The sequence below is a fragment of the Aquabacterium sp. genome (genome assembly GCF_035476535.1).
In the GTDB taxonomy this organism is placed as follows: domain Bacteria; phylum Pseudomonadota; class Gammaproteobacteria; order Burkholderiales; family Burkholderiaceae_C; genus Pseudaquabacterium.
Genome location: NZ_DATILJ010000180.1, coordinates 1 through 109,825, shown reverse-complemented (window position 1 = coordinate 109,825; position 109,825 = coordinate 1). Strand labels below are relative to the sequence as shown.

Genomic DNA, 109,825 nt, shown 5'->3' with positions numbered 1-109,825 from the left:
TCGTTTGCCCAGCTGTGGCCGTGCCGGCCATCACCTGCCCGGCTGTGGCCGTGCCGGCTACCACTTGTCCACCTGTGGCCGTGCCGGCCACGGGCGCCGGATTGAAGCTGGCCAGGTAATGCGCCATCGCGCGGATGTCCTCGTCCGGCAGCGCGGCGAGGTCGCGGATCACCGGCGCCATCGGGCCGGCGGCCACGCCATGCTCGGCGCTGTGGCCGCGGCGCAGGTAGTCGAAGAAAGCCTGCTCGGTCCACGGCAGCGGCGCGCGCGACAGCGCGCTCAGGGCTGGCGCTTCCCAGCCGTCGACCATCGCGCCGCCGAGAAAGCGCGGGCCGCCGGCTTCGGCGCCCAGGGCATTGCGCTCCGTGTGGCAGGCGCTGCAGTGGCCGAGGCCGTTGACCAGGTAGGCGCCGCGGTTCCAGGGGGCTGACTGCGCCGGCTCCGGGCGATAGGGCGCGGCGTCGTGGAACAGCGGGTTCCACAGCGCCATCAGCGGCCGCAGCGAGAACGGGAAGCGCAGCGCGTTGGCCGGCACGGTGTTCGCTACCGCGGGCTGCGCCATCAGATAGGCGTAGAGCGCCTGCAGGTCATCGTCGCTGGTCTTGGCGAAGGCGGTGTAGGGGAAGGCCGGGTAGAGGTGCCGGCCATCGCGTGAAATGCCTTCGCGCATCGCCCGCTGGAAGGCGCTGAACGACCAGCGGCCGATGCCGGTGTCGGCGTCGGGCGTCAGGTTGGTGCTGACGATGGTGCCGAAGGGCGTTTCGAGCCGGCGGCCGCCGGCGTTCGTGACGCCGCCGGGCGCCGTGTGACAGATGGCGCAGTTGCCCAGCGCGGCCAGCTGGCGGCCGCGGGCGATGGCCTCGGTGCTGTAGACCGACGCGCCGCTGCTGGCGTGGACCGGCGCGATCGTCGGACGCCAACCCAGCAGCGCCGCGCCGGCCGCCAGCAGGCCACCGGCCAACGCCAGGCCGCGGGCCAGCCACGATCTGCGGCGCGGTGGCCGGGCGGTGGTCGGCAGCGGCAGCGGCGCTGACTGCGTGGGCTGCAGCGCAGCCGGCACGGCAGCGGCGGGCGCCGGCAGGGGGTTCAGCGCCGCGCGCACCACCTCCGGCGTGAACGGCGGTTGCCGAAAACGCACGCCGGTCGCATCGAAGATCGCATTGGCGATGGCGGCCGTGCCGGGCACCGACGAGGATTCACCGGCGCCCAACGGCGCTTCGCCGGGGCGCGGCTTCAGCATCACCTCGACCACCGGCACCTCGCGGAAGCTGAGGATGGGGTAGCTGCCCCATTCGCGGCTGACGGGCAGCTGGCTCTGCGGATCAAGCGCCACACGCTCCTTCAGCGCACGGCTGGTGGTCTGCAGCACGTTGCCGTGTACCTGCTGTTGCACGCCGGCGGGATTGACCATCAGCCCCGCATCGTGGCCGACGACGACGCGCTTGACATGCACCTCGCCGGTCTCGCGGTGCACTTCCACATCGGCCACCCAGGCTGCCCAGGCCGCGCCGAAGCCCGGCCACTTGCTGTGCATGTAGCGCGCATGGGCGAAGCCCTGGCCTTGCAGCCAGGGGCCGCTGGCCGGCTGCTGTTGCGGCGCGGTGTGCGGCCGCCAGCCGGCCCGTTCGGCCGTGGCGCGAACCAGTTCGGCGGCGCGTTCGTCAGGCAGGTGGCGCAGCCGGTAGGCCACCGGGTCGACGCCTGCGGCGCTGGCCAGTTCGTCGATGTAGCTTTCATGCGCGAAGGTGTTCGGCAAGGCCGAGACGCCGCGCAGCCATGATGCACGCAGGATCGGCGCCATGTCGTGCGCGACGATGCGCTGCGCGGCATAGGCATACGGCGGCCGCGCCGTGCGGTCGCCCATCTCGTAGGCCGTGGCGCTGGGCGCGATCGTGCCGGTCAGCAGCAGCGCCAGCGTTGGCGCGCCGTTCGACGGATAGCGGGTCTGGAAGTAATAGGCCAGCGGGGCGCCCTGGGCGTCCAGCCCGCCGTCCACCTGCATCAGCTGCGCCGCGCCCTTGGGTTCCCAGGCGTGTTCCTGTTCGCGGGTGAGTTGCACACGCACCGGCCGGCCCACCGCGCGCGACAGCAGCGCCGCATCGGCCGCCACGTCGTCGGCGCCGTTGCGGCCGTAGCAGCCGGCGGCTTCGAGCCGGATCACGTTCACCTGCACATCGGCCAGCCCCGTCAGCCGGGCCAGGTCGGCGCGCAGCACATGCGGGTTCTGCGTGCCGGCCCAGACCTCGAGCCCACTGCCCTGCCAATGCGCAACGGCGCAGGATGGGCCGATGGATGCATGCAGCTGGTAGGGCCAGACATAGTCGCGCGTCAGGCGCTGCGCGGCGCCGCTCAACGCAGCGTCGACATCGCCTTCGTCGACCAGCACGCGGCGGGTGGCCGGGTTCGCGCTCAGCGCCTGCGCCAGGTCGTCCAGCGGCGGCAAGGGGGTCGACGGTTTCCAGCGCACGACCAGCGCGCGCTGCGCGGCTTCGGCCTGGTCTTCCCGCTCGGCGACGAGGCCGATGAAGTCGCCGATCACGACGAGTTCGACGATGCCGGGGATGTGGGCGATCGAGTCGCGGTCCACCGCTTCGAGCGAAGTGCCGACGAAGTCTCCGGCATCGACGCCGGCATAGGGCGGTCGCACGACGCGGCCGTGCAGCATGCCGGGCAGGCGGTGGTCGTGCACGAACACCGCGTCGCCGCGGGCCTTGGCGGGGATGTCCAGGCGCGGGATCGACTGGCCGACGAGCTGGTGCTCGGCGATTGCTTTCAGCGCCGTATCGGCTGTGAGCGACAGTTCGACATGGCGGTCTTGCAGCAGATCGCCATAAGACATCGACAAGCTTCGATCAGTGCGGCTGCACACCTGGCCTTGGGCCGTCTCCAGCGCTTCGACTGGCAGCTGCCAGCGCGCCGCCGCTTCGGCCAGCAGCCAGGCGCGGGCCTGCGCGGCGGCCTGGCGCAGCGGCGCGGCGTGGATCTGGATCGATGCGCTGGCAATCGTCGCGCCCTGGTTCGGCGCGCTGGCGGTGTGGCCCAGCAGCATCACCAGCTGGTCCAGCGGCAGGTCGAGCTCTTCGCAGGCCAGTTGGGCCAGTGCCGTGCGCAGCCCCGTGCCGAGGTCGACATGGCCGTTCAGCGCGGTGGCGCTGCTGTCGTCCCACATGGCGATCAGGATCTCGGGTCCTTCGGCCGGATCGGCCGGCACGGCGGCCGGCTGTCCCGGTGCGGGCGGCAGCGGCGGCGGGGGCATGCGGGTGATCAGCAGCACGCCGGACGCGGCGCGGAAGTCGGCGCGGCTGCGGGGCTGCTCGGCGCGCAGCGTCATGGCAGCGATGTGCCGGAAGACATCAGCGCCGCAGCGCGCTGCACCGCCTGCAGGATCTCGAGGTGCGTGCCGCAGCGGCAGAGGTTGTGGCTCAGTGCGGCGCGCACCTGCGCATCCGTGGGTTGCGGCGTGCGTTCCAGCAGCGCCACGGTGGCGAGGATCATGCCGTTCAGGCAATAGCCGCATTGCGCGGCCTGCGCGTCGATGAAGGCCTGCTGCACCGGATGCAGCGTCGCACCGGCACCACCGGCGCCATGGGAACTATTGGCGCTAGCCGCACGGCCGGGCAGGCCTTCCAGCGTCGTGACGTCGCGCTCGCCCACGCCGGCCACCGGGATCGTGCAGCTGCGCGCCGGCACGCCGTCGACCAGTACCAGGCAGGCACCGCACTCGCCGAGGCCGCAGCCGTATTTCGGGCCGTTGAGCTGCAGGTCGTTGCGCAGCACCTGCAGCAGCGGCGCATCGTGGGGCACGGCCAGCGTGTGCAGTTGGCCGTTCACATGGAGCGCTAGCGATTCGGCCGGCATCACATGCTGAGGTAGGCGCGGCGAACTTCTTCGTTGGCCGACAACTCGGCCATCGTCGACTGGTGGCGGATCTGGCCTTTCTCCAGCACATAGGCGCGGTCGGACACCAGTTCGGCGAAGTGCATGTTCTGCTCGGACAGCAGGATGCTGACGCCTTGCGCCTTCAGCGCAATGATCATCTGCGCCATCTGCTCGACGATCAGCGGCGCGACGCCTTCGGATGGTTCGTCCAGCAGCACCAGGAAGGGGTTGCCCATCAGCGTGCGCGCGACGGTCAGCATCTGCTGTTCGCCGCCGCTCATGCGGCCGCCAGGGCGGTCGGGCATTTCGCCGAGGTTGGGGAACAGCTGGAACAGCTTGTCCGGCGTCCACAGCGGCGCGGTGCTGCCGTCCGCCCATTGGCGTGGCGGCTGGCGGCCGACCTCCAGGTTCTCGGTGACGCTCAGGTCGGTGAAGATGCGGCGGTCTTCCGGCACGTAACCCAGGCCCAGCCGTGCGATCTGGTGCGGCGCCAGCTTGCTGATGTCGTGGCCCATGAACTGCACGCTGCCGCGCCGCTGGTCGAGCATGCCCATCAGCGCCTTCAGCGTGGTCGACTTGCCGGCACCGTTGCGGCCCATCAAGGCCACCACCTCGCCGCGCCGCACCTGCAGGTCGACACCGTAGAGGATGTGCGCGGCGCCATACCAGGTGTTCAGCCCCTTGGCCTCCAGCAGGATGTCGGTGCTCATTGGTGCACCCTACGGCCTGCGGCCGGTCCCGCCAAGCGGGAATGAGCCCCTTCGGGCGGCCGGGCGGGGCTCATGCGACGGCCCCCGCCGGCTTCTCGAAGGTCTTGCCGGTGCCGAAATAGACCTCCTGCACCTTGGGATGCTCGCGGATCGCCAGGGGCTCACCCTCGGCAATCAGCTTGCCGCGGGCCAGCACGATGATGCGGTCGGCCTGCGCGAACACCACGTCCATGCTGTGCTCGGTGAACAGCACGCCGATGCCGCGCTGCTTCACCAAATCCTTGGTCAGTGCCATCAACTCGTTGCGTTCCTTGGGCGCCATGCCGGCGGTGGGTTCGTCCATCAACAGCAGCTTCGGTTGATTGGCCAGCGCGATGGCCAGCTCCACACGCTTGATGTCGCCGTAGGCCAGCACGCTGCAGGGCCGCTCGGCCTGCGCCGCCATGCCCACCTGGGCCAGCAGCGCCAGCGCGTCGTCACGCCGATAGTCGGTGGCCCGGCGCCAGAACGAGAACACCTGGTGGTCGGCCGAGAGCAGCGCCAGCTGCACGTTGTCCAGCACCGTCATCGAGCCGAAGGTCTCGGCGATCTGGAAGGTGCGGCCGACGCCCAGGCGCCAGATGGCGCGCGGCGGCTTGCCGATCAGCTCTTGTTCGCCCAGCCGGATCGAGCCGGCATCGGCGCGCAGCTGGCCGTTGACCATGTTGAAGGTGGTCGACTTGCCGGCGCCGTTGGGGCCGATCAGCGCCAGCAGTTCGCCGGCAGCGAGCGTGAAGCTCACATCGTCGACGGCGCGGTTACCGCCGAAGTTCTTGCGCAGGTTCGTCACGGTCAACAGCGTCATCGCGGAACCTCCGCGCGCTGCAGGCGCTGCTGCACGAAGCCGGCAATGCCCATCGGGAACACCAGCACCAGCAGCAGCACGATGCCGCCGAGCAAGGCGCGCCAGTAGTCGGTGTTGCGCGCGACGGTGTCCTGCAACCAGGTGAAGGTGACCGCGCCGACCAGCGGGCCGGACAGCGTCTGCAGCCCGCCCAGCAGCACCATCACCAGGCCGTCGACCGAGCGGCCGACGGCCAGGCTGTCCGGCGAGATGCTGCCTTTCGAGAACGCGAACAGTGAACCCGCGAGCCCCGCAAACAAGCCGGCGACGATGAAGGCGACCCACTGCACACGCTTGACGTCGATGCCGATCGCATCGCTGCGCATCGGCGAATCGCGGCTGGCGCGCATCGCATGGCCGAAGGGCGCGTGCAGCATGCGGCGCAGCATCAGCACGCCGGCGCCGACCAGCACGAGGGCCAGGTAGTAGTAGGCCTGCTTGCCAGCCAGCCAGGGCGCCGGCCAGACGCCGGTGAGGCCGTTGCTGCCGCCGGTGACGTCGTCCCACTGGAACACGATGGACCAGACGATCTGCGCAAACGCCAGCGTCAGCATGGCCAGGTAGACCCCCGACAGCCGCACGCAGAACCAGCCGAAGACCCAGGCGCCGAGCGCGGCGATCAGCGGTGCCAGCAGCAGCGACAACTCCATCGGCACCCCGAAGCGCCGCACCAGCAAGGCCGCGGCATAGGCGCCGAGGCCGAAGTAGGCCGCATGGCCGAAGGAATGCATGCCGGCCGGGCCCATGATGAAGTGCAGGCTGGCCGCGAACAGCGCGGCCGTGAGCAGGTCGATGGCCAGCACCGTGAGGTAGGGCGACTGCGTGGTCAACAGCGGCAGCAGCGCCAGCGCGGCGATCAGCACGGCGCCGACCATCCACCAACTGCGTGGCGCCGGCCGCAACGGCGCCTCTACCGGGCCGGCATGACGGGACACGCTCTGCGGCCGGCCCATCAGGCCCCAGGGCCGCACCACCAGCACAACCGCCATCACCAGGAACTCGGCCACCAGCGTGAGTTTCGAGAACGCAAACGGGATGCCGAACAGCTCGACCGTGCCGATGCCGACGCACATCGCGTTGATCTCGGCGATCAGCAAGGCCGCGACATAGGCGCCGGGGATCGAGCCCATGCCGCCGACGACGACGACGACGAAGGCGTTGCCGATGGTCACCAGGTCGAGGCCGAGGTTGGCTGGCTCCCGCGGCAACTGCAGCGCGCCGCCCAGGCCGGCCAGCGTGGCGCCGAGTGTGAACACGGCTGTGAACAGCCAGGCCTGGTTGACGCCGAGTGCGCTGACCATTTCGCGGTCCTGCGTCGCGGCGCGCACCAGCGTGCCCCAGCGGGTGCGTGTCAGCAGCAGCCACAGCAGGCCCAGCACGAGCGGGCCGACGACGATCAGCAGCAGGTCGTAGGTGGGAAAGCGCCGGCCCAGGATCATCACCGCGCCGGTGAAACCGGGTGCACGCGGGCCCAGCAGGTCTTCCGGGCCCCACAGCCACAGCGCGGCGTCCTTGATCACCAGCACCAGCGCAAACGTGGCCAGCAGCTGGAAGAGTTCGGGGGCATGGTAGATGCGCCGCAGCAGCAGCATCTCGACCAGCGCGCCGAACACGCCCACCGCGATGGCGGCCAGCGGCAGGGCGACCCAGAAGCCCGCACCGCCAAAACGTTCGGCCAGCCAGTACGCGACATAGATGCCGAGCATGAAGAACGAGCCATGCGCGAAGTTGACGATGCGCGTAACGCCGAAGATGAGCGACAGCCCGGCGGCGACCAGAAACAGCGACGAAGCGCCCGCCAGCCCGTTCAACAGCTGGACGACAAAACCTGAGAAGTCCATGGGTCGGTGGTTCGCTCAGCGCAGGCCGTCTTCGCCTTTGATTTCACTGGCTTGCAGGCCGCCAATGCGAGCCAGCGGCCGGCCGCTGTCGGTGACGGCCACGGCCACCACGATCTCGTCGGCCCGCGGTGCATCGGCCACGCGCGCTTCGACCGCATCGAAATGGCTGCGCACATAGGCCGCGTCCTTGTGGCCCAGCGGCACATCGATGGCGGTGCCCAGCGTGCCGCGCTTCTTGGCCGAAGGCACCAGCGCGGCGCCCTTGTCCAGCACCTTGCGCAAGGGCGCACCGAGCTTGGGGTGCAGGATGGCCGCGGCATGTTCCAGTTCGCCGGCTTCGCCGACGATCGCTGCCTTGCCGTAGCTCTGCGCCTGGCCGCCTTCGATGCCCAGGGCCTGCACACACTTCTCGCCGAGCAGGCCGCCGAGTTCCTCGCCGATGGTGACCAGCTCGTCCAGGTTCTCCGCGTAACGTCCGGCATAGGGGTTGTGGATCACCGCGATGGCCACGGCGCGCCGCGTCGGCGGCGTCACGGCCTGGCCCATCTCGATGCGGGTTTCGTCGATCTGGACGATCAGCTTGCGGATCTTGGCGTTCATGCTCATCTTCCTGTTCGGTTCAACGCAAACCATTCCACTGCGAGATGTCCGCGGCCTTCAGGCCACCGACCCGGGCATGCACACGTGCGCCGGTGCTCATCACCAGGATGAACACCAGCTCGTCGGCGGCCGGGGCGCCGGGCACGCGCACTTCCATCGCGTCGTAGTGGCTGCGCACATAGCTGGCGTTGATGTGGGTCAGCGGCACGTCCAGCGCGGTGCCCGGGCCGCCGACCTTCTTGGTCGAGGGCACGATGGCCAGGGCATTGCCCGGTTGATTCGTCTCGGCCACCGCCTTGCCGGCCTTGTAGGCCTGGGCGTCGCCCTGCCAGCCCAGCAGCTCGCGCATCGCATAGCCGCCGGGCACATGCCACAGCGCACCATGCTCCAGCTCGCCGGCGGCGCCGACGATGGACCCCTTTCCATAACTCTCGATCTGAGCGACCGGCACGTCCATGGCTTGGTGCAGCTGGTGTGCCATTTGGATACCCACATCCTGCAGTGCGTCCATCATCGGCAGGATGTCGGCCACGTAGCGGCCGGCGTACGGGTTCTTCAGCACGGCGGCAATGGCGCCGCGGCGCTGCGGCTGCGCAGGCGGCGGGCCGAACTCGTGGTGGATGTCTTCAAGCTGCGTGAAGACGCGGCGGATCTCGATCATGGTGTGGCTTCCGGGCTGGGCTCGGGTTCGGTGATCGGTGGGGGCAGGGCGGTGAGCACCAGCTCACCCTGGCAGGCCAGCGCGGCCGCGACGATCAGCCCACGGGCTTGCAAGTCCCGGGCCCGCTGCAGGCCGGCCTGCAGCGCGGCGTGTCGGTGTTCGACCGACAGCGGCGGCACGTGCACGGTGACGGGCAGCTCACCGAGGTCGCTGTCGTCCTTCAGCGTGTTGGCGGGCTGGCGCTCGATGCCGGGCGCATCGACCGCCACCGCGTTGGCGATCATCGTCGCGGCGGCATCGGCCGCTGCGGCGGTGGTGGCCAGCACCGTCACGCTGTCGGCAATGCCGAGCGAAAAGCTGCGGCCGCGCCAGCCGCTGGTGGCGATGCCGCGCACGGGGCTCGCGGCAGCGATGACGAAGCGGCCATCGAGCGCGAGGCCATGCGGGAGTCGCGCGGCATCCAGTCGCGCCAGGTCGGCGAACAGCCCGATGCGCAGGCTCTGGCCGGCAGCCAGGTGCAGGGCGATGTCGCCGCCGTTGTTGACCCAGGCGCGCTGGATGCCCGGCACGGCGTAGGGCGCGATCAGCTCCTGCGCCACCGCACCGGCGACTGCGGCCATCGGCGTGATGAATTCGGTGTGGTGCGGCCGGCAGGCGCACCACATGCGCTGCGCGATCACGCCACGCAAGGGGCAGGGGCCTTGAACCTGGCGGCGCAGCAGCGGCAGCTCGGCCACGAGTTCACCCAGTACCGTGGAGAAGCGCGACCACGCGGCCTCGTGCGCGGCCTGCACGGCAGCCGGCTCGCCGTCCGCACCGATGACGATGTCGATCGGGCCGTGCTGGAAGTGCCAGCGGCCGTCAGGCAGGGGGTGGCGCAAGGCCTGCATCTCAGAGGCCGGATCGTTGCCAAGTGGACGCCGCGGAGCCGGCTTCGCCGGGCCGCTGGCGGCGCCCCCTTGAGGGGGAGGCGCCGAAGGCGCTACGGGGGTGGGCCATGTCATCCCAGCATCGGCGGCTGGCCCAGCGGCCAGGGGTTGGTGCCGGCGGTGGTGATGAAGCGCCGGGCCTGCGGTGCGCCGTCGTTGTGCCAGGCGCCGGCGCGCAGCGCAGATTCGAGCGTGCGCACCTGGTCCATGTGGCCGCCGAGCGCCTGGTAGTCGGCCAGCCGCATGCTGAACTCGATCGGCGCGACGATGGCCGGTGTCGGCACCGTGCCGAAGCTGTGCTCGGGCATGCGCAGCACATCGGCCATCACGGTGATGCCGCCGCCGGGCCAGACATAGGCCGGCGCGCCGCCGCAAGTGACGTTGACCAGCGCCTGCTTGATCGAACGTGTCAGCCGCACTGGGTTGTCGGTGACACCGGCGCGCAGGCTGCCGCCGGCGCCACCGAGGAACAGCACCGAGCACAGCGAAGGCTCGCAGTTCTCGCCGATGCGGTCCACCACGCTGCGCACTGCCGCCGGCATCTCTTGTTCGACCGGCCGCAGTTGCTCGTCCAGCACATACCAGGTGGCATGTTCACCGGTGGTGGAGGTCATCAGCAGCCGCAGGCCGGGCCAGGCGACATCGGCGTCCCAGCGCTCGATGATGCTGAGTGGTTCGCTGAGATCGGTGCCGCCCCAGCCGGTGCCTGGATTGGCCACCTGGAAGTAGCGGCCCGGCGTGGACTTGCGGCCGTTCATGCGAATGCCCGAGCGCCGCATGTCCAGGCAGCGCCCCGCCTGGTGTTCGGTGAGCACGCCGGTGATGTGGTCGTCGACCACCACCACCTCGTCGGCCAGGCCGAACAGCTGCTTGGCGAAGATGCCGATCGTGGCCGAGCCGCAGCCCACGCGCATGCGCTGCTCCTCGACACCGTTGACGATGGGCGCCCGCCCGGCCTGCGCGATGACCTGCGAGCCGCCGTCAATCGACAGGTCCACCGCCTCGCGGTTGCCGAGCGCGGCCATCACCTCCAGCGTGATGCGGCCTTCCTTCTTGCTGCCGCCGGTGAGGTGGTGCACGCCGCCCAGCGACAGCATCTGCGAGCCGTATTCCATCGTCGTGACATGGCCGACCACCTCGCCCTTGCAGCGCACCTCGGCACGCTCGGGGCCGAGGAAGCGGTCGGTGTCGATCTTCAGCTTGAAGCTGCAGTAGCTGAAGATGCCTTCGGTGACCACGGTGACCAGGTCCACGCCGTCGGCCTGGGACGAGACGATGAAGGGCGCGGGTTTGTAATCCGGGTAGGTGGTCGAAGAGCCGACGCCGGTGACGAAGAGCTCGTTGCTGTGCAGCAGGTCGCCGTCCCATTCTTCCTGCGCACCAGCGGCAAACGGCACCAGCGGCGCATCGCCATGGCCCACCGTGCGGCGCAGGATCAGCACCGGGTCGACGCGGATCAGCGTGCCCTGCTGGTTGGCATAGCGGTCGCACGCGCCGCTCTTGCCTTCGCTGATCTGGCACAGCACCGGGCAGGCATTGCACTCGATCTTGCCGCCGGCCATGCGCTCGTTGCGCGGGCGCGAACGCTCCAGCACCACGGGCTCCGCCGGCGCGCCTTCCGGCAGGGCCAGGCCCGGCAATCCATCGGTCTTGGTGTGTTCAGTCATTGCTTGTCCGGCGCTACGGCTCAATGTAGCATCCACTACATGAACTGAGAAGCCTTGGTCTTCACCGATTCCTTGCATGCCTGCTGACAAAAAGAGTCCCGAAGCCAAACCCGAGCCCAAGCCCGGTGTGCGCCAACTGGCCGCGCAGGCCACGCGTGAAGGCATCCTGCGTGCGGCGATCAAGGTGTTCGCCAAGCATGGTTATGCCGGCGGCCGCATCGAGCAGATCTCCAAGGCCGCGAAGTCCTACGACCGGATGATCTACTACTACTTCGGCAGCAAGGAAGGCCTGTTCATCGCCGCGCTGGAGGAGATCTATCGCCGCTTCAACGAGGCCGAATCGGAACTGGTGCTGGACGAGGACCAACCGCAAGCGGCGTTGCGCGCGGTGATCCGCTTCATGTGGACCTATTACCTGAAGCACCCGGAGTTCATCACGCTGCTGAACACCGAGAACCTGCACCGCGGCAAGCACATCGCGAAGTCGGAACGGGCGCGCGAGTACTCGTCACCGGCCATCGGCGTGATGGCGCGCGTGCTGCAGCGCGGTGCCGAGCGCGGCCTGTTCCGCAGCGACGTCGCGGCGCGGGATGTGTACCTGATGGTCGCCGGTCTGTGCTACTTCTACCTGTCCAACCGCTTCACGCTGTCGGCGTTTCTCGGTGAAGACCTCGAAGCGCCGGCCGCGCTGCTGCACTGGGAAACCACCGTGATGGACACGGTGCAACGCGCCATCCGCAAGGAGTGATCAACATGGCTGAAGCCGCCAGCGCCGGAGCCTCCGGCAAGGTCGTGATCCGCAACATCGGGCTGCTGCTGTCGGGCGACATCGACCAGCCCATTCTCGAGGCCGACACCATCGTCGTGAACGACGGCGTGATCGTCGCGGTCGGCCGCGAGAAGGATCTCGACACCGCCCATGCGAAGACGGTGATCGATGCGCGCCAGACCTGCGTGGCGCCGGGGCTGATCGACAGCCACGTGCACCCGGTGTTCGGCGACTGGACACCGCGCCAGAACCAGATCGGCTGGATCGATTCGACGATGAACGGTGGCGTCACCAGCATGGTGTCGGCCGGCGAGGTGCACCTGCCCGGCCGGCCGAAAGACATCGTCGGCCTGAAGGCGCTGGCCATCACCGCGCAGCGCGCCTTCGACAACTTCCGGCCTGGCGGTGTGAAGGTGATCGCCGGCGCGCCGGTGATCGAGAAGGGCATGGTCGAGCAGGACTTCATCGACCTGGCGGCGGCCGGCGTCTCGCTGCTCGGCGAAGTGGGCCTGGGCTCGGTGAAGGCCGGCTACGAAGCGCAGCAGATGGTGGCCTGGGCGCGCAAGCAGGGCATTCAGAGCACGATCCACACCGGCGGACCATCGATTCCCGGATCGGGGCTGATCGACAAGGATGTGGTGTTGGAGGCCGACGCCGACGTCATCGGCCACATCAATGGCGGCCACACCTCGCTGCCGGAGCGCGATGTCTGCGAGCTGTGCGAGAAGAGTTCACGCGCCATCGAGATCGTGCACAACGGCAACGAGAAGATCGCCATCGCCGCGGCGCAGGCCGCGATGCAGCTGAAGTGCCCGCACCGCGTGATCCTGGGCACCGACGGGCCGGCTGGCTCGGGCGTGCAGCCGCTGGGCATCCTGCGGCTGATCTCGCTGCTGTCCAGCTTGGGCGGCATTCCGGCCGAGCTGGTGTTCTGCTTCGCCACCGGCAACACCGCGCGCATCCGCCAACTCAACGGCGGCCTGATCGAGCCCGGCCGAGACGCCGACTTCGTATTCATGGACCGCGCCCAGCACACCGCCGGCAAGACGCTGCTGGAGAGCGTGCAACTCGGCGACATTCCCGGCGTCGGCATGGTGATGATCGACGGCATCGTGCGCTGCGGCCGCAGCCGCAATACGCCGCCGGCGATGGAGGTGCCGGTGGTGGTGGTGGCCTGAGCGCTTCAACGGTGCCTGAAAGTGGCTAACATGTCTCGTATCGCCAATGACGACGGCCAAGGAGCGACTATGGGACACCTGGATCGCATCACGCAGCAGCCCGAGGTCATGGGCGGCAAGGCTTGCATCCGCGGCTTGCGTGTCACGGTCGGCATGATCGTCGGCCAGATCGGCGCGGGCCACACCATCGACGGCGTATTGGCCGACTACCCCTATCTCGAACGTGAAGACGTCATGCAAGCGTTGCGCTATGCCGCATGGCGGGCTGAGGAGCGCGAGGTCCTGTTGTCGACGCCGTGACCACGCTGCGCCTGCTGGTCGACATGAATCTGTCGCCGCGCTGGGTCGCAGCGCTGAACGATGCGGGCATTGCGGCAACTCACTGGTCCGATGTCGGGGCACGAAATGCGCCGGATCGGCAAATCATGGCCTACGCGGCCGAGCATGATCTCGTTGTGCTCACCCATGATCTGGACTTCAGCGCCATCCTTGCCGCGACGCAGGGAACGAAGCCGAGCGTCGTGCAGATCCGCGCCGAAGACGTGAGTCCGGCAGTGATCGGCACCCAGGTGGTCTCCGGACTTCGTCAGATGAGCGCTGAATTGCTGGGAGGCGCGTTGCTGACGATTGATACGAACAGAACTCGCCTGCGCCTGCTGCCCCTGCAAACGCAGTGACTGATTGGCGAGAGCGGCGATCAGCAGGCCGCGCCGAGAGTTCGGGAAGTTCATTCCCGCGGGACTCTAGACGAAGCCGAGCGGCGCCGCCGGAAAGGCCCCCAGGTTCGGCAGCACCATCGCCTGCTCGACAGGTGACAGCCCCATCCAGCCGCCCAGCGTGGCGGCGAGTTGCGTGACGCCGGTGCTCGGCAGCAAACGCCCCGAGCCCACCTCGTCGGCCGTGCCCAGCGCCGTGACCGGCAGGCGGCCATAGATCTCGCGCCCGCGCACCGCGCCGCCGGCGACGAAGTGGTGCGAGCCCCAGCCGTGATCGCTGCCGTCGCCATTGCTGGTGAGCGTGCGGCCAAAGTCCGATGCGGTGAACAGCATCACGTTGTTCATCAGGCCGATGGACTGCAGCGCCGTCATGAAGTAGCCAATGGATTGCGCCACCTTGGCCATCAGCAGCGGCTGGTCGCGCATCTGGTTGGCATGGGTGTCGAAGCCGCCCATGTTGACCATGAACACCTGGCGCCGCAGGCCCAGCGTCTGGCCGGCGCCGACCAGCTGCGCCACCATGCGCAGCTGCTTGGCGACACTCTCATTGCTGAGCGTGATCGTCGCGCCGCTGGGCAAGGTGATTGGCGTGGTCGGCAAGGCCGGCACCGCCACGCCGGCCAGCGCGGACTGCAGCGCGGCCGAGGTGTCCAGCGAGCGCTGCATCACCCGCGTGTATTCGCTCTGCATCACGTGGCTGCCGCCGCGTGCCAGCGTGCGGCGCAAGGGCGTGGCCACCGTGCTGGAGCCCAGTGTCCAGCTGTCGGTCAGCGCCTTCACCAGCACCGGGCCTTCGGTGCCGACCTGGTACTGCGTGACGGCGTTGCCGGACAGGAACACCGCGTTGCCGCTGGTCGAGATGGCGGTGAACACCGGGTTGGCGTTGGCCGACATCAGGATGTCGCCCATGCGGCCGCCCCAGCCCGAGCGTGCGCCTTCGGGCGACAGCGATTGCCAGACCGATTGCTGGTCGTTGTGCGAGAACAGCTTGCTCGGCAGGCCGATGCCGGCGCTGTACTCGGCCTTGCTCACCGGCCGCTCCAATGTACCGATATTGGCGATGATCGCCGCGCGGCCGGCTTCGTAGAGGTCGCGCAAGGGCTGCAACTCCATCGGCATGCCGAAGCGCCGGCCCGTGCCCTGGGTGCTGCTGGTGATGGGCTGCAGCTGCGCGGCGTTCCAGGTGAGCTCGCGGCGCACCGCCGCGTACTGCGCGTATTCGGTGCTCTCGATCGGCACGACCCAGTTGTGGCCGTCGCTGCCGCCGGCGAAGAACAGGCAGACCAGCGCGCGATAGCCGTTGGAGACATCGGCCGCGTGGGCCGACTGCGCGGACAGCGCGGACAGGCCGGCCAGGCTCATGGCCAGCGGCGCGGCACGCAGGCCCGTGCTGGCGCCCAGCGCCGCGGCGGCGTGCAAAAAGTGTCGACGGGAGGTGTTCATCAGCGTTGCACCAAATATTCCGGGGAGGCCAGCGCCATGAACAGCGCAATGCGGGCACGGTAGCTCTGGCTGTTGGCATCGGTGCCGCCGACACCGCCGATCGCGTCGAGCAGGTCGAACTTCAGCTCCGCCGACATGGTGCCGGCGAAGAGCAGCAGGTTCAGGTGCTCGATCAACGCGTTGGCGTCGCCGGTGTTGATCAGCGCGATCGGCGTCGTCATCGGCGAGACCATGTCCTGCGTCGTGCCGGTCCAGCCGATGCCGCTGCCGGCCATCGACCTCGCCAGGTTGACCCAGGCCGCGGTGGTCGATTCATTGACGATCTGGAACTCCGGCGCGGTGCTGCCGCTGGTGGCCATCGCCGTGCCGGCCGGGATGTAGCCCGGGCGGAAGTAGCTGAACACCGAGACAGGCGCCAGCTGGCGCTGGCTCAAGGAGTCCAGGTCGCCGGTCATCATGTACTCGCCGCTGACCGAGGTGGCGCCGAAGGAGCGCAGCCAATGCGCCAGGCGCAGCACCGGTTCACGCAGCTTGCCGTTGGGACTTGTGGCGACAGGCACGGCGCGCGCCTCGCTGTCGAGCAGGATGGCACGCACCACCGCGCCCAAGTCGCCACGCACGCCGCGGCCGTTGTTGTTGAAGACAGCCGCCACGCGGCCGATATAGGCCGGGCTCGGGTTGCTGGTGACCAGGTGCTGGATCAGCTGGCGACCGATGAACGGGCCGACGTTCGGGTGGTTGAACAGCGTGTCCAGCGCCACGCGCAGGTCGGCGTCGGCACTGCCGCCGGCGGCGATCGTCACCGCCCACGCCTTGCCGGCAAACAGCTTCTTCTCGGCGGTGGAGTGCTGGCCGGGGTAAGCCTTCATCGGCTGCAGGTCGATGCGGCGGTCCTTGGCCGTGCTGTAGTCCGGGCTGCCCCAGCGGAAGTTGTCGTGGGTCAGCTCGTTGTCCGGGAAGCCCCAGGACCAGCCGGTGAAGACCTTGGCCAGTGCCATCACGTCGGCATTGCCATAGGTCTCGATGGGTTTGCCGTCGGCGCCCAGCTGCGGCGTGCCGTCGGTTTTCAGCTCATGCAGGCCGATCGTGAACAGCTGCATCAGCTCCCGCGCGAAGTTCTCGTCCGGCAGGCGGCCGGTGGCCGGGTCTTCCTTGGCATTGCGCATGTGCGACAGGTACATGCCCATCACCGGGCTCAAGGCGATGTCCTGCAGCAGGTTGCGGTAGTTGCCCAGCGCGTGCTTGTTCAGCGTGTCCAGGTAGTGGGCGAAGGGGCGCGTGTGGTAGTAGAGGTTGGAGTCGGCAGTGGAGACCACCAGGATCTCGTGCAGCGCAAAGGCCACGCGCTTGCGCAACTGGTCGGGGCTGGTGGCGGCGGTGGCCCAGAAGCGCTGCGCCGGCCAGTTGCTGGTGTACTTGCTGCCCTTGGGCCGGTAGGTGTCGCCGAGCGCGAACTTGCTCTCGACATAAGGCACGAAAGACGCGGCATAAGGCAGCGCGATCTGCTGATCGACCCAGGCCGCGTTGGTGGTGGCGGCCAGCGCATCGATCTCGGCGACGGTGGGGCCGAAGCTGGCTTGCTGCAGCAGGCGCGCGGCGTCCAGCTTGCGCGGCGTCAGCGTCACGGTGGAAGCGGCCGGCCAGCTCAGGCGCAGCGCGCCGCCCCAGTACATGTCGCCCTGGCCGGCGATGACATCGATGCCGTCGAAGGCCTTGCTGCCGGCGCCGCGGTCGTACTTCGTTCCGGGTGTGTTCGGCAGCAGTGTGGTACTGCCGTTCTTCAGGTAGGCCAGGTAGAGGTTGCGGTCGGCGCCGCCGCCGGCGCCGTCGTTGGTGAAGACCACGTCCACCTTGGCGCTGGGCTGCAGTGCGGCGACCGTGAAGTTGTAGTCGGTGAGCGTGGTGGCCTTGACCTCGACCGATTTGAGTAGCGCGCCATTGACGTACACCGCCATGATCGGGCCGGTGTTGTTGTAGAGGCTGCCGCGTGCACGCACGGTGAGCGTGCTGCTGGTCTGCGCCGCCGCCTGGGCGGTGCACAAGCTGATCGCCAGGGCCGCCAGGGCGGCGATCGAAGGGCGTGTTCGGGTCGTGAGGGCTTCAGCTGTCATGGCGTTCCGCAAGTGGCGCGCCGTGACTATCCCCTAAAGTGAGGGGGTCGTGAATGCAAGAACTGTTGCTGCGGGCATGCCGAGGTGACCAGCGGAATCACTGGGGCATTGCGTGAGCTTGTTCCTTGGTGGGGGACGGGACGATCACGTAGTCACGGGGCGGTGACAAGCGGGTCAGGGCGCGATCAGTGTGCCGCAGCCTGGGTCGCCGCCTGCCAGAAGGCCTCGGCCGCCGCTGGCGCCGCTTGCACACTGCGGAACAGCCGGATGTCCACCTGCATCTGCCAATCGGTACCGCCGGCTTCGACCAGCAGGCCGGCCGCGCGCTCCTGCTCGATCAGCCGCGCCGGCAGCCAGGCCACGCCGCGGCCGTCCAGCGCCATGGTCTTCAGCACCGAGGCCAGGTGCGCGGTGAACACCGGCTCGGCATGCAGCTTCTCGATGGCCGCGCCGCGCAAGGCCCGCACCACGCGGCCGATGCCCGATTCCGCGCTGTAGGCCAGAATCGGCACGCGGGTCTTGCTGCTGCTGGTCAAGGCATAACGCGGCCGGCCCTGCTTGTCCGGCACCGACACCGGCAGCAGCACCTCGCTGCCGACGCGGATCGACCGATAGCTCTCCGGCGCCAGCCGCCCGGGCACCTGCGCATGCCAGTGGCACAGCAGGAACTGCACGCGGCCTTGCAGCATCAGCGCTTCGCAGTGCTGCAGCACGTCGGACACCAGCTGGATCGGCCCGACCGTGGTGCGCGCCTCCAGGCTGCGCAGCCATTCGGGCAGGAAGGTGAAGGACAGCGCATGGGTCGACGCGAAGCGCAGCGTGGCCGAGCTGGCATCGGCCACCGCGCGGGCTTCATCGGGCACGCGCGCGACCCGGCCGAGGATCTCTTGCGCGACGCTTCGAAACCAGTCGCCGGTGTCTGTCAGCGTGGCCGGGTGGCTGCTGCGGTCGAACAGCACCACGCCCAGCCATTCTTCCAGCGCGCGGATGCGACGGCTGAAAGCCGGCTGCGTCATGTGGCGGTCTTCGGCCGCGCGCGAAAAGTTGCCGCTGGCGGCCAGTGCCAGGAAGTCTTCGAGCCAGGACAGGTTCATCGTCGGTGCTTTGAAAGCATGGAAGCAGAGAAAAGCAGCATTGGCCAATTGGCGCGGGGATGCCGATCATTGCCTCACCTGCGCAACGGCTGCGCCAGCCCGACTCGAAAGAGCAGCGGGGCTGGCGGCCGCAGCGGCATTGTTCACCAAGGAGACAGCTGTGCCCACGATCCAGAACTACCGCGGCATCATCCCCGCCATTGCCTGCCCGTTCACCCGCGACCACAAGATCGACGAAGTGGCGCTGCGGCGCCTGGCCTCGTGGCTGGCCAGGCAGCCGGGTGTCGTCGCGGTGATGACCAACGGCCACACCGGCGAGGTGTTTTCATTGACGCCGCGCGAACGAACCGAGGTCACGCGCATCGTCGCCGACGAGTTGAAGGGCCGGCTGCCGGTGATCTCGTCGATCGTCTGCGAAGGTTTGAGCGATGCCCAGGAACATGCGGCGATGGCCCGCGAGGCCGGCGCGCAGGCGCTGGACGTGATGCCGCCGCACCACTGGCTGCGCTTCGGTTTCCGCCCCGATCATGTGACCGACTACTTCGCCGCGGTGGCCACCGCCGGGCTGGACCTGGTGGCGCATGTCTACCCGTCGTGGACCCGGGCCTCGTATTCATCGGCGACGCTGGCCGAACTGGCCGCGCTGCCCTATGTGCAGGCCTTCAAGGTCGGCCAGCGCGACATGAACCGCTATGCCGCCGACATCAAGGCCATCCGCGCGTCGGATGCATCCAAGGCCATCCTGACCTGCCATGACGAGTACCTGCTGGCGACGATGGTGCAGGGCGTCGATGGTGCGCTGGTCGGCTTTGCGACCTTCATCCCCGGGCTGATCAACGACCTGTGGGAAGCCGTGAAGGCCGGCGACCTGAAGCGGGCGATGAAGGTCCAGGCCTTGATCGACCCGCTGAAGGACGCCGTGTACGGCGGCGGTGAACCGACCGGCGAAGCCCATGCGCGCATGAAGGCGGGCATGTACCTGGCCGGCGTGATCGACGACGCCACCGTGCGCCCGCCGACCGAAGCGCCGAACGAGAAGGAAATGCAGACGCTGCGGGCTGCAGTGGCCAACGCCGACCTGCTCAAGCGCTGAAGGAGGCCACGATGATTCGCCGTTCCTTTCTTCATACCGCCGTCTCCGCAATCGCCGGCGCCGCACTGCTGACGATGGGCGTCAGCGCGTTTGCGCAGACTTACCCGACGCAATCGGTGCGCGTCATCATCCCGTTCCCGCCCGGTGGCACGCTGGACACTGTCGGCCGCATGCTGGCGCAAAAGCTCGGTGAGCAGATGGGCCAGACCTTCGTCGTCGAGAACCGCGCGGGCGGCAACGGCACGATTGGCTCCGACGCGGTGGCCAAGGCGCCGGCCGATGGCTACACGCTGCTGTTCAATGCATCGACCTTCACGATCACGCCGATGACGATGAAGAAGTCGTCCTATGACGTCGTCAAGGACTTCCAGCCGGTGGCGCTGGTGGCCAAGGCGCCGCTGGCGGTGGCGATCAACAAGAACCTGCCGATCACCGACATCAAGAGTCTGATCGCGCACGCCAAGTCCCACCCCGGCAAGCTGAGCTTTGCGATCGGCTCCACCGGATCGGCCGGCCATCTGTCGACCGAAATGCTGCGCCGGGCCAGTGGCATCGAGTACCTGATCGTGCCGTACAAGGGCTCGGCGCCGGCGTATCAAGACCTGATCGGCGGCCAGATCGACGGCTTCATCGACCCCATCCTCGGCTCGGCCTCGTACAGCAAAAGCGGTCTGCTGCGGGTGGTGGCGGTAACGTCCAAAACACGCGTGCCGATGTCGCCCGATGTGCCGACCGTCGGCGAGACTGTGCCGGGCTACGAGTTCTACAGCTGGTACGGCCTGTGGGGCCCGGCCAAGCTGCCGCGCGAGATCACCGAGCGCCTGAACGCCGAGGTCAACAAGGCGCTGGTCGGCGACATGCGCGACAAGCTGGCGCAGCAAGGGCTGCTGCTGACGCCGGGTTCGGTGGAAGACTTCGCGCGTTTCCAGCGCGAGGACATGGCGCTGTCGCAGAAGATCGTCACGGAGGGGAATATCCGTGCTGAATAGGCGCACGGCAGTGGTCACCGGCAGCAGCGCCGGCATCGGCCGCGCCATTGCCGAACACCTGCTGGCCGATGGCTGGCAGGTGTGCGGCCTGGATGTGTCGGCGCCGACCTTTGAACACGCTGCGTTCCGTCCGCTGCAAGTGGATCTGAGCGATGGTGCCGCCACGGAAGCCGCCGCACGAACGCTGACCGAAGTCAGCGCTTTGGTGCATGCAGCCGGCGTGCTGCGTGTCGGCACGCTCGGTACGCTGGTGCATGACGATGCCGCGCTGATGTGGCGCTTGCATGTCGACGCCGCCACACGCCTGGCCGATGTGCTGCTGCCGGCGATGGCCGAGCGTGGCGACGGCAGGGTCGTGTTGATCGGCAGCCGTGTCGCGCAAGGCGTGGCCGGCCGCAGCCAGTACGCGGCGACCAAGGCCGCGCTGCTTGGCCTGGCGCGCAGCTGGGCGGCCGAGGTCGTGGTTTCGGGTGTCACCGTCAACGTCATCTCGCCGGCGGCGACGCAAACGGCGATGCTGGCCGACCCGGCGCGCCGGGCCCAGCCGCCCAAGATGCCGCCGCTGGGCCGCCTGATCCGCCCCGACGAGATCGCCTCGCTGGTGGCCTATCTGTTGAGCCCGGCCGCCGCCGCCATCACCGGCCAGGACATTGCCATCTGCGGCGGCGCTTCGCTGGCCCGCTGACCTCGTTTCGAAAGCGATTCATGAAGATTCTCGACATCCGCGAAATCACGCAGCCGATCAAATCCAACATCCGCAACGCGTACATCGATTTTTCGAAGATGACGCTGAGCCTGGTGGCCGTGGTCACCGATGTGGTCCGCGACGGCAAGCCGGTCATCGGCTACGGTTTCAACTCCAACGGCCGCTATGGCCAGGGCGCGTTGATGCGCGAGCGCTTCATTCCGCGCCTGCTCGAAGCCGACCCGGCCAGCCTGCGCGACGATCAGCGCGACAACCTCGATCCGCACAAGATCTGGGCCACGATGATGAGCAATGAAAAGCCGGGCGGCCATGGCGAGCGCTCGGTGGCGGTGGGCACCATCGACATGGCGGTGTGGGACGCCGTGGCCAAGATCGAAGCCAAACCGCTGTACCAGTTGCTGGCTGAGCGTTACGGCAATGGCCAGCCCAATCGCAAGGTCTTCGTTTACGCCGCCGGCGGTTACTACTGGCCGGGCCAGGGCCTGGAAGGGCTGGAACGCGAAATGCGCAGCTACCTGGACCGCGGCTATGCGGTCGTGAAGAAGAAGATCGGCGGCGCCTCGCTGGCCGAAGACTGTCAGCGCATCGAGGCCGTGCTGCGCCTGCTAGGGCCGGGACAGAAGCTGGCGGTGGATGCCAACGGCCGCTTCGACCTGAAGACTGCTGTCGCGTACGCCAAGGCGCTGTCAGCCTACGACCTGTTCTGGTTTGAGGAGGCCGGTGATCCGCTGGACTACGCGTTGCAGGCCGAACTGGCCCAGCACTACGCCGGACCGATGGCCACCGGCGAGAACCTGTTCTCGATGCAGGACGCGCGCAACCTGATCCGCTACGGCGGCATGCGGCCCGACCGCGACTGGCTGCAGTTCGATTGCGCGCTGAGCTATGGCCTGGTCGAGTACCTGCGCACGCTGGACATGCTGAAGGAAAACGGCTGGTCGGCCTCGCGCTGCGTGCCGCACGGCGGCCACCAGATGTCGCTGGCCATTGCCGCCGGCCTGGGGCTGGGCGGCAACGAGTCGTATCCGGACCTGTTCCAACCGTATGGTGGTTTTCCGGACGGCGTGAAGGTTGATAACAGTTATGTGACGCTGCCAGAGCTGCCCGGCATCGGCTTCGAGGGCAAGGCGGATCTCTATGCCGAGATGAAGGCCCTGGCGAGTTGAGGCCTTGAAGCGCGGTTCACCGGCTGCGCCCGTACCGATCGGCGCTGCTGGTTTTCGTCAACGCGCAGACCTGCGCTGAGCACGTGGTTTTGCGCGAACCGGCGCATCCAGCACGTTGCGCAGCGCCTGACCGCGCAGCGTGCGGTAGACGCCGAAGTCGCGACGGTCCAGCGTCAGGATGTCCAGCGAGCCCAAGGTCTCGGCCAGCCACAGCAGCGAAGCATCGGCCAGGTCCATCGGCAGGTCGGCGTATTTGTCCATGCGGTCTGCCAAGGCCGGCGCGCTGGTGGTGGAGATGTCCACCACCATGAGGCCGCCGGCGCCCACCCAACGCAGGAAGCCGGGCACCAGCCGCTCGGGCACCAGGTGGCAGACCTCGGTGAGCACCGGCCAGGTACTGATCAGTTCACCCTGAAATTCGGCGAGCAGATCACGCACCGGCGCGTGGTGCCGATCGGCCGCGTCCAGCCAGGCGACCAGCGGGCCGGTGTCGATGATCAGGCGAGCGGGAAGCGTCGCGGCCACTGGCGCGCCTATCAGCGTGCCGAGGCACGCTTGCGGGTGGGCGTGGTGGGGGGTGTGGTGGGCTTGGTTGCCCTGGGCGTTGCCGCAGGGGCGTCGTCAGCTGCCTGTTGATGCCGGTTGCGCAGACGCTGTTTCAGGTGTTGCGCATGGTTCTCGCCCAGATCGCCCTCGACGCTGCGAAACGCCCCGATCAGGCCATGCTCGGCTGCCAACGCGGCCGGTGATGGGCGCTGGGCGTTGGCCAGGTATTCGATGGCCGTCTTGAGTGCGGTGGTCTGTGTCAGACCATGGCGTTCGCAGTAGGCGGTGAGCACCGCATCGGTGTGGTCGTCGAGGCGAATCGAGATCGTGCGCATGATCGGCAGCCTTGTAATACGCTGAATAATACAGCGCGAGGGCCGACCGGGCAAACGGACAAACTCGGGCTGCCAGGCCGTGCCTACTCCGCCGCCTCCACCACCATCTGCAGCCGCTGCTGGCCCTGGAATTCGTCCAGGTTCAGCCGGTAGGCCAGGCGCACGCGCTGCGGCAGCGGCTCTGCATGGCCGAACCAGATGGCGTCGCGCAGCTGTCCTTGATGGCGCACGCGCAGCTTCATGTGCTTCTCGCCGACCAGGCGCTGCTGCAGGATCTCGACCTCGTCGCAGAACACCGGCGCTTCGAAGCCCTGGCCCCAGACCTGCGCATCGATGCGGGTGACGGTGTCGATGCAGAAGTACTCGATGGCCAGTGGGCCGTCGGTGGCCACGGTGCGGGTCAGCGCTTCGGGTTGCAGCCAGTCAGCCGCCACCTGCTGCAGCGCGCCGTCGAAGGTCGCGAAGTCGGCCTCGTCGACGGTGCAGCCGGCCGCCATCGCGTGGCCGCCGAATTTCTTCAGCACGCCCGGGTGGCGCTTGCTGACCAGGTCCAGTGCATCGCGCAGGTGGAAGCCGGGAATCGAGCGGCCCGAGCCCTTCAGCAGCCCGTCGCTGCCGCGCGCGAAGACGAAGGTCGGCCGGTGCAGCCGGTCCTTCATGCGGCCGGCGACGATGCCGACCACGCCTTCGTGGAAATCGGCGTCGTAGAGCACCAGCGCCGGCGGCGTGGCGCTGTCGGCATCCGGCATCAGCCGGTCCAGCAGCACGGCGGCCTGGTCGCGCATGCCGGCCTCGACTTCGCGGCGCTCGCGGTTGATCGCATCCAGCTGCGCGGCCAGTTCGGCGGCGCGCGTGGCATCGTCGGTCAGCAGGCATTCGATGCCCAGCGACATGTCCGACAAGCGCCCGGCGGCGTTGATGCGCGGCCCCAAGGCAAAGCCGAAGTCGAAGGCCGAGGCGCGCTGCGCCGAACGCCCGGCGGCCGCGAACAGCGCCGCCACGCCCGGCTGCATGCGGCCGGCGCGGATGCGCTTCAGGCCTTGCGCGACCAGCCGGCGGTTGTTCTCGTCGAGCTTGACCACATCGGCCACCGTGCCCAGCGCCACCAGGTCGAGCAGCGCATCGAGCTTGGGCTGGTTCGTGGCATCGAAGCGGCCGCGCTGGCGCAGCTCGGCCCGCAAGGCCAGCAGCACGTAGAACATCACGCCGACACCGGCCAGTGCCTTGCTGACGAAGCCGCAACCGGGCTGGCTGGGGTTGACGATGACGTTGGCGTCGGGCAGCCGCACACCGTGGGCGCCGGCGGCCGGCAGGTGGTGGTCGGTGATCAGCACCTGCAGGCCCAGCGCGCGGGCATGGGCCACGCCAGCGTCGCTGGCGATGCCGTTGTCCACCGTCACCAGCACATCGGGGCGCAGCGCCATCGCCAGGTCGACGATGGTCGGCGTCAGGCCGTAGCCATGCACCTGGCGGTCGGGCACCACGTGGGTCAGGGCGCTGTTGTCGGCGCCCAGCATCACCAGGCCGCGCAGCGCGACGGCGCAGGCGGTGGCGCCGTCGCAGTCGTAATCGGCGACGATGCAGATGCGCTGCCTGCCGTCGATCGCGTCGGCCAGCAGGCGGGCGGCTTCGGCGCTACCTTTCAAAGTGCTGGGTGGCAGCAGCCGGGCCAGGCCGTCGTCCAGATCGTCGCTATTGCGCACGCCGCGGGCGGCGAACAGCCGGGCCAGCAAGGGATGCACCCCCGCCTGTTCCAGCGCGAAGGCGGCGCGCGGCGGGACGTCGCGGACTTTGAGGGTGGGGATCACGGGGCTTCCGTCACAGGGCTTCCAACAGGGTACTGGCCGCCGGCTGGCGCCAGTGGCCGGACAGGCGTTGCCACAGGCCTTGCGGCTGCGTCTCGAAGGTCTGGGCATGGCGTTCACCGCACAGCACCAGGCGCACCGGGCCGGCTTCGCGCGCCAGCGCGGCGATCGGGCCGGCATCCAGCGCAGCCCAGGCCTCGCGCCAGCCGACCCAGTCTTCGTTCAGTGCCGGGCCACGCAGCCGGTCGTCGACCTGCGGCACGATGCCAGGCATCGGCTGCGCGCGGCCGGTGCCGCTGAGCCAGAACGAGTTCACCGTCGGCAGGCCGGCGGCTTCGCGCGCGTCGTTGATCGGGTGGGTGTACATCAGCATCTGCACCTCGTTCTGGATGCGGCGCAGCAGGCGCACGGCGCGCTGCTCGGTCAACCAGGGGTCGATGTTGCGGCCGATCACGCGGTCGATCGACGCGGTGGCCAGGCCGTCGAACGTGGCATGGGTGGCCAGCCACTGCAGGGGGCTGCGCCAATGCAGCGCGAAGCCTTCGCTGTCGAACAGCGGCCGCACGATGGCCAGCAGCTCACGCGACGCGGCTTCGTCGAGCTGCAGACTGGCCGGGTCGCTCATCGAGACCTGTTCGGTGCCCACATGCAGGTGCACCGGCGTCAGCAGGCCCCAGGCCTGGGCGCCGGTGTTGAGGCCGGCCTCGGTGGCCCGTTGCGCGGCGAAGGGCAGCATGCCGTCGGCAGCGGTCCAGCCCAGCGCCTGGGCCACGGCGCGCTCATGCGGCGGCGACAGGGCGAACTCGTCGCCCTCATCGCGCCGCGTCGGGGTCAAGCGCGCCAGCAGGCGTTCCAGCTGGGGCAAGGGCAGATCGTGCAGCGCGTGGCGCCCGGCATCGGACAGGGCGCCGGCGAACGGCAGGATCAGCGGGGTGGGAGACGAAGGCATGGCGCGCCGCATTATCTGGCCCGCCGGCCGGCAGCGTCGAACGCCGAGGCGGCTGCCCGCGCGGCGCCATCAACCTGCGGCGGGTCGCTTCATCTGGCAGCTGGTGGGCATGCTCGCGACATAGGGGTCCAGTTGCCGGACGGGCGCGAAGGTGTGGCCGGTGTTCTCCACGCTGTAGGCGTACTTCTTGTCGAGCTTTTGCCACCTGCTGACGAACAAGGCTTGCTGCAGCTGATGATCGGAGGCACGCATGCTCACGTCGCCGGCGAAACTTTTGACGCTCAGGCCTTCGAAGGCTTTTGCGACGTGGACCGGATCGGTGAAGTGGCCTGGCGAGGCTGCGCCAGCCGCCTTCTGCACCGATTTGGCCCGGGCGATCGCGGCGCCCAGCAGGTGGATGCCGTTGTAGATCGAGTAGGTGGTGTAGTCCTCGTTGAACTTCTTCTTGAAGTCCGCCGCGATCTGCCCCACTTCGCCGCTGAGATTGGCGTGGCCGTATGAAATCACGTACACCTCGCTGTCAGCGCTCAGCGACAGCGCCGTGGGCACACCCACACCGGTGGCGTAATAGGTGTACATCGGTACCTTGAGGCCTGCATCGCTCAGGGCGCGCACCAGCAGCGACAGATCCGCGCCCCAGTTGCCGGTGACGATGGTGTCGGCGCGCGACTGCCTGATCTTGGCCACGTAGGGCGCGAAGTCCTTGACCTGGCCGATCGGGTGCAGGTCTTCCCCGACGATCCTGACATCGGGCCGCTTTCTCGCAATGCCCTCCTTGAAATGCTTGGCGACCTGATGGCCATGCGCGTAGTTCTGGTTGATCAGGTAGACATTCTTGACCTTCGGTTGATCGGTCATGAATGCCGCCAGCGCCTCCATCTTCATGCTGGTGTCCGCATCCAGCCGGAAGTGCCAGTAGCTGCACATCTCGTTGGTCAATGCCGGGTCCACTGCGGAATGGTTGAGATAGAGCACTTCCTTGCCCGGATTGCGCTCATTGTGTTTGGCCACGGCGTCGGCAATGGCCAGTGCCGCACCGGAGCCGAGCCCCTGGGTCACGTAGCGGAAGCCCTGGTCGATGGCGGCCCGCAAGGTGTTCAGGCTCTCTTGCGGCGAGCCCTTGTTGTCGAACCCGACAATCTCGAACTTCACGCCGGCGGCGTTGCCTGTGCCCGACAGGCGCTCGGCCGTGAACTGCCACTCCTTGAGCTGGTTCAGGCCGACGTTGGCGAAGGGACCCGACAAGGGGTCTATCAGCGCGATGCGAACCACCGGCCCCTGCTGGGCGGCGACGATGAAGGGCACTGCCATGAGAGCGACCATGGTCATCCGTTTCGCGAACAGTTTCATCAGGGTTCCTTGCTTGTTCAACAACGCGTAAGGGCTGTCCCGAGGTCGGAACAAGGAGAGAAGACGATCACGTGGATCGATCGAACGGCGTGTGCGCAGGCGCCCAGCCCAGGGCGCGGAGCTTTGTATTGCTCGTCCGGAACGACCTGATCCACTGGGTGTCGCCGCTCGCCGGCAGGTCTACGGCTGCCTGGGCCGCAGCACGCGCGTAAAGTTCGCGCAGCCGCAAGGGCGTGTCGTCGCAAACGATGTACGCCTCATGCGGGCGGCCGTGCTCGAGGATGTGAATCAAGGCGCTCGCGTAGTCCTCCACATGCGCGGGTGTCAGCCAAGCATTGCCGTCGCCCGGCATGCGAAAAGCGGGATTCCGCACTTCTTCCAGCCAGCGCTCCTCGCGTCCGGTGCCGGGCCCATAGAAGAATCCACCGCGCACGGAACGCACGTCCAGGGGTGAAGCACACAGCAGCGCCTCCATGTCGAAGGCGGAGGCCAGGACGGCATAACCCTCGATGGGATCGTCCTCGGTCTGCGGCCGGTCATCCGCCGCGCAATGGAGCATCGCAACACTCTGCTGAAGCACGGTTCTGACGCCGGCAGCCTCGCACGCGGCCAGCACATGGGCGGTTCCCTCGCGCCGGATGCGATCGTTGAGCGCCCAGTCGCCGCGCCCACCCGGCGTGGGAATCGACGTGGCGAGATTGACCAGCGCGTCGCAGCCCTCGACCAAGGTTCCGAGCGTGCCTGGCTCCAGCACGTCGACCCGCTGCAGCGCCAGCGAATGGCCGGCAGTCTGCGCTTTCGCGACGAAGGCGCGGCCTGCCACGCCGGTCGCGCCGATCACTGCGATCTTCATGCCGGATGCTCCATCGACGATGTCGCGATCACGGCTTGGCTGCGATCTGGTCGAGCAGCGTCTTGCGGTCGTAGTAGAAGCGCTCGCCCGACATCAGCCCGTCGCGAAAACTGACGACGATCACCAGTGGCAGATCGATGGGTCGTCCAGAAGCCGGGATGCCCCGGTAGCTGCCTTGGTGGGTGCCGACAAAGTGCGTCTCGACGATCAGGCAGTCGCCAGACGGCACATGCAATCGGCTGCCGGACGGCACGTTCGCGAAGGCCGTCCACCATTCATGGTAGTAGGCGCGCACGGCCTCCCGCCCGCGGTGCGTCTCGCCCGATGGCATGTCCTCGAAGAGGCAGTCTTCGGTGAGCGTCGCGAGCGTGCCCGCCATGTCGAACGTGGTTTCCGCCGAGACGTGCCGACGCAGGATGGCCTCGTTGAGGGGATCGAGCTGCATGTGAATGAGTCCGGGTTGCCAAGGGATGCGAGACAATATCAGCCTGCTGATAACAAATCAACAGGCTGATAAGACAATGCGGCGTGATACGCTGTGCCAATGGCAAAACCCGCCTCGCCCCGACAGCCGCCCGCCATTGGCGAAGGCAAGCGCGGCGACACGGGGCACATCGCCTATCTGCTGCGCCAGGCGCAGGCCGCGGTGCGCCTGGCGCTCGACACGCAACTCGCCGCGAGCGGGATGACGACGCCGCAGTTCCTGGTGCTCAACCTGCTCGACGCCTATCCCGGTGCTTCAGGCGCCGACTTGGCGCGCATCGCACAGCTCACGCCGCAAACCATCAACCTGATCGTGCGAAAGCTCGAGGAAGAGGGCTTGATCGAGCGAAACAACCACGAAACCCACGGGCGCGTGCTTCGCATGGACATCACGAAAGCCGGCAAGCTGCGGCTGCGCCAGTGCAAGCGACTCGCGGACGACATCGAGCACCAGCTCCTCGCTCTTGCGGATGCCCAGACGCAGGCGGTCGTGCGGCGCTGGCTGGTCGATGTGGCGATGAAACTGAGCGCCGGCCAGCCCTGAAGCGCCCCAGGACCGCGTGGTCGCCGGTCGCTGACACCGTCGCCGTCAAGCCGGCGTGGGTCTGCTAGCCTTGACCCATCATGAACATCGCAACGCGTTTCGGCCGGCTCTCGCCCAGCGAGGAACAGCAGGCCGTGTTGCGCTCTGCGGCGCAGTACAAGGTGATCGAGGCCGCGGCCGGCGCCGCCAAGACCACCACGCTGGCACTGTGCATCGCACAGGCGGTGGCGCAGCGTGTACCCGCCGCGCGCATCCTGGCGCTCACCCACACCCCCGCAGCGGTGCAGGCCATGGCCGCGGCGCTGGACACCGTGGGCATCACCGGCGCGCTGCGCCAGGTGCTGCGCAAGCAGGCCGTCGTCGACTTCGACAACTTCAGCCGGGCCGTGCTGGACCGCTGCCTGGGTCCGGTGCCGCAGCGCTGCAGCGACCGTGAGCAGCTGCGCCCGTTCCTGCAGCAGGCCGCCGATGCGGTGCGCGACGACGAGGACGAAGCTTTTCCGCAGGACATCGATGCCGCGGCCTTCGGCGACCACGAAGGCCTGCTGAATGCCTTCGCCCGCCTGAAGGGCCGCATGGCCTGGTGGCGCGAGCGGCTGGACCGCCGCCTGAGCCCCGAGCTGGCCGCCGAACTCGGCGAGAGCTACACCGCTTTGCGCGTGTTCCAGCATTACGAACAGCTGCTGCGCTGGTCGCCGCGGGAAGAGGCCTTCATGTTCCGTGGCCCGGGCGACGCGGTCTATGACCTGGCCAGCCTGTTGCACAACGGTGAGCTGGAGCCGCGCGTGCTGGGCCACTTCGACCTCGTGCTGGTCGACGAGATGCACGACACGAACTGGGCCATGTTCACCGTGCTGCAACACCTGCTGGTGCATGCCAATCCGGCGGCGCGCTTCGTCGGCGTGGGCGATGCGGACCAGGTGATCCACACGGCGGCCTGCGCCGACGCGGGCTTCATGCGCGAGCACTTCGATGGCTGGATCGCCGTGCGCGGACCGACCGCCTTGCGGCTGAGCCGCTCCTACCGCTACGGGCCGGCGCTGGCCCGCGCGGCGCAGGCGGTGGCGGGCAAGCCGTGTGCATCGGCGCTGGGCCGTGACACGGCCATCGAGCTGCTGTCCTTGCCGCTGGCCTCGGCCGACATGGAACTGGCCCTGCAGCTGGAGCGGCTGATCAAGCACGACGGTGTCAACCCCGGCGACCTGGCCGTGCTGCTGCGGCAGCCGCACCAGTCGGTGGGGTTGGAACATGCGCTGCTGCGTCGCGGCGTGCCCTACCGCTCGGTCGGCATGATGCGCTGCCTGGCGCGGCCGGCGGTGCTTTTCGTCTGGGGCCTGGTGGCGCTGGCGAGCGATGCGCTGGCCGGTGTCGACGCGCCCGCCACGCGCCACGCGATGCTGGCCGCAATGGCCCGCTTCCTCGGCGTCGAGCCCGACCTGGCGGCGCTGAAGACCGCCGCCGCGGGCAACGACTACGACCTGCGGCACTACGCCCGCAACCAGCTCGTCGGCGCCGCCGATGGGGAGTTCGCGCGGCGTGCCGAGGCCTTCATGGTCCGCTGCCTGCAGCCGCTGACGGTCGACACCGCGCCTGAGCTGATGCAGCTGCTGGGCGCCGAGGGGCTGGCCCGGCGCTGCTTCGTGCGGCGGGCCGATGCGCAGGACGCGATGCTGGACATGCAGGCCACGCTGGACTTGCTGTGCGCCGAGCGCGACGGCGTGCCGGCCTTTCTGCGCACGCTGAATGCCCATGACCAGCTGGCGCAGCAGCACCGGGCAGATGTGCGCTGCGTGCGCCTGGACACCATCGAAGCGGTCAAGGGCCTGGAGTTCGAGCAGGTCTGGATGCCGGGGCTGGACGCCGCCAGCTTCGAGATCGCTGCCGACGATGCGCTGGAAAGCAACCTGTTCTACGTCGGCATCACCCGTGCGCGGCAGCGCCTGGTGCTGATCCACGATGCGACGCAGCCGGCCGGCAAGCCGCTGCAGCGGCTGGCCCAGGGGCAAGCGGGCGGGCCTGCTAGCATCGCCTCCCCATGAATTGGCCCTACGAATGGCAGATCGGCTGGCGCTACACCCGCGCCGGTCGCGCCGGGCGGCGCAACGGTTTCATCTCCTTCATCTCGGCGATCTCGATGGTGGGCATCGCGCTGGGCGTGGCGGCGCTGATCATCGTGCTCAGCGTGATGAACGGCTTCCAGAAGGAGGTGCGCGACCGCATGCTGGCGGTGATCTCGCACATCGAGGTCTTCGAACGCGACGGCGTCGCCTTGCCCGATTGGCGGGCGACAGCAGCCAAGGCGCGCGAGAACACCGCGGTGGTCGGTGCCGCTCCGTTCATCGCCGCGCAATCGCTGATCGCGCGTGGCGACGAGATGCGCGGCACCATCGTGCGCGGCATCTCGCCGCCGGAAGAAGCCACCGTCACCGAGATCGGCGCCAGGCTGCGCGACAGCACGCTGGCCCAGCTGCAGCCGGGCGCCTGGAAGATCGTGCTCGGCATCGAGCTGGCGCGGCAGCTGCGCGTGAAGGAGGGCGATTCGATCACCATCGTCGCGCCCGGCGGCCAGGTCACGCCGGCCGGCGTGGTGCCGCGGCTGAAGGCCTTCACGGTGGCCGGCACCTTCGAGGCCGGCCACTACGAATACGACAGCGGCCTGGCGCTGATCCATGTCGACGATGCGGCCAAGCTCTACCGGCTGGAAGGGCCGAGCGGCGTGCAGTTGAAATTGAAGGATCCGCAGACCGCGCGTGAAGTGGCTTTCCAGCTGGCCACCCGCATCGGCCCCGGCTTGGTGGTGCGCGACTGGACCCGCACCAACCGCAACTGGTTCGACGCGGTGCAGATCGAGAAACGCATGATGTTCATCATCCTGACGCTGATCGTCGCGGTGGCCGCTTTCAACCTCGTCTCGACGCTGGTGATGACGGTGACCGACAAGCGCGCCGACATCGCCATCCTGCGCACGCTGGGCGCCAGCCCGCGTTCGGTGATGGGCATCTTCGTCGTGCAGGGCGCCACCAGCGGCATCATCGGCACGGCGCTGGGCGTCACGCTGGGGCTGCTGGTGGCGGTGAACATCGATGTCATCGTGCCGGCCATCGAGCGGCTGCTGAACGTGAGTTTCCTGCCCGGCAGCATCTACCTGATCAGCCGCATGCCAAGCGATCCGCAGATGGCCGACATCCTGCCGATCGGCGTGATCTCGCTGCTACTGGCTTTCGTCGCGACGCTGTACCCGAGCTGGCGCGCCAGCCGCGTCAACCCGGCCGAGGCGCTGCGCTATGAATGAACCGCGTGAGCCGGTGATCCACTGCCAGGCGCTGAACAAGCGCTTCACCGAAGGCGGGCTCGATGTGCAGGTGCTGCAAGGCATTGATCTCGCGGTGCAGGCCGGCGAGACGCTGGCCATCGTCGGCGCCTCGGGCTCGGGCAAGAGCACGCTGCTGCACCTGCTGGGTGGCCTGGACGCACCCACCGCCGGCCGCGTCGACCTGATGGGCCGCGAGCTGACGGCGATGGACGCCGCCGCCAAGGGCCAGTGGCGCAACCTGCACCTGGGTTTCGTCTACCAGTTCCATCACCTGCTGCCGGAGTTCACCGCGCTGGACAACGTGGCGATGCCGCTGCGCATCCGCCGCCGCAGCGTGCACGATGCGCAGACCGCGGCGCGTGCGATTCTGGAACGCGTGGGCCTGGGCCCGCGTGTGGCGCACCGGCCTTCCGAGCTGTCCGGCGGCGAACGCCAGCGCGTGGCGATTGCCCGCGCGCTGGTCACGCAGCCAGCCTGCGTGCTGGCCGACGAGCCCACCGGCAACCTCGATCGCGGCAGCGCCGATGCGGTGTTCGAACTGATGCTGGCGATGGCGCGAGAACGGGGCACGGCCTTCGTGCTGGTGACGCACGACCCGGGGCTGGCGGCGCGCTGCGGCCGGGCGCTGCGGCTGGAGCAGGGCCACCTGAGCGGCTGAAGGCCGGAGCTGCGGCGCTCGGAATTCCGGCTTTCCCGCCGCGCCGTGGCGGCGTAGCATGCAGTACGCGTTGGGGTGGATGATGATGTACTGCCCGCTTGCCGATGGGGTGACGTGATGCGCCAGGTCTGGCGATGGTTCGTCACGATCGGCGGCTTGGCCTTGCTGGCCCTGGCCGCGTGGGCGTCGGCCCCGGCGGCAGCCTCGGCATCTGCGGCAGCATCGGCAGATGCAGCGGGGGCCTCGCCTGCCGCGGGCAGCCCCGCCGTGCGGGTGCTGATGCTGGCCAGCTTCGACAAGGACCTGCCCTCGCAGCGCCACCTCGAAGAAGGCCTGGCGACGGTGCTGGCACCGCAGGCGGGCCGGCATGCGCTGTTTGTCGAGTACCTCGATGCGGCACGCACCGATCCGGCCGCGCAGCAGTACACCATGGCGCCCTACCTGAGCGCGAAGTACGGATCCCTGGGCATCGGCGTGGTGGTGGCCACCAGCACGCAGGCAGCCGACTTTCTGGCAAGCCAGCGTGGCCTGTTGCCGCAGGCGCGGCGCATCTACGTCGATGTACCGGCCGTTGCGGCCGATCGCATCCGTGCGCAGGAGCCGGCGGCGATGGTGATCGCCGTGCAGTCCAACTACCCGGCCTCGATCCGCGAGGCGATGCGCCTGCTGTCGCCGCGCCGGCTGGTGGTGGTCGGCGAGGCGCGTGATGCTGCCGCCCGCGAGCGGCTGGCGCAGTTCCGCCAGGCTGCGGCGCAGGTGCTGCCGCCCGAGTTGGCGCTGGACTACTGGATCGACCTGCCGCTGGCCGAACTGCTGCAGCGCAGCGCCCAACTCGGCGAGGGCAGTGCGCTGTACTACCTGCTGTGCTTCCAGGACGGCAAGGGCGCGCTGCTGACACCCTACGAAGTGGCCCGCCGCATCACCGAACGGGCCAGCGTGCCCATGGTTTCGCAATGGGAGACGCTGGTCGGCAGCGGCGTGGTCGGCGGCTACGTGGTCAGCCAGCGCCTGCTGGGCGAGCACATCGGCCGGGCGCTGCTGGCCGGGCCGGCCGTGGCCGGCCAGGTGATGCCGGCGGCCGAGGGCATGCGCCATGTCTACGATTGGCGCCAGCTGAGGCGCTGGGGGCTGGACGTGCAGGCCCTGCCGGCCGGCAGCGTGCTGATGTTCCGCGAGCCCTCGGTGTTCGAGCTTTACCGCGGCACCATCTTCAGCGTGGTCGCCGTCATCGCCGGGCTGCTGGTGATGCTGGGGCTGCTGCTGGCCTCCAACCGGGCGCGCCAGCGGGCGCTGGCCGAGCTGGCTGCCGAACGCAGCTCGCTGGCCCGGCGCGTGGCCCAGCGCACCGCCGAGCTCGACGACCGGCTCGCCGAGCTGGCCCGCCGCAACGACGACCTGACCCGCGCGAAGACCCAGCTCGCGCTGCTGGCCAACACCGACGGGCTGACCGGCCTGGCCAACCGCCGCCATTTCGACGAAGTGCTGGATCTGGAGCTGCGGCGCCTGCAGCGCAGCGCCGGCAGCCTGTCGCTGCTGATGCTGGACGTGGACTGCTTCAAGGCCTACAACGACCACTACGGCCACCTCGAGGGCGACCGCTGCCTGAAGGCCATTGCCGGCCTGCTGGCTGCGGCCTGCCGGCGCCCGGCCGATATGGCCGCTCGTTTTGGCGGAGAGGAATTCATCCTGCTGCTGCCGGAAACGCAGCTGCCCGGCGCCCAGGCGCTGGCCCAGCATCTGATGCACGAGCTGGCCCTGCTGGATCTGCCGCATGCGGCCTCCACCGTGGCCGAGCAGGTGACGCTGAGCATCGGCGTGCTCAGCCTGCCCTGCGAGCCGGCCACAACAGCAGCCCGGCTACTGCAGATGGTCGATGCACAGCTTTACCGCGCGAAGAGCGAGGGTCGCAACCGCATGGCCTGCCCGCCGGTCGGCGTGCCGGCTTGAGCGCGCCTCTGGCAAGCCGCGGCTGCGCCGCGCGTCGGCGGCAGTTCGGGATCAGGCCGGTGCTCGGGCGGCCGGCGCAGAGGTCAGCGACTGACCGGGGCTCACATCACGCGGCCGAACCACCAGACGCTGAGGCCCGCCGCCAGCACCGCCAGCAAGGCGCCGGCCGCGGCGAACAGCGCCGTGACCTCGGTTTCCTTGGTCTCGACGACCAGCCGGCTCGACAGGCCCTGGTAGACCTGCTTCAGGTCTTCCGCGGTGCCGGCGTAGAAGTAGTTGGCGCGGGTGAACGCGGCGATGGCCTTCAGCGTGTCTTCGTCCAGCCGCACGCGCATGCTCCAGCCTTCGAAGCCGATGATCTCGCCGTTCTTGGTGCCCACGCCCACGGTGTAGATGCGCACGCCGCGCTCGGCGGCCATCTTGGCGGCCTCCATCGGGTCGGGGCCGGTGGTGCGCTGGCCGTCGGTGAGCAGGATCACGGCCGCCGAGTTGTACGAGCCGGGCTCGACCGGCTTGAATTCCTTGGCCAGCTTCTTGTCGCCGGGCGAGGGCGGCATGTTGCGCGCGCCGGTGATCTGCGACAGGTCGATGCCGTCTTCCGGGAACAGCGTGGCCAGCGACAGCACGATGCCCGAGCCGATGGCCGTGCCGCGCTGCAGCTGGAAGCGGTCGATCGCGGCGACCACGTCCTCGCGGCTGAAGGTGGGCGCCTGCACCACCGCGGCGGTGCCGGCGAAGGACACCACGCCGATGCGCACGCTGCGCGGCAGGCCGGCGACGAAGGCCTTGGCCGCTTCCTGCGAGGCCACCAGCCGGTTGGGCTGCACATCGGCCGCGCGCATGCTGCCCGAGACATCCATCGCCAGGATGATGGTCTCCTGCTGCGACGGCAGCTTCAGCACCGCCATCGGCCGCGCACTGGCCAGCAGCAGCACCGCCACGGCCATCAGCAGCAGCAGCGGCGGCACATGGCGTCGCCAGCCCGGGCCCTTGCCCATGGCCTGCTTGACCAGCGCGACGCTGGCAAAGCGCACGGTGTTCTTCTTGCGCCGGTGCAACAGCCAGAAGTACAGCGCCACCAGCGCCGGCACCAGCAACAGCAGCCACAGCAACTCCAACCACTGGAAACTCATCGCGCGCCTCGACCGTTCGTGTCTTCCCAAGCGCTTGAAAGCCGCTCGGGGGGTGTTCTCAATGCCGCCGGCATGCGTGTGCCCACCGGCACCCGCAGGCGCTGGCGGCGCAGCGCGACGAAGCGCAGCAGCGCTGCCAGCAGATCGTCGTTGGTGGCCAGCTCCAGCGTGTCCACGCCGGCTCGCGCGAGGTTCGTGCGCAGCGTGGCTTCATGCTCGGCGGCCAGCGCCTCGAAGCGCTCGCGGAAGCCGGGCTCGTGCGTGTCGACAAACACCTGCTCACCGCTTTCGGCGTCTTCGATCGACACCAGCCCGACATCGGGCAGCGTCATTTCCAGCGGGTCGTACAGCCGCACCGCCAGCACCTCGTGGCGGCGCGCCAGCCGGCCGAGCGAATCGGCCCAGCCGGGCGTGCTGATGAAGTCCGACACCACGAACACCAGCGAGCGCCGCTTGATGATGGTTTCGGCCGAGCGCAGCAGGTCGGCCAGTACGGTTTCGCGGCCGGCCTGCTTCACCCCGGGCTGGCGCATGCGGGCCAGCAGGCCCAGCACATGCGGCCGGCCGACACCCGGAGGCAGCACCGCGATCGGCCGCTCCGGCCCCTGGCGGCCATAGAGCAGTGCGCCGACCCGGTTGCCGTGCCGCGTCAGCAGCCGCGCCAGCACCGTGACGAAGCCTTCGGACACCGCGAGCTTGGTGCGATCGTCCGAGCCGAAATCGACGCTGCCGGTCAGGTCCAGCAGGAACCAGGCGGTGAGTTCGCGGTCTTCGGTGAACTGGCGCACATGCGGGATTTGCAGCCGCGCGGTGACGTTCCAGTCGATGTGGCGCACATCGTCGGCATGCTGGTATTCGCGCAGGTCGGCCAGGTCCAGCCCGGTGCCGCGCCACAGCGTGCGGTAGTCGCCCTGCAGCAGGCCATCCAGCCGCCGCAGCACCGTCCATTCCAGGCGGCGCAGCAGTTGCTCGGGCGTGGCTTGGTCGCTCATTGCGGGTGCTGCATCGGTTTCGGTGGTAGCGCGATGCGGGCCATTACGCGTTCGATCAACGCATCGGGCGTCAGGCCCTCGGCCAGCGCTTCGTAGGACAGCACCAGCCGGTGGCGCAGCGTGTCGGCGGCCAGCGCGGTCAGGTCTTCGGGTAGCACGTAGCCGCGGCCGCGCAGGTAGGCCAGCGCGCGGCTGGCTTCGATCAGCGAGATGCTGGCCCGCGGGCTGGCGCCGAAGCTGAGGTACTTGCTCAGCTCGGGCATGCCGTGCTGCTCGGGCCGGCGCGTGGCACCGACCAGTTTCACGGCATAAGTGATCAGGCTGGGGTCGACATAGACCTTGCGGCATTCCTGCTGCAACTCGGCCAGCTGGCTGGTGGTCGCCACCGCTTCCACGGTGACCGGCGGGCCGATCACGCGTTCGACGATGACGAACTCCTCGTCGTCGTTCGGGTAGTCGACCAGCACCTTCATCATGAAGCGGTCGACCTGCGCCTCGGGCAGCGGGTAGGTGCCTTCGGTCTCGATCGGGTTCTGCGTGGCCATCACGACGAAGGGCGAGGGCACGCGGTGCGACTCGCCGGCAATCGTCACCTGGCGTTCCTGCATCACCTCCAGCAGCGCACTCTGTACCTTGGCTGGTGCACGGTTGATTTCGTCGGCCAGCAACAGGTTCGCGAACACCGGGCCCAGCGTGGTGCCGAACTCGCCGGTCTTCTGGTTGTAGATGCGTGTGCCCACCAGGTCGGCCGGCACCAGGTCGGGCGTGAACTGGATGCGCTTGTAGCTGCCGCGCAGCGTCGCGGCCAGCGTGCGCACGGTGAGTGTCTTGGCCAAGCCCGGCACGCCTTCCACCAGCAAATGGCCCTGCGCCAGCAGCGCGACCATCACGCGTTCGAGGAAGCGGTCCTGCCCGACGACGACACGCTTGACCTCGTAGAGGATGCGCTCCATCAGGGTCGCGGCTTCGGGGGCGGAGGAAGTGGGTGAAGTCATGCGATGGGCATTGAAGGAGTGAAGGGGGCTCAGAACGGCGGCATGCCGACCGCGGCGGCAGCGTTTTCGATCGGCACCGCAAATCCGATGCCAATGAAGGTGCGCTGCTGGTTCGGGTTCATGATCGCGGTGACGATGCCGACCACGTGGCCGTCCAGCGTGACCAGCGGGCCGCCGGAATTGCCGGGGTTGGCGGCGGCGTCGAACTGGATCAGGTTGGACAGGCTGCGCTGGCCCTCGGGCGAGCGGAATTCGCGCTTCAGGCCCGACACCACGCCCTGCGAGGCCGAGGGCCCGATGCCGAACGGGAAGCCGACGGCCACCACTTCGTCGCCGGGCGACAGGCCAGCGGTGGAGCGCAGCGTGGCGGCATGCAGGTCGTCGGGAATGGTCTTGGCGCGCAGCACCGCGAGGTCGTTCTCCGGCTGCAGGCTGACGATCACCGCCTCCGATTCACTGCCGTCGAAAAAGCTCACCGTGATGCGGTTGGCGTGCGCCACCACGTGCAGGTTGGTCAGGATCAGCCCGTTGTCGACGATGACCACGCCGGTGCCGACGCTGCGGCCTTCTTCGTCCTGCGCCTTGTCGGCCGGCGTGTTGCCCGGCTTGGCGCCGGTCTTGGCCGCCGAGGCCGGCAGCTTGGCGGACTTGGCGGCCGTGGCCGGCGCTGCCGCCACGGTGTGCTCGCCGATCACGCGCACCACCGACGGGATCACCGCCGCATAGGCCGCGGCGGCGGCGGACGCCAGTGGCTCCTTGGCAATCGATTCACGCATCGCCGCATCGATCTGCTCGACGCTGAGCGGCGGCTTGACCTTCAGCGTCCAGGCCGGCCAGCCGGCGATCAGGGCCAGCAGCAAGGCGCCGATCAACCAGAGCTTGCGTTCATGGCGCTGGCGCCACGGGCGGCGCGGCGGTGGCGGCCGGGCAGAGCCGGAGGATGCCGTCTCGGCATGCTGCGCGGCCGGGGCCGCCGTGGCCGGCGCCGACGACCCGGTGGTCGCCAGCGAGGCTGGCTCCGGGCGCTGCGGCGTGCGACTGTACAAGGGCGTTCGGGCCATGCTTGCCAGCTCCCGCAGCCTGAAGCAGGCTGCATCGCGCCACACTACCACGACCGCCAAACCTTGTGCTGCACTCGGACAGCTTTGCCGCGCCAGCAGTCACGCAGGCATCATCGCCGGATGAGCAGCGGCTGGATCGACACCCATTGCCACCTCGACGCGCCGGAGTTCGAGGCTGACCGCGACGCGGTGGTGGCCCGTGCCCGCGCGGCCGGCGTCACGATGCAGGTGCTGCCGGCGGTGATGGCGGCGAACTTCGACACGGTGCGGCAGCTGGCCCACCAGCACGGGCTGGCATATGCCCTGGGCATCCATCCCTTGTGCACGGGCCAGGCGCTGGACGAGGACCTGGACCGGCTGGCGCAAGCGCTGCAGCAGCACCGGGACGACCCGCGGCTGGTGGCCGTCGGCGAGATCGGCCTGGACCACTTCGTGCCCGGGCTGGACCCGGTGCGCCAGGAACGTTTCTACCTGGCGCAGCTGAAGCTGGCGCGCGACGCCGGGCTGCCGGTGATCCTGCATGTGCGGCGCTCGGCCGATGGCTTGTTGAAAGGCCTGCGCCGCATCGAGGGCAGCGGTGGCATCGTGCATGCCTTCAACGCCAGTGCGGTGCAGGCGCAGCAGTTCGTCGACCGGGGCTTCCGGCTCGGCTTCGGGGGCGCGATGACCTTCGAGCGCGCGCTGCAGATCCGCCGGTTGGCAACCAGCCTGCCCGAGACCGCGCTGGTGCTGGAGACCGATGCGCCGGACATTCCACCGCACTGGCTGTACCGCAGCGCTGAACAGCGCGCGGCCGGCGAGACATCGCGCAACGAGCCGGCCGAGTTGCCGCGCATCGCGCAGACGCTGGCCACGCTGCGCGGCTGGACCCTCGAGCAGACCGCCGCGCTCACCCGCGCGAATGCCGCTGCGGCCTTGCCGCGACTGGCCGCCTTGCTGCCGGCGAGCGGCGCCTAACCGTCCTCGCGCAGCCGGCGGTAGAGCAAGCCGCGCGACACGCCCAGGCGGCGCGCAGTTTGCGAGACGTTGCCGTGGCACTCGGCCAGCGTCAGGTCGATCAGTTGCCGGTTCAGCTGCGCCAGCGTGGCTGCCGAGGGCAGCGGCTTCGCGGTGTCGGTGGCGATGGGCGCGGCCGCCGGGCTGGGCGCCAGCGGCGTGCGCGCGTCGTCTTCGGCTTCGCCCTGGCCGTCGCCCAGGTCGCGGTACTCGGCCTGCATCCACACCGTCAGCCCATTGGGCAGCAGCAGCGGCTGCGGCGTGTGCAAGGCGCTGCGGGCCAGCACCTGTTCGACGCTGCAGCCGAGCAGTTCGTCGGCCTTGAACTGGCGCGCATCGCTGGCGTTCACGCCCACCAGCGCCGCGGCCAGGCCATTGAGCCAGCTGATGCGCCCGCCTTCGTCCACCGCAGCCAGCCCGGCGCCCGGCGTCTGCAGTGCGGCGGCCGAGCTGTGCAGGCGCAGCAGCACCTGCTGGCGGGTCTGCGCGATGCGCAGGTTGTTCTCGATCGTGCCGGCGTAGGCCTGCACCAGCCATAACGCATCGAAGCCGAAGGGCTGCGATTCGATCGACAGGTCGAGCACCGCCACCACCACGCCATGGCGGTTGCGGATCGGTGCGGCGACGCAGCGCATGTCACGCAGCGCATCGTAGAAATGTTCGCTGACGCCCACTGCGCAGTTGGCGCCGGTGCGGGCGGCCACGGTCGGCGCGGTGGTGCCCACCAGCAGCTCGCCCAGGTGCACGCCGGTGCGGCAGGAGGCCTTGACCAGCGGGCTGTCGTCCGGGCCGGCCGGCGTCACGCGCAGCAGCACGCCGTCGCGGTCGGCGAGCAACACCTTGCAACGGCTGCGCGCAACCATGGCCTGCAATTCATCGAAGGGCCGCCGCGCCGCCTTCAGCAGCACATGGTCGCGCCCGGCCAGGTAGCTCACCTTGCTGCGGCTGACCGGTTCGAACGCCGGGCGCTGCTCGGGCCGCAGACCCGATTGCAGGCAGCGCTGCCAGGAGTGCCACACCGCGTCGGGCACCTGCCCCGCCGGTGGCACGCCTTCGCCGAAGAAGCGCTGCCGGGCCCGTGCGCTGCGCTGCACATCGGAGCCGGCGGCGGGATGCCAGGGCAGGGCGGTCGGTGCAGGGGGACTGCTGCGTTGCATGGCGGCCTTGTGTCGAGACAGAACAGTTCGGGATGCGGGATTCCCCGAGATTGGACCCGGCGGGGATTGGCGGGATGCTCCCCTGTGGAACCTGCAGACCCACCCGAGGAGATGATGATGAGATCACAGTCGCACGCGGCTCGCCATGCGCGTTGGTACGGAGTCCGGCTGGGCGCCGCAGTGGTGTCGCTGGCCGGCGCGCTGGCGCCGCCGGCGCTGGCCGCACCGCCTGCCAAGGGCTCGCCCGAGCACATCCGCGCGGTCACCGGCCGCATCGACGGCGCGGCGATCCGCGCCAACGCCAAGTCGACGGCGGACTGGCCCAGCCACGGGCTGGACTACGCCGAAACCCGCTTCTCCAAGCTGACGCAGATCAACGCCGGCAACGTCAAGGACCTCGGGCTGGTGTGGTCGTATAACCTCGAATCGACGCGGGGCGTCGAGGCCACGCCGCTGGTGGTGGACGGCATCATGTACGTCACCGCGTCGTGGAGCATCGTGCACGCGGTGGATGTGCGCAGCGGCCAGCGCCTGTGGACCTACGACCCCCAGGTCAAGCGCGAAGGCGGCTACAAGGGCTGCTGCGACGTGGTCAACCGCGGCGTCGCGTTGTACCAGGGCAAGGTCTTCGTCGCGGCCTACGACGGCCGGCTGATCGCGCTGGACGCAGCCAGCGGCAAGGTGGCCTGGGAGCAGGACACCATCATCGACCGCAAGTTCTCCTACACCATCACCGGCGCGCCGCGGGTCTACAAAGGCAAGGTGATCATCGGCAACGGCGGCGCCGAGTACGGCGTGCGCGGCTACATCACGGCCTACGACGCGGCCAGCGGCAAGCAGGCCTGGCGCTGGTTCACCGTGCCGGGCGACCCGGCCAAGCCTTTCGAAAACGAGGCCATGGCCAAGGCCGCCAAGACCTGGGACCCCTCAGCCAAGTACTGGGAAAGCGGCGGCGGCGGCACGGCCTGGGACACGATGAGCTTCGACCCCGAGCTGAACCTGATGTACATCGGCACCGGCAACGGCTCGCCGTGGGCGCGCGGCAAGCGCAGCCCGGCCGGCGGCGACAACCTGTACCTGGCGTCGATCGTCGCGCTGAACCCGGACACCGGCAAATACGTCTGGCACTACCAGGAGACGCCGGGCGACAACTGGGATTTCACGTCGACCCAGCCGATGATCCTGGCCGACCTGAAGATAGCCAACAAGCCGCGCAAGGTGATCCTGCATGCGCCGAAGAACGGCTTCTTCTTCGTCATCGACCGCAAGAGCGGCCAGCTGATCTCGGCCGAGAAGTTCACGCCCGAGGTCAACTGGGCCAGCGGCTACGGCAAGGACGGCCGGCCGATCGAGACGCCGATCGCGCGTGTGGCCGACCGGCCGCGCGAGATCACGCCCAGTGCGTACGGCGCACACAACTGGCATTCGATGTCGTTCAACCCGGCGACCGGGCTGGTCTACCTGCCGGTGCAGAACATCCCGGTCAACCTGATGGACAACAAGGACTGGAAGTTCAACGGCGTGCGCCCCGGCGAGCCGCACAGCGGCATGGGCTGGAACCTGGCCATGTTCGCCAACGTCGAGCCGCCGCAGACCAAGCCCGCCGGCCGCCTGGTGGCCTGGGACCCGGTGCAGCAGAAGGCCGCCTGGCAGCACGAGCATGTGTCGCCGTGGAACGGCGGCACGCTGAGCACCGCCGGCAACCTGGTGTTCCAGGGCACCGCCGACGGCCGCCTGGTGGCCTACAACGCGGCCAGCGGCGACAAGCTCTGGGAAACGCCGACCGGCACCGGCGTGGTCGCCGCGCCCACCACCTACCTCGTCGACGGCAAGCAGTACGTGTCGGTCGCCGTGGGCTGGGGCGGTGTCTACGGCATCACCGCACGCGCCACCGACAAGCAAAGCCCGGGCACGGTCTACACCTTCGCGGTGGGCGGCACGGCCAAGGCGCCGGACTTCGTCGCCTACAAGCTGGGCAACCTGCTGCAGGGCGTCAAGTACGACCCGAACCACTACAAGGAAGGCACCTCGCTCTACGTCAGCAACTGCGTGTTCTGCCACGGCGTGCCGGGCGTGGACCGCGGCGGCAACATCCCGAACCTGGGCTACTCGGCCGCCGACGTCATCAGCAACCTCGACAAGTTCGTCTTCAAGGGCCCGTTCATGAACAACGGCATGCCCGACTTCACCGGCAAGCTGACGGCCGAGGAGGTGGAGAAGGTCAAGGCCTTCATCCAGGGCACGGCTGACGCCATCAGACCCAAGTAGAGGAGGGGCCGCCTGGCCGCACTGGGCGGCCAGGCCACTGCCGGTGGACGCTCCGATATGGGTCTAGAACCGGTGCTGCCAGCGCACCGACAACAAGCCGCTGCGCGGTGCGCCGGGCTCGAAGAAGCGGCCGTTGGCGTCGTTGACGATCACGCTGCCGACATGCACGCGGTCGAAGACGTTGTCGACGCGGGCCAGCAGTTCCAGCGCATCGGCGCTGCCGAGTTCCAGCGTGTGGCGCCAGCGCAGGTTGGCCAGCGCGTAGCCGGCGGCGAAGTCGCTGTTGCTGTCGTTGACGGGGCTGCGGCCGATGGCGCGCCATTCCAGCGCCCATTCGCCGGGCACCCAGCGCGGGCGCCAGGCCAGTTCGGCGTACGCACTGGCGTTCTGCGTGCCGGCGATGCGGTTGCCGGCGGCCACCGGCACGCTGGGCGTGGTGCAGGGCACGCCGCTGCAGGCCAGGAAGGCGTCGCGGTAGGTGGCGTGCAGCCAGCTGGCCGCGGCCTGCAGGCGCAGATCGGCGCTGGCGCGCCACAGCAGCGAAAGTTCGGCACCTTCACGCCGCGTGCGGCCGACATTGCGGAAGCTCGAGCGGCCGCCGCTGTTGCTCATCACGCCGATTTCGTCGTCGACCGCGGCGACGAACACCGTGGCATCGAGTTCGATGAACTGGCCGCGTACTTTGCTGCCCAGCTCGAACTGCCGGCTGGTCTGACCCTTCAGGGTGTTGTTGAAGCCGGCCTGGTTGTCCGGCCGGTAGGCCAGTTCGCCCAGCGTGGGCGATTCGAAGCCGCGCGCCGCGCTGGCATGCAGCGCCCAGCCGGGGCGCGGCGTCCAGCGCAGGCCCAGCACCGGGTTGGTGTAGCGGTAGGTCAGCGCGCCGGAATCGTCGCCATTGCCCAGGAAGTGATCCTCGGTGCGCATGCGCACGCGGCCCGATCGCACGCCGCCGGTCAGCGCGATATCGTCGGCCAGCGGAACCTGCGACTGCGCAAACACTTCGCGCGTGCTGGCGCGGTTGCGTTCGTCGCGGCGCAGCCTGCCGTTGACACCCAGCACCTGATCGGCGCCGATGCCGGTGAAATTTTCGTAGCCCTGCCGGTCGTCGACCTGGTCTTCGGCGCTGAGGCCGGTGATCAGGTCGGCCGTGCCGATGCGCCAGCCCACGCGCGCTTCGGCACCGTGGTAGCTGCGGTCGAAGTCGACCAGCCCGCCACCGTGGCGCGGCGGCTGCTGCGTGGCCGGCGCGATGGCCTGCCACTGCGTGACGCCGCGCGATCCGTTGTAGACCATCAGCGCGGCCTCGCTCAGCACGCTGCGCTCGTCGAAGCTGTGCCGCCACTGCAGGCCCTCCTGCGTCTGGCGGATGGTCTTGCGGGTGTCGAACTGCAGCGCCTGCGGCGTGGTCTGGCGCGGGTCCGCCTCGAACTGCGCGCGGCTCAGGCCCAGCGGGTCCTGCGCCTGCTGGGTGTGGTCGGACAGGCGCAGCACCACGCTGTCGGCCCCTTGCTGCCAGCCCAGGCGCAGGTTGCCCAGGTGGCGCTTCGCACGGCTTTGCGGCCGGAAGCCGTCGGTCTCCATCGCCGAAAAACTGCCGCGCAGGTCGAAGCCCGCGCCCAGCGGCGTCGCCAGCCCGACGCGCGCCTGCCGCAGCCCGAAGCTGCCGGCATCGAGTGAGGCTTCTACCTGCGGCGAGCGCACCGGTGCGCTGAAGACCGCGATCACACCGCCCGAACTGTTGCCGTACAGCGCCGAGAACGGGCCGCGCAGCACTTCGATGCGCTCGGCACCGGCCAGGTCGAGGTGCGCCACCTGGCCCTGGCCGTCGGGCATCGTTGCCGGAATGCCGTCGGCATACAACCGCAGGCCGCGCACACCGAAGGCCGCGCGTGCGCCGAAGCCGCGTGAGCTGATCTGCAGGTCCTGCGCGTAGTTGTTGCGGTTGTTGACCACCAGCCCCGGCACCCGCGACATCACCTCGGACAGGTTGACCATAGCGCCGGCATCACGCAGTGCTTCGGCATCGAGCACCGAGATCGCGAACGGCGCGTCGATGATGCGCTGCGCGCGCGTCGACCCGGTGATGACGACAGGCTCGATCACGGTTTGCGCGCAGGCGCAGCCGCAGGCCAGGGCCAGCGGCGTCAGGACAAGTCGGAAGGCAGACATCGGCCGGCTCAGCGATTGCGCGGCGCGAGCGGCGTCTCGGGCACCGGGTAGCCCGCGGCACCGAAGGTCGAGACCACCGCCTTGTGGGTGTCGAAGTAGACCTGCCAGTAGTGGTCGGTGTGGGTGTAGGGCCGCACGCACAGCAGCGGGCCTTCGGGCGTGAAGCTCAGGATCTCGATGTCCGGCGCCGGCGTCGCCATCACGTTCGGGATCTTCGCGACGGACTCCTTCAACCGCGCGATCGCATCATTGGCATCGACGCTGTTGGCCACCTTCGCGGTGCAATCGACGCGCCGGTACGGCAGTGTCGAGTAGTTCTGGATGCTCTCGGAGAAGACCTTGTTGTTGCCGACGATCGTCAACACGTTGTCCGGCGTCACGATCGTGGTGCCGAACAGGCCCACTTCATGCACCGTGCCGGTGATGCCGCCGGCCTGCACGAAGTCGCCTACCTTGAAGGGCCGCAGCACCTGCATGAACACGCCGGCCGCAAAGTGCGTCAGCAGACCGCCCCAGGCCAGGCCGATGGCCAGCCCCGCACCGGCAAGCAGCGCCGCGAACGAGGTGGTGCGCACGCCGAAGATGTCCAGGATGGCCAGCACCAGCACCAGGTTCAGCACGACGTTCAGAATCGACGTCAGGTACTTGGCCAGCGTGGCGTCGATCTTCTTGCCGCGCGCCACCGCGGCATTGAAGCCGCGCAGCACCAGGCTGATGATCCAGCGGCCGACAATCCAGGCCGCCAGGGCGCCGAGCAGCTTCAGACCGAAGTCCACGCCCTGCGTGCTGAGAAAATTGACAATCGTTTCAACGTACATGCTGTGATCCTCCTCGGAACCTCTGTGGCCCGTCATTCCATCATTGCAGAGCGGCCCGGCCGTGACAAACCGAAGCCCTTGCTGCGCGGCCTGCCGCCGGTGCTGGCGCCGAACAGCCGGCTGATCGTGCTGGGCAGTTTCCCCGGTCAGGCCTCGCTGGCCGCGCAGCAGTACTACGCCCATCCACGCAACCAGTTCTGGCCCATTCTCGCTGCGCTGTGGAACGTGCCGCTGCCGGCCCTGCCGTACCCCGAGCGCCTGCAGGTGCTGCGCGAGCGTGGCCTGGCGCTGTGGGACGTCTATGCCGCGTGCCGGCGCGAGGGCAGTCTGGACTCGGCGATCGAGCACGCCGAACTCAACGACCTGGCGGGGCTGCGACAGGCGGCGCCGCAGCTGCAGGCCGTGGCCCACAATGGCGGCGAATCGGCGCGCTGCATGCGCATCACCGGCGCGCTGGGCTGGCCGGTGCACAAGCTGCCGTCCACCAGCCCGGCGAACGCCAGCTGGTCCTTCGAGCGCAAGCTGGCGGCCTGGCGCGATGTCTTCCAGCAACATGGGCTGCCATGAAACCCAAGAAACAACAAGCGCTGGCGGGCGCGACGATGTCCGAGTTCGACGGCGTGCGCTACCTGCACCTGGACAGCCCCTGGGTGCAGGGCGCCATGCGCATCCGCAAGCCACGCCACATCGAGCTGGAATACGTGCAGCGCATGATGGCCTGGATGCTGTGGCGGCCCACGGCCGAGCTGAGCGCCGGCCACGCGGTGCAGCTGGGCCTGGGCGGCGCCGCGATCACGCGCTTCACGCACCAGGTGCTGCGCATGAAGACCACCGCGGTCGAGATCAACCCGACGGTGATCGACGCCTGCCGGCTGTGGTTCCACTTGCCGGCCGACGACGCGCGGCTCAGCGTGCTGCAGGCCGATGCCGGCGCCTGGGTGGCCGATGCGGCGAACCTGCAGAGCGTGGACGTGCTGTGCGTCGACCTCTACGACCACGACGCCGCCGCGCCGGTGCTCGACGATGAAGCCTTCTATGCCGACTGCCGTAGCGTGCTGGCGCCGGGCGGCGTGATGACGGTGAACCTGTTCGGCCGCGACGCCAGCTTCGAGCGCAGCGCCGGCCACATCGCCGCGGCCTTCGGCGTGACGCAGGTGTGGCAGCTGGCGCCCACCAAGGAGGGCAACACCGTGGTCGTTGCCGCGCGCGATGTCGAGGTGCCCGACCGCGAGACCCTCACGGCGCGGGCAGACTTCATCGAAGTGCGCTGCGAGCTGCCGGCGCGCAAGTGGCTGCGATTGGTCAGGCCCTATCGGCCAAAAGAAGCGTCACATGCGACGACCTGAGACCCTGCTGCCGCACGGGAAAGCACGCCGATGAGACTGTTGCCGAAGATCGTGCTGGCCGTGCTGGCGCCGGTGCTGGTGGGCGGGGCCGGCGCGATGCTGATGCTGAACCTGCGCCTGCAGACCGAGCGCAGCACCGCGCTGGTGCTGGCCGAGAGCCAGCTGCGCCTGCGGGCCGTGGACATGGCGGCGCAGCTGCGGGCTCGCCGCGAGGCCTTGCGCCTGCTGGCCGCATCGCCCGTGCTGCAGGAGGGCGATGCCTTGGCCACCAGCGCCGCGCTGCAGGCCTGGTCCGGCCGCAGCAGCCTGTTCGACACCATCGCCTACCAGGCGCTCGACGAGCAGGGCCAGGCCGTCGGCGGCACGGCGACGCTGCCGCTCGATGCCTCGGAACTGGCTGCGCTGCAAGCGGGCCGGGATGACAGCCTGATCCGCCGCACGGGCGGCGAAGGCAGCCGAAGCGACAACCCGGGCGGCAACCCGGGCAACGACAACACCGGCACGGTGCCGCCAGGCCTGCAGCAGCTGGTGGCCGTGCGCAATGCCACCGGCGCGCTGGTCGGCGTGCTGGCGGGCGGCATGCAGCTGGCCGACGTGCTGTCGCCCGCTGCACTGCAGCCGGCCACGCCGGGCGTGCGCTGGGTGCTGCTGGACGGCCAGTCCCGGCTGCTGGCCGAGCCGCCGCCGGCCATCGGGGCGGCGCTGGCGGCGTCAGTCCCGGCCTCGGTCCCGGCATCGACCCCGGGCGAGGTGCCGGCGGCAAGCCTGGCCGCGGCCGTGGCCTCCGCGCCCTTGCCGCCGCGGGCCGTGGCCGCGGCGGTCGACAGCAGCGCCCGGGCGCTGCAGGCTCAGGACCTCCTTGTCGACGGCCGGCCCTACAAGCTGCTGCATGCGCCGATCATGGGCACCGACTGGCGCCTGGTCTACACGCAGCCGGAGGCCGTCTTCCATGCGCCCTTGCGCGGGCCGGTGCTGCGTGTGGCGGCGCTGCTGGGGGTGGTGCTGGCAATGGCCGTGCTCGGCGCCTGGTGGGTGCAGCGCCAGGTGGCGCGGCCGCTGGCCCGGCTGGCCGGCGCGCATGCCCGCGTGCAGGCCGGTGACCTGGCGGTGCGGGCGCCCGAGCACGGCCATGGCGAACTGGCCGACCTGGAGCGCTCGTTCAACCGCATGGCCGAGGCGCTGGCGACCGCCGAGAACAAGTTCCGCCGCATCTTCGAAGCCTTCCCGCACCCGGTGAGCCTGCACCGTCTGTCCGATGGTTGTTATGTCGACATCAACCCGGCCTTCGAGGCCAAGATCGGCCGCACGCGCGGCCAGATCATCGGCCGCAACGGCCTCGAGTTCGGGCTGGTCAGCCGCGACGACATCGAGGCGCTGAAGATCCCGGAGCTGCTCGGCACCGGGCGGCTCGACGACCTGACGCTGCCCGTCACCACCGCCACCGGCGAGCGCGTGTGGGCCCTGTACTCGTCGCGCCTGATCGAACTGGCGGGTGAGCCCGTGGCCCTGACCGTGGCCACCGACATCACGCCGATCAAGCTGGCCGAGGAGCGCCTGCGCCGCAGCGAGGAGGACTTGGAGGAACGCGTGGCCGCCCGCACACAAGAGCTCAGCGACGCGCTCGAAGGCCTGCGCCGGGCCCAGGCCGAGTTGGTGCGTGCCGAGAAACTGGCGTCGCTGGGCTCGCTGGTGGCCGGCGTGGCGCACGAGCTGAACACGCCGATCGGCAACGCGGTGATGGTGGCCAGCACGCTGGCCGACCAGCAGCGCGAGTTCGAGGCCGCGATCGCCGGCGGCCTGCGCAAGTCGACGCTGGACAGCTACCTCGGCACCGCGCGCGAGGCCGCGCAGGTGCTGGAGCGCAACCTGCAGCGCGCGGCCGAACTGGTGGGCAGCTTCAAGCAGCTGGCGGTGGATCAATCGAGCTACCAGCGCCGGCGCTTCGAGCTGGCCGAAGTGCTGCAGGAAGTGCTGCTGGCGCTGAGCCCGACACTGCGCCGCAGCGCGGTGGCGCTGCAGCATGAAGTGCCGGCCGGCCTGCTGCTGGACAGCTACCCCGGCCCGCTGGGCCAGGTGCTGGTGAACCTGATCAGCAATGCGCTGGTGCATGCCTTCGACGAAGGCGCGAGCGGCCTGATCACCGTGCGCGCCGGCCCCGCCGACGAGCCCGGGCAGATGCGCCTGCGCCTGGCCGACAACGGCCGCGGCATTGCCGAGCGCGATCTGGGCCGCGTCTTCGATCCCTTCTTCACCACGCGGCTGGGGCAGGGCGGCTCGGGCCTGGGCCTGCACATCGTCTACACGCTGGTCACCGAAGTGCTCGGCGGCCGCATCGAGGTGCACAGCACTGAAGGCAGTGGCACCGAGTTCGTGATCGATTTGCCGCTGAGTGCACCGGCGGCCTGACGAGGGCGGAAGACTGGTAGATGCCATGATCAGCGGCAGTGCGTCGGCACGTTACGATGAGTTTCCTGCCGATCGAACCTGCCCACCGCCCCCTGTGACACTGCCCGCCGACGTGCCCTCATCGTCCGACGCCGAAGCGTTCATTGACGTGCTGGACGACGATGGCTTGTCGCCCGAGCCGGCCGCGGGCGGCCCGCGCTGGAAGCTGCTGATCGTCGACGACGACGAGGACGTGCACCAGGCCACCGAACTGGCGCTGCGCGGCATCAGCATCGAAGGCCGCCCACTGCAGTTGCTGCATGCCCACTCGGCGGCGCAGGCCCATGCGCTGATCAGCGCCGATGCCGACATCGCGGTGCTGCTGCTGGACGTGGTGATGGAGTCGCCCGATGCCGGCCTGCGCCTGGTGCGCCAGGTGCGCGAGGACCTGGGCCGCCGCGCGCTGCGCGTGGTGCTGCGCACGGGGCAGCCGGGTTATGCACCCGAGATCGAGACCATCCGCAGCCACGACATCAATGACTACCGGACCAAGTCCGAACTCACGCGGGTGCGGCTGTACACCAGCCTGACCGCGGCGATCCGTTCGTACCGGCAGATCCTGGCGCTGGAGCAAACGCGCACCGGCCTGGAGATCGTCGTCTCGGCCAGCAACGAGCTCGGCCGCCAGCGCGGACTGCAGCGTTTTGCCGAAGGCCTGGTGACGCAGCTCAGCGCCTTGCTGGGCGTGCCGCCGGAAGGCCTGGTGTGTGCGCACGAGCCGTTCGACCGGCACGACAGCGCGCGCATCATCGCTGCCGCGGGTGAGTACCGCGAGCTGATCCATCGCCCGCTGGCCGAGCTGGCGCCCGGCCCGGTGCGCGACACCTTGCAGCACTGCCTGCAGGCACGCGCGCATGTGATGTCGCCGGCGCTGTGCCTGTACTTCAGCGCGTCGGGCGCGGCGGGCCGTGGCATGGCGGCCTTTGTCGATGCTGGTCAGCGCCTGGAGCCGCTGGACGAGCGCCTGCTGGCCGTGTTCTGCGCCAGCATGGCGGTGGCCTTCGAAAACGTGATGCTGTATGGGCAGCTGGTCGACTTCGCCTACCAGGACCAGTTGCTGCGCCTGCCCAACCGCAACCGCTTCATCGAGCTGATCACGCATCGCCTGCAGCGCCCGGACGGCGTAGCGCTGGCATTGGTCGACATCGATGACTTCGCGGCCATCAACGACACGCTGGGCCACCGCGTCGGCGACGAGGTGCTGCAGGCCGCCGCGCAACGGCTGACCGAGGCACTGGGCCCCGAGGTCGTGATCGCCCGCATCGGCGGCGACACCTTCGGCCTGCTGGGGCCTGAATCGGTGGTCAACCCCAACGTCATCGAGATCGCGTTTGCCGAGGTCGTCGAGGTGCAGGACGAGCGCATGCGCGTCTCCGCAACCATGGGCCTGGTGCGCTTGCAGCCTGATTCACCGCCCGGCGCCGAGCTGATCAAGGACGCGCACCTGGCGCTGAAGCAGGCCAAGCAGCATCGCCGCGGCGGCTCCTGCTACTTCAGCGAGCGCATGGGCATCGACGCACGCGAACGCATGCGCCTGCTGCGCAGCCTGCGTGGCGCCTTCGACGAGCGGCGGCTCTACGTGGCCTACCAGCCGCAGGTGGACCTGGCCAGTGGCCAGGTGCTGGGCGTCGAGGCGCTGATCCGCTGGCGGCTGGACGACGGCAGCTTCGTGCCGCCGGACCGCTTCATCCCGCTGGCCGAACGCTCGGGGCTGATCGTCGCGATCGGCGAGTTCGTGCTGCGCACCGCCTGCCATGCGCTGCACCGGCTGCACAGCCAAGGCCCTGCGGCGCTGCGCATGTCGGTCAATGTCTCGAAGTCGCAATTCACCGACCCCGACTTTCCGGACTCCGTGCGCCGCGCACTGCGCGATGCGCAGGTCGAGGCCAGGCACGTCGAGCTGGAGATCACCGAATCGGTGGCCGCCGACGACCTGGATTTCATCTTGAGCGTGCTGGCCGAATTGCGAAGCATCGGCGTGGCGCTGGCGATCGACGATTTCGGCACCGGTTATTCCTCGCTGAGCGCGCTGCGCCAGCTCGGCGCGCAGCGCCTGAAGATCGACCGCGCCTTCGTCAACGAGCTCGGCGAGCCGCCAGCCGATGGCGGCCCGCCGGGCAAGGGCAGCATCGCGCGCATGGTCGTCGACCTGGGCCGCGCGCTGGGCATGGAGGTGGTGGCTGAAGGCGTCGAGACCGAGGCCCAGCAAGACGCGCTGAAGGCGCTGGGCTGCCCCATCGGCCAGGGCTTCCTGTACGCCCGGCCGATGCCGGAGGATGAACTGCTGGGCTGGCTGGCGCGGCGCTGAGCGCCACGGCCGGCCACCGCTGAAGCCGGCCGCTATTCCGATACCTTGCCGCGCTGCGCCTTGATCTGGCCGCGCTGGACTTTGCCGTCGACGCGCCGGCGCTGCGAAGCGCGGGTCGGCTTGGTCGCGCGGCGCGCCTTGGGCACGAAAGCGGCCTGATCGATCAGCGCCTGCAGCCGTTCCAGCGCCTCCTGCTGGTTCTTCACCAGGCTGCGGTGCGCCTGGGCCTTGATGACGACCACACCCTCGCGGCTGATGCGCTGGTCGTCCAGCACCAGCAGCCGGGCCTTCACCTCGTCGGGCAGTGAACTGGCGGCGATGTCGTAACGCAGGTGCACCGCATTCGACACCTTGTTGACGTTCTGGCCGCCGGCGCCCTGCGCACGGATGGCACTGAACTCGACCTCGTCCTCGTTCAGCACAGGGGGTTGTGGGGGCATGGCATCATCGTCGGCTGATATCGGCGTTGCGGCAGGAGGCAGTCATGTTCGGGGTGGCAGATTACGGCGCGTTCGTGGTCGCGGTGATTGTGTTCCTCGCGATCCCCGGGCCCGGCAACCTGGCGCTGATCACCTCCACCAGCAAGGGCGGTCTGGTCGGCGGGCTGGCGGCCACGCTGGGCGTGATCGCCGGCGACCAGGTGCTGATGTGGTTGGCGGTGGCCGGTGTCTCGGCGCTGCTGGCGGCCTGGCCGCTGGTGTTCGGCGCGGTGCAGTGGCTGGGCGCGGCCTACCTGGCCTGGTTGGGGGTGCGCATGCTGATGGCCAAGCCGGGCGATGCGCCGGTGATCAGCATCCGCGCCGGCCAGTACTTCCGCCAGGCCTTGATGATCACGCTGCTGAACCCCAAGGCCATCGTGTTCTACATGGCCTTCTTCCCGCTGTTCGTCGACCCGGCGCAGCACCAGGGCGTCACCACCTTTGCCTTCATGGCCGCGACGATCGCGACGCTGACCTTCCTGTACGCGCTGATCGTCGTGCTGCTGACGCGCCGTTTCGCGCAGGCGCTGCGCGCCAGCCCGCGCGTCACGCGCTGGCTGAACCGCGTGGCGGGCGGCTTGCTGGTCGGCTTCGGCCTCAAGCTGGCGCTGTCCCGATGAGTGGGTAATGCAGACCCTGGGCTGGACGCTGTTCGACACCGCCATCGGCGCCTGCGCCGTGGCCTGGGGCGAGGGCGGCATCACCGGTGCGCAGCTGCCGCAGGTCCATGCCACCGGCACCCGTTCGCGCATGCGCCACCGCTTTCCGGGCGTCGCCGAAGGGTCGCCGCCGCCCGAGGTGGCCGCGCTGATCGACGCGGTGCAGGCGCTGCTGCGCGGCGAGCCGCGCGACCTGTCGGCCACGCGGCTGGATTTCGACGGCGTGCCGGCCTTCCACCGGCGCGTCTACGAACTGGCGCTGACGATCCCGCCCGGCCGGGTGCTGAGCTATGGCGAGATCGCGCAGCGCCTCGGCGACCCCGGCGCGGCACGCGCGGTGGGCCAGGCCCTGGGCGCGAACCCCTTCGCGCCCATCGTGCCCTGCCACCGCGTGCTGGCGGCCGGCGGCCGCGCCGGCGGCTTCTCGGCGCACGGCGGCGCCGAGACCAAGCTGAAGATGCTGGCGATCGAAGGCGCGCGGCCGGACGACCAGCCTTCGCTGTTCTGACGCGCTGTTCTGACGAGCCGTCGGGCCAGCGCCGAAGGGCAGTCAGGCCGTCAGTCGGAACGCACCGACGGCCTGCACCAGCTTGTCGGCCTGCTGGTGCATCGCATCCGCAGCAGCCGCGCTTTGCTCCACCAGGGCGGCGTTCTGCTGCGTCACCTGGTCCAGCTGGTTCATTGCCTCGCCGACCTGCCCGATGCCCAGCGCCTGCTGCTGCGTGGCCTCGCCGATGCGGCCCATCAGCACATCGACCTGCTGCACCTGCTCGACGATGCGGGCCATCGCGGCACCGGCGCCCGCCACCTGGCGCGAGCCGGTCTCGACCCGTTCGGCGCTGTCGTGGATCAGCGTCTTGATTTCGCGCGCGGCCTGCGCACTGCGCTGGGCCAGCGTGCGCACCTCGGTGGCCACCACCGCGAAGCCGCGGCCCTGTTCGCCGGCGCGTGCGGCTTCCACCGCGGCATTCAGCGCCAGGATGTTGGTCTGGAAGGCGATGCCGTCGATGACGCCGATGATGTCGCCGATGCGCCGGCTGGCATCGCTGATCTGTGTCATGGTCTGCACCACCTCGGCCACCGCCGCGCCGCCCTGCTGCGCGGCCCCGCTGGCCGATTGCGCCATCGCCGTGGCCTCACGGGCCGATTCGGCGTTCTGCCGCACCGAGGCGCCCAGCTGGTCCATCGAGGCCGCGGTCTGCTGCAGGTTCGAGGCCTGCTCCTCGGTGCGCTGGCTCAGGTCGGCGTTGCCGGCGGCCACCTGGCCGGCACCGGTGGCGATTTGCTCGCTGCCCTGGCGCACCTCGCGCACCACGCCGGCGAGGCTCTGCGTCATCGTCTTCAGCGCGCCCAACAGCTCGGCGGTTTCGTCGCGGCCGCTCACATGGAATGTCAGGCTCAGGTCGCCGTCGGCCACCGTGCGGGCCACCTGCAGCGCCGATTCGATGCCGCGGGTGGTCGAACGTGTCACCGCCAGCAACAGGCCCAGCGAGAGTGTGGCCAGCAGCAGCATCGAGCCGGCCAGCAGCGCCAGCGCCTGGCGGGCCTGCGCCACACGCGCCGAGAGCGAGCGCTGCAGCTCGGTGAAGGCGGCATCGATCAGCGTGAACTGCGCGTCGATGGCCACGGTCTGACGCTCGAAGTACGCGGCCGAGGGATGGTCCGGCGTCGTGGCACGCAGGATCTTCGCCTCGGCCAGCGCCAGCGCTTCGTCGGCCAGGCCCTGGGCGGTGGTGAACGGTGCGCGCAGGGCCGCCGCCTGCAGCGCATCGGCCTGCGCCACTTGTGCGAAGTCGTGCGCCGCATTGCGCTGGTAGAGCTGCGCCATGCTGGCCAGCGCCTCGAGCCGTGCCTTGTCATCCGGGCTGGCGGCCTGCTGCTGCAACACCACCGCGCCGCGCGCGCGCAGCTGGCCCAAGGCCTCGGTCAGCCGCGGCAGCTGTTCCAGCGTGGCGCTGATCGCGTAGCGTGCGGCGGGCTCGGGGTCCATGGCCATCGTCGAGTGGTCGACCACGGCGCGCAGCAGGTCCAGCTCAGCGGCCACCAGCTTGCTGTGCCGCGCAAAGCTGGCCGGCCCGTCGACCGACTTGCCGGACACCGCGGCGGCCAGCGCCTGCCAGTCGTCGCGCAGCGTTGTCATTTGCGCGGCCAGCTGGGGTCGACCGAAGGCGCCGAGCGCGGCCAGGGCCTGGTCCAGCGCGGCGCTCACTTCGGACGCCTTGGCCTCGCGCTTGGGCGCCGCCGCGGACTGCCCGGCCAGCATCGTGGCGCTCAGGCCGCGGTGCTGCTGGGTCAGGCGCAGCAGCTTCAGCAGCGCACCGGCCGGCGCGACACCGGCTGCTTCGGCCTGCGCCGCGTCGATCACCTGCAGTCGTTCGCGCACGTTCATCGTCGCCGGCAGTACCGACATGCCGATTGCCAGCACCGCCACCCACGCGAACTTCGTGCGCAGTCTCGTATTCGCCAGAAGGCCCATGGTCCGTTCCGCCCTGTTGTGTGTTTTTCGGGCGGCCGAAGTCGCCGCTCCCAGCACAATGTCGGCGCGGCGCCCGCGGACTTGATGGCGCGGTGACCGATTCACCCTCGGGCGCAAGAACTCCCTACAGCGAATGCCTAGCGGCCCTTGATCGACAGCAATTCCACCTCGAACTGCAGCGTCGCATTTGGCGGGATCACGCCGCCGGCGCCACGCTCGCCGTAGGCAATCGCGGGCGGGCAGGTGAGCTTGGCCTGGCCGCCGACCTTGATGCGCTGCACACCTTCGGTCCAGCACTTGATCACCCGGTTCAGCGGGAACTCGGTGGGTTCGTTGCGCTTGTAGGAGCTGTCGAACTCCTTGCCGTCGGGGAAGGTGCCGCGGTAGTGCACCTTCACGATGTCGGTGGCAGCGGGCACCGGGCCCTTGCCTTCACGCAGCGAGCGGAACACCAGGCCGCTGTCGGTGACCACCGCGCCGGCTTCCTTGGCGGCTTTCTCGGCCACTTCGTTCTTGATCGCCGGCTTGGCAGCGGGCTCGCTGGCGGCCTGGGCCCAGGCGGCGGGAGCGGCGGCCAGCAGGCAGGACAGGGCGACGACAGACAGACGGTTCATGGCAGGGCTCCGAAGGGCGTTGGGCGTTGGGAAAAGGGCAGCGGGCGTTCGGCCGCCGGCAAGGCGCGCGATCATCGCATCTCCGCCCGCTGTTCATGCCGGCGCCGGGACAGCTTGAAAAACCCGGCAATGTTCAGTCACACAGGCGGGGTCGATGCGCCGATCCCCGCCTGAGCCGGCCCCGGAGCCCGGATACACTGCGAGCCTCTCGTGCCGGCTGCTTCCAGCCGCTGCGCCGCAGTGTCTTTCCGCTCGTGTTCATGGCCATCGTCACCCCGGCACTCCACCCTTTCGACCTCAAGAGCACCGCCTGGACGCTGACCGCGCTGCGCCTGCAGACCGCCGACCTCGCCGACTTCATGAAGGCCCTGGCCGCCCGCGTGGCCGAGGCGCCGGGCCTGTTCGACAACGACCCGGTGGTGATCGACCTGAGCCCGCTGCGCGAGGACGATGCCTGGGTGGATTTCGCCGGCCTGATCACCTGCCTGCGCCAGCACCGGTTGGCGCCGATCGCGGTGCAGGGCGGCAGTGCGGCGCAGACCGCGGCGGCACAGGCCGCAGGCCTGGCCGAGGCGCTGGACGCGGCGCCAACGGCTTCTGCGCCGCCACCCATCATCGCGCCCACCGAGATCGTGCGCGAGATTGAGGTGCTGCGCGAGGTGGAAGTGGTGCGCGAAGTGCCCGCCGCGCACCCCGCCACCCTGGTGGTCGACAAACCGCTGCGCTCCGGCCAGCGCGTGTATGCGCGCGGCGACCTGGTGGTGCTGGCGGTGGTGAGCTTCGGGGCCGAGGTCATTGCCGACGGCCATATCCACGTCTATGCGCCGCTGCGCGGCCGCGCGATTGCCGGGGCCCGCGGCAACACCGAAGCCCGCATCTTCAGCACCTGCCTGGAGCCGCAGCTGGTGTCGATCGCCGGCATCTACCGCACCATCGAGACGGACCTGCCGCCCGATGTGCTGTCCAAGCCCGCGATGGTGCGGCTGGACGGTGAAAAGATTCGTATCGAGCCTCTCAAGGCTTGACCCCAGCATTAGCGGTTTTGAAAGGACTTCACCCGATGGCCAAGATCATTGTGGTCACCTCCGGCAAAGGCGGCGTCGGCAAGACGACGACCAGCGCCAGCTTCGCCTCCGGCCTGGCCTTGCGCGGGCACAAGACGGCGGTGATCGATTTCGACGTGGGGCTGCGCAACCTCGACCTGATCATGGGTTGCGAACGGCGTGTGGTGTACGACCTGATCAACGTGATCCACAAGGAAGCCAACCTGAACCAGGCGCTGATCAAGGACAAACAGTGCGACAACTTGTTCGTGCTGGCTGCCTCGCAGACGCGCGACAAGGACGCGCTGACGCAGGACGGCGTCGAGCGCGTGCTGAACGACCTGGCCGCCATGGGCTTCGACTACATCGTCTGCGATTCGCCGGCCGGCATCGAGACCGGTGCGCTGATGGCAATGCACTTCGCCGACGAGGCGCTGGTGGTGACGAATCCCGAGGTCTCGTCGGTGCGTGACTCCGACCGCATCCTCGGCATGCTGTCCAGCAAGACCAAGCGCGCGATCGACGGCAAGGATCCGATCAAGGAACACCTGCTGATCACCCGCTACAACCCCAGCCGCGTGGTCGGCGGCCAGATGCTGTCGCTGGACGACATCCAGGAGATCCTGCGCATCCCGCTGATCGGCGTGATCCCCGAGAGCGAGACGGTGCTGGACGCGTCCAACCAGGGCGTGCCGGCGATCCACCTGAAGGGCAGCGACGTGTCCGAGGCCTACAAGGACGTGATCGGCCGCTTTGTCGGCGAGAGCATCCCGATGCGCTTCGTCGACGCCGCGAAGCCCGGCCTGTTCAAGCGCCTGTTCGGCGGGAGGTGAGCAGCATGTCCTTGCTCTCCTTTCTGCTGGGCGAGAAGAAGAAGACCGCTTCGGTCGCCAAGGAACGGCTGCAGATCATCCTGGCGCATGAGCGCTCGGGCCGCGGCGGTTCGCGCGCCGACTACCTGCCGCAATTGCAGCGGGAACTGGTGGCGGTGATCTCGAAGTACGTGTCGATCCGGCCCGACGACATCAAGGTGCACCTGGAACGCCAGGACAACCTGGAAGTGCTGGAGGTCAAGATCGAGCTGCCGGACGGCGCAGCCCGCTGACGCGCCTGTCGTCCGCCAGCGCGCCGAGCGCCGAGCGCAGCGCGAAGTATTTCTGCAGCAGCGCCGTGGTGATGTCCAGGCCCTGGGCCACGACGGTGGCGGTGAAACAGGCCTGCGACGGCTTCGTCGGGTGGGCCAGCAGCGTCACGTAGAGCCACACGCCGCCCTGACGCCGCCACAGCACGATGTGGCTGGGCAGCACGCCATCGCGGGCCAGCACCGGATGGCGGCGGATGATCTGCTCGAAGGCGGACGCGCGCTCCTGCGCGTCCAGTGCCACCCAGGGGTCGGCGCGCGCGAAGACCAGGCGGTCGGTGCTGACGCAACTCTCGATGGTGCGGGCAGTCTCGGTGTCGTTTGGCTGGGCCTCGTGCACCTGGGCCCCGGCTGCAGCAGCCATTCCCAGGGCCCAGCAGGCCCCCAGCAGTCGGGCAATCGGCGTCATGCTGATGCTCCGCAAGTTCACGCCGCCGGCGGGCGGCGTGAAGCCCAGCATGCGCCGGGCCAGGCGGCTTGGGAAGGGGCGGCACGGTGTTTCGATGCTGCAGCGCGGCATGCCATGGCCTGCATGGCCGTGGTCTCACACGACGTAACGTCACGAACTGCGCCCGGATACAGCACGTAGAAACCCTGGCAGGCCAAGGCCCCCATTGCGCCGGGCAGTCTGCCGAGGCATGCTTGGGCCAGCCCACGCCAAGTGCTGGCCGCCGATTCCGGCTGCCGGTGCGCCCCGGGGCAGACGGAGGCACGGTGATGACCAGAAGCATGCACCTGAACCCTGCGATGCAAGCGGTGGATGTCTACGTGGACATTGATGGGCAGAGTGTTCGTGCGGTGATCCCGCGTGAAGTGTTCGAAGACCGCTTGCGCTCGGCGCATCACCCCAGCGCGTGGCTGCGCGCCGCGCAGGAACATGCCGGCGAACTGGCCACCGTGATCCGGCGCCGCTTTGCCGCCCGGCCTGGCGACTTCGTTGTCGTGCGCAGCAGCGACTTCGGTCCGCACGCCTGAAGCGGCAGCGGGCAGCCTGGCCGGTAGCCCTCACGCAGTGAATCTCGGGAAAGGCGAGGCCTGGCCTCGCGTCAGCCCGGGATCTCGGGCTCGACGAGCTTGGCCAGCTGCTCTAGCGACTCCTGCCAGCCCAGGTAGCACATCTCGATCGGAATGACCTCCGGCAGCCCCTCCTGGACGATGTTCAGTTCGGTGCCGCACGAGACCGGCCTCAACGAAATGCTGGTGCGCATGTCGCCGGGGAGATTGGGATCGTCGAAGCTGTCCGTGTAGAGGAGCTTCTCGTTCGGGATCAATTCAAGATACTCGCCGCCGAACGAGTGCCCGGCCCCGGTGGTGAAGTTCGTGAACGACATCTTGTAGCTGCCGCCGACGCGCGCGTCCAGGTGGTGAACCTTGCAGGTGAAGCCGTAGGGCGGCAGCCATTTCGCCATGGCGTCCGCATCCAGGAACGCGCGGTAGACGCGTTCCGGCTTGCAACGAAGGATGCGGTGGAAACGAACCGTGCCTGTGGCCATGATGGGATCCTTTCGAGGGGGTGACGTTGGCGCCGCAAGACCGCGGCGCCTGCTGCCACGACGTTCTACCGCGTGTCGAATCGACATCGGCGCATGTCCACGTTCGTGCATGTCGATTCGTGCTGCCGTCGTTCGTCGAGCAGGCATCACCACAGCTTGAACGGAGCAATGGCATGAACGCCGAGCCCGACCCCAACGACGTCGATAGCTACATCGCGGCTGCGGCACCGGCCGCGCAGCCGGTGCTGCGTGAGATCCGGCGCATCGTGAAGCAGGCGCTGCCTCAGGCGCAGGAAACCATCAGCTACAAGATGCCGGCGTTCCGGCTGCAGCGCACCTTCCTGTACTTCGCGGCGTTCAAGCGCCATGTGGGCGTCTATCCGCCGGTGACGCAGGATGCCGCATTGGCCGCCGAACTGCGGCCCTTTGCGAACGACAAGGGCAACCTCGGATTTCCGCTCGACCAGCCGATGCCCTACGAGCTGATCGCGCGCGTGGCCGTGGCGTTGGCGAAGCAGTATCAGCCGTCGACCCGCCGGTGAAGCTGGCCCAGAATGCGGCCCGATGAACATCCGCAACGACCGTGCATGTCGACAGGCTGCCGATGAGCTGGCTGGCCTTGGCGCCGTGAACCGATGCTGAGCCTTGCCCCGCTGGACCTGGACAGCCTGCCGGCGCTGCAGGCGATCAGCGACGCGACGGCGGCCAGTCGGCCGCCGATGGCGCTGCGCACGCTGCTCACCGATGCTGCGCGCGGCGGCGGACGGCAGGTGGTGGTGGCCTGGCAGGAGAGTCGGCCGGTGGGCTGCCTGGCCTGGGTGTCGCTGGGCATCGCGGAGGATGGGCGCCTGTACGGCTCGCCGCTGATCGCGCCCGATGCCGAGGTCGCGGCGGCCTTGATCGAGCGCTTGGTGATCGAAGGTCACACGCTGGGCGCGAGTCATTTGCGCGTCAGCACCTGGGCCGGCGACGAGGGCAAGGCGCAGGCCTTGGCCGCGCTGGGCTTCGAATGCCTGTTCGAATGGGTGAACTTCGGGCGGCCGCTGCCCTTGCCCGTCGCGCCGCCGCAGGCCTCGGCAATCAGCCGCTGCTCGACCGTGGACTTCGAGCGCATCGACTGGGCGCAGGCCGCCCGCCTCAGTGCCGAGTGTTTTCGCGACGTGCCGAACTCACCGGCGGTGACGGCCGAGATCCTGGCCGCCGACTGGGCCGAAGCCGACCGAGACGCCAGCTGCCTGCTGCAGGACGATGCAGGGGCTTATGCCGCTTACATCGTCGTGCAGCATGACGGCACGGTGGATGCTGTTGGCGTGCAGGCGGCCTGGCGCGGTCAGGGGCTGACCGATACGCTGTATGCGCGGGCTGCAGCCGCGCTGGTGGCCAAGGGCGTGATGCAGATGTCGGCGCTGGTGGCCAGCACCAACACCGCGTCGATGCGCCTGCACCAGCGCCTGGGCTTCACGGAGACGGTGCCGCGCGGGGCTGTCTGGGAGCGCGCGCTGGCGTGACCGCGGCGCGCACCGGCACCTTGCGCGTGCGCGGCTTGACGGCCTTCACCGGTTTGACAGGTTCTTCAGACACGGGTTCGACCACCGGTTTTGCCACCGTTTCTGGCACTGGTTTCGCCACTGCTTCTGCCACAGGTTTCGCGCTCGCATTGGCAGCTGCCAAAGCCGCCGGCTTGGCCGCTTCTTCGGTCGCCGCCGGCATCAGCCCCTTCATCGCCTCGAAGGCCTTGCGCATGTGCGCGGCCAGGTCGGCCACATCCGGCATCGCGCGCCGGCAGGCAATCAGCCCGAAGCACAGCTGGCCCATGTAGCTCTGCACGGTGATGTTCAGCGCCACGCCGTGCACGACGATGGACACGGGGTAGTAGTCCATCATTTTCGCGCCGGCCAGGTACACCGGCACCGGCGCGCCGGGCACGTTGGAGATCGTCACGTTGGCGAAGCGCAGCCGGTCGGCCAGGCGGGAGCGGCCGTACAGCGAGGCCAGGCCGCTCAGCAGCCACGGCGAGCCCAGCGAAGGAAAGTCGGTCGGCACCACGCCGCTGAAGGTGCCCATCTGCTTCTTCATCGCCGCTGTGCCGGCCATGATGGTGGCCAGCCGCTTCATCGGGTCGGCCAGCTGGGTGCCCAGGTCCACCAGCGTGCCGGTGACCTGGTTGTTCATGCTGGTGTCGCCCTGTTCGCGCAGCGAGATCGGCACGCCGGCCACCAGCGTCTTGTCCGGCAGTTCGCGGGAGTCTTTCAGGTAGCCGCGCAACGCCGTGCTGCACAGCCACAGCACCATGTCGTTGACCGACGCGCCCAGCGCCTTGCCAACCCGCTTGGTCTCGTCCAGCGGCAGCGACAGGCCGGTGAAGGCGCGCTGGTTGGTGATCGGGTGGTTGAAGGGCGAGGGCGGCGCAAACTTCAGCAGGCTGCCGGCCTTGGTGCCTTTGCTGCCGTTCGCGGCAGGCTTGGCGCGCGACTGCACCGCATCGACGACCATCGCCATCAGCGATTTGGCCAGCCCCGGCACCAGCTTGCCCAGCGTCACCACCTGGTTCAGCTGGTTCTCGATGCCGGCGCTCAGCAGTTCGGCCACGCCCAGCTGGTAGCGGTGGCTGCGGCGCGGGCGCGGCGGCTTGACCTTGCGCGGCTCGGGCGTCAGGTCGAAGATGCTCTGGCCCAGCGTGACGCCGGCCTGACCGTCGATCGCGGCATGGTGCACCTTGCCGTAGAAGCCCATGTGGCCGCTGGCCAGGCCGTCGATGACATAGAACTCCCACAGCGGCCGGCTGCGGTCCAGCAGGCTGGAATGCAGCCGCGCGACCAGCGCATCCATCTGCTCGCGCGTGCCCGGTTTGGGCAGCATCACGTAGCGCATGTGGTAGTCGAGGTCGATGTCGTCGTCGTCTATCCACACCGGGTTGGCCAGGTCGAAGGGCATCATCGCCAGCTTGCGCGTGAACACCGGCGCCAGGTGCATGCGGCCGGCGATGTGCGCTCGCACGTCGTCGTACCAGTTGCCGGTGTAGCCGGCCGGCAGCTCGAACACGTGGCTGCTGCCGACATGCATCGGCATTTCGGCCGATTCGAAGTGCAGGAACGCGCCGTCGACGATGCTCAGGTGTTTCAGGTCCTTCAAGGTGGGCTCCCTTGGTCTGTGATCTGCATGGAGTCTTGCCCGGACGGCGCGTGCCGTCCACTCGGGTCTACGTTGATGGCGGCGCGCCTTTGGCCGCCGCGAGCGCGGCCTCGGCATCGGCCTGCCATTGCGCCTGCAGCGCCGCCCAGCCGGCGGCGCCTAAGCCTTCCATCGTCGTGATGTTGGCTTCGTAGATCGCCTCGGGTTCCGGGAAGGCCTCGACGGCGCGGTCGATGCTGTCTTCGCGCAACAGGTGCAGCGTGGGGTAGGGCGACTGGTTGGTGGCGTGGCTGATGTCGCCGGGCGCGGCGTCGGCGAACTGGAACTGCGGATGGAAGTGGGCCACCTGCAGCACGCCTTCGAGGTCCAGCGCGGCGAGCGTGTCTTCGGCGATGCCGAGGAATTCATTGAACTCCTCGAAGTCCTGCAGCACCTGCGGGTGGATCAGCAGCACGGTGTCGGTCACTTCGGGGTCGGTGGCGACGAGCTCCTGCATCGCCTGCGCCAGGTGGGCCTGCAGCGTCTCGACATCGGCCGCGTCGCTGACGATGTAGCGCACCTGGCCTTTGGCCTGCACGGCCTTCGCGAAGGGGCAAAGGTTCAGGCCGATCACCGCCCGGTCCAGCCAGGCGCGGGTTTCCGCGATCACACGTTCGGTTTGCATCACACCGCCTCCTGCAGGCGCAAGCGGCGCGCGGCCTCTTCGGCCTTGGCATCGTCGATCTCGCGCAGCACGCCGCCCAGATCCACCGGCTTCTTCGCTTGTTCGAAGTGGCCGGTCAGCACGGCATCGGGCTGCAGGATGCCGCGCTCGTAGAGGGACCAGATTTCCTTGCCGTAGTTCGTGGCCAGCAACTCCGGCGCAAAGCGGCCGAAGTAGTTGCGCAGGTTGGCCACGTCGCGCTCCAGCATCGCTGGCGCGTGGTTGTTGCCGGCGGCGTCCACCGCCTGCGGCAGGTCGATGATCACCGGGCCGTCGGCGCCGACCAGGATGTTGAACTCCGACAAGTCGCCATGCACGACGCCGGCGCACAGCATGCGCACCACCTCGCGCAGCAGCGTCTGGTGGTGGGCGCGGGCGATGTCGGGCTCGAAGGCCATGTCGTTCAGGCGCGGGGCGGCGTCGCCATCGGCGTCGCAGACCAGCTCCATCAGCAGCACGCCTTCGTGGAAGTTGTAGGGCTTGGGCACCCGCACGCCGGCGGCGGCCAGGCGGTACAGCGCATCGACCTCGGCGTTCTGCCAGGCTGCTTCCTGCGCCTGGCGGCCAAAGCGCGTGCCCTTGGCCATCGCGCGGGCCTGGCGGCTGTTCTTGGTCTTGCGGTTCTCGGTGTAGTCCACCGCCTGGCGGAAGCTGCGGTGCGTGGCGTCCTTGTAGACCTTGGCGCAGCGGGTCTCGTCGCCGCAGCGCACGACGAAGACCATCGCTTCCTTGCCGCTCATCAACTGGCGCTGCACCGAATCGATCAGGCCTTCTTCCAACAAAGGCCGCAGCCGTTCGGGGGTTTTCATCGACCGATTGTCGTCTGGTCGCCACCTCTACACTCGGACGCATGATTTTGCTGGCTCCGATGGAAGGACTGCTCGACTTCAGCCTGCGCGATGTGCTGACCCGAGTGGGCGGCATCGATCGCTGCGTTTCCGAGTTCATCCGCGTCACCGATCGGGTACTGCCCGACCGGGTCTTCACCCGTGTGATGCCCGAGTTGCTGAGCGGCAGCCTGACCCCGGCGGGGGTGCCGGTGCGGGCGCAATTGCTGGGGTCGGACCCGGCGGTGCTGGCCGACAACGCGGCGGCCCTGGCCCGTTTGCACCCGGCCGGCATCGACCTGAACTTCGGCTGCCCGGCGAAGACCGTGAACCGCCACCGCGGCGGCGCGGTGCTGCTGGACGAGCCGGAGCTGGTGCATGCCATCGTCGTCGCGGTGCGGCGCGCGGTGCCGGCCGCGATGCCGGTGTCGGCCAAGATGCGGCTGGGCAACCAGGACGATTCGCGCATGCTGGAATGCGCGCACGCGATCGCCAGCGCCGGCGCAGATGAGTTGGTGGTGCACGGGCGCACCAAGCTGCAGGGCTACCGGCCGCCGGCCTACTGGGAGCAGATCGCGCTGATTCGTGAGGCAGTGACGATTCCGGTCATCGCCAACGGCGAGATCTGGACGGTGGATGATGCGCTGCGCTGCCGCGAGGTCTCCGGCTGCCACGCGCTGATGCTGGGCCGCGGCATCGTCGCCGACCCCGGTCTGGCGCTGGCCATCCGCTCACCGCAGCAGCCGTCGGTGGAGTGGCCCACGGTGCTGCCGCTGCTGGCCGTCTACTGGCGCTGCATTGCTCGCCATGTCGAGCCGCGCCACCGGGCCGGGCGGCTGAAGCAGTGGCTGAACCTGATGCGGCGGCGCTTTGCCGGTGCGCAGGCGCTGTACGACACGGTGCGGGCGATCAACGACAGCGTGGCGGTCGAACAGCTGTTGTCAGCCACCGCGGCCGCGCCGGCCCATCACTTCCACCAGGCCAGCAGCCCGCCCATCAGCGTCAGCGAGATGACGTGGTAGCCCGAGTTGATCAGCCACAGCACGAGCGAGCGGCGCTCGAACAAATCGTTCACCGCGAAGCACATCGCGACCCAGCCGATGCCGGCGGCCGCGCCGGCCGCCAGACCGAAGCCGACCGTCGCTTTGGCGCCGAGGAAAGCCGCCAGGTTGGCCGCCATCACCAGCGAGCACACGTAGGTCAAGCCGAAGATGCGAACCATGTTGCCGCCCTTGAGTTGCTCGTCCGACAGCCCGGTTTCGCGCTGCCAGCGCTTGGCAAAGAGGATCGGCGAGTACCAGACGCCGCCGATCAGAAAGCTCAAGGCGGCGGCCGCGAGGATGGCCAGCGGGTTCAGGTGCATGTCGTCCATGGTGTGTGGGCCTCGAAGGGTGGGGTGCGCGCAGCCTAGGCGGGTGGCGCGCAGCGCTCAAGCCACGCACTCCCGAAACCGGACACCGTGACGCCGAACCCGGACTTCCGCGCGCTGAACCCGCCGCCGCGCGGTGTGCGTTTCGACGACCGGCCGCTGATGGCCGTCGGCATCCCCGCCTTTGGCCTGACGATTCCGCTGTTCAGCGGCCTGCTGGCGCTCGATGGGCCGGGCATCACGCCGGGTGATGCGCGCTGGTGGGCCGGCATGGCCTGGTTCGTCGGGCTGGCGTTTTGCATTTGGTGGGGCAACCGCTGGCTGCTGTTCAAGCAGCGTGAGCACCTGGACTGGTTTGCCCAGCCGCTGCGCAAGCTGCTGATGCTGGTGGCGGCCTGCACGCTGTACACCGCGCCGCTCACTGTCGCCTGGCTGGCGCTGTGGTACTGGGGCAGCGGCCAAGCCATCGATCACACGGTGGTCCGCATCGTCGCGCTGACCAATGTGATCTGCGTGATCTTCGTGACCCATGCCTATGAGACGGTGTTCCTGATCCGCGAGCGCGAATCCGACGCGCTGCAGCTGGCGCAGCTGGAACGCAGCCGCGCGCAGGCCGAACTGGCGGCCTTGAAGGCGCAGATCGACCCGCACTTCCTGTTCAACGGCCTGAACACGCTGGGCCACCTGGTGACGCACGATCCGGCCCATGCCCGCGAGTTCTGCGATTGCCTGGCCGAGGTCTACCGCTATGTGCTGACCAGCGGCCGGCGAGAACAGGTACCGCTGCGCGACGAGCTGGTGTTCGTGCGGCAGTACTTCCGGCTGTTGGAACTGCGCTTCGGCGGCGATGCGGTGCAGCTGCAGGCGCCCGCCATCGATGCGCTGCCGGCCGATGCGCTGATCGTGCCGCTGGCGCTGCAGGTGCTGGTCGAGAATGCCGTCAAGCACAACGCGGTGTCGGCCGAGACGCCGCTGCGCGTGACCATCACGCGGCACGCCGAAGGCCTGCATGTGCACAATGCGCGGCGGCCGCGGCAAGGCCTGGCGGACTCGGCCGGCGTGGGCCTGGCCAATCTGGACGAGCGCTGCAAGCTGGTGTTCGGCCGCGGCCTGGTTCTACTGCAGAACGAGGCGCAGTTCAGCGTCACCGTGCCGATGTCGCGCACAGCCCCATGAAGCCTTTGACCCTGTTCATCGCCGAAGACGAACCACCGGCATTGGCCAGGTTGATCGAGTGCCTGCAGCGTGTTGCGCCCACGGCGCGGGTGGTCGGCACTGCCCGTTCGCTGCAGGCGTCACGCACCTGGCTGTCGGGGCACCCGGCGCCGGACCTGCTGCTGCTGGACATCCAACTGGCCGACGGCCTGTCGCTGGCCTTGTTCGATCCGGCGGCCAGTGGCCCGCCGCCTGCGTCGCCGGTGATCTTCACCACCGCACACGATGCCTTCGTGCTCGAGGCCTTCAAGTGCAATGCGATCGACTACCTGCTGAAGCCGGTCAGTGAATCGGCCATGGCCGCTGCATTGGCGCGCTATGAATCCCTGAGCCGCCACTTCACCGGCAACCTGGCCGGCCTGCTGGCCGCGCTGACGCCGCAAACCCAGCCCCAGACCCCCGCCCGCCACCCCTGGCGCCAGCGCCTGGTGCTGCGCCGCGGCAGCGGCTTCGCCAGCCTGCGCTGCGACGAAGTGGCCTGGTGCACCTCGGTCGACAAGCTGACCTTCGTGCTGACCCGCAGCGGCGAGCGCCTGCTGGCCGACGAGACGCTGGCCGAGCTGGAGGCCGCACTGGATCCGCAGCGTTTCTTCCGCGCCAACCGGCAGTTCCTCGTGCAGCTGGATGCGGTCAAGGGCTTCCGGCCGCAGGGCAAGGGCCAATTGCGGCTGGAGTTGCAGCCGGCCCATGACGCGCCGGTGCTGGTGAGCCAGGAGCGCGCGAAGGCCTTCCGCGACTGGCTCCAACAATGATCGCGACGCCTGACAGACGATGAGCAGTTACTACGAAGCCACGATTCCCCCCCGCGCGCCGGCGCAGCCGCTGCACGGCGCCATCGACGCCGAGGTCTGCATCGTCGGCGCCGGTTTCGCCGGCCTGGCCACCGCGCTGGGCCTGGTCGAACGCGGCATCCGTGATGTCGTGGTGCTGGAAGCGCAGCGCGTGGGTTTCGGTGCGTCCGGCCGCAATGGCGGTTTCGTCTTCGGCGGCTACAGCCTGGACAACGCTGACCTGCTGGCCCAGCTGGGGCCGCAGCGCGCGAAGGCCTGCTATGGCCTGACGCGCTCGGCCGTCGACCTGATCCGCCGCCGTGTGCAGGCCCATGCTATCGACTGCGATCTGGTCGAAGGCGGTGCGCTGCTGGCCAACTGGTTCGACGACGAATCCTTGCTGCTGAAGCAGCAACGGCTGATGGCCGATCACTTTGGCGTGCAGTGGCAGCTGATCCGCAAGGCAGAGCTGGAGGCCCACGTGCGATCGGACCGCTACTTCGGCGCGCTGCTGGAGCCGGACGCTTTCCACTTCCACCCGCTGAAGTACGCGCTGGGCGAAGCGCGGGCGGTGCAGGCGGGCGGCGGTCGCATTCAAGAGGCGTCGCCGGTGACATCGATCTCGCGTGCCGGCACCGGATTCAGCGTGAGCACCGCGCAAGGCAGCGTGGCGGCGCGCCATGTCGTCGTCGCCGGCGGCGGCTACCTGCAAGGCCTGGTGCCGGCGATCGAACGCGCGATGCTGCCGATCGCCACCTATGTGATGGTCACCGAGCCGCTGGGCGCGCTGCAGCGCGAACTGGTTCCCAGCCGCGCGGCGATCTACGACACCCGCTTCGCCTTCGACTACTACCGCGCACTGGCCGACACGCGGCTGCTGTGGGGCGGCCGCATCAACGTGCGCGACCGCCGGCCTGAAGACATCGCCGAGTTCCTGAAGCGCGACATGCTGCGGGTCTATCCGCGTTTGGCCGATGCCAAGGTGGAATTCGCGTGGAGCGGCATGATGAGTTATGCCCGTCACAAGATGCCGCAGATCGGCCGGTTGACAGGACGTGACGGTGCGGGCGACGCCGCCGGCGCCTGGTATGCCCTGAGCTTCGGCGGTCATGGCGTGGCGCCGACGACGGTGGCCGGCGAAGTGCTGGCCGCAGCCATCGCCGAAGGCCAGCCCATTCCCGACGGCTTCCAGCCCTACGGCCTGCCGCGCACCTTCGGCCCGCTGGGGCTGGCGGCGGCGCAGGCCACCTACGCGTGGTTCGAGTTGAAGGATTGGGCAAGGTCGATCTGACCTACCGATGCCGTTCGGAATTAACTCTGGCGTTCGGAATGGATGATCGTAGTAGGATGATGTCAATTCAGTCGGAGGCCCCGATGACATCCATTGCCACCGTCAGTGACAAGGGGCAGGTGACGCTGCCCAAGCAGTTGCGCGACCAACTCGGCATCGAGCCTGGCACGCGCTTGTCGTTCCAGGTCGACCCGGACGGCGCACTGCGCGTTCGGGTGCTGGCCAAGGGCGCGTCAACGCTGTTCGGCCTGCTGGCCAAGCCGGGTGAGCCGGCACGCAGCATCGCGGAGATGGACACGGCGGTCAGCCAGGCGGTGCTGGGACGCGCGGGCCGCACGAAGTGATCGCCGTCGACACCAACGTGCTGGTGCGCTTGCTGGTCAATGACGATGTGGCGCAGGCGGCCAAGGCGCGCCGGCTGTTCGACGCACAGGCTGAGCAGGACGCCGCCATCTGGATTGCCGATACCGTGTTGGTCGAAACTGTCTGGACACTGGCCCGCGCCTATCAGCGCCTGCGTGCCGACCTGGTGCTGGCCCTGCGTGCGTTGGCCACGCATGCTACGGCGGTGTTGGAGTCGCCCCAGGCCGTGCAGCAGGCCATCGAGGCCTTCGAACGCGGTCCGGCGGACTTTGCCGACTGCCTGTTGTGCGCCAAGGCCGCACTGGCAGGCTGCGATTCGGTGGCGACCTTCGATCGCGGGATGAAAGAATTGGCCGGTGTGAAGCTGCTGTAGGGCCCCGGTTCAGGGCCTTCTCACTTGCCCCAGCTGTCCCGCAAGCCCGTGATGCGGTTGAACACCGGCTGGTCCGGCGCATGATCAACGCGGTCGGCGACGAAGTAGCCATGGCGTTCGAACTGGAAGCGGTCTTCGCGCTGCGCCTGCGCCAGCGCCGGTTCGACATAGCCGTGCACGAGCTTGACGCTGGCCGGGTTCAGCACGTCGCGGAAATCGCGGTCGCCGGCATCCGGTTGGGCTTCGGTGAACAGGCGGTCGTAGAGGCGCAGTTCGGCCGGCACCGCGTCATGCTGGCTGACCCAGGTGATCGTGCCCTTGACCTTGGCCGCATCGGCACCCGGCGTGCCGCTCTTGGTGTCGGGCACCACCGTGGCTAACACGGTGGTGACGCGGCCGTCGGCATCCTTGTCGCAGCCGGTGCATTCGACGACCATGCCGTACTTCAAGCGCACCTTGTTGCCCGGGAACAAGCGGAAGAAGCCCTTGGCCGGCACTTCGGCAAAGTCGTCGCGCTCGATCCACACGGCGGGGCCGAGGCTGAAATCGCGGCTACCGAGCTCCGGATGCTGCGGGTGGGCCGGTGCGTGGCAGGGCTCACGGTGCTCGGCGCTGCCGAAGACCTCGGCCCAGTTCGTCAGCTTCAGCGGGACCGGGTCGATCACGGCCATCGCGCGCGCGGCCTTGCCTTCCAGGTCGTCGCGCAGCGCGATGTCCAGCACGCTGTAGTCGACCCAGATGTTGGTCTTGCTGGCGCCGGTGTCCTCGGCCATCTTGCGCACGCTCTCGGGCGTGTAGCCGCGGCGGCGCATGCCGGCCAGCGTGGGCATGCGCGGGTCGTCCCAGCCATTGACGATCTTTTCGTCGACCAGCGCCTTCAGCTTGCGCTTGCTGGTGATCACGTAGGTCAGGTTGAGCCGCCCGAACTCATGCTGCTTGGGCAGCGGGCGCTGCAGCAGACCGCCCACCACGCGACCGTCGGCGAGCGTTCGGGTTTCAGCCAGTGAATTCAGCAGCCAGTCGTAGAACGGCCGCTGGTCCTCGAACTCCAGCGTGCAGATGCTGTGGGTGATGTTCTCCAGCGCATCCTCGATCGGGTGCGCATAGGTGTACATCGGGTAGATGCACCAGGTGTCGCCGGTGTTGTGGTGGTGCGCGCGCTTGATGCGGTAGAGGGCCGGGTCGCGCAGGTTGATGTTCGGCGAGGCCATGTCGATCTTCGCGCGCAGCACCATCGCACCGTCGGCATGCAGGCCGTCGCGCATCTCACGGAATCGCGCCAGGTTCTCGGCGACGCTGCGGCTGCGCCAGGGGCTGTCGGTGCCGGGTGTCGTGAAGTCGCCGCGGGTGGCGCGCATTGCCTCGGCGCTTTGTTCGTCGACATAGGCCAGACCGCACTCGATCAGGTGCTCGGCCGCGCGGTACATGAAGTCGAAGTAGTTGCTGGCGTAGTACAGGTGCGTGGTGCTGTTCACGTCCCAGCTCCAGCCCAGCCAGTGCACCATCTCGACGATGGCGTCGACGTATTCCTGCTCTTCCTTTTCCGGATTCGTGTCGTCGAAGCGCAGGTGGCAGACACCGCCGAAGTCCCGCGCCAGGCCGAAGTTCAGGCAGATGCTCTTGGCATGGCCCACATGCAGGTAGCCGTTGGGCTCGGGCGGGAAACGCAGGCGCACGGTGGCCGGGTCGGCGATGCCGGCCGCGTGGTGCGCTGCGTCGCCCGGCGTGCCGCCCCAGCGTCGCTGCGCATAAACCCCTTCCTGCACTTCACGTTCGATCAGCGTGCGCAGGAAGTTGGCGGGCTTGGCGGCTTCGGGCTTGGTGGGGGCGGACATTGAGGGCGTGTCGCGGCGGGAGGCCGCTGCTGCGGGAAAGGCTGGATTCTAGGAGTCTGCGCCGAGGTGATGATGGGCCCACGTGCCGCGGCCATGTTGCGCTGCGCCCCTCGCGCGATGGGTGCTGGCATGAATCGGATGAACCGCCCATGACACAAGCCGCGATCGATACGCCGAAAGTGCCCGCCGCGATCGGCCTGTACCTGGCGCTGGTGCAGTTCTTCTTTGCGCTGACCTGGGTGGTCTACGTGATCTACCTGCCGCAGCTGGTTGAAAGCGCCGGGCTGCCGCGTTCGGTGGTGCCGTGGCTGCTGATGGCGGACCAGTTGGTCTTCATCGCCTGCGATGTGGCGGTGGGCCTGGCCAGCGACCGCGCGGCGCAACTGCTCGGGCGACTGGGGCGCTGGATGGTGGCGGCCACGCTGCTGTCGATGGCGGCTTTCGTCGCGCTGCCTTTCGTCGCGCCGGGCGGCTCGCCCGCGCTGCTGCTGGGGTTGACGTTGCTGTGGGCCGCCAGTTCATCGCTGCTGCGGGCGCCGCCGATGACCTTGCTCGGACGTTACGCGGCCAAGCCGGCGCAGCCCGGACTGGTGGCGCTGATGCTGATGGGCAGTGGCATCGCGGCGGCGCTGGCGCCGTATCTCGGCATGGTGCTGAAGGGCTGGGATGCGCGCGGGCCCTTCGTGCTGTCGTCGCTGAGCCTGGCGGCAGTGACGCTGGGCATGGTGGCGGCCGAACGTGCACTGGCGCGGGCCCGTGCAGCGCAGCCGGCGCCTGCCGCGCCGGTGCCGGCCGCACTGCGCGCCGCCAGGCCGGTCACGCCGATCCCCGGCTTCATGCTCGCCGCGCTGCTGGCGGCGCTGGCCTTCCAGGTGCAGGCCAACATCGTGCAGGCGCCGGGCTACCTGCGCCTGGCCGATGCGTCGCAGCTGCCATGGCTGATGCCGCTGTTCTGGGTCGGCTTCAACCTGGCGCTGATGCCGGCCAGCCAGCTGACCAAGCGCTGGGGCGGCCTGCCGGTGATGGCCGCCGCGGCGCTGGGCGCGGCGCTGGCCAGTGGGCTGGGCTGGCGGGCCGGCAGCCTGCCGGTGTTGATCGCCGCGCAGCTGTTGGCCGGAGCAGGCTGGGCTGCGGTGCTGATGAGTGCGTTTTCCAGCGCGCTGTGGTTTGGCCACACCGGGCGTGAAGGGCGCCTGGCCGGTGGGCTGAATGCCTTGCTGGCGGCGGCCACGCTGTCGCGCATGGGGCTGGTGGTGACGCTGGCACCAGCGCCGGCGGTGGCGGCCGGCTGGGGCTGGATCGCGGTAGCGGGTTTTGTGGCTGCAGCGATGTTGCTGGCAGCGATCTGGTCACGCGCGCGGCGTTGACCGTGCCGCAGCGCGCTACATGCCCTTGAACAGGTGCGCGTAGAGCCGGCTCGCAGTCAGCCGCTCGGGCCGGCCGCGCAGCGTCAGGGTGACCTTGCCGGATTCGTCGCGCAGCGCGGTGGTGATCGCGCTGGCCCGCACCACCAGGCTGCGGTGCACCTGCCAGAACTTCTGCGCGTCGAGTTGCGGCATCAGCTCGCGCAGCGACAGCCGGATCAGGTGCTCGCGCTCGGCGGTGATCACGCGCAGGTATTTGTCGGCGGCCTCGAAATACAGCACCTCGTCGATCGGCACCATGTGCACGATGTTGCCGACGCTGGCCTGGATCACCTCGAGCTTCGGCGTCACGCCGCCGGCCGGCGCGGCGACCAGCAGCGCGCGCAGCTGTGCCAGCGTCTGGTCCAGCGCCGGCCCGGCCGGTGCGCGGTCGGCCAGGCGTTTCTTCAGGCGCTCGATGCAGGCGGCCAGTCGGGCGCTGTCCACCGGCTTGACGAGGTAGTCCACCGCCTGGGCTTCGAAGGCCTGCAGCGCGTACTGGTCGTAGGCGGTGACGAAGACCAGCAGCGGGAAGGCGGGACCCTCCGGCCAGTCCTCGGCCAGCGCTTGCGCGGCGTCGAGGCCACTCATGCCGGGCATGCGGATGTCGAAGAAGCAGACCGCGGGCTGCAGCTGCAGCGCCTGCGTGACGGCACTGGCGCCGTCGCCGACGACGGCCGCGATCTGCAGATCGGGCCACAGCCGGGCCAGGTCGGCCTGCAGGCCGGCGGCCAGCAGCGGTTCGTCTTCGGCGATCAGCGCGGTGGGCATGGCGAGGGCTCGGTCGTTGCGGGGGTGTCCGGTGCCTGGGCCGGCGCGGGCAGCGGCAGGGTCAGCGTCGCCAGCGTACCGCCCTCGGCGCCCGGCGCTGCCGCCAGCGCGAAGCTGGCGCGCTCGCCGTACAACGCGTTCAGCCGTTCACGCACATGGGCGGTGCCGTAGCGGGTGTCGCTGCTGGGCGGCGTCGCGGCGTTGGCGGCAGCGGCCAGGCCGACGCCGGTGTCGCGCACCGTCAGCACCAGCTGGCCGCCTTCGCGCCGCGCCTGCACGTGGATGCGGCCGCCCTCGAGCTTGGGCTCCAGGCCATGCTTGATGGCGTTCTCGACCAGCGGCTGCAGCAGCAGCGGTGGCACGGCGGTGTCGCGCAGATCGGCCGGCAGATCGAAGTCCACCACCAGCCGCGGGCCCATGCGGATGGCCATCAGCGCCAGGTAGTCGGCCAGGCGATCGAACTCCGCGCTCAGTGGATGCGCGCCGTTGCGCGACGCGTTCAGCGTCGCCCGCAGGAAGCTGATCAGCCGGTCCAGCATGGCCTGGGCCTTGGGCGGGTCGATGCCGATCAGCACACGCAGATTGGCCAGCGTGTTGAACAGCATGTGCGGCTCGAGCTGGGACTCCAGCAGCTTCAGCTGGTTCTCCACGGCCAGGCGCCGGGCCGCTTCGGCGGCGGCCATCTCGGTGTGCAGGCGTTCGCGGGAATAAAAGAAGTAGGTCGCGGCGCCGGCCACCAGCAAGGTGATCAGCCCCGGCGACAGGTTGGTGAACAGGCTCGGCGACTGCAAGCCCAGCAGCCTGTCGACCAGCGAGGTGCCCAGCGAATAACCGGCCACCGAACCGATCAGAATCGTCAGGCTCATCGAGCCCCAGCCCGGCCAGTGGCTCTTGTCGGCCACGCGCGGGCCTAGCAGGCGCACGGTCAGCTGTCGGCCGCCATCGATGAACAACCAGATCAGGTTGCCAATCGCGAAGGAGTAGAGCAGCACCACCCCGTAGTCGCTGCGCCGGTAGGACAACAGCCAGAACGGCACCGAGACGACCAGGCAGACGATCTGGTTGACCAGGCCGCGGTACAGGAGAGAGCGGCGCGGTGGCGGCACGGCAGCTGGTGCATCGAGGGCGAGTGGGCGAGCGGTCATTCTCGTCGAGTCCCAAACGTCGGCTGGCATCGCTCAGGCGGCCAGCGGCACGGCAGCTTTGGGCGCCTGGGCCAGCACCCGCAGGGCGCGGCCGGCGAACAGCCCGGCCATCAGGCCATACAGCAGGCTGGCGCTGAGTGCGAAGGTGGCCAGGTGCGCCAGTGCCGGGTTGAGTGCCAGCGAGGCATTGACGACATAGCGCAGCGTGAACACGCCGAGCAGCATGGCCATCGGCATCCAGCTGCCGCCGATCGCAAAGCGCTCGTTCGGCAAAGCCTGGGCGCGCAGCGGCAACTTCAGCACGGTGAGGGCCGCGATGCCGGCGGCCATGCCCAGCAGCCAGAGCAGCAGCACGCCGGGGTCGGCACCGAAGGCCTTGCCGACAGCGGCCAGCGACAGCACACCCAGCACCACCGGCACCACCACCAGCGGCGTGCGTCGCATGACATGGTCACGCGACTGCTTGAGGCCCAGCGCGACGAGGCCGGCCAGCAGCGCCCAGACCCAGGTCGGCGTGTGGCTGAAGATCTGGTGTGCAGCGGTGTTCATGGTGGGGCCCTTTTCGATGGCAGCGGGGTTGCGTTGGCCGCATCTTCAGCGGCGGCGGTGCAGCGCACGAGGGGGCTGCGACGAAACGCCGCCCGGCGGCGGGAAGCGCGCCAGGGCCGGCGCCAAGTACCGGTCGCCCGCTGTGGACCGACGGCCGCGCTGGCCGCCGTTGCTAAGATTTGTGGCCAATAACGAACGAGACAACGAGGGAGATCATGGCCATTGCCACATCAAAGCATCTGCGCACGGCGCTGGCCTGCCTGGCCCTGCTGCCGGGCCTGTGTACCAGCCTGCTCGCGGCCGAACGGGGGCTGCTGCGGCCGCTGCCTGCGGCTGCCGTCGCGGCGCAGGAGGAGGAGCGTGACGGCGCCCGCGTCATCGTCAAATTCAAGGCGCTGGGTCCTTTGATGCACGCCCAGCGCAGCGCGGGGCCGAGCGTGCGCGGACCGCAGCACGCGGCCACGCTGGGCCGGCGCACCGGCCTGTCGCTGGCCGACGGTCGCATCATCGATGCGCGAAGCCAGGTCCTGCGCGGCGGCAAGGGGCTGCGGTCGACCGCGCTGGCGGCGCGCCTGGCGGCTGACCCGGACGTGGAATACGCCGTGCCCGACCGGCGCCGCCGCGCGCTGGCCTTGCCGAACGACCCCTTGCTGGCGGCCAGCACCAGCACCTCGCCGGCGGTCGGCCAGTGGTACCTGCGCGCGCCGGATGCCACGGCGGTGTCGGCCATCAATGCGGTGGGCGCCTGGGCCGTCACCACCGGCTCGAAGAGCGTCGTGGTGGCCGATCTGGACACCGGCGTGCTGCTCAACCATCCCGATCTGTCGGCCAAGCTGTTGCCGGGCTATGACTTCATCGACGACGCGGCCACCGCCGGCGACGGCAACCGTCGCGATGCCAGTGCGGCCGATCCGGGCGACTGGACGGCCGATGACGAATGCGGCACCGGCGTGCCGGGCGGCAGCAGCAGCTGGCACGGCACCCAGACCTCCGGCCTGATCGCGGCGCAGACCGGCAATGGCGTCGGCATGGCCTCGGTGGGCTACAACGCCCGCATCCTGCCGGTGCGCGTGCTCGGCAAATGCGGCGGCTGGGACTCGGACATCATCGCTGCCATGCTCTGGGCCGGCGGGGTGTCGAAGACGCCGGTGAGCAATCCGAATCCCGCGCAAGTCATCAACCTGAGCCTGGGCAGCGACAGCCCCTGCGATCGTGCGTATGTCGATGCCGTCAGCCAGCTCACGGCGGCCGGCGTGGTGGTGGTGGCCGCGGCCGGCAACAGCGTGGGCCTGGCGGTCGGCGCGCCGGCCAACTGCCCCGGCGTGATCGCGGTGGCCGGCGTGCGCCATGCCGGGACCAAGGTGGGTTACTCGAACGTAGGCCCCGAGGTGGCCCTCTCGGCGCCGGCCGGCAACTGCGTCAACCTCAGTGGCGAGTGCCTGTACCCGATCGTGACCACCACCAACACCGGCACCCGCGCGCCCGCCACCCACAGCTACAGCGACGGCAGCAACTACTCGGTGGGCACCAGCTTCGCGACGCCGCTGGTGGCCGGCACCGTGGCCCTGATGCTGTCGGTCAACCCGGCACTGACACCGGCCCAGGTCAAGAGCATGCTGACCAGCACGGCCCGCGCCTTCCCGACGACGAGCCCGGATCCCGAGGTCACGCTCTGCCATGCGCCGAACCGCTTCGAACAGGCTGAGTGCATCTGCACCACCTCGACCTGCGGCGCCGGCCTGCTGGATGCCGCCGCGGCGGTCAACGCGGCCGCTGCGCTGCCGGCGCCCACGGTGCGCATCACGGCCTCGTCCACCACGGTGCAGGCCGGCGCGACGCTGACGCTCGACGGCAGCGCGTCCACCGCGTCGAACGGTCGCACGCTGGCCGCCTACCAATGGTCGGTGGTCAGCGGCAATGCCATCGCCGTCATCAATGGGGCCAGCAACGCCGCCACCGTGCGCGTGCTCACCTCCGGCGTCGGCAGCTTCACGGTGCAGCTGACCGTGGCCGACAACGCCGGTACGCAGGCCAGCAGTTCGACGAGTGTGACGGTCAACCTGCCGAAGGCGCCGACGGTGAACGTGCAGGCCTCGGCCAGTGTCGTGCCCGCGGGCAGCACGGTCAGCTTCGACGGCGCGGGGTCGACCGCGGCCACGGGCCTGAAGATCACCGGCTACCAATGGTCCCTCACCAGCGGCGGCGCGCTGGCGTCGTTCACCTCGGGCACGCGTGCGGCGACGGCCACGGTGGCCACGGCGGGTGCCGGCAGCGGCAGCTTCACGGTGCAGCTGACAGCGACCGACAGCCTGGGCCAGCAGGCCAGCACCTCGCGCACGGTCTCGGTCACCGCGCTGACGCCGATCGCCAGCATCAGCACGGCCGCGGCGGCCACCGCCGTCGGCAGCAGCCTGGCCTTCGACGGCAGCGGCTCGACGGCACCGAGTGGCCGCTCGATCAGCGCCTACCAGTGGACGATCACCAGCGGCGCGTCGCTGGCGGCGTTCAGCGGCAGCACGACGGCGGCCAGCGCGAACCTGATCACCAGCGGTGTCGGCAGCGTCACGGTGCAACTGTGTGTGAGCGACAGCGCGGGCGCGCAGGACTGCAAGAGCAGCACGGTGACGGTGCGTGCCAGCGACAGCGATCGGGTCGTCAGCTGGGCCGAGGCCACGTTCCCGGCCTACTTCCCGGCACCGGCCACCGCCGGGCAGTTGCAGCAGTACAGCTACCGCTACTACCCGGCCACCGGCAACTACATCGGCTTTGCCGAGGGGCGGGTGCTGCTGCACAACGGCCGCGACTGGAACCTGCTCGACGTCGGCACGCTGGCCGACCTGCTGGCGCGGGCGGCCGCGACGGGGTTCTGACGGCCCCGGGGCGCCGGCACCGGGGCTGCCCTTGGACCGGCGTGCACGGGATCGCGAAGCCGGTACAGGCCGGCGCCGCCGGCCAGAGCGGCGCTAGACCAGCAAAGTCGCCTCCGGCGCCGCGCCGCGCAGGAAGATCAGGGCGCCTTTTTCGCTGACGATGGGCATGTGCAGCTTGTCCTGCCGCCCGAGGTGGAAGCCGCCGGCACCGACCTCGAGTTCGCCGATGCGCAGCGCGCCTTCGAGCACCACGCATTCTTCGTCGATCGGGTGGCGGTGCGCGGGCAGGCTGGCCCCGGGCGCCAGCCTGATCAGGTAGGACATGATGCCTTCGCACTCGTGCAGCACTTTCAGGCTCAGGCCGGGGCCGAAGGGCTGCCATTGGCCATCGGCCGCACGCACCGTGAGGTGCTGGCCACGCTGGTCTTCGGCCACGCGCGCGAGCACGCGGCGCTTGACGCGGGCCATGCTCAGCGCGTCGCCTTGCGTGCTGGCGGTGGCACTGCCGTTGAGCAGATCGACGATGTCGGCGTCGAGCACCGGTTCGGCATCCGGCGCCGCAATGTCGGGGGTGGGGATCGGGTGGTCCATCATGGGTGGCGTGCAGCGGTGTGTGTCAGGCGGACATCAGCCCGCGCAGTTTCTGCTGGGCGCGCAGCAGCAGCGATTTCACGGTGCCCAGCGGCAGGCCGGTGGCCTGCGCCGTGGCGGCATGGGAGAGTTCGCGGAAATAGGCCAGGCCCAGCACCCAGCGTTCCTGCGGCGACAGCGCGGCCAGCGCGCTGTACAGGCGACTGCCGGCCTGGGCCAGCGCGAGCAGTTCGTCCGGCCCGGGCAGCTGGGCCACCAGGCCGGCCAGCGTGCCTTCGTCGGATTCACCGCCGGCCGCGGCTTCGGTGGCCTCGTGCTGCTGCTGGCGGCGCAGGTCGATCGCTCGGCTGCGCACACGCGTCAGCAGCCAGGTCACGGCGCTGCCGCGGCTGGCGTCGAAGCGGGCTGCTTCGCGCCAACACTGGAAGTAGCTCTCGGCCAGCACGTCGTCGACATCGGCCTCGCGAAGCAGGCGGCGCGCCAGCACGTGCGCATAGGCCACGGTGGCGTCGTAGAAGTGCTCGAAGGCCCGGGCATCACCACCCGCCGCCTGCGCCAGCCAGCCGGCCAGGCGCCGGTCGCGCTCAACACGCACCGCGTCGTCGGTGCTCGGCGATGCCGCGCGCGGGGTGTCGGTACGGACGGGTTGCATCACAACCAGGCGAGGCGCCAGCGGGGAGGACGGCGCGGATCTTGCCAGACCCGGCTGGCCACGGCCAGCCGCAACTGCGGGGTGCAGCAGGGACAGCGCGGCGTTCATCGAGCGGGGCTCATGGCGGGTGGCTCAGGGTGGATGCGCAAGGCTCATCTCGTGGGGCATGGCAAGGGCCATCGTCTGGCATACGCGGGCTTGGCGCGCCTGGATGTGCCGACCCTGAGGTCGCCAGGGTTGATGCCCGGACCTGGGTGCGTCTGCCGGCCGGCCGTTGCCGTAGACGCTGGGGCATTGCAGCGCCTGCGGTGTCGGACTTTGCATTGCTTTACGTCAACGCAACCCCGGGGGCGCGGCGTTGGATCACCATGCACGCCATGAATGCTCCAGCATTGCTCCGTCTCCCGCGCCAGCGTCTTGCCCTGGCCTCGGCTCTGCTGGCGACCTGGCTGTCCGGCTGCGTGGTGGCACCCGCCCATCGGCCGGTGTATGCCGCCGAGGGACGCCGGCCGTCGCCCCCAGTGGCCGAGGCGCCGATGTACTTCTACCCCGAGCGCGGCCAGCCCGATGGCCAGCAGGATCGCGACCGCTACGAGTGTTACCGCTGGGCGGCACAGCAGACCAGCACCGATCCCGGCATGACGCCGGTGCGCCAGGTGCGCGGCCCGAGCCCAATGCCGCCGGTGCGTGATGGCGCCGATGTGGTGGCCGGCGCGGTCACCGGGGCGGCGCTGGGCGCGGTGGTTTCGTCGCCGCGCCATGCCGGCGAGAACGCGGTGATCGGCGCGATCTTCGGCACCGTGCTCGGCGCCATCGCGCAGGAGTCGCGTGCCCAGGCCATCGAACAGGCCCAGGCCCGCCAGCAGCAGGCCGCCGCAGCCACGCGTGTGCCTTCCGACAACTTCCGCCGCGCGATGTCCGCCTGCATGCAGGGTCGCGGCTACCGCGTGAGCTGATGCGCGACAGCCACTTGCAGGAGCCAGGAACGATCATGAGCCGCTCACATCATTTGTTATCTGCCTTGGGCCTGACCATGACGCTGCTGCTGGCAGCCGGAGTGCCGGCGGCTTTTGGTCAGGAGGGTCGTCACGAAGGCCGCCAGGGCGGCGGCGGGCGCGAAGGCCCGCCCTCGGCCACTCGCGAGGCGCAGCCTTCCGCCGGCCGTGCGGGCCCGCCGCAGCAGTCCGCGCCGCGACCGATCGATCAGCGGGTCCAGTCCGGCGGGCATCGTGGTGACGGGTCGCGCTGGTGGGATGGTGCGCATGGCCATTCGCACTACTACCCGACGCCGGGCTGGGCCGTGCGCAGCTTGCCGTCGCGGTCCCGCGTGGTGTTCTGGTCGGGCGTCAACTACGGCTACTACGACGGTGTCTGGTACGCACCCGGTCCGCGCGGTTATGCGGTGGTGCGGCCGCCCTACGGCATCGTGGTGGCCGACCTGCCGGCCTTTCGCACGCTGGTCACGATCGGCGGCCTGAGCTACCTGTACGCCAACGGCGTGTACTACCGCGAGCGCCCGGAAGGCGACTATGAAGTGGTGCCGACGCCGGTGGACAACGCGGCCGGCGGCCCGTCGTCGGACAAGCTCTTCGTCTACCCGCGCCAGGGGCAGACGGCGCAGCAGCAGGCCAGCGATGAATACGACTGCCACCGCTGGGCCGCGTCGCAGACCGGCTTCGACCCGACCGCCGCCGCGGTGGGCCAGCCCAGCGGCGACGTGATGCGCCGCGGCGACTACCAACGCGCGCGCAGCGCCTGCCTGGAAGGGCGCAACTACACGGTGCGCTGAAGCGGCCGCATGCTGCACGCTACAGTGCGGCGATGCGTCGTCCTGCCTCCCACAACGCCCCGCGGCGCGCGCTGCGCCGCGCACCGATCCTGGCCTTGCTGATCAGCCTGCTGGCCCCGCCTCATGCGCTGTCGCAACTGTCGCCCTACGCCGATGCGGTGGCGGCGCGCTTTCCCGCGCCCAGCGTACGCTACGACGTGCCGGTGCTGGCCGAAGGCCGCGACGACTTCACCGGCAACGACGAACTCGCCGACCTGCTGACCCAGCTCTCGCGCGCCGGCGGTACCGGCGGCACGCGCATCGACCGGCTGGAGCTCGGCCGGTCCCAGGAGGGCGTGGCGATCCAGGCCCTGCGTTTCAGCCGCAGCACTGGCAAGCCCGTGGTGCTGCTGATCGGCCAGCAGCATGGCGATGAGCCGGCCGGCGCGGAAGCCCTGCTGGTGGTGGCGCGCGCGCTGGCCGGCAGTGAACTGGGCGCGGTGCTGGACCAGATCGAGGTCATCGTGCTGCCGCGCGCCAACCCCGATGGCGCGGGCTGGGGCCGCCGGGTGGCCGCCAATGGCTTCGACATCAACCGCGACCACCTGCTGCTGCGCACCTCGGAGTCCCAGGCACTGGCGCGGCTGGTGCGCGAGCACCGGCCGGTGGTGGTGGTGGATGCGCATGAGCACACCGTGGTCGGCCGCTACCGCGAGAAGTTCAACGCGGTGCAGCGCTACGACATGCTGCTGCAGTACGCGATGGCGGCCAACCTGCCGCCGGCGCTGGGGCGGGCCAGCGAGGAGTGGTTCCGCCAGCCGATGCTCGCTGCGCTGGCGCGCGAAGGCCTGCGCAGCGAGTGGTACTACACCAACTCGATGGCGCCGCAGAACCTGCGCCTGTCGATGGGTGGCGTGCAACCCGACACCGGCCGCAACGTCAATGGCCTGCGCCATGCGGTGAGCCTGCTGCTGGAATCGCGCGGCGTCGGCATCGGCCGGCTGCACCTGGCCCGGCGCATGCATTCGCACGTGGTGGCGATGCGGGCGGTGCTGCACAGCGCAGCGGCCCATGCCGCCGAGCTGGTCGCGCTCCAGCGCGCGGCCGACGCGGAGGTGGCCGCGGCTGCTTGCCGCGGCAGCGTGGTGGTGTCGGCGACGACCACGCCGACGCGGCGCGAACTGCTGATGCTGGACCCGGTGACCGGCGCCGACAAGGCCTTGCAGGTGGACTGGGATTCGGCGCTGCAGTTGCGCACCGTGCTCGAGCGGCCACGCCCCTGCGGCTACTGGCTGGCGGCCGGTGAGACCGTGGCGGTCGAGAAGCTGCGCGCCCTGGGCGTCAGCGTGCGCACGCTGGGCGCGGCAGTGACCCTGCAGGCCGAAGCCTGGCAGGAGCAGGCGCGTGGCGAGATGGCGCGGCCCGATGTGCGCGGCACCGCGGCCGATGGCGCCCAGACCATCGTGCGGGTCCAGGTGGGGCTGGCCGCGCGCGAACACCGGGCCGAGCCCGGCAGCCACTACGTGCCGCTGGATCAGCCCTACGCGAACCTGATCATCGCGGCGCTGGAGCCCGATACGCAGAACAGCTACTACGCCAACCGCCTGCTGGGCGACCTGAACGCGGTGCTGCGGGTAACGGCGCGGCCCGAAGGTTTCTGAGCCCGCACGGCAGCAGGTTCAGCGCCGGCGCCTGCTGCTGCCGCCCAGCAGCGAACCCAGCACGCCGCGGACGATTTCGCGGCCGACGCTGGAGCCGATCGAGCGCATCGCCGAACGCGCCGCCGATTCGGCCAGCCCTTCATGCCGGCCGCCGCGTGGGCCGGTGCTGCCGAACAGCACGTCCTTCAGGCCGCCGAACATGCCGCCGTCGGCCGGTGCCGGCGCGGGTACCTGCGGCATGGGTGTGCGTCGGGTAGCGTCAATGGCTTCATCGGCCATGCTGCGGCCACCGGAGCCTGCCGGCGGCTGCGCGGCATGCGGGTCGGCCACCGGGCCGCTGGCCGCGCGGCCCTTGATCTTTTCGTAGGCCGATTCACGGTCGACCACCTTCTCATAGACCCCGGCCACCAGCGAGCCATTCCGCAAGGCTTGCCGCTGCTCGGCGCTGATCGGGCCGATCTGGCTGCCCGGCGGCAGCACGAAGACCCGCTCGGTGACGCTGGGCCGGCCCTTGGCGTCGAGAAAGCTGATCAGGGCCTCGCCGACCGCCAGCTCGGTGATGGCCGTGGCCATGTCGCCGATGGCCGGGTTCTGGCGCATCGTGTCGGCCGCCGACCTCACCGCCTTCTGGTCGCGCGGCGTGAAGGCGCGCAGCGCGTGCTGCACGCGGTTGCCCAGCTGAGCCAGCACGGTGTCGGGCACGTCCAGCGGGTTCTGGGTCACGAAGTACACGCCGACGCCCTTGCTGCGCACCAGCCGCACCACCAGCTCGATGCGCTCGATCAGCGCCGAGGGGGCGTCCTTGAACAGCAGGTGCGCTTCGTCGAAGAAGAACACCAGCTTGGGTTTGTCCAGGTCGCCGACCTCGGGCAGCAGCTCGAACAGCTCGGACAGCATCCACAGCAGGAAGGTGGCGTACAGCCGCGGCGCGTTCATCAGCTGGTCGGCGGCCAGGATGTTGATGACGCCCTGGCCATCGACGGTCTGCATGAAATCGCTGATGTCCAGCATCGGCTCGCCGAAGAACCGGTCGCCGCCTTGCTGCTCGATCTGCAGCAGCCCGCGCTGGATGGCGCCGATCGACGCCGCGCTGACATTGCCGTACTCGGTGGTGAAGTCGCTGGCGTTGTCGCCCACGTGCTGCAGCATCGCGCGCAGGTCCTTCAGGTCCAGCAGCAGCAGGCCGTTGTCGTCGGCAATCTTGAACACCAGGTTCAGCACGCCGCCCTGGGTCTCGTTCAGCGCCAGCATGCGCGACAGCAGCAGCGGCCCCATGTCCGACACGGTGGCTCGCACCGGGTGGCCGGCGGCGCCGAACACGTCCCACAGGGTGGCCGGGCAGGCCGCATGCACGGGTTCCGGCAGCGCGCGCTCCTTGATGATGGCCGCCAGCTTGGGGCTCAGCGCACCGACCTGCGTGATGCCGGTCAGGTCGCCCTTGACGTCGGCCATGAACACCGGCACGCCGATGCGGCTGAAGCCCTCGGCCAGGTTCTGCAGCGTGATGGTCTTGCCCGTGCCGGTGGCGCCGGTGATCAGGCCATGGCGGTTGGCCAGCGCCGGCAGCAGTTCGCAGCGGATCTCGCCATGTTGGGCAATCAGCAGGGGGTCGGCCATGGTGGGCTGGGCAGGGCGAGTGGGTGACCTGCGCAGTCTATTGCAGCGGACCCGGCAGGAACGCCGGCCGGCCGGCCGTAAAATTGGGAACAACACTGATACATCGAGCAGCCCGTCGCCGGGTTTGCCGGAGGAGTAGAACGAGATGGCTGGACATTCCAAATGGGCCAACATCCAGCACCGCAAGGGCCGCCAGGACGAAAAGCGCGGCAAGGCCTGGACACGTGTGATCCGTGAAATCATGGTCGCGGCCCGCCTGGGCGGCGGTGATGTGACGGCCAACCCGCGGCTGCGCCTGGCGATCGAGAAGGCCAAGGCGGTGAACCTGCCGGTCGACACCGTCAAGCGCAACATCGACAAAGCCACCGGCAACCTCGAAGGCGTGAGCTACGAAGAGATCCGCTATGAAGGCTATGGCATCGGCGGCGCGGCGATCATCGTCGACTGCATGACCGACAACCGCGTGCGCACCGTGGCCGAAGTGCGGCATGCCTTCAGCAAGTACGGCGGCAACATGGGCACCGAAGGTTCGGTGGCCTTCCAGTTCAAGCACTGCGGCCAGTTCGTGTTTGCCCCGGGCACCAGCGAAGACAAGGTGATGGAAGTGGCGCTGGAAGCCGGCGCCGAGGACGTGATCACCGGCGAAGATGGCTCGATCGAGGTGCTGTGCGCCGCGCCCGACTTCGAAGCCGTGAAGCACGCGCTGGAAGGCGCCGGCCTGAAATCCGAGATTGCCGAAGTGACGATGCGCGCCGAAAACACCATTGCGCTGGAAGGCGAGGACGCACAGCGCATGCAGAAGCTGCTGGACGTGATCGAAGACCTGGATGATGTGCAGGACGTCTTTCATAACGCAGAGTTGGCAGCATGAAGGTCCTTGTCATCGGCGGCGGCGGTCGCGAACATGCGCTGGCCTGGAAACTGGCCCAGAGCCCGCGGGTGCAGAAGGTCTACGTGGCGCCCGGCAATGGCGGCACGGCCCGCGACACACACCTGCAGAACCTGCCGCTCAGCGACCCCGCGGCGCTGGCCGATTTCGCCGAGCAGGAAAAGATCGCGCTCACCGTGGTCGGCCCCGAGGCACCGCTGTCGTCCGGCGTAGTCGACGTGTTCCGCAACCGCGGCCTGCGCATCTTCGGCCCGACGCAGGCAGCCGCGCAGCTGGAGAGCTCGAAGGCCTTCGCCAAGGACTTCATGCAGCGCCACGGCATCCCGACCGCGCTGTACGCCACCTTCGGCGATGCGGCCGAGGCCCACGCGCATGTCGACAAGGTCGGCGCCCCCATCGTCATCAAGGCCGATGGCCTGGCGGCCGGCAAGGGCGTGGTGGTCGCTACAACGCTGGAAGAAGCGCATCAGGCGATCGATTTCATGTTGGTCGACAACACCCTGGGCGTGCAACATAACGCCGGTGGTGCGCGGGTGGTGATCGAGGAATGCCTGGTCGGCGAAGAGGCCAGCTTCATCGTGCTGGTGGACGGCGTGAACGTGCTGCCGCTGGCCTCCAGCCAGGACCACAAGCGCCTGCAGGACGGCGACCTGGGGCCCAACACCGGCGGCATGGGCGCCTACTCGCCGGCGCCGGTGGTGACGCCGAACGTGCACGCCAAGGCCATGCACGAAATCATCCTGCCGACGGTGGCCGGCATGGCGCGTGACGGCATCGTGTTCACCGGCTTCCTGTACGCCGGGCTGATGATCGATGCCAACGGCCACCCGAAGACGCTGGAATTCAACACCCGCATGGGCGACCCCGAGACCCAGCCGATCCTGATGCGCCTGAAGAGCGATCTGCTCGAGGTGCTGATGCATGCCACCGACGGCACGCTGGACCAGGTGGAACTGCAATGGGACCGCCGCGTGGCGCTGGGCGTGGTGGTGGCCGCCGCCGGCTACCCGCAAGCACCGCGCAAGGGTGATGCCATCACCGGCCTGCCGGCCGATGCCGAAGATGCCGTGGTGTTCCACGCCGGCACCACGCTGGAAGATGGGCAGCTGCGCGTCAGCGGCGGCCGGGTGCTCTGCGTCACCGCCCTGGGCGATTCGACCAAGCTGGCACAGCAACGGGCCTACGACGCGATGCGCGGCATCCACATCGACGGTGGGCAGTACCGCCGCGACATCGGCCACCGCGCGATCAAACGCTGAGTGCCGGGCGGTTTCAGCATGGACGCCAACGCCGTTCGCAACTACCTGCTCGACCTGCAGACCCGCATCGTCAAGGCGATGCAGCAGGCCGATGGCCACAGCTTCGTCACCGATGCCTGGACGCGCGACCCCGGCGGTCGGCTGGCCGGCGACGGCCGCACGCAGCTGGTGGAAGAGGGCGGTCTGCTGGAGCGCGGCGGCTGCAACTTCAGCCATGTGCTGGGGCCGGCCATGCCGCCATCGGCCACCCAGCACCGGCCCGAGCTGGCCGGCGCGCCCTTCGAAGCAATGGGGGTTTCGCTGGTGTTCCACCCGCGCAACCCGCATGTGCCCACCGTGCACATGAACGTGCGCATGTTCGCCGCGCTGCCCGAGGGCAAGCCGCCGGTGGTGTGGTTCGGCGGCGGCATGGACCTGACGCCGTACTACGGCCACGAAGAAGACGCGCAGCACTTCCACCGTGTCTGCCGCGACGCCCTGCAGCCCTTCGGCGCCACGCTGTACCCGCGCTTCAAGCGCTGGTGCGACGAGTACTTCTTTCTCAAGCACCGCAACGAGCCGCGCGGCATCGGCGGCATCTTCTTCGACGACTTCAGCGAGCTCGGCTTCGACGAGAGTTTTGCGATGCTGCGCGCGGTGGGCGACGCCTTCCTGCCGGCCTACCTGCCGATCGTCGAGCGCCGGCGCAACACGCCGTATGGCGAGCGCGAGCGCGATTTCCAGGCCTACCGGCGCGGGCGCTATGTCGAGTTCAACCTGGTCTACGACCGCGGCACCTTGTTCGGCCTGCAGTCGGGCGGCCGCACCGAGAGCATCCTGATGTCGATGCCGCCGGTGGTGACCTGGCGCTACGACTGGCAGCCCGAGCCGGGCACGCCGGAGGCGCGTCTATACAACGATTTTCTGCAGCCGCGCGATTGGGCCGCAGGCGCCGCATGACGCGGCCGCCGCTGCGCGCTATATTGACTCAAACATGCCCCAACGCGGGGCGATCCAGGAGCTGAATGGACATTCGCAAGCTGCAACGCGCCATCGTCGATGGCCTCGAGGACGTGAAGGCCCAGAACATCGTGGTCTTCAACACCGAGCACCTGTCACCGCTGTTCGAGCGCGTGATCATCGCCTCGGGCACCAGCAACCGCCAGACCAAGGCGCTGGCCTCCAGTGTGCGGGACGCCGTGCGTTCGCACGGCCTGCCGGTGCTGGGCATGGAAGGTGGCGACAACGGTGAATGGATCATCGTCGACTGTGGGCCCGCCGTGGCGCACATCATGCAACCGGCCATTCGCGACTACTACCGCCTGGAAGAGATCTGGGGCGGCAAGAACGTCAAGATGAAGATCGGCGACGATGCGCCCAAGGGCCTGGTCAAAGCCTCGGAAGATCAGTCCTTTGCCGTCAAGGCCTCGAAGGCCGGACCGGCGACGAGCACGCCGCCGGCCAGGAAGGCGGTGCCTGCCAGGCCTGCCGCACCGGCCAAGAAGGCGGCGTCCGCGAAAAGGGCTGCTCCGGCGAAATCGGCTGCACCTGCCAAGAAGACCGCACCAGCCAAGAAGACCGGATCACCCAAGACGGCCGGGCCCGCCAAGAAGGCCACGGCGACGAGCCAGGCCCCGGTTAGCCGCACCGTGGTGGCCGGCCGCAAGCCCGCACCGGCCGGCAAGAGCGCAGCCGCGAAGAAGAGCGCGCCGGCCCGCAAGGCGGCCGCCGGCAAGACGGCAGCGCGCAAGACCACGCCGCGTCGCTGATGCGCCTGGTGCTCGCGGCGATCGGCCAGCGCCAGCCGGCGTGGGCCGATGCCGCCTATGAGGACTTCGCCAAGCGCTTCCCTCCCGAGTTGCGGTTGGAGCTGAAGGCCGTGAAGGCCGAACCGCGCAGCACCGGCAAGACGGCGGCGCAGATGATGGCGGCCGAGGCCGAACGCCTGGAAGCCGCCTGCCCCAAAGGCGCACGGCGCGTGGTGCTCGATGAACGCGGCAACCGGCTGACGACGGCCCAGCTCGCCGAGCGCCTGCAGTTCTGGCGCGGCGATGGCCGCGACGTGGTGCTGCTGATCGGCGGCCCCGACGGCCTGGATCCCACGCTGAAGGCCAGCGCCGACGAGGCCCTGCGCCTGTCGGACCTGACCCTGCCGCATGCTTTCGTGCGCGTCTTGCTGGCCGAGACGCTGTACCGTGCCTGGTCGCTGAGCACCGGCCATCCCTATCACCGCGAATGAGCAGCGCCGAAGCTCCTGTGCTCTACCTGGCCTCGCAGAGTCCGCGCCGCCGTCAGCTGCTGGACCAGCTGGGCGTGACCCACGCGCTGCTGCTGCCGGGCGATGACGAGGATGCCGAAGCCATCGAGGCGGAACGCCACGGCGAACTGCCCGATGCCTATGTGCAGCGGGTGACGCTGGGCAAGCTGAAGGCGGCCCGGCTGCGGCTCGCGCAACGCGGCCTGCCGCCGGCGCCCATCCTGGCCTCCGACACCACCGTGGCGCTCGGCCGGCGCATCCTCGCCAAACCGGCCGATGCGGCGGAGGCCACGCGCATGCTCACGGCGCTGTCCGGTCGCACGCACCGCGTGCTGACGGCGGTGGCGCTGTGGACCGGCCGGCGCACGCTGGCCGCGCTGTCGATCTCCCGGGTGCACGTGGCGGCGATGCCGGCCGCTGCGATAGAGTGTTATGTCGCCAGCGGCGAACCCTTCGGCAAGGCCGGCGCCTATGCCATCCAGAGCCAATATTCCGGCTGGATCTCCCGGGTCGAAGGAAGCTACTCCGGTATCATGGGTTTGCCCCTCTACGAGACGGCCCAGCTGCTGAGACAGGCGCGCATCGTGTTTTGATCCGGAATCCCGTGCGCGCGCACAACGAAAGAAACAACGCGCCGCCATGCACGACATCCTGATCAACTGGGCCCCGCAGGAAACCCGCGTCGCGATCATCGAGAACGGCGCCGTGCAGGAACTGCACATCGAACGTGCACTCGAGCGTGGCCTGGTCGGCAATGTCTACCTCGGCAAGGTCGCGCGCGTGCTGCCCGGCATGCAGAGCGCCTTCATCGATGTCGGCCTGGAGCGAGCGGCCTTCCTGCATGTGGCCGATCTGCATGGCGGCGGCCACCATGGCCCGGCGCGCGGCGATGTCGCGGTGCCGGTGCCCATCGAGCGCCAAGTCTTCGAAGGCCAGACCTTGATGGTGCAGGTGATCAAGGACCCCATCGGCACCAAGGGCGCGCGGCTGTCGACGCAGATCAGCATCGCCGGGCGCATGCTGGTGTTCCTGCCGCAGGACAACCACATCGGCATCTCGCAGAAGATCGGCTCGCCCGAAGCGCGTGAGCTGCTGCGCAGCCGCATGCAACGCCTGGCCGCGATGCCCGACGACACGGCCACCGGCGGTTTCATCCTGCGCACGAATGCCGAAGAAGCCACCGACCAGGAGCTGGCCGACGACATCGCCTACCTGCGCAAGGCCTGGGCCGCGATCCGCGCGCAAGGCCTGTCGCAGCCGCCGGGCACCTTGCTGCACCAGGACCTGAACCTGGCCGAGCGCGTGCTGCGCGATCTGGCCACCGATGCCACGCAATCGATACGCCTCGATTCGAAGCTGCAATTCGACGCGCTGAAGGCCTTCGGCGCGGCCTACACGCCCACCTCGATCAACAAGCTCGAGCACTACAAGGGCGAGCGGCCGATCTTCGACCTGTTCGGCGTCGAGGAAGAAATCGCCCGTGCGCTGGCGCGCCGCGTGGACCTCAAGTCCGGCGGTTACCTGATCATCGACCAGACCGAGGCGCTGACCACGGTGGACGTGAACACCGGCGGCTTCGTCGGCGCGCGCAACTTTGACGACACCATCTTCAAGACCAACCTCGAAGCGGCCGGCGCCATCGCGCGCCAGCTGCGGCTGCGCAACCTGGGCGGCATCATCATCGTCGACTTCATCGACATGACGCGTGAAGAGCACCAGCAAGCCGTGCTGGGCGAATTTCGCAAGCAGCTCAGCAAGGACCGCACCAAGATCACGGTGTCCGGCTTCACGCAGCTGGGCCTGGTCGAAATGACGCGCAAGCGCACCCGCGAATCGCTGGCCCACATGCTGTGTCAACCCTGCCCAACCTGTGAAGGGCGCGGCCAGGTCAAGACCGCACGCAGCGTCTGCTACGACATCCTGCGCGAGATCCTGCGCGAGGCGCGGCAGTTCAACCCCAAGGAATTCCGTGTCGTCGCCAGCGCCACGGTGGTCGAGATGCTGCTCGACGAAGAGAGCCAGCACCTGGCGGGCTTGAGTGACTTCATCGGCAAGCCGATCTCGCTGAGCGCGGAGCCGTCGATGAATCCGGAGCAGTACGACATTGTTTTGATGTAGCAGCGCTGACCGCGCCTGCCGTCGGCGGCAGCGTGGGCGCGGTGTCTGCGCAAGCCATCGACATGATGGCCACGCTGCTGTCAGAGAACCGCTGACTGTCTATTCAGTGGCGTGGCTCGTTCTTCAGCTTCTTCGACATCAGTCTCGCGAAGCTCGCTTGCATGAGTGGGCTACGCGCCAGAGCGCGTTCCTGGAACATCTCGAACGCGCGGGCGAGCGTACCCGGGTCACGCAAGTCGCCGTGTTGCGCAAGCATCGCCTCGGCGACACCCACGTTGACTGAGAAACGGTCCAGACGCTTGCCGGTTCGGATGTGCTCCTGCGCAGCGTTGCGGTCTCCGCGCCGCGCCGCGATGACGGCCAGGCCGCCGTAGGTATCTCCAAAGTTCCGGTCTTTGTCTAGCGCCTGGAGAAAAGCCTGTTCGGCGGCATCGACGTCGTCGGCCAGGAGGTTCACCCAAGCGAGTGCATGCCAGCTGCCCAGATGGGTGGGCATGGCGGCGACGGCGCGTTCGAAGGCGGCTCGCGCCGCGTCCAACCGGTTCTCGTAGGCCTCGACCAGCCCCATACCAAGGTGCGCGCGCCCGGCACCGGGTGCCTGACGCAGGCTCGAAGCGAAGTCCCGGCGGGCGGTGCCAATATCCGCAGCGTCCAGCGCGACGAATCCGGCAACCGCGTCCAGGTTCGGTTCCGAGATCCCGTGTTGCCGAGCCGCTTGAACCAGTGCGCGTGCATCGCTGATGCGGTTGGCGTCAACATAGGCCGAGCCCAGTATGCCCATGACCCGCGCTGCTTGCGGATGCTTGGTAAGAAACGCCTGACTGACCGCAATTAACTGATCCAGCTGACCCCGTCCCATCAGGGCAGGCAGCAGCACGACCGCCGCTTGCTCTGCGAGCGTCGGTTCGAGCGCCGTGAGGTCCAGCTGCTGCAAGCGGTCGATGGCCGAGCCGGTCTCGCCTGCATCCAGTTCGGCACGCGCCAACTCGATGATCACGCTCGGCTCATTGACACCGCCCTCGGCCAGGCCACGCAGCGCCGCGACCGCTTCCGTCGGCTGACCCGCCAGACGAGCCGCGATCGCGCGGCGGTAGATCCAGCCGGCTCCGCCCGGCGGCGCTAGCAGGGCTTCCTCGGCCGTGGCCATTGCCCTGGCGAAGTCCTTGGCTGCGAGCAGCGCGTCGAACAGGTCGCGTCGCAGCATCTCGTTGCCGTTGTCCTGCGCGAGGAAGCCGCTCAAGCGTTCGATGCGGCGATGCAGTTCATCGACGTCACGGCCGGCAGTGCCCGCTGAAGTGTTCTGGGTCATGATCAATGCGTCCGTCCTTTCGTGTACACGCTCAGGAAGAGGTGTGACATGTTGTCAAGTTCGGACGCCGCATCTTGTGCTTGCGTCGCCGTCGAGAGGTTCGCTGCGGCTGCCGGCTTGGACTCCCGCGCTTCAATCCGTTCGATCAACATGCGCATGTCGCGACTGAGGGCCTCGTTCTGTGTATTGAGCACCAGGCCTTCACGCAGGCATCCGATCGCCGCGTCGAACTCGTCGCGAATCAAGTGCTCCAGCCCCTGTCGCCAGACCCGGAAGGCATCATCCTCGGCTAACTGGCGCAGTGGCTCCCACACCACCAGCGCAGCGTCGGCATCGCCACTGGTCAGGTGCAGCATGCCGAGTTGGAATCGCGCCAGCGTGTAGCCGGGGTCAAGGGCAAGCGCGCGGGTGATGGTTTCGATCCCCGCGTCGGCCATGCGCAGTTGGGCGTACAGGCTGCCGAGCAGGAAGAGTGCCTGGGCACTGGCATCCGGCCGATCCGCGGCTTCCTTCAGGTAGACAACGGCACTGGCGTCGTCGTCTCGTTGCATAGCGGCAAAGCCGAGTTGCAGCAGATCGGCCTGCGGCAGGTGTTTGAAGCTGTCAGTCATGGCAAAGGTGATGGTCCGGAGAGCTTGCTGCATGGCCCTTGCGCTGTGGGCGCGGCCCGGCAATTCAGTGGTTGATGGGGCGCCCGCCGCGGTGGTGTGAGGCAGAATGGGCGCGACGTCGAGGGAATTGATCCATGGTTCAAGGTACCGCCCCACTTGCAAAAGCCATCGCGGTGCTGCGCCAGAGTGTCAAGGAGCACCAGCTCGGTATACCCTTACAACAGCCGGGCCGGCAGGGCTTGCCGGCATCGAAACGCTCAGAGTCCCAGCGCCCCTCGAAGGTGGCCACTCTGGCAGCCAGCCTGGCAGCCATCGATCCCACTGACCCGCAACGCCGCCGCAAGGCCTTGCGCGCCTTCGTCGAGGCGACGCTGCAAGATGAATTCGGCAGCGAGTTGATCATGTCGCTTGACTTCCAGTCGACCGTCGACCGCACGATCGATGCGATGTTCGACGATCCGTCGTTGGCCGGCATGCTTGACGAAGCCGCCGGGGAACTGGGCGTGCGACCTCCGGTGCGCGAACGTTGACGCTCACTGTCAGGTCGCCAGCGTCGGCGCTCAGCATCACAGGCTTGCAGAGAAGCTCGCATTTTCACTCCTCAGCAGTCGCAACCGCCCGAGGGCGGTCTTGTGGATCTGCGAGATCCTGCCCTTTGTGAGGCCCAAGGACTCGGCGACCTGATCAAATTGCATCTGCTGGAAGTAGTGTCTGTGCACGACGATGCGCTCGTTCTCGGGCAGCCGCTGCACGAGTTCGGCCACCTGCTGACGCAACTGGCGCATCTCGATGCGGGCATAGGCCGTTTCGTGACCTGCGCGCTCCGTGGTGGCGTACATGCCGGAGTCCTCCAGTGCAAAGCCGATCGCCAGCCCGATGGCGACGCCGGCCAGTTGCTCCAGCGCTGATTCGCCGCGTGCGCTGCTCGCAGCCAGGGATGCACTGCGTTCGCGACGTGCACGACGCCGTACGGCGACCTGCTTCTGTATTTCGCTGAGATCTTCGACCCCGTTGAGGATGGCGCCGTGAATGCGCGGGCTGGCAAAGGTCTCGAACTTGACCCCTCGCGCCGGATCGAATCGATCGATGGCCTCGAGCAGCCCGATCATGCCGAACTGAAGATAGTCGCCGAACTCGAGTTCGTGGCTGATGCGATTGGCGTAGCACTTGGCAGCCAGCATGCGCACGTAGGGCGTGTACAGCGCTGTCAACGCCCCGCGGTCCTCCAGCGACTGCACGGCGCACCAGCGCCGCCACAACGCGACGAGCGGCGGCTCTTCGGATGCCTTGGGGTCGCAGCGCATGCCTGGGCCGGAATGGTCAGTGAATCGATCCCAGCAGTGCACGCGTCACGATGTGCCAGCCATCGATGAGCACGAACAGCAGCAGTTTCAGCGGTATCGACACCGTCGAGGGCGGCACCATCATCATGCCCAGGGCCATCAGCACGCTCGCCACGATCAGATCGATCAGCAAGAACGGTAGGAAGATGGTGAAGCCGATGACAAACGCGGCGCGCAGTTCCGACAGCATGAATGCCGGGATCAGGTGCCACATGCTGACGTCCTCGACCGATTTTGGACGCGTTGACCCGGCCGTGTCGACCATCAGGACCAGATCCTGCTCGCGGGTCTGCCGGATCATGAAATCTTTCAGCGGCTGCAGCCCAAGGCGGGTGGCCTCGGCCACCTGGGTCGCACCGCTCATGTAGGGCTCGATTGCAACGGTGTTGACCTTCTGGATGACCGGCTGCATCGCGAAGAGGGTCAGGAACAGCGACAGCGTGATCACGACGATGTTGGGGGGCGTCTCCATCAGGCCGATGGCATGCCGCAGCATGGACATCACGATGACGATGCGGATGAAGCACGTCATGCAGATCAACATCGCCGGCAGGAAGCTCAGCGCCGTGAGGGTCAGGAATACCTTCATCGCCGAGGACATTTCGGCGGTGTTCGCCGTGCGCTCGACCCACTCAAATGGCGCGGCCGGCGCATTCGCGGCGAACGCCATGGTCGGCAACGCGAGGGCAAGTACGGCTGCCACGACCATCACAAGGACCGACAACGCCAAGCGCTCGCCGCCGGTCGAACCTGACGGCGACGAAGTGACCGTTCGCCGATGTCCAGCGAGACGACTCATCGACCTTCCTCGATACCCGGCGCACATGCGGCCATTGGCTCGTCGCGCAGGCAGGTCGTGTGCGACGAGCCGCTGGCCAGCAGCAGCTTGCGGCCGTCGTACTCGATGGCGACCAGGGACACGCCCGCACTCAACGCGGTGCGCTCGACGATGCGGATGCGCCTGCCGCCAGTTCGCGCGATGGGCGTTCCCCAGCGTGCAGCGACCTTCGGTCCATGGCGCTTGAGAAACCACAGCAACACGGCCAGCAAGACCAGGCAAGCCAGGATAGCGCCCAGCCACTGCCCCGAGCCCGGCAGTTGCGTGGCGGCCTCTGTCTTGAACGGGATGGGCGAGCTCGGTTGTGCCCGCAGTACCTGCGCAAAGAACCCCGCGGTCAGGGCGAGCGCTGCGGGTCGCGCCCGGAACAATCCGAGCCTCACTTTGTTGCCGGTGCAACGATCTGCGTCACGCAAACGCCGAAGTGGTCGCCGACCGCAACCAACTCGCCCCGGGCGATCACGGTGTCGTTCAGGACAATGTCGAACGGCGCGTTCAGCTCGGTGTCGAGCTTGAGGATGCCGCCCTCCTTGAGCGTCATGATGTCGCCGACGGTCGACATGGCGTGCCCGGCGACCAGCGTTAACTTGGTCCGCACCCCGGCTAGCGCGGCCATGGTCAGCGCGCTCGCCGCGGGCACCTGGCCCGGCTGGTGTTTCACGGGGGTCAATTCGACCGGCTGCATGGCCGGGCCGGAGCTTGTGGCGGTGGACTCTGTGGTCATGGCTTGATCGTGGTCAGTTGCAATGCGCGGGCGCCATCGGCGCGGCCCAGGAACCCGGCCAGCGTTGGCTGGCCGTCCATGGTGACCGCGCGTAGCGAGTTCGTGGTCGCCTCGACAGCAAGTACGAGGTCGCCGACGGCCAGCGCCGTCAGGTCCTTCAGGGTTACTTCGGAGTGGCCCAGTTCGATGCGAAGCTGCACCGGTACCCGCGCCAACGCGGCCTCGACGGCTCGTGCCGCGAGCGCTGGGGTGTCAGGCTTCTTCAACCAGCCGAGCGCATGCAGTCCAGCGCGGTTGACGACGACCTCAGCCTGAGACCTGCCCAGCCCGCAGGTATAGCGCAGACCCCAGTGGCCAGGCAGCCGGCGGTCCGGTTCGTCGGCATCCTTGTCTGCCGGCCCCTGAGGGCGGCCTAGCGCCGCCAGGGTGTCCGCCAGATCTGCCGCAGCCTGGGCGGCGGCTTTCCGCGCAATGTCCGACGCCGCCTCGGTATCGCCGAACAGCGCGGCGGCGATGTCGGCTTCAATCGACTCGCCCATCCGCACCCAGGGACCCTGATCGCCCTGAAGGGCCCGCCATGGTGCTTGCAGAGTAGCCTGTGTGAACGGCTCGGCGATGCTCGACGCGGCCGTTTGCAGGCCGGCCATGCCCCACCGGATGGCCCAGTCCCGCATGGCGGCGCCCGCAGCCCTGTTGAAGGCCTGCAGCGATGACTCGGGTATCCAGCGCAGCGAGCTCACCCGCGCCCCTTCATCTCGAACAGTTCGCGCAGCATATCGTTGGCAGTGCTCACGATCTGCGAGGAGGCCTGGTATCCGCGCTGCATGACGATCAGCTCGCTGAACTCTGCCGACAGATTGACGTTGGAGCCTTCGACCTGGCTGGACGCGATGTTGCCCAGCCCCTTGGAGCCGGGCCGGCCGATTTGGGCGTCCTTCGGGTCCGAGGCCGTGAATCCACCGCCAGTGGTCTGGACCAGTGCATCGGTTGATTCGAACTGCGCCAGCGCCAACTGCATGCCGGTGGACTCTTCGCCATTCGAGTACGTCACCGTCATCACGCCCGTCTCATCGAACGTCACCTGGCTCAGTGTGCCGGCAACGACGCCGTCGCTCGAGGCGACCGTCAGCGTCGACGAAGTTCCCGAGGCGAACGAGGTGATGCTCTTCGAGAAATCAAGGGTGACGCCAAACGCCGGAAGGCCAGCGGGCGCGTAATTCAGTGTCAATACGTTGGACGCAGCCGGCGTTCCGGCCGTGAACTTGATTTCGCCAACGGCGGTCTCGGTCGTGCCGTCCACCATCTTGACCGTCCACACGCCGGTTTCGCCTGTCTTGGCGGCAAGGTCCAGCCGCACCGTGTGCTCGGCGCCGAGGGAGTCGATCAGCTTGACCGAGTTGATCGAGTGTGCGGTCGCCGTGCTGGAGAGGTTGCCCAGAAACTCGATCTCGGTCGTCGCCTGGGGTGAATTGTTGCGCATCGCATCGAGCGAGATCGGCACCAGGGTGCCATTGCTGTTGAAGCCCAAGACCCGCCGATCGGTACCCTTCTCGACCAGGTAGCCAGCGTCGTCGAAGTCGAACTGGCCGACCCGCGTGTACACGTGGTCGCCGCCATTGGCATCTTGCGTGACGAAGAAGCCCTCGCCGGCGATGCTCATGTCCAGCGGATTGCCTGTCTGGCGCGTGTCACCCTGCTGGAAATTGACGTGAGTGCCCAGAGCGGCGACGCCGGTGCCGAACTGCGCACCTCCATAGCTCGCACGAAAGCCGCTGGCACCTTGCTGGTAGTACATATCGCCGAAGTTGAGCGTGGTCGACTTGAAGCCGGCCGTGTTCATGTTGGCGACGTTGTTGCTGATGACCTTCAAGCCCTTGGAGAAACTCTGCAGGCCGGACATGCCGATGAAGATGGAGTCAAACACGATGATCTTCCTATCGAATGGTGACGAGGCTTGAAATCGAGACGTCGGTCAGCAAGGCCCCACCGGTCAGCGTGACAGTCAGGCGCGGGTCGCCGCTGTTGAAGCTGACGACACTGATCTGTCCGGACTGGTTGCCGCTGGCGCTGGCCACCTCGACTGTCTTGCCGAGCAGTCCGACCGAATGCAGCGTTCCTTGCCCGGACAGAAGACTGGCGACTTTGTCGTTGATCTCCTGGGTCTGTTGCAGCGAGGTGAACTGCGCCAGTTGCGAGACGAACTGCTGCGGATCCATGGGCTTCAGCGGATCCTGGTAATTCAGCTGGGCGACCAGGATCTGCAGGAAGTCCTGGATGCCGATCGGGTTGGCAGCGGAGGTGGGAGCAGTGGCCATGGTCAGCGTTGGTCCTTGCGAGGCGGTTTGGATGACGGGATTGGCAGGGTGGACACCATCGCGCCGGACGACGGCGAAGGCTCCACGGCGTCGGACAGGACGCCTTCGGAGCGATCGCCATCCACTTGGCGAACGACCCCGTTGACATAGGTCCGGATCGACGAGAACCCGAGCTGCTGCATCTGCATTGCCAGCATGCGCGCGACCTGCGAGACATCGCCCGCAGCGAGGCCGGCGTCACGCAGCATGACCACCGCTGCGTCAACGCTGGTGGCCACATGCAGCGAGGTCTTCTCCGGTGGTTTGTTCGGGCTCTCCGGGGGCGACGCGGCGGCTGCGGACGGCGTGGAAGCTTCTGGCTCTTCCGACACGGTTCCGACGCGTTGCGGCACGGCCTGCACCGCGGTCTGTGCCAGGCCGGGCGCTGCAATCGCGTCGCGTACGGACGTGGGCGGCGCGGAGGCCTGCAGCGAAGCTTGTGCCGTCGGAACAGGCGGGGCCGCGGCTGCCGGCGCCCGGCGAGCACCGGCATCTGTCGAAGTGAGCTCCACCACAGCATCGGCGTTGACTGGCGACGAGGCTGGTGGCGAGGATTGCGTCGAACCGCCCATCGGAAGAATCGGCAGGGCTGCCGGCGATGGCTGGGCATCCCACTCGTCGGCCTCGACCAAGGGTGGCGCAACAGGGTTTGCAGGCTCGTCAGCCGCTGCGCACTCGACCGCCGCGGTGAGTGTTACCGCCTCCAGCCCGATGCTGCGACCGTCAGGCCCTTGCCCGGACGGGCTACCGGTATCGTGGGCCAGATCGCTCAATCGCATTCGCATTGCCAACGCGCCCACTTCGGCCGATGCCGGTGTGCTGGTGTGGGACACAGGCTCTTGTTGCGTGCGGTCGGCCTGTCGGCGCGATGGCGATGCCTCGCTCGGGGCACGTTCTGCCTGCGGCTGAGGCTCGCGTGTGCCGGTCGCGCTGGTGAATGCTGCCGGCTCCTGGGTTGTCGTACCCACTCGAACGGCGGTCCGGCCAGGCCGCTGGCCGGTGCCGTGACCGGGCGTGTCGCCTCCAGGCTGACCCCCGGCTTGTCGTTCACTGGACTGGCTCCAGGTGGCCAGCCAAGCGCGTTCCAGATCGCCAAGCCAACGCGCGTCCTGGCGTTCCTGGGCGGTGGACTTGGTCGCAGCGGTTCTTGCCGCGGCCGTGTCGTCAACGATCTTCATCGGTGAGCCTGTTGCGTAGGATGTTCCATGTGTCGTCGGCCTCCTTCAGTGCCTGCCGGTTGTGTTCCTCACGCTGACGGCGCGTCGCCTTGTCGAGCGAGCTTTGGAGTCCGTCTCGCCGGGCCAACTCAAGCCCAAGCGCGGTGCGCGTCCGGTCGAGCTGTTCAGCAGCCTCCTGGGCCTGTCCGACCAGTCCGTGCTCGAGCGTCACCAGATGCCTGTGAAAGCGCCGGTGGTACGCGTCAGTAGCGACGTGGAAGGCGGCTCCGCCGGCCAGGCTGCGCCACGCGCCGCGGGCTTGTAGCGTGAGCGCCTGCCCCTCAGCCAAGGCGTTCCCACAGTCATCTGCCTTCTGCAAGGATGCCGTCACTTCAGCGCTCTGCACCATCGTGCGGAAGCTGGCCGCTCGTCTTGCGACAGCCAGGAAACGGCGTGTTCGGTTCGTTGTCACATGGGCTCCTTGGCGATCACCTCGGCGAGGGCCTGGCGCGTTGCCTCGGGTGTGGAGACCTCGTCGAGGTCTTGTCGCAGGAAGCGCTCGACCCGCGGCCAGCACGCGAGCGCCCAGTCCAGGTCGGCGTTGCTTCCGGCCTTGTAGAGGCCCATGTCCACCATTTCGCGATGGCGGTGATGCACCGACATCAAGGTCCGCAGCGTCCCGGCCGCCGCTATCTGCGGCTTGTCCAGCAACTGGCGCTCCAGGCGACTGATGCTGTGAAGGGCGTCGATGGCCGGGAAGTGCGCTTCGTTGGCCAGTTCCCGGCTCAACACGATCTGGCCGTCCAGGGTGGCGCGCAGCGAATCGGCCACCGGCTCGTTGTGGTCGTCGCCCTCGACGAGTACGGTGTACATCGCCGTCAGGGAACCGCCACGGGCCAGGCTGCCGCAGCGCTCGCAGAGTTGCGGGATCTCTGAGAAGACTGAAGGCGTGTAGCCCCGCGCAGTCGGTGGCTGGCCTGCCGCGATGTCGATCTCGCGGCGTGCCATGGCGAAGCGCGTCACGGAATCCATCATCAGAAAGACATGCTTGCCCAGGTCACGGAAGTACTCCGCCACGGCTGTCGCCGCGTAGGCGGCGCGAGCGCGGACGACGGCAGGCTGGTCAGATGTGGCGACGAGCAGCACCGTGCGAGCACGCGTCTGCGCATCAAGCGTCTGCTCGACAAAGTCCCGCACTTCGCGGCCACGCTCACCGATCAAGGCCACGACGTTGATGTCGGCGCGAACGTTGCGCGCGAGCATGCCCATCAGCGAGCTCTTGCCGACGCCGCTGCCAGCGAAGATCCCCAGCCGCTGACCGTGGCCGAGCGGCAGCAGGCCGTCGATCACGCGAACGCCCGTCGGAAGCAACCGGCTGATCGGAGCACGCTCCAGCGGATTCAAGGGTGCAGCCCGCAGCGGCATCAGTCGGTCGACCCGTGGCGCGGCGCCGTGGTCCAACGGCTGCGCAAAGGCGTCGATCACGCGGCCGAGCAAGTCAGGGCCCACGGGAATGGTCGGCAAGCAGCCCAGGGCCCTGACCTCGGCGCCGACGGTCAGTCCCTTGGCATCGCCATACGGCATCAACGTGATTTCGCCCTCGGCCAGCGCGACAACCTCGGCTGTCACGCTGCGCCCTGGCGCCAGCTCGATCTCGCACAACTCGCCAAGGGCAGCCTGCGGCCCCTTCGAGACGATGCCCAGACTCTGCACCTTCGACACCCGGCCGAATCGACGCTGCAGCGGAAACTCCCGCGCGGCGCACCGCAGGGCAGCAGCCATGCTCATCGCGGTGTCTCCATCCAGGAGCGCCGTGCCGCTTCGAGTGCTGACTTCAGCGCCGCCAACTGCGTCTCCCAGCGCGCGTCAACGATGCCGGCCCTTCCGCTGACGCGGCAACCACCCAGTTCAACCGTGCTGCTGGCGACGATGCGGATGTCCCGCACCGCCGCATTCGGAAGCAGGTGCCGCGCGGCGTCCAGCGTCTGCACATCATCGGCATGCACTTCGACAATGACCGACTGCCACAGGTCGCATGTCTGCAGCGTGGCCCGCACTGCAGTCGCCGCGACCTGCGGATCGCGCACGGCGTCGCCCAGCAGCCGATTGACTGCAATGAAGGCGACATCGGCAAGCATCTCGCTGGCCTGCTCACGTTCAAGTTCGAACGACGACTGCATCGACGTGAGCAGCGTTCCAAGTCGACTGACTGCTGCGGCCACCGTGGCATTGGCCTCGGTGGTCGCCTGCTCGCGCGCCTGATCGAGGCTCCGCAACAGCCCCTGCTCCAGGCCTTGTTGAAGCCCTTGCTGCAGGCCCTGCTGGCGGCCTTCATCGCGAGCGCGGTCGCGAAGCGCCTCCAACTCGACGGCAAGCGCCTGCGCGCGCCGCTGCTCTTCGGCGCGGTGCTGGCGCTCAGCATCGGCAATGTCGAGAGGACTGCCGGCATGTCGACGGGCTGCGCCAGCTCCTGATGCGCCAATACTCGGCAGTGCGCGTTCAGCCTGCAACACAGCGCCCTTCACCAGCCCGCTAGACATCGATCCGGACCTCCGCGGCCGTGACGGGCACTGCAGCCCTTTCGACATTGATCGAGCGGATCGTTTGCCTCAGCGCAATCGCACGCTCGGGCAACGGCCGCCACAGTGCGCGGATCGCCTGTTCACGCTCGGGGGCCGCTGTCCGCAGCAGCGTGGTGATCTCGGCGGCGTCATAGGCACCCAGACAGACCGCCACGACCAGGTCGGACTCATGCAGCAGGCGGGCTCCGATCTCGGCCAGCGTCGGGCCTGACGACACGGCCCCGGCGCGCCAGACGCCGGGCTGATCTGCCGGAAGTTGCGTGCCTGCGGCCAGCGTGGGCTCGTCGCCGCGCAATGCCGCATCGAGCAACTGCGGATCCGCCGGAACGCCCAGCGCCGTCAACTCGGCCACCAGTTCGGACATCTGTTCGCGCTCGTTGGGAGCCAGTCGTTCCAGCACCCACAAACGATCTTCGTCACGCAGGCCATGCAAGGCCAATGCTGCGACACGCTTGGTGTCGACGGCGGGCAACTCAAACATCGACCTTGCCCTCCGCCTGGGCGAGCCAGCGCTGTACCGAGCGCAAGACTGCCTCGCGTTCCCGCGCACTCATTGGTTTTCCGGCAGGGGCAGAGAGTCTGGAGTTGCGCCTGCGGAATGTCCATGCGGCCAGGCCCAGCGCGAGCATGGCTGCGGCCATCAGGCCTCCACTGGCGATGGCCGCCCTGAGCGGCCCACCATCGCCGGCCGGCTCCGCGGCCGGCGTGCCGCCGCTCATCGGCCGCTGCACTGCCTGGGGTGTGGTCTCGGTTGCGACCGTCAGCTGCGCCGCATGGGTCAGCGACGACGGATTCGCCATCGAGAACACCGCGATGCCGTCGCCGCGCGCAGCGTTGAGTCCGACCGACGAGGCCACGACCTCCTTGACTCGCGCCATGTCGGCATCGCTCAGGGCTCGTTTGACCACCACCGCGACATTGAGCCGGAGGACTGCGCCGGCCGGAGCCAGCACCTTTTCGACGCGCTTGCCGTTCTGGTAGTCCACGTCCTGCGACGTCGTGGTGCCGGAGGGCCTGGTATCGGCCGTGGCGCTGTCGCGGCTGACGGTGCGCTCGCGGACGACGACGCCGGCCGGTGACCCGCCCTTGGGCGTGCCCATGGCAGGCAGGACCTCCTCGGTCGTCGTGGTGGTCTGCTGGTGATTGAGCGCCGCATCGACGGTAACCAGTGCGTTGCCGTCACCGAACATGCCTTCCAGCACCTTGATTGCCTTGGCCGCCAACAGCGTCTCGAGTCCGACCTTGGAATCGAACTGATCAGCGCCAACGCTCACCGCGCCGTTATCGGCGCTCGATCGTGACAGCGTGACGCCGTTCTGATCGAGAACCGTCACGTCTTCAGATCTGACCTCCGGTACGGAGGCACCGACGAGACGTTGAATGCCCAGCACCTGGCCGGGAGCGAGTGCCTGGCCGGGCTTGGTCACGACCGTGACGGAGGCCTTCGCCTTGTGGTTCTCCTTGCGGAACAGACCTTGCTCGGGCAGCGCCAGATGCACCCGTGCCGAAAGGATCTGCTCGATCGACAGGATCGTCCGTGTCAACTCGCCCTGCAGCGCCCGCTGGAAGTTGACCTTCTGCACGAAGTCGCTGACGCCGAACTCTGCGTTGTTGAACAGCTCGAATCCAACGGCACCGTTCAGCGGCAGCTGTTTGCCCATCAGCGCCATGCGCGTCTTGTGCACTGCCGATTCGGGCACCAGCAGGGTCTGGCCACCGGCGGCGACCTGGTAGGGCACCTTCAGCTTGTCCAGCTCTTGCGCCATGATCCCGGCGTCCTGCTCCTTCATGTCGGAGAACAGCACAGCGTAAGGAACGCGCAGCAACCACCAGACGGCCACTGCGGTACCCAGCACGATGGCCAGCACGCCCAGGAGCAAGCTCCAACGCTTGGCGGGCGACATCTCGCCCCACATTCTGGTGAGTTCCACGGCTTACACCTGCATCCGCATGATTTCCTGGTAGGCCTCCAGCACGCGACCGCGCACCTGGATCGCCAACTGGAACTGCATGCGTGCCTGCTCGAGCTGGATCATCGTGTCGTGCACACTGGCGGTGCCGCCCGCGGCCAGTTGCTGAACGTTGCGCTCCGAACTCACCAGCTGCGCATTGACAGAGTTCAGCTCGTTGACGAACCATTGGCCAAAGTTGCCTGTCGGCCTCGACACGTCGGCAGTCGCACCCGATTCGGTGGCGGCACCGAGCGCGGAGATCGCCTCGATTGCTTGCCTGGCCTCGTTCATCGCTGGCTCCCGATCTCGAGCGCACGGCTGGCCATGGCCTTGGCCAGGCCAAGCGCGGCAACATTGGCTTCGTAGGCACGCATGGCTGTCATCGCCGTCACCATTTCCAGTGCGTGATCGACGGCGGGGTAATGGACAAAGCCGTTCTCGTCGGCATGCGGGTGGCCAGGATCGCGCACCGCGCGCGGCGCCAGCTCGGACGGCACGAGCGCCAGCTGCAGGTGCTGCGGCGAGCCGGCTTGCACGAGGCCTGCAAACGTGCTGGGCACTGCCTCGGCCACCACGCGCAGCGGCCGATAGCCTGCGCTGCCTGGAGCGATGCTGTTGTGCATGTTGGCCAGGTTGAGTGCGGCCGCCTCAAGGCGCTTTTTCTCCAGCGTCATGCCGCTGGCACCGATTTCGAGTATTGCCCGGTAGTCCATTCACCGCCTCCCGTCGGAAATGGCCAGCGACATGAGTCCCAGTTGCTTGTCCAGTGCCTTGAGCAGGGCCTGGTAGTGCAAACCGTTGGCCGACATGGCGGCGACCTCACTGTCGAGTTCGATCTTCGATGCGGTCGGCGTCGTGTCCAGTGACGCTTCGACCGCGTGAAGGTCGGACAGCTTCAGTGGCTCGCCGCGTACCAGGCTCTCACGCACATGGCTGAGCTGCTCCTCGAAGCGCACGCGTGCGGGCTGAAAACCCTCGACGTTGGTATTGGCGATGTTGCTGGCGTGGACGCCGTGACGCATCGTGGCGGCGGACAAGGCCCTGGACACCAGGTCCAGTGTGGCGGGGTCGATGATCTGCATGAGGTGTGAGCGGGCTGATGGAACTACTGAACGATGAGATCGGCATGCAACGCGCCTGCGGCCTTGATGGCCTGCAGGATCGCGATGACGTCACGCGTGTTTGTCTTCATGCGGACGAGGGCCTGCACCAACTCGGCGACGGTCGTACCGCCGGCAGGCACGAACTTGGCAGTGTCCCGGTCCTCGACCGACAGTCGCGTGTTGGTCACGACCTCGGTGCGCACGTCCGGCCCGGTCTGGCGTACCAACGCGGGCTGGGATACCGAGGTCTCGGAGGCGACCGTGATTCGCAGGTCCCCGTGCGAAACGGCAACCTTGGCGATGCGGACGTCACCGCCGGCCACGATCGTGCCGGTGCGCTCGTTGACCACCACGCGGGCGCGCCGGTCCGGCTCGACAGTCAGTGCTTCCAGTTGCCGCATGAACGCAGGCAGCCGCTGGCGAAAGCTCTCGGGCACCTGAACCTCGACACCAGCCGCGTCTCGCACTTCCGCAATGCCGGGTCCGAGGCGGGCATTCAGCGCGTCGGCAATCCTTCCGGCCGTTGTGTAGTCGGCATCGTGCAGAACGAAGGTCATGGTCTCGATCGCGGGCCTCGTGCCGGCCATGGCCATGCCGACCTCGACGATCGCCCCACCGCTCATCAGACCGACGGTGGGATGATTCTTCTGCGCCAGGTTGTTGTTCGCGTCGTAGCGATATCCGCCCACCGTCAACGGTCCCTGCGCCAGTGCGTAGACCTTTCCGTCAGGACCTTTCAGCGGCGCCATCAGCAGGGTTCCGCCTGCCAGGCTGCGGGCGTCGCCAACCGACGTCACGGTGACGTCCAGTGTGTCGCCTGCGCGTGCATGGGCAGGCAAGCTGGCGGTGACCATCACAGCAGCGACGTTGCGGCTCTGGATCTCGTCGGCCGCAATGGCCAGGTCGAAGCGCGAGAGCATGTTGGCCAGCGACTGTCGCGTCGCCTTGTTGCGCGACGAGTCTCCGGTGCCGGCCAAGCCAGTCACCAAGCCGTAGCCGACTAAACCGTTCTCGCGCCACGTAGATATCTTGCCCAGATCCTTGATCCGGACGGGCTGGGCATGGGCAGCAAAGGCAGCCCACAAGACCATCACCAAAAGACATGCGCTTCGTTTCATCATCAGAACCCGAAGAGTCCGAGCAGGTGCTGCCACCATGTCGGCTTTTGGCGGTCACCAAGCACACCGTCGCCGGCGAAGGTGATGCGCGCGTCCGCCACCCGGGTCGATTGCACGGTATTGAGCTCGCTGATGTCTCGCGGCCGCACGCGTCCCTCCAGCCGGATCACCTGCTTTTCGCCGTTGATCTCCAGCAGTTGCTCGCCCGCGACCCACAGGTCCTGGTTCGGCGCGATCTCGCGCACGGCCACGGTCAGCTGGGCGAGCAGCCTGCCCGCGCGTTGCGTGCGACCACCACTGACAAAGTCGCTCGTCGTACCCAGGCTCGCACTTCGGCTGCCGATGTTGTGGCTGCTGACGGACAGCCCGGCACTGGAGTCACGGTTCGCGCCGGTGTCGGCCGTGCTCGAGGCGCTGGCGGTCTCGTAGATCACGACGGTGACCAGATCGCCGACCCGGTGGAGTCGCCGATCCGAGGTCAAGGACTGGAACGAACTCTCGGAGTAGAGGCTTTCTCGAGTTTCTTGTTGCGCACCGGCACGAACGGCCTCCCGGGGCGATATCGGCGCCGCGGCGCCGGCAGGCTGCGCGGTTGGAAGCTCAGGCACCGGCGCGACGTGCACCTGCGCCTGCACCGGCCCGCTCAGCAGAACCGCAAGCAGGCACGCGGCCGAAGGTCTGGTCATGCTCGTCATGGCAGGATCTCCACGGATGAGGCATCGACCAAGCGCCCCTCCAGTGTCACGCGGCGGTCCTTCAGCTGCACCCGAACGATGTCACCCACGCGGCCGGGCGTCACGAGCACGCCGGCAGCCTGGATGGCCAGCGCTGGCGATGCCCACGACACGCTGACCGGATCACCGAAAGCCACGGTGTTTTCGCCAAGGAGTTGTGCGCTCGATACCGGGTCGCCTGCGGCGATCGCTCGTCGGGCCCGCCCGGTCGGAGCCGTATCGCCACCCACCGTGGGCCGTTGCCCGGTTGGCCATGCAATCTCGCGAAGTTCAGTGTCGCCCGTTCCGAGGCGCTCGCCTGCGAGCAGATTGCGGGATGCCACCCATGCGGCAGAGCGCAGTTCCAGTTGCACCGGCACGGCGATCCGCTGCACTGCGCGCCCGCTGGCGAGCACACTGACGACGATCCGCCCGGCACCGCTCAGCAGCGCGGGGATCGGTTCGGCCAGCCGCCACTGGCCGTGCTCGGCACGCACCCGGTCTGCCTCGGGAAGCCTGCAGCGCACGGTGACAGAGAGGCCGGCGGCCGCAGCAGCAGCATCATTGACGAAGCGCTCAGCCATCTCGCAGGGGTCGGTCAGTGCGCCCGCCGTGGCCGTTGTGAACCAGGCGAGCATCAGCACCAGGCCCACGGCGGCGGTTCCCAGACGTGGCGGGAAGGGCAGGCGCGGCTTCATTTGCGCATGTTGTTGGTCAGCCCGGCGATCTCGTCGGCCGCCTGGATCACCTTGACGTTCATTTCGTAGGCGCGTTGCGCGACCATCATCTGAACCATTTCGTCGATCAGCTTGACGTTGGACTGTTCGAGTTGCCCTTGCATCAGGCGGCCGGCACCGCCTTCGCCGGCGATGGCCGACAAGGGGTCGCCGGCTTCGGGTGTCGCGCGGTAGACGTTGCCACCCAGCGATTGCAGGGCTTGGGGATTGGCAAAGGTGACCAGGTCGATGCGCCCGAGTGCACGCTCCTTCGACTTGCCGTCGCTGCCCAGCACCTCGCCGTCCTGCGAAATCGTCAGGGTCCGGACTTCGGCCGGCACATGGATGCGCTGCTTGAGCACAAGTCCCTCGGAGGTGGCCAGGTAGCCATCGGCGTTGACCTGCAACGCGCCGCCGCGGGTGTAGGCCAGGCTGCCATCAACGGCCGTGAGTTCGATGAAGCCGGCACCGTGAACTGCGATGTCCATCGGGTTGTCCGTGCGCTTGATCTCGCCCGGATCGAACTGGCGTGATAGCGTGGCCGAAGAGACGCCTGTTCCGTCCAACACACCATTGGCCCGTGCGGATGTGGCCGCAGTGGCTGTTTCGGTCCCTCCGGCCCGGTTCACGACGTCGTGGAAGCTGACTTTCACGCGCTTGAACCCCGGCGTGTTGACGTTCGCGACGTTGTTTGCGACCGCGTCGATCTGCGCCTGGTGTGCCTGCATGCCGGTGGCCGCAATGTAGAGGGCGTCGTTCATGACATGTCTCCTAGTTTCCTGATCGCCTTCTCGAGCAGTTCGTCGGCGCCCTGGATCAGCTTGACCATCGACTCGGCGTGGCGCATCGTCGTCATCAGATGAACCATTTCCTGCGATGCGACGACGTTGGACACCTCGATGTGCCCTGCGTGGATCGATACGGACTCGGGCGTGGGCAGCCCGTCGACCGCGGTCGACGTCTCATAGAGGCCATCGCCAAGGGCCATGACCTGCGTCTCCTTGGGCAGGGCGACGATCCGCAGCGTGCCGAGCGCCTTGTCGTCGCCCATCAGTTGCGCGCCGCTGTCCAGGCGTGCGGCACTGAC

Annotated in this window: 111 protein-coding genes (1 of these 111 cut by a window edge); 46 read left to right on the top strand and 65 right to left on the bottom strand. The window is 68.6% G+C overall.

The genetic code is table 11. The annotated features are described in order from the left end of the window. The 9 genes from VLK61_RS17920 to VLK61_RS17880 form a co-directional block, all read right to left on the bottom strand. Positions 1–3,331 carry the 5' portion of a molybdopterin cofactor-binding domain-containing protein gene (locus VLK61_RS17920; protein WP_325422980.1) on the bottom strand. It extends 404 nt beyond the left edge of the window, so the window shows 3,331 of its 3,735 coding nt (coding positions 1–3,331); the start codon lies at positions 3,329–3,331; the stop codon falls past the left edge of the window. Continuing rightward, a complete protein-coding gene (locus VLK61_RS17915; RefSeq protein WP_414636828.1) occupies positions 3,328–3,858 on the bottom strand; it encodes a (2Fe-2S)-binding protein in 531 nt (176 codons plus the stop codon). The genes VLK61_RS17920 and VLK61_RS17915 overlap by 4 nt, the downstream gene beginning before the upstream one ends. Further along, a complete protein-coding gene (locus VLK61_RS17910; RefSeq protein WP_325422978.1) occupies positions 3,858–4,589 on the bottom strand; it encodes an ABC transporter ATP-binding protein in 732 nt (243 codons plus the stop codon). Before VLK61_RS17910 ends, VLK61_RS17915 begins: the two co-directional genes overlap by 1 nt. 70 nt (positions 4,590–4,659) lie before the next feature. Then, positions 4,660–5,433: an ABC transporter ATP-binding protein gene (locus VLK61_RS17905; protein WP_325422977.1), complete on the bottom strand. Its 774-nt coding sequence runs from the start codon at positions 5,431–5,433 to the stop codon at positions 4,660–4,662. Next, on the bottom strand, positions 5,430–7,313 hold the full coding sequence (locus VLK61_RS17900; protein WP_325422976.1) for an ABC transporter permease: 1,884 nt from the start codon (positions 7,311–7,313) through the stop codon (positions 5,430–5,432). Before VLK61_RS17900 ends, VLK61_RS17905 begins: the two co-directional genes overlap by 4 nt. A gap of 15 nt (positions 7,314–7,328) precedes the next feature. Then, positions 7,329–7,913 carry an amino acid synthesis family protein gene (locus VLK61_RS17895; protein WP_325422975.1) on the bottom strand — a complete coding sequence of 195 codons (585 nt, stop codon included), beginning with the start codon at positions 7,911–7,913 and terminating at the stop codon, positions 7,329–7,331. A gap of 19 nt (positions 7,914–7,932) precedes the next feature. Then, positions 7,933–8,574 carry an amino acid synthesis family protein gene (locus tag VLK61_RS17890; protein WP_325422974.1) on the bottom strand — a complete coding sequence of 214 codons (642 nt, stop codon included), beginning with the start codon at positions 8,572–8,574 and terminating at the stop codon, positions 7,933–7,935. Beyond that, positions 8,571–9,464, bottom strand: a complete 894-nt coding sequence (locus VLK61_RS17885) for a UPF0280 family protein (protein ID WP_325422973.1) — start codon at positions 9,462–9,464, stop codon at positions 8,571–8,573. Before VLK61_RS17885 ends, VLK61_RS17890 begins: the two co-directional genes overlap by 4 nt. A 110-nt stretch (positions 9,465–9,574) precedes the next feature. Further along, positions 9,575–11,170: a 6-hydroxynicotinate reductase gene (locus VLK61_RS17880; protein WP_325422972.1), complete on the bottom strand. Its 1,596-nt coding sequence runs from the start codon at positions 11,168–11,170 to the stop codon at positions 9,575–9,577. 76 nt (positions 11,171–11,246) lie between these two features. Between VLK61_RS17880 and VLK61_RS17875 the strand changes: the two genes are divergently transcribed. Genes VLK61_RS17875 through VLK61_RS17860 form a run of 4 tightly spaced genes read left to right on the top strand, consistent with a single transcriptional unit; the run spans position 11,247 to position 13,794 of the window. After that, positions 11,247–11,918 (top strand): TetR family transcriptional regulator, encoded by a 672-nt coding sequence (locus VLK61_RS17875; RefSeq protein WP_325422971.1) that lies wholly within the window; start codon positions 11,247–11,249, stop codon positions 11,916–11,918. Positions 11,919–11,923: 5 nt separating this feature from the next. Then, on the top strand, positions 11,924–13,117 hold the full coding sequence (locus VLK61_RS17870) for an amidohydrolase family protein (RefSeq protein ID WP_325422970.1): 1,194 nt from the start codon (positions 11,924–11,926) through the stop codon (positions 13,115–13,117). A gap of 30 nt (positions 13,118–13,147) precedes the next feature. Beyond that, complete coding sequence (locus VLK61_RS17865; RefSeq protein ID WP_325422969.1) at positions 13,148–13,417, top strand: DUF433 domain-containing protein; 270 nt, start codon at positions 13,148–13,150, stop codon at positions 13,415–13,417. Further along, positions 13,414–13,794, top strand: a complete 381-nt coding sequence (locus tag VLK61_RS17860; RefSeq protein ID WP_325422968.1) for a DUF5615 family PIN-like protein — start codon at positions 13,414–13,416, stop codon at positions 13,792–13,794. Before VLK61_RS17865 ends, VLK61_RS17860 begins: the two co-directional genes overlap by 4 nt. 66 nt (positions 13,795–13,860) lie before the next feature. On the opposite strand, the gene VLK61_RS17855 is transcribed toward VLK61_RS17860, so the two are convergent. The 3 genes from VLK61_RS17855 to VLK61_RS17845 form a co-directional block, all read right to left on the bottom strand. Beyond that, on the bottom strand, positions 13,861–15,276 hold the full coding sequence (locus VLK61_RS17855; protein ID WP_325422967.1) for a DUF1501 domain-containing protein: 1,416 nt from the start codon (positions 15,274–15,276) through the stop codon (positions 13,861–13,863). Beyond that, a complete protein-coding gene (locus tag VLK61_RS17850) occupies positions 15,276–17,387 on the bottom strand; it encodes a DUF1800 family protein (protein ID WP_325422966.1) in 2,112 nt (703 codons plus the stop codon). Before VLK61_RS17850 ends, VLK61_RS17855 begins: the two co-directional genes overlap by 1 nt. Before the next feature lie 185 nt (positions 17,388–17,572). Next, a complete protein-coding gene (locus VLK61_RS17845; protein ID WP_325422965.1) occupies positions 17,573–18,481 on the bottom strand; it encodes a LysR family transcriptional regulator in 909 nt (302 codons plus the stop codon). 160 nt (positions 18,482–18,641) lie between these two features. On the opposite strand from VLK61_RS17845, the gene VLK61_RS17840 reads away from it, so the two are divergent. From VLK61_RS17840 to VLK61_RS17825, 4 genes are read left to right on the top strand one after another with little or no spacing between them, the layout of a single operon-like run. Beyond that, on the top strand, positions 18,642–19,574 hold the full coding sequence (locus VLK61_RS17840; protein WP_325422964.1) for a dihydrodipicolinate synthase family protein: 933 nt from the start codon (positions 18,642–18,644) through the stop codon (positions 19,572–19,574). Between the two features lie 11 nt (positions 19,575–19,585). Further along, positions 19,586–20,563: a Bug family tripartite tricarboxylate transporter substrate binding protein gene (locus tag VLK61_RS17835; protein WP_325422963.1), complete on the top strand. Its 978-nt coding sequence runs from the start codon at positions 19,586–19,588 to the stop codon at positions 20,561–20,563. After that, complete coding sequence (locus VLK61_RS17830) at positions 20,553–21,248, top strand: SDR family NAD(P)-dependent oxidoreductase (protein ID WP_414636827.1); 696 nt, start codon at positions 20,553–20,555, stop codon at positions 21,246–21,248. Before VLK61_RS17835 ends, VLK61_RS17830 begins: the two co-directional genes overlap by 11 nt. A gap of 20 nt (positions 21,249–21,268) precedes the next feature. Then, positions 21,269–22,435 (top strand): mandelate racemase/muconate lactonizing enzyme family protein, encoded by a 1,167-nt coding sequence (locus tag VLK61_RS17825; RefSeq protein ID WP_325422962.1) that lies wholly within the window; start codon positions 21,269–21,271, stop codon positions 22,433–22,435. A 57-nt stretch (positions 22,436–22,492) separates the two neighbouring features. On the opposite strand, the gene VLK61_RS17820 is transcribed toward VLK61_RS17825, so the two are convergent. The 7 genes from VLK61_RS17820 to VLK61_RS17790 form a co-directional block, all read right to left on the bottom strand. Then, positions 22,493–22,960, bottom strand: a complete 468-nt coding sequence (locus VLK61_RS17820) for a PIN domain-containing protein (RefSeq protein WP_325422961.1) — start codon at positions 22,958–22,960, stop codon at positions 22,493–22,495. 11 nt (positions 22,961–22,971) lie between these two features. After that, the gene (locus VLK61_RS17815) at positions 22,972–23,316 is read right to left on the bottom strand and encodes a hypothetical protein (protein ID WP_325422960.1); all 345 of its coding nucleotides are present in this window, start codon (positions 23,314–23,316) and stop codon (positions 22,972–22,974) included. Positions 23,317–23,399: 83 nt separating this feature from the next. Beyond that, positions 23,400–25,124 carry a single-stranded-DNA-specific exonuclease RecJ gene (recJ, locus tag VLK61_RS17810; RefSeq protein WP_325422959.1) on the bottom strand — a complete coding sequence of 575 codons (1,725 nt, stop codon included), beginning with the start codon at positions 25,122–25,124 and terminating at the stop codon, positions 23,400–23,402. A gap of 10 nt (positions 25,125–25,134) precedes the next feature. Next, positions 25,135–26,070: a hypothetical protein gene (locus tag VLK61_RS17805; RefSeq protein WP_325422958.1), complete on the bottom strand. Its 936-nt coding sequence runs from the start codon at positions 26,068–26,070 to the stop codon at positions 25,135–25,137. Between the two features lie 69 nt (positions 26,071–26,139). Continuing rightward, positions 26,140–27,420, bottom strand: a complete 1,281-nt coding sequence (locus tag VLK61_RS17800) for a branched-chain amino acid ABC transporter substrate-binding protein (RefSeq protein WP_414636826.1) — start codon at positions 27,418–27,420, stop codon at positions 26,140–26,142. 67 nt (positions 27,421–27,487) lie between these two features. Next, entirely contained in the window at positions 27,488–28,273 is a 786-nt protein-coding gene (locus tag VLK61_RS17795; RefSeq protein WP_325422957.1) for an NAD-dependent epimerase/dehydratase family protein, read from the bottom strand. 28 nt (positions 28,274–28,301) lie between these two features. Further along, positions 28,302–28,718 (bottom strand): nuclear transport factor 2 family protein, encoded by a 417-nt coding sequence (locus VLK61_RS17790; protein ID WP_325422956.1) that lies wholly within the window; start codon positions 28,716–28,718, stop codon positions 28,302–28,304. Positions 28,719–28,817: 99 nt separating this feature from the next. Between VLK61_RS17790 and VLK61_RS17785 the strand changes: the two genes are divergently transcribed. The 5 genes from VLK61_RS17785 (at position 28,818) to VLK61_RS17765 (ending at position 35,218) form a co-directional block, all read left to right on the top strand. Further along, positions 28,818–29,300: a MarR family winged helix-turn-helix transcriptional regulator gene (locus tag VLK61_RS17785; RefSeq protein ID WP_325422955.1), complete on the top strand. Its 483-nt coding sequence runs from the start codon at positions 28,818–28,820 to the stop codon at positions 29,298–29,300. Between the two features lie 80 nt (positions 29,301–29,380). Further along, positions 29,381–31,339: a UvrD-helicase domain-containing protein gene (locus tag VLK61_RS17780; RefSeq protein ID WP_325422954.1), complete on the top strand. Its 1,959-nt coding sequence runs from the start codon at positions 29,381–29,383 to the stop codon at positions 31,337–31,339. Then, positions 31,336–32,592: a lipoprotein-releasing ABC transporter permease subunit gene (locus VLK61_RS17775; RefSeq protein ID WP_325422953.1), complete on the top strand. Its 1,257-nt coding sequence runs from the start codon at positions 31,336–31,338 to the stop codon at positions 32,590–32,592. The genes VLK61_RS17780 and VLK61_RS17775 overlap by 4 nt, the downstream gene beginning before the upstream one ends. Continuing rightward, positions 32,585–33,271, top strand: coding sequence for a lipoprotein-releasing ABC transporter ATP-binding protein LolD (lolD, locus tag VLK61_RS17770; protein ID WP_325422952.1), 687 nt, complete (start codon positions 32,585–32,587; stop codon positions 33,269–33,271). The genes VLK61_RS17775 and lolD overlap by 8 nt, the downstream gene beginning before the upstream one ends. Positions 33,272–33,388: 117 nt before the next feature. Beyond that, positions 33,389–35,218 (top strand): GGDEF domain-containing protein, encoded by a 1,830-nt coding sequence (locus VLK61_RS17765; RefSeq protein WP_325422951.1) that lies wholly within the window; start codon positions 33,389–33,391, stop codon positions 35,216–35,218. A 101-nt stretch (positions 35,219–35,319) separates the two neighbouring features. Here VLK61_RS17765 and VLK61_RS17760 read toward each other — a convergent pair whose 3' ends face one another. The 4 genes from VLK61_RS17760 to VLK61_RS17745 are packed head-to-tail and all read right to left on the bottom strand — an operon-like array spanning position 35,320 to position 39,399. Then, positions 35,320–36,351 (bottom strand): VWA domain-containing protein, encoded by a 1,032-nt coding sequence (locus tag VLK61_RS17760; protein WP_325422950.1) that lies wholly within the window; start codon positions 36,349–36,351, stop codon positions 35,320–35,322. Then, positions 36,348–37,343, bottom strand: coding sequence for a DUF58 domain-containing protein (locus VLK61_RS17755; RefSeq protein WP_325422949.1), 996 nt, complete (start codon positions 37,341–37,343; stop codon positions 36,348–36,350). The genes VLK61_RS17760 and VLK61_RS17755 overlap by 4 nt, the downstream gene beginning before the upstream one ends. Next, the gene (locus tag VLK61_RS17750; RefSeq protein WP_325422948.1) at positions 37,340–38,338 is read right to left on the bottom strand and encodes an AAA family ATPase; all 999 of its coding nucleotides are present in this window, start codon (positions 38,336–38,338) and stop codon (positions 37,340–37,342) included. The genes VLK61_RS17755 and VLK61_RS17750 overlap by 4 nt, the downstream gene beginning before the upstream one ends. A gap of 29 nt (positions 38,339–38,367) precedes the next feature. After that, complete coding sequence (locus VLK61_RS17745) at positions 38,368–39,399, bottom strand: S1C family serine protease (protein ID WP_325422947.1); 1,032 nt, start codon at positions 39,397–39,399, stop codon at positions 38,368–38,370. Positions 39,400–39,519: 120 nt separating this feature from the next. On the opposite strand from VLK61_RS17745, the gene VLK61_RS17740 reads away from it, so the two are divergent. After that, a complete protein-coding gene (locus VLK61_RS17740) occupies positions 39,520–40,356 on the top strand; it encodes a TatD family hydrolase (protein WP_325422946.1) in 837 nt (278 codons plus the stop codon). On the opposite strand, the gene VLK61_RS17735 is transcribed toward VLK61_RS17740, so the two are convergent. Then, positions 40,353–41,552: a helix-turn-helix domain-containing protein gene (locus VLK61_RS17735; protein WP_325422945.1), complete on the bottom strand. Its 1,200-nt coding sequence runs from the start codon at positions 41,550–41,552 to the stop codon at positions 40,353–40,355. The two genes, VLK61_RS17740 and VLK61_RS17735, sit on opposite strands and share 4 nt — an antisense overlap. A 117-nt stretch (positions 41,553–41,669) precedes the next feature. Between VLK61_RS17735 and VLK61_RS17730 the strand changes: the two genes are divergently transcribed. Next, a complete protein-coding gene (locus VLK61_RS17730) occupies positions 41,670–43,820 on the top strand; it encodes a PQQ-dependent dehydrogenase, methanol/ethanol family (protein WP_325422944.1) in 2,151 nt (716 codons plus the stop codon). A 63-nt stretch (positions 43,821–43,883) separates the two neighbouring features. On the opposite strand, the gene VLK61_RS17725 is transcribed toward VLK61_RS17730, so the two are convergent. Then, a complete protein-coding gene (locus VLK61_RS17725; RefSeq protein ID WP_325422943.1) occupies positions 43,884–45,989 on the bottom strand; it encodes a TonB-dependent receptor family protein in 2,106 nt (701 codons plus the stop codon). Positions 45,990–45,997: 8 nt separating this feature from the next. Then, entirely contained in the window at positions 45,998–46,807 is an 810-nt protein-coding gene (locus tag VLK61_RS17720) for a mechanosensitive ion channel family protein (protein WP_325422942.1), read from the bottom strand. Between the two features lie 24 nt (positions 46,808–46,831). Between VLK61_RS17720 and VLK61_RS17715 the strand changes: the two genes are divergently transcribed. The 4 genes from VLK61_RS17715 to VLK61_RS17700 all read left to right on the top strand — a co-directional run bounded on the left by VLK61_RS17715 (position 46,832) and on the right by VLK61_RS17700 (position 52,906). Then, positions 46,832–47,374: a DNA-deoxyinosine glycosylase gene (locus VLK61_RS17715; protein ID WP_325422941.1), complete on the top strand. Its 543-nt coding sequence runs from the start codon at positions 46,832–46,834 to the stop codon at positions 47,372–47,374. Continuing rightward, positions 47,371–48,153: a spermidine synthase gene (locus VLK61_RS17710; protein ID WP_325422940.1), complete on the top strand. Its 783-nt coding sequence runs from the start codon at positions 47,371–47,373 to the stop codon at positions 48,151–48,153. Before VLK61_RS17715 ends, VLK61_RS17710 begins: the two co-directional genes overlap by 4 nt. Before the next feature lie 30 nt (positions 48,154–48,183). Next, the gene (locus VLK61_RS17705; RefSeq protein ID WP_325422939.1) at positions 48,184–50,559 is read left to right on the top strand and encodes an ATP-binding protein; all 2,376 of its coding nucleotides are present in this window, start codon (positions 48,184–48,186) and stop codon (positions 50,557–50,559) included. Positions 50,560–50,671: 112 nt separating this feature from the next. Then, positions 50,672–52,906, top strand: a complete 2,235-nt coding sequence (locus tag VLK61_RS17700) for a putative bifunctional diguanylate cyclase/phosphodiesterase (protein WP_325422938.1) — start codon at positions 50,672–50,674, stop codon at positions 52,904–52,906. Positions 52,907–52,938: 32 nt separating this feature from the next. Here VLK61_RS17700 and arfB read toward each other — a convergent pair whose 3' ends face one another. After that, the gene (arfB, locus tag VLK61_RS17695) at positions 52,939–53,346 is read right to left on the bottom strand and encodes an alternative ribosome rescue aminoacyl-tRNA hydrolase ArfB (RefSeq protein ID WP_325422937.1); all 408 of its coding nucleotides are present in this window, start codon (positions 53,344–53,346) and stop codon (positions 52,939–52,941) included. A gap of 44 nt (positions 53,347–53,390) precedes the next feature. Here arfB and VLK61_RS17690 point away from each other — a divergent pair, with 44 nt between their 5' ends. Both VLK61_RS17690 and VLK61_RS17685 read left to right on the top strand, forming a co-directional pair. Then, positions 53,391–54,005 carry a LysE family transporter gene (locus VLK61_RS17690; RefSeq protein ID WP_325422936.1) on the top strand — a complete coding sequence of 205 codons (615 nt, stop codon included), beginning with the start codon at positions 53,391–53,393 and terminating at the stop codon, positions 54,003–54,005. 7 nt (positions 54,006–54,012) lie between these two features. Continuing rightward, complete coding sequence (locus VLK61_RS17685; protein WP_325422935.1) at positions 54,013–54,552, top strand: methylated-DNA--[protein]-cysteine S-methyltransferase; 540 nt, start codon at positions 54,013–54,015, stop codon at positions 54,550–54,552. Positions 54,553–54,594: 42 nt separating this feature from the next. On the opposite strand, the gene VLK61_RS17680 is transcribed toward VLK61_RS17685, so the two are convergent. Beyond that, positions 54,595–56,520 (bottom strand): methyl-accepting chemotaxis protein, encoded by a 1,926-nt coding sequence (locus tag VLK61_RS17680; RefSeq protein WP_325422934.1) that lies wholly within the window; start codon positions 56,518–56,520, stop codon positions 54,595–54,597. 137 nt (positions 56,521–56,657) lie between these two features. Beyond that, positions 56,658–57,134, bottom strand: a complete 477-nt coding sequence (locus VLK61_RS17675; protein ID WP_325422933.1) for an FKBP-type peptidyl-prolyl cis-trans isomerase — start codon at positions 57,132–57,134, stop codon at positions 56,658–56,660. 260 nt (positions 57,135–57,394) lie between these two features. Here VLK61_RS17675 and minC point away from each other — a divergent pair, with 260 nt between their 5' ends. The 3 genes from minC to minE are packed head-to-tail and all read left to right on the top strand — an operon-like array spanning position 57,395 to position 59,282. Next, on the top strand, positions 57,395–58,159 hold the full coding sequence (gene minC, locus VLK61_RS17670; protein WP_325422932.1) for a septum site-determining protein MinC: 765 nt from the start codon (positions 57,395–57,397) through the stop codon (positions 58,157–58,159). Between the two features lie 35 nt (positions 58,160–58,194). After that, entirely contained in the window at positions 58,195–59,010 is an 816-nt protein-coding gene (gene minD, locus VLK61_RS17665) for a septum site-determining protein MinD (RefSeq protein ID WP_325422931.1), read from the top strand. 5 nt (positions 59,011–59,015) lie between these two features. Further along, positions 59,016–59,282 (top strand): cell division topological specificity factor MinE, encoded by a 267-nt coding sequence (gene minE / locus VLK61_RS17660; protein ID WP_325422930.1) that lies wholly within the window; start codon positions 59,016–59,018, stop codon positions 59,280–59,282. Here minE and VLK61_RS17655 read toward each other — a convergent pair. Next, on the bottom strand, positions 59,248–59,727 hold the full coding sequence (locus VLK61_RS17655; RefSeq protein ID WP_325422929.1) for a hypothetical protein: 480 nt from the start codon (positions 59,725–59,727) through the stop codon (positions 59,248–59,250). The genes minE and VLK61_RS17655 overlap by 35 nt on opposite strands. Positions 59,728–60,035: 308 nt before the next feature. Here VLK61_RS17655 and VLK61_RS17650 point away from each other — a divergent pair, with 308 nt between their 5' ends. Next, positions 60,036–60,293, top strand: a complete 258-nt coding sequence (locus VLK61_RS17650) for a hypothetical protein (protein ID WP_325422928.1) — start codon at positions 60,036–60,038, stop codon at positions 60,291–60,293. Between the two features lie 71 nt (positions 60,294–60,364). Here VLK61_RS17650 and VLK61_RS17645 read toward each other — a convergent pair whose 3' ends face one another. Continuing rightward, the gene (locus VLK61_RS17645) at positions 60,365–60,811 is read right to left on the bottom strand and encodes an SRPBCC family protein (RefSeq protein WP_325422927.1); all 447 of its coding nucleotides are present in this window, start codon (positions 60,809–60,811) and stop codon (positions 60,365–60,367) included. 173 nt (positions 60,812–60,984) lie between these two features. Between VLK61_RS17645 and VLK61_RS17640 the strand changes: the two genes are divergently transcribed. Both VLK61_RS17640 and VLK61_RS17635 read left to right on the top strand, forming a co-directional pair. Further along, positions 60,985–61,353, top strand: a complete 369-nt coding sequence (locus VLK61_RS17640; protein ID WP_325422926.1) for an iron chaperone — start codon at positions 60,985–60,987, stop codon at positions 61,351–61,353. Between the two features lie 93 nt (positions 61,354–61,446). Further along, positions 61,447–62,319 (top strand): GNAT family N-acetyltransferase, encoded by an 873-nt coding sequence (locus VLK61_RS17635; protein ID WP_325422925.1) that lies wholly within the window; start codon positions 61,447–61,449, stop codon positions 62,317–62,319. Here the strand turns inward: VLK61_RS17635 and VLK61_RS17630 are convergent. The 3 genes from VLK61_RS17630 to VLK61_RS17620 form a co-directional block, all read right to left on the bottom strand. Continuing rightward, positions 62,270–63,943, bottom strand: coding sequence for a wax ester/triacylglycerol synthase family O-acyltransferase (locus VLK61_RS17630; protein ID WP_325422924.1), 1,674 nt, complete (start codon positions 63,941–63,943; stop codon positions 62,270–62,272). The genes VLK61_RS17635 and VLK61_RS17630 overlap by 50 nt on opposite strands. A 67-nt stretch (positions 63,944–64,010) precedes the next feature. Continuing rightward, complete coding sequence (locus tag VLK61_RS17625; RefSeq protein ID WP_325422923.1) at positions 64,011–64,607, bottom strand: DUF1415 domain-containing protein; 597 nt, start codon at positions 64,605–64,607, stop codon at positions 64,011–64,013. Continuing rightward, entirely contained in the window at positions 64,607–65,455 is an 849-nt protein-coding gene (locus VLK61_RS17620) for a PA4780 family RIO1-like protein kinase (RefSeq protein WP_325422922.1), read from the bottom strand. Before VLK61_RS17620 ends, VLK61_RS17625 begins: the two co-directional genes overlap by 1 nt. A 41-nt stretch (positions 65,456–65,496) precedes the next feature. On the opposite strand from VLK61_RS17620, the gene VLK61_RS17615 reads away from it, so the two are divergent. Beyond that, positions 65,497–66,495, top strand: a complete 999-nt coding sequence (locus tag VLK61_RS17615; RefSeq protein ID WP_325422921.1) for a tRNA dihydrouridine synthase — start codon at positions 65,497–65,499, stop codon at positions 66,493–66,495. On the opposite strand, the gene VLK61_RS17610 is transcribed toward VLK61_RS17615, so the two are convergent. Beyond that, positions 66,441–66,845, bottom strand: a complete 405-nt coding sequence (locus VLK61_RS17610) for a DUF1761 domain-containing protein (protein ID WP_325422920.1) — start codon at positions 66,843–66,845, stop codon at positions 66,441–66,443. The two genes, VLK61_RS17615 and VLK61_RS17610, sit on opposite strands and share 55 nt — an antisense overlap. Positions 66,846–66,932: 87 nt before the next feature. Here VLK61_RS17610 and VLK61_RS17605 point away from each other — a divergent pair, with 87 nt between their 5' ends. The 5 genes from VLK61_RS17605 (at position 66,933) to VLK61_RS17585 (ending at position 70,854) form a co-directional block, all read left to right on the top strand. Beyond that, a complete protein-coding gene (locus VLK61_RS17605; protein ID WP_325422919.1) occupies positions 66,933–68,018 on the top strand; it encodes a sensor histidine kinase in 1,086 nt (361 codons plus the stop codon). After that, complete coding sequence (locus VLK61_RS17600; protein ID WP_325422918.1) at positions 68,015–68,809, top strand: LytR/AlgR family response regulator transcription factor; 795 nt, start codon at positions 68,015–68,017, stop codon at positions 68,807–68,809. The genes VLK61_RS17605 and VLK61_RS17600 overlap by 4 nt, the downstream gene beginning before the upstream one ends. Before the next feature lie 19 nt (positions 68,810–68,828). Continuing rightward, entirely contained in the window at positions 68,829–70,118 is a 1,290-nt protein-coding gene (locus tag VLK61_RS17595; protein WP_325422917.1) for an NAD(P)/FAD-dependent oxidoreductase, read from the top strand. A gap of 83 nt (positions 70,119–70,201) precedes the next feature. Beyond that, entirely contained in the window at positions 70,202–70,462 is a 261-nt protein-coding gene (locus tag VLK61_RS17590) for an AbrB/MazE/SpoVT family DNA-binding domain-containing protein (protein WP_325422916.1), read from the top strand. Continuing rightward, positions 70,459–70,854 (top strand): PIN domain-containing protein, encoded by a 396-nt coding sequence (locus VLK61_RS17585; protein ID WP_325422915.1) that lies wholly within the window; start codon positions 70,459–70,461, stop codon positions 70,852–70,854. Before VLK61_RS17590 ends, VLK61_RS17585 begins: the two co-directional genes overlap by 4 nt. Positions 70,855–70,874: 20 nt before the next feature. On the opposite strand, the gene VLK61_RS17580 is transcribed toward VLK61_RS17585, so the two are convergent. Beyond that, positions 70,875–72,689 carry a glutamine--tRNA ligase/YqeY domain fusion protein gene (locus VLK61_RS17580; RefSeq protein ID WP_325422914.1) on the bottom strand — a complete coding sequence of 605 codons (1,815 nt, stop codon included), beginning with the start codon at positions 72,687–72,689 and terminating at the stop codon, positions 70,875–70,877. A 149-nt stretch (positions 72,690–72,838) separates the two neighbouring features. Between VLK61_RS17580 and VLK61_RS17575 the strand changes: the two genes are divergently transcribed. Continuing rightward, complete coding sequence (locus VLK61_RS17575) at positions 72,839–74,056, top strand: MFS transporter (protein ID WP_325422913.1); 1,218 nt, start codon at positions 72,839–72,841, stop codon at positions 74,054–74,056. Between the two features lie 15 nt (positions 74,057–74,071). Here VLK61_RS17575 and VLK61_RS17570 read toward each other — a convergent pair whose 3' ends face one another. The 3 genes from VLK61_RS17570 to VLK61_RS17560 are packed head-to-tail and all read right to left on the bottom strand — an operon-like array spanning position 74,072 to position 76,557. Further along, the gene (locus tag VLK61_RS17570; protein ID WP_325422912.1) at positions 74,072–74,863 is read right to left on the bottom strand and encodes a LytR/AlgR family response regulator transcription factor; all 792 of its coding nucleotides are present in this window, start codon (positions 74,861–74,863) and stop codon (positions 74,072–74,074) included. Then, positions 74,848–76,008 carry a sensor histidine kinase gene (locus tag VLK61_RS17565; protein WP_325422911.1) on the bottom strand — a complete coding sequence of 387 codons (1,161 nt, stop codon included), beginning with the start codon at positions 76,006–76,008 and terminating at the stop codon, positions 74,848–74,850. The genes VLK61_RS17570 and VLK61_RS17565 overlap by 16 nt, the downstream gene beginning before the upstream one ends. 33 nt (positions 76,009–76,041) lie before the next feature. After that, complete coding sequence (locus VLK61_RS17560; RefSeq protein WP_325422910.1) at positions 76,042–76,557, bottom strand: DUF6622 family protein; 516 nt, start codon at positions 76,555–76,557, stop codon at positions 76,042–76,044. Positions 76,558–76,772: 215 nt separating this feature from the next. Here VLK61_RS17560 and VLK61_RS17555 point away from each other — a divergent pair, with 215 nt between their 5' ends. After that, positions 76,773–79,427, top strand: coding sequence for a S8 family peptidase (locus tag VLK61_RS17555; RefSeq protein ID WP_325422909.1), 2,655 nt, complete (start codon positions 76,773–76,775; stop codon positions 79,425–79,427). 93 nt (positions 79,428–79,520) lie between these two features. Here the strand turns inward: VLK61_RS17555 and VLK61_RS17550 are convergent, their stop codons facing one another. Both VLK61_RS17550 and VLK61_RS17545 read right to left on the bottom strand, forming a co-directional pair. Then, positions 79,521–80,018 carry a cupin domain-containing protein gene (locus VLK61_RS17550; protein ID WP_325422908.1) on the bottom strand — a complete coding sequence of 166 codons (498 nt, stop codon included), beginning with the start codon at positions 80,016–80,018 and terminating at the stop codon, positions 79,521–79,523. Between the two features lie 25 nt (positions 80,019–80,043). Further along, positions 80,044–80,670 (bottom strand): RNA polymerase sigma factor, encoded by a 627-nt coding sequence (locus tag VLK61_RS17545; RefSeq protein WP_325422907.1) that lies wholly within the window; start codon positions 80,668–80,670, stop codon positions 80,044–80,046. Between the two features lie 377 nt (positions 80,671–81,047). Here VLK61_RS17545 and VLK61_RS17540 point away from each other — a divergent pair, with 377 nt between their 5' ends. The 3 genes from VLK61_RS17540 (at position 81,048) to VLK61_RS17530 (ending at position 84,099) form a co-directional block, all read left to right on the top strand. Then, positions 81,048–81,626: a glycine zipper family protein gene (locus VLK61_RS17540; protein WP_325422906.1), complete on the top strand. Its 579-nt coding sequence runs from the start codon at positions 81,048–81,050 to the stop codon at positions 81,624–81,626. Between the two features lie 77 nt (positions 81,627–81,703). Continuing rightward, complete coding sequence (locus VLK61_RS17535; protein ID WP_325422905.1) at positions 81,704–82,459, top strand: DUF6515 family protein; 756 nt, start codon at positions 81,704–81,706, stop codon at positions 82,457–82,459. Between the two features lie 32 nt (positions 82,460–82,491). After that, complete coding sequence (locus VLK61_RS17530; RefSeq protein WP_325422904.1) at positions 82,492–84,099, top strand: M14 family metallocarboxypeptidase; 1,608 nt, start codon at positions 82,492–82,494, stop codon at positions 84,097–84,099. Between the two features lie 18 nt (positions 84,100–84,117). Here VLK61_RS17530 and VLK61_RS17525 read toward each other — a convergent pair whose 3' ends face one another. Next, complete coding sequence (locus VLK61_RS17525; RefSeq protein ID WP_325422903.1) at positions 84,118–85,716, bottom strand: helicase HerA-like domain-containing protein; 1,599 nt, start codon at positions 85,714–85,716, stop codon at positions 84,118–84,120. Positions 85,717–85,861: 145 nt separating this feature from the next. Here VLK61_RS17525 and VLK61_RS17520 point away from each other — a divergent pair, with 145 nt between their 5' ends. The 7 genes from VLK61_RS17520 to rng all read left to right on the top strand — a co-directional run bounded on the left by VLK61_RS17520 (position 85,862) and on the right by rng (position 92,218). Continuing rightward, complete coding sequence (locus VLK61_RS17520; RefSeq protein ID WP_325422902.1) at positions 85,862–86,587, top strand: YebC/PmpR family DNA-binding transcriptional regulator; 726 nt, start codon at positions 85,862–85,864, stop codon at positions 86,585–86,587. Continuing rightward, complete coding sequence (gene purD / locus VLK61_RS17515) at positions 86,584–87,864, top strand: phosphoribosylamine--glycine ligase (protein WP_325422901.1); 1,281 nt, start codon at positions 86,584–86,586, stop codon at positions 87,862–87,864. Before VLK61_RS17520 ends, purD begins: the two co-directional genes overlap by 4 nt. Before the next feature lie 18 nt (positions 87,865–87,882). Next, complete coding sequence (gene hemF, locus VLK61_RS17510) at positions 87,883–88,803, top strand: oxygen-dependent coproporphyrinogen oxidase (protein ID WP_325422900.1); 921 nt, start codon at positions 87,883–87,885, stop codon at positions 88,801–88,803. 65 nt (positions 88,804–88,868) lie between these two features. Continuing rightward, complete coding sequence (gene rsfS, locus VLK61_RS17505; protein ID WP_325422899.1) at positions 88,869–89,612, top strand: ribosome silencing factor; 744 nt, start codon at positions 88,869–88,871, stop codon at positions 89,610–89,612. After that, the gene (rlmH, locus tag VLK61_RS17500) at positions 89,612–90,082 is read left to right on the top strand and encodes a 23S rRNA (pseudouridine(1915)-N(3))-methyltransferase RlmH (RefSeq protein ID WP_325422898.1); all 471 of its coding nucleotides are present in this window, start codon (positions 89,612–89,614) and stop codon (positions 90,080–90,082) included. Before rsfS ends, rlmH begins: the two co-directional genes overlap by 1 nt. Next, positions 90,079–90,693: a Maf family protein gene (locus tag VLK61_RS17495; protein ID WP_325422897.1), complete on the top strand. Its 615-nt coding sequence runs from the start codon at positions 90,079–90,081 to the stop codon at positions 90,691–90,693. The genes rlmH and VLK61_RS17495 overlap by 4 nt, the downstream gene beginning before the upstream one ends. A gap of 46 nt (positions 90,694–90,739) precedes the next feature. Further along, positions 90,740–92,218 carry a ribonuclease G gene (gene rng, locus VLK61_RS17490; RefSeq protein ID WP_325422896.1) on the top strand — a complete coding sequence of 493 codons (1,479 nt, stop codon included), beginning with the start codon at positions 90,740–90,742 and terminating at the stop codon, positions 92,216–92,218. A gap of 103 nt (positions 92,219–92,321) precedes the next feature. On the opposite strand, the gene VLK61_RS17485 is transcribed toward rng, so the two are convergent. Together VLK61_RS17485 and VLK61_RS17480 are read right to left on the bottom strand one after the other, a co-directional pair. Continuing rightward, entirely contained in the window at positions 92,322–93,527 is a 1,206-nt protein-coding gene (locus VLK61_RS17485; protein WP_325422895.1) for a tetratricopeptide repeat protein, read from the bottom strand. Positions 93,528–93,529: 2 nt separating this feature from the next. Further along, positions 93,530–94,138: a tetratricopeptide repeat protein gene (locus tag VLK61_RS17480; protein WP_325422894.1), complete on the bottom strand. Its 609-nt coding sequence runs from the start codon at positions 94,136–94,138 to the stop codon at positions 93,530–93,532. A gap of 134 nt (positions 94,139–94,272) precedes the next feature. On the opposite strand from VLK61_RS17480, the gene VLK61_RS17475 reads away from it, so the two are divergent. Further along, the gene (locus VLK61_RS17475; RefSeq protein WP_325422893.1) at positions 94,273–94,668 is read left to right on the top strand and encodes a hypothetical protein; all 396 of its coding nucleotides are present in this window, start codon (positions 94,273–94,275) and stop codon (positions 94,666–94,668) included. A 36-nt stretch (positions 94,669–94,704) separates the two neighbouring features. Here VLK61_RS17475 and VLK61_RS17470 read toward each other — a convergent pair whose 3' ends face one another. From VLK61_RS17470 to VLK61_RS17370, 21 genes are all read right to left on the bottom strand, one after another. Then, on the bottom strand, positions 94,705–95,442 hold the full coding sequence (locus VLK61_RS17470) for a sigma-70 family RNA polymerase sigma factor (RefSeq protein ID WP_325422892.1): 738 nt from the start codon (positions 95,440–95,442) through the stop codon (positions 94,705–94,707). Positions 95,443–95,458: 16 nt separating this feature from the next. Beyond that, positions 95,459–96,280 (bottom strand): flagellar type III secretion system pore protein FliP, encoded by an 822-nt coding sequence (gene fliP, locus VLK61_RS17465; protein ID WP_325422891.1) that lies wholly within the window; start codon positions 96,278–96,280, stop codon positions 95,459–95,461. Beyond that, complete coding sequence (locus VLK61_RS17460; RefSeq protein ID WP_325422890.1) at positions 96,277–96,690, bottom strand: flagellar biosynthetic protein FliO; 414 nt, start codon at positions 96,688–96,690, stop codon at positions 96,277–96,279. Before VLK61_RS17460 ends, fliP begins: the two co-directional genes overlap by 4 nt. Before the next feature lie 8 nt (positions 96,691–96,698). Beyond that, the gene (locus VLK61_RS17455; protein WP_325422889.1) at positions 96,699–97,043 is read right to left on the bottom strand and encodes a FliM/FliN family flagellar motor switch protein; all 345 of its coding nucleotides are present in this window, start codon (positions 97,041–97,043) and stop codon (positions 96,699–96,701) included. Beyond that, positions 97,040–97,783 carry a FliM/FliN family flagellar motor C-terminal domain-containing protein gene (locus tag VLK61_RS17450; protein ID WP_325422888.1) on the bottom strand — a complete coding sequence of 248 codons (744 nt, stop codon included), beginning with the start codon at positions 97,781–97,783 and terminating at the stop codon, positions 97,040–97,042. The genes VLK61_RS17455 and VLK61_RS17450 overlap by 4 nt, the downstream gene beginning before the upstream one ends. Further along, entirely contained in the window at positions 97,780–98,967 is a 1,188-nt protein-coding gene (locus tag VLK61_RS17445) for a flagellar hook protein FlgE (protein WP_325422887.1), read from the bottom strand. Before VLK61_RS17445 ends, VLK61_RS17450 begins: the two co-directional genes overlap by 4 nt. Positions 98,968–98,977: 10 nt before the next feature. Then, positions 98,978–99,358 carry a flagellar hook assembly protein FlgD gene (locus tag VLK61_RS17440; RefSeq protein ID WP_325422886.1) on the bottom strand — a complete coding sequence of 127 codons (381 nt, stop codon included), beginning with the start codon at positions 99,356–99,358 and terminating at the stop codon, positions 98,978–98,980. Between the two features lie 2 nt (positions 99,359–99,360). Continuing rightward, complete coding sequence (locus VLK61_RS17435; RefSeq protein WP_325422885.1) at positions 99,361–100,575, bottom strand: hypothetical protein; 1,215 nt, start codon at positions 100,573–100,575, stop codon at positions 99,361–99,363. Then, entirely contained in the window at positions 100,562–101,026 is a 465-nt protein-coding gene (locus VLK61_RS17430; RefSeq protein ID WP_325422884.1) for a hypothetical protein, read from the bottom strand. Before VLK61_RS17430 ends, VLK61_RS17435 begins: the two co-directional genes overlap by 14 nt. After that, the gene (locus VLK61_RS17425) at positions 101,023–102,342 is read right to left on the bottom strand and encodes a FliI/YscN family ATPase (RefSeq protein ID WP_325422883.1); all 1,320 of its coding nucleotides are present in this window, start codon (positions 102,340–102,342) and stop codon (positions 101,023–101,025) included. The genes VLK61_RS17430 and VLK61_RS17425 overlap by 4 nt, the downstream gene beginning before the upstream one ends. Beyond that, positions 102,339–103,064 (bottom strand): FliH/SctL family protein, encoded by a 726-nt coding sequence (locus VLK61_RS17420; RefSeq protein WP_325422882.1) that lies wholly within the window; start codon positions 103,062–103,064, stop codon positions 102,339–102,341. The genes VLK61_RS17425 and VLK61_RS17420 overlap by 4 nt, the downstream gene beginning before the upstream one ends. Positions 103,065–103,086: 22 nt before the next feature. After that, positions 103,087–103,617, bottom strand: coding sequence for a hypothetical protein (locus tag VLK61_RS17415; RefSeq protein WP_325422881.1), 531 nt, complete (start codon positions 103,615–103,617; stop codon positions 103,087–103,089). Beyond that, positions 103,610–105,067, bottom strand: a complete 1,458-nt coding sequence (gene fliF / locus VLK61_RS17410; protein WP_325422880.1) for a flagellar basal-body MS-ring/collar protein FliF — start codon at positions 105,065–105,067, stop codon at positions 103,610–103,612. Before fliF ends, VLK61_RS17415 begins: the two co-directional genes overlap by 8 nt. Before the next feature lie 3 nt (positions 105,068–105,070). Then, complete coding sequence (gene fliE / locus VLK61_RS17405) at positions 105,071–105,379, bottom strand: flagellar hook-basal body complex protein FliE (RefSeq protein ID WP_325422879.1); 309 nt, start codon at positions 105,377–105,379, stop codon at positions 105,071–105,073. Beyond that, positions 105,376–105,801 (bottom strand): flagellar basal body rod protein FlgC, encoded by a 426-nt coding sequence (locus VLK61_RS17400; RefSeq protein ID WP_325422878.1) that lies wholly within the window; start codon positions 105,799–105,801, stop codon positions 105,376–105,378. Before VLK61_RS17400 ends, fliE begins: the two co-directional genes overlap by 4 nt. Continuing rightward, positions 105,802–106,170, bottom strand: a complete 369-nt coding sequence (locus VLK61_RS17395; protein ID WP_325422877.1) for a flagellar basal body rod protein FlgB — start codon at positions 106,168–106,170, stop codon at positions 105,802–105,804. 23 nt (positions 106,171–106,193) lie between these two features. Next, positions 106,194–107,309 carry a flagellar basal body P-ring protein FlgI gene (locus VLK61_RS17390; RefSeq protein ID WP_325422876.1) on the bottom strand — a complete coding sequence of 372 codons (1,116 nt, stop codon included), beginning with the start codon at positions 107,307–107,309 and terminating at the stop codon, positions 106,194–106,196. A gap of 2 nt (positions 107,310–107,311) precedes the next feature. After that, positions 107,312–108,004 carry a flagellar basal body L-ring protein FlgH gene (locus tag VLK61_RS17385; RefSeq protein ID WP_325422875.1) on the bottom strand — a complete coding sequence of 231 codons (693 nt, stop codon included), beginning with the start codon at positions 108,002–108,004 and terminating at the stop codon, positions 107,312–107,314. Next, complete coding sequence (gene flgA / locus VLK61_RS17380; RefSeq protein ID WP_325422874.1) at positions 108,001–108,720, bottom strand: flagellar basal body P-ring formation chaperone FlgA; 720 nt, start codon at positions 108,718–108,720, stop codon at positions 108,001–108,003. Before flgA ends, VLK61_RS17385 begins: the two co-directional genes overlap by 4 nt. Then, on the bottom strand, positions 108,717–109,499 hold the full coding sequence (gene flgG, locus VLK61_RS17375) for a flagellar basal-body rod protein FlgG (protein ID WP_325422873.1): 783 nt from the start codon (positions 109,497–109,499) through the stop codon (positions 108,717–108,719). Before flgG ends, flgA begins: the two co-directional genes overlap by 4 nt. Continuing rightward, on the bottom strand, positions 109,496–109,825 hold a 330-nt coding region (locus tag VLK61_RS17370), incomplete at its 5' end, for a flagellar basal body rod C-terminal domain-containing protein (RefSeq protein ID WP_325422872.1). The genes flgG and VLK61_RS17370, both read right to left, overlap by 4 nt.

What these genes read in the sequence shown, in the direction of transcription:
- VLK61_RS17730 (WP_325422944.1), top strand. Translation starts at nt 41,670, where the DNA reads ATGAGATCACAGTCGCACGCGGCTCGCCATGCGCGTTGGTACGGAGTC.
- VLK61_RS17865 (WP_325422969.1), top strand. Translation starts at nt 13,148, where the DNA reads ATGTCTCGTATCGCCAATGACGACGGCCAAGGAGCGACTATGGGACAC.
- VLK61_RS17825 (WP_325422962.1), top strand. Translation starts at nt 21,269, where the DNA reads ATGAAGATTCTCGACATCCGCGAAATCACGCAGCCGATCAAATCCAAC.
- lolD (WP_325422952.1), top strand. Translation starts at nt 32,585, where the DNA reads ATGAATGAACCGCGTGAGCCGGTGATCCACTGCCAGGCGCTGAACAAG.
- hemF (WP_325422900.1), top strand. Translation starts at nt 87,883, where the DNA reads ATGGACGCCAACGCCGTTCGCAACTACCTGCTCGACCTGCAGACCCGC.
- VLK61_RS17425 (WP_325422883.1), bottom strand. Translation starts at nt 102,342, where the DNA reads ATGAGCATGGCTGCTGCCCTGCGGTGCGCCGCGCGGGAGTTTCCGCTG.
- fliE (WP_325422879.1), bottom strand. Translation starts at nt 105,379, where the DNA reads ATGAACGAGGCCAGGCAAGCAATCGAGGCGATCTCCGCGCTCGGTGCC.
- VLK61_RS17640 (WP_325422926.1), top strand. Translation starts at nt 60,985, where the DNA reads ATGAACGCCGAGCCCGACCCCAACGACGTCGATAGCTACATCGCGGCT.
- VLK61_RS17880 (WP_325422972.1), bottom strand. Translation starts at nt 11,170, where the DNA reads ATGACTGAACACACCAAGACCGATGGATTGCCGGGCCTGGCCCTGCCG.
- VLK61_RS17875 (WP_325422971.1), top strand. Translation starts at nt 11,247, where the DNA reads ATGCCTGCTGACAAAAAGAGTCCCGAAGCCAAACCCGAGCCCAAGCCC.
- VLK61_RS17475 (WP_325422893.1), top strand. Translation starts at nt 94,273, where the DNA reads ATGGTTCAAGGTACCGCCCCACTTGCAAAAGCCATCGCGGTGCTGCGC.
- VLK61_RS17910 (WP_325422978.1), bottom strand. Translation starts at nt 4,589, where the DNA reads ATGAGCACCGACATCCTGCTGGAGGCCAAGGGGCTGAACACCTGGTAT.
- VLK61_RS17620 (WP_325422922.1), bottom strand. Translation starts at nt 65,455, where the DNA reads ATGAAAACCCCCGAACGGCTGCGGCCTTTGTTGGAAGAAGGCCTGATC.
- VLK61_RS17890 (WP_325422974.1), bottom strand. Translation starts at nt 8,574, where the DNA reads ATGATCGAGATCCGCCGCGTCTTCACGCAGCTTGAAGACATCCACCAC.
- VLK61_RS17615 (WP_325422921.1), top strand. Translation starts at nt 65,497, where the DNA reads ATGATTTTGCTGGCTCCGATGGAAGGACTGCTCGACTTCAGCCTGCGC.
- VLK61_RS17905 (WP_325422977.1), bottom strand. Translation starts at nt 5,433, where the DNA reads ATGACGCTGTTGACCGTGACGAACCTGCGCAAGAACTTCGGCGGTAAC.
- VLK61_RS17765 (WP_325422951.1), top strand. Translation starts at nt 33,389, where the DNA reads ATGCGCCAGGTCTGGCGATGGTTCGTCACGATCGGCGGCTTGGCCTTG.
- VLK61_RS17735 (WP_325422945.1), bottom strand. Translation starts at nt 41,552, where the DNA reads ATGCAACGCAGCAGTCCCCCTGCACCGACCGCCCTGCCCTGGCATCCC.
- VLK61_RS17885 (WP_325422973.1), bottom strand. Translation starts at nt 9,464, where the DNA reads ATGCAGGCCTTGCGCCACCCCCTGCCTGACGGCCGCTGGCACTTCCAG.
- VLK61_RS17690 (WP_325422936.1), top strand. Translation starts at nt 53,391, where the DNA reads ATGTTCGGGGTGGCAGATTACGGCGCGTTCGTGGTCGCGGTGATTGTG.
- VLK61_RS17395 (WP_325422877.1), bottom strand. Translation starts at nt 106,170, where the DNA reads ATGCAGATCATCGACCCCGCCACACTGGACCTGGTGTCCAGGGCCTTG.
- VLK61_RS17525 (WP_325422903.1), bottom strand. Translation starts at nt 85,716, where the DNA reads ATGGCCGACCCCCTGCTGATTGCCCAACATGGCGAGATCCGCTGCGAA.
- fliP (WP_325422891.1), bottom strand. Translation starts at nt 96,280, where the DNA reads ATGAGTCGTCTCGCTGGACATCGGCGAACGGTCACTTCGTCGCCGTCA.
- VLK61_RS17555 (WP_325422909.1), top strand. Translation starts at nt 76,773, where the DNA reads ATGGCCATTGCCACATCAAAGCATCTGCGCACGGCGCTGGCCTGCCTG.
- VLK61_RS17455 (WP_325422889.1), bottom strand. Translation starts at nt 97,043, where the DNA reads ATGACCACAGAGTCCACCGCCACAAGCTCCGGCCCGGCCATGCAGCCG.
- VLK61_RS17485 (WP_325422895.1), bottom strand. Translation starts at nt 93,527, where the DNA reads ATGACCCAGAACACTTCAGCGGGCACTGCCGGCCGTGACGTCGATGAA.
- VLK61_RS17645 (WP_325422927.1), bottom strand. Translation starts at nt 60,811, where the DNA reads ATGGCCACAGGCACGGTTCGTTTCCACCGCATCCTTCGTTGCAAGCCG.
- minD (WP_325422931.1), top strand. Translation starts at nt 58,195, where the DNA reads ATGGCCAAGATCATTGTGGTCACCTCCGGCAAAGGCGGCGTCGGCAAG.
- VLK61_RS17545 (WP_325422907.1), bottom strand. Translation starts at nt 80,670, where the DNA reads ATGCAACCCGTCCGTACCGACACCCCGCGCGCGGCATCGCCGAGCACC.
- VLK61_RS17520 (WP_325422902.1), top strand. Translation starts at nt 85,862, where the DNA reads ATGGCTGGACATTCCAAATGGGCCAACATCCAGCACCGCAAGGGCCGC.
- VLK61_RS17540 (WP_325422906.1), top strand. Translation starts at nt 81,048, where the DNA reads ATGAATGCTCCAGCATTGCTCCGTCTCCCGCGCCAGCGTCTTGCCCTG.
- flgA (WP_325422874.1), bottom strand. Translation starts at nt 108,720, where the DNA reads ATGAAGCCGCGCCTGCCCTTCCCGCCACGTCTGGGAACCGCCGCCGTG.
- VLK61_RS17575 (WP_325422913.1), top strand. Translation starts at nt 72,839, where the DNA reads ATGACACAAGCCGCGATCGATACGCCGAAAGTGCCCGCCGCGATCGGC.
- VLK61_RS17780 (WP_325422954.1), top strand. Translation starts at nt 29,381, where the DNA reads ATGAACATCGCAACGCGTTTCGGCCGGCTCTCGCCCAGCGAGGAACAG.
- VLK61_RS17550 (WP_325422908.1), bottom strand. Translation starts at nt 80,018, where the DNA reads ATGGACCACCCGATCCCCACCCCCGACATTGCGGCGCCGGATGCCGAA.
- VLK61_RS17595 (WP_325422917.1), top strand. Translation starts at nt 68,829, where the DNA reads ATGAGCAGTTACTACGAAGCCACGATTCCCCCCCGCGCGCCGGCGCAG.
- VLK61_RS17570 (WP_325422912.1), bottom strand. Translation starts at nt 74,863, where the DNA reads ATGCCCACCGCGCTGATCGCCGAAGACGAACCGCTGCTGGCCGCCGGC.
- VLK61_RS17600 (WP_325422918.1), top strand. Translation starts at nt 68,015, where the DNA reads ATGAAGCCTTTGACCCTGTTCATCGCCGAAGACGAACCACCGGCATTG.
- VLK61_RS17895 (WP_325422975.1), bottom strand. Translation starts at nt 7,913, where the DNA reads ATGAACGCCAAGATCCGCAAGCTGATCGTCCAGATCGACGAAACCCGC.
- VLK61_RS17915 (WP_414636828.1), bottom strand. Translation starts at nt 3,858, where the DNA reads ATGCCGGCCGAATCGCTAGCGCTCCATGTGAACGGCCAACTGCACACG.
- VLK61_RS17815 (WP_325422960.1), bottom strand. Translation starts at nt 23,316, where the DNA reads ATGCGCACGATCTCGATTCGCCTCGACGACCACACCGATGCGGTGCTC.
- VLK61_RS17390 (WP_325422876.1), bottom strand. Translation starts at nt 107,309, where the DNA reads ATGAAACGAAGCGCATGTCTTTTGGTGATGGTCTTGTGGGCTGCCTTT.
- VLK61_RS17785 (WP_325422955.1), top strand. Translation starts at nt 28,818, where the DNA reads ATGGCAAAACCCGCCTCGCCCCGACAGCCGCCCGCCATTGGCGAAGGC.
- VLK61_RS17845 (WP_325422965.1), bottom strand. Translation starts at nt 18,481, where the DNA reads ATGAACCTGTCCTGGCTCGAAGACTTCCTGGCACTGGCCGCCAGCGGC.
- VLK61_RS17655 (WP_325422929.1), bottom strand. Translation starts at nt 59,727, where the DNA reads ATGACGCCGATTGCCCGACTGCTGGGGGCCTGCTGGGCCCTGGGAATG.
- VLK61_RS17800 (WP_414636826.1), bottom strand. Translation starts at nt 27,420, where the DNA reads ATGAAACTGTTCGCGAAACGGATGACCATGGTCGCTCTCATGGCAGTG.
- VLK61_RS17580 (WP_325422914.1), bottom strand. Translation starts at nt 72,689, where the DNA reads ATGTCCGCCCCCACCAAGCCCGAAGCCGCCAAGCCCGCCAACTTCCTG.
- VLK61_RS17440 (WP_325422886.1), bottom strand. Translation starts at nt 99,358, where the DNA reads ATGGCCACTGCTCCCACCTCCGCTGCCAACCCGATCGGCATCCAGGAC.
- VLK61_RS17635 (WP_325422925.1), top strand. Translation starts at nt 61,447, where the DNA reads ATGCTGAGCCTTGCCCCGCTGGACCTGGACAGCCTGCCGGCGCTGCAG.
- VLK61_RS17795 (WP_325422957.1), bottom strand. Translation starts at nt 28,273, where the DNA reads ATGAAGATCGCAGTGATCGGCGCGACCGGCGTGGCAGGCCGCGCCTTC.
- VLK61_RS17710 (WP_325422940.1), top strand. Translation starts at nt 47,371, where the DNA reads ATGAAACCCAAGAAACAACAAGCGCTGGCGGGCGCGACGATGTCCGAG.
- VLK61_RS17745 (WP_325422947.1), bottom strand. Translation starts at nt 39,399, where the DNA reads ATGGCCCGAACGCCCTTGTACAGTCGCACGCCGCAGCGCCCGGAGCCA.
- VLK61_RS17790 (WP_325422956.1), bottom strand. Translation starts at nt 28,718, where the DNA reads ATGCAGCTCGATCCCCTCAACGAGGCCATCCTGCGTCGGCACGTCTCG.
- VLK61_RS17400 (WP_325422878.1), bottom strand. Translation starts at nt 105,801, where the DNA reads ATGGACTACCGGGCAATACTCGAAATCGGTGCCAGCGGCATGACGCTG.
- VLK61_RS17495 (WP_325422897.1), top strand. Translation starts at nt 90,079, where the DNA reads ATGAGCAGCGCCGAAGCTCCTGTGCTCTACCTGGCCTCGCAGAGTCCG.
- VLK61_RS17535 (WP_325422905.1), top strand. Translation starts at nt 81,704, where the DNA reads ATGACGCTGCTGCTGGCAGCCGGAGTGCCGGCGGCTTTTGGTCAGGAG.
- minE (WP_325422930.1), top strand. Translation starts at nt 59,016, where the DNA reads ATGTCCTTGCTCTCCTTTCTGCTGGGCGAGAAGAAGAAGACCGCTTCG.
- VLK61_RS17675 (WP_325422933.1), bottom strand. Translation starts at nt 57,134, where the DNA reads ATGAACCGTCTGTCTGTCGTCGCCCTGTCCTGCCTGCTGGCCGCCGCT.
- VLK61_RS17805 (WP_325422958.1), bottom strand. Translation starts at nt 26,070, where the DNA reads ATGCCTTCGTCTCCCACCCCGCTGATCCTGCCGTTCGCCGGCGCCCTG.
- VLK61_RS17835 (WP_325422963.1), top strand. Translation starts at nt 19,586, where the DNA reads ATGATTCGCCGTTCCTTTCTTCATACCGCCGTCTCCGCAATCGCCGGC.
- VLK61_RS17900 (WP_325422976.1), bottom strand. Translation starts at nt 7,313, where the DNA reads ATGGACTTCTCAGGTTTTGTCGTCCAGCTGTTGAACGGGCTGGCGGGC.
- VLK61_RS17590 (WP_325422916.1), top strand. Translation starts at nt 70,202, where the DNA reads ATGACATCCATTGCCACCGTCAGTGACAAGGGGCAGGTGACGCTGCCC.
- VLK61_RS17480 (WP_325422894.1), bottom strand. Translation starts at nt 94,138, where the DNA reads ATGACTGACAGCTTCAAACACCTGCCGCAGGCCGATCTGCTGCAACTC.
- VLK61_RS17415 (WP_325422881.1), bottom strand. Translation starts at nt 103,617, where the DNA reads ATGTTTGAGTTGCCCGCCGTCGACACCAAGCGTGTCGCAGCATTGGCC.
- VLK61_RS17565 (WP_325422911.1), bottom strand. Translation starts at nt 76,008, where the DNA reads ATGACCGCTCGCCCACTCGCCCTCGATGCACCAGCTGCCGTGCCGCCA.
- VLK61_RS17560 (WP_325422910.1), bottom strand. Translation starts at nt 76,557, where the DNA reads ATGAACACCGCTGCACACCAGATCTTCAGCCACACGCCGACCTGGGTC.
- VLK61_RS17530 (WP_325422904.1), top strand. Translation starts at nt 82,492, where the DNA reads ATGCGTCGTCCTGCCTCCCACAACGCCCCGCGGCGCGCGCTGCGCCGC.
- VLK61_RS17680 (WP_325422934.1), bottom strand. Translation starts at nt 56,520, where the DNA reads ATGGGCCTTCTGGCGAATACGAGACTGCGCACGAAGTTCGCGTGGGTG.
- VLK61_RS17725 (WP_325422943.1), bottom strand. Translation starts at nt 45,989, where the DNA reads ATGTCTGCCTTCCGACTTGTCCTGACGCCGCTGGCCCTGGCCTGCGGC.
- purD (WP_325422901.1), top strand. Translation starts at nt 86,584, where the DNA reads ATGAAGGTCCTTGTCATCGGCGGCGGCGGTCGCGAACATGCGCTGGCC.
- minC (WP_325422932.1), top strand. Translation starts at nt 57,395, where the DNA reads ATGGCCATCGTCACCCCGGCACTCCACCCTTTCGACCTCAAGAGCACC.
- rlmH (WP_325422898.1), top strand. Translation starts at nt 89,612, where the DNA reads ATGCGCCTGGTGCTCGCGGCGATCGGCCAGCGCCAGCCGGCGTGGGCC.
- flgG (WP_325422873.1), bottom strand. Translation starts at nt 109,499, where the DNA reads ATGAACGACGCCCTCTACATTGCGGCCACCGGCATGCAGGCACACCAG.
- VLK61_RS17650 (WP_325422928.1), top strand. Translation starts at nt 60,036, where the DNA reads ATGACCAGAAGCATGCACCTGAACCCTGCGATGCAAGCGGTGGATGTC.
- VLK61_RS17610 (WP_325422920.1), bottom strand. Translation starts at nt 66,845, where the DNA reads ATGGACGACATGCACCTGAACCCGCTGGCCATCCTCGCGGCCGCCGCC.
- VLK61_RS17740 (WP_325422946.1), top strand. Translation starts at nt 39,520, where the DNA reads ATGAGCAGCGGCTGGATCGACACCCATTGCCACCTCGACGCGCCGGAG.
- VLK61_RS17435 (WP_325422885.1), bottom strand. Translation starts at nt 100,575, where the DNA reads ATGAAGATCGTTGACGACACGGCCGCGGCAAGAACCGCTGCGACCAAG.
- VLK61_RS17850 (WP_325422966.1), bottom strand. Translation starts at nt 17,387, where the DNA reads ATGACAGCTGAAGCCCTCACGACCCGAACACGCCCTTCGATCGCCGCC.
- VLK61_RS17385 (WP_325422875.1), bottom strand. Translation starts at nt 108,004, where the DNA reads ATGACGAGCATGACCAGACCTTCGGCCGCGTGCCTGCTTGCGGTTCTG.
- rng (WP_325422896.1), top strand. Translation starts at nt 90,740, where the DNA reads ATGCACGACATCCTGATCAACTGGGCCCCGCAGGAAACCCGCGTCGCG.
- VLK61_RS17625 (WP_325422923.1), bottom strand. Translation starts at nt 64,607, where the DNA reads ATGCAAACCGAACGTGTGATCGCGGAAACCCGCGCCTGGCTGGACCGG.
- arfB (WP_325422937.1), bottom strand. Translation starts at nt 53,346, where the DNA reads ATGCCCCCACAACCCCCTGTGCTGAACGAGGACGAGGTCGAGTTCAGT.
- VLK61_RS17750 (WP_325422948.1), bottom strand. Translation starts at nt 38,338, where the DNA reads ATGACTTCACCCACTTCCTCCGCCCCCGAAGCCGCGACCCTGATGGAG.
- VLK61_RS17775 (WP_325422953.1), top strand. Translation starts at nt 31,336, where the DNA reads ATGAATTGGCCCTACGAATGGCAGATCGGCTGGCGCTACACCCGCGCC.
- VLK61_RS17760 (WP_325422950.1), bottom strand. Translation starts at nt 36,351, where the DNA reads ATGAGTTTCCAGTGGTTGGAGTTGCTGTGGCTGCTGTTGCTGGTGCCG.
- VLK61_RS17720 (WP_325422942.1), bottom strand. Translation starts at nt 46,807, where the DNA reads ATGTACGTTGAAACGATTGTCAATTTTCTCAGCACGCAGGGCGTGGAC.
- rsfS (WP_325422899.1), top strand. Translation starts at nt 88,869, where the DNA reads ATGGACATTCGCAAGCTGCAACGCGCCATCGTCGATGGCCTCGAGGAC.
- VLK61_RS17870 (WP_325422970.1), top strand. Translation starts at nt 11,924, where the DNA reads ATGGCTGAAGCCGCCAGCGCCGGAGCCTCCGGCAAGGTCGTGATCCGC.
- VLK61_RS17470 (WP_325422892.1), bottom strand. Translation starts at nt 95,442, where the DNA reads ATGCGCTGCGACCCCAAGGCATCCGAAGAGCCGCCGCTCGTCGCGTTG.
- VLK61_RS17685 (WP_325422935.1), top strand. Translation starts at nt 54,013, where the DNA reads ATGCAGACCCTGGGCTGGACGCTGTTCGACACCGCCATCGGCGCCTGC.
- VLK61_RS17855 (WP_325422967.1), bottom strand. Translation starts at nt 15,276, where the DNA reads ATGAACACCTCCCGTCGACACTTTTTGCACGCCGCCGCGGCGCTGGGC.
- VLK61_RS17705 (WP_325422939.1), top strand. Translation starts at nt 48,184, where the DNA reads ATGAGACTGTTGCCGAAGATCGTGCTGGCCGTGCTGGCGCCGGTGCTG.
- VLK61_RS17755 (WP_325422949.1), bottom strand. Translation starts at nt 37,343, where the DNA reads ATGAGCGACCAAGCCACGCCCGAGCAACTGCTGCGCCGCCTGGAATGG.